Source organism: Bifidobacterium thermophilum (assembly GCF_037482445.1).
GTDB classification, from domain to species: Bacteria; Actinomycetota; Actinomycetes; order Actinomycetales; family Bifidobacteriaceae; genus Bifidobacterium; species Bifidobacterium thermophilum_B.
On sequence record NZ_JBBHLY010000008.1, the window covers coordinates 1 to 115,343 of the forward strand.

Sequence of the window (115,343 nt, forward strand, 5' to 3'; positions counted from 1 at the left end):
ACCACCCAAACCAACCAACCAAAACACCCGCGCGTCGCCACCACGGCACACGCAATACCTTCTACGGCACCTCGTTCCCTGTCATGACCAATCGTCATAGCAGAGGACCTCGGCCCACAGCACTTCACTGCGGACCGAGGCCCTCTCTCTCCCCTCAATGACTGGAAGCGATTCGTCATCGTTTCCGCTGGGAAACAGAACGCCACGAATCAGTCTTCGAACGTGACATCAGGCTTACCGTTGGCGATGTTCACCGTACCGGACAGCGAGAACGAGAAATCCTCGGTTTCCGGTGTCCAGGTATTCTGGTCGAACCAGTCCTGTTGCTCGTACGTCAAGGTCGCCTTGCCGTCACCGTAATCGGTTCTGAAACTGATTCCGCTCGAAGTGATGCTGATGTCTTTCCGCGTGATCGCCGGGAACTTGGTGATGGTCCACGACAAGTTGCGCTTGCTGTCGGTGCTGTAGATCCGCTCGTTGAGCGGGCATGCATCCGATTTGGCATCAGATACCTTGCCGCATTTGCCCAGCTTCGCTTTCATGGCATCGTTGATGGCTGAGACCAGTTTGTCGGTCGCCTTCACCTTGATGCTTGCCTCCGCCATCGAGCTCGATGAGCCACCGGTAACATACTTGGTCACCGAGGAAGCGGTGAGGTAATCGTTCTTCGGCAACGAGACCGTGTACGTACCGGGGTACACCGCGAAGACCAGATACCCGTCGCTCGAGCCCGCTCCGGCGTTCTTCTTGGAGACTTTGACATTGTTGATCAGAACTGAATCAACGGCGTCGAAGTTCTCAACAGCGATATTCGTCAGCAACGGCTTGGAGACCACCCACTTCGGGAAGAACAGCATGGTGCTGCCATCTTTGCGGAGTGTGAGCGTGCCTTTCGTTACCGTTCCATGTACCGAGTATTCAATCTGGGCGGTCGCATCGGAACCGTTGACGGTGACCGAATCGACTTTCGGGGAAGACAGCGCATTCTTGCCGTTGCCTGACGCGGCCGAGGTCAGCAGTGCCCGCCTGTTCGTATCGATACCGGGGTCGACGGTCTTCGAAGCGGCATCATAATCACCTGAGGACAACTGGCCGAGATACTCGTTCACGGTGTTCTTCGGGTTGAACACCGTCGAGGTGAGTATGCCGATAGTCGCCGCGGCGACAACGAGCACACCGACGATGATGCCGACGATGATCATCGTCTTCTTGGCATTCGGGGACATCGGCTGCACGGCTGCCGGAGTGCCGGGGACACCGGACACCGGCGGTGTTGCAGGAGCGGCCGAAGGAGCGGCCATCTGGACAGTGCGCGGATCGCCGTTATTCTGTGCGCCGCTTCCCGGCATCGCAGGAGTCACGGGCGAAGGCACGGACGGGGATACACCGCCCGACACCGTTGCCGCCGGAGCAGTTGCCCCGGATGAACGCCGGTTCATGGCGTTGCTGTAGTCCAAGACCTCCTTGGGGGTCGGGCGAACCGTGCCGCCGACGATGAGCTTCCACAGCCCGGGGACAGACACGATAATCGAAGGCCCGAACGTCAACGCGACGATTTCCACGAGGAAGGACCAGAACGCAGCAATCAGGAAGGACCACATTGCCGGCATCATGAACGCGGTGTGGCCTCCCGCAGAGCCGCCGACAGAAAGCGTGGCATAAGAGAACACGAGCCAGAACACCGCTGCCGCAAGCGGCGCTTTCCAGGAATGCTGCCATCCAGCGTAAGCGGGGTCATACATGTTGCGGGCCGCTTCACGCAAACCGAGGTACAGCGTAGCGATGACGACCAGCAATACATACAGCCAGAACCATCCAAGTCCGCTCACCGACGATGCTCCGACGGAAGAGGTGAGAAGACCGAGGTTCATCCCGGCATTCCCACCGTATGCAGCCATCGCCCCGAGCGATCCCACGCTGAACAGGAATCCGGAGATCATCGGAAGCAATGCGGGGAAGAGCAGGATCAGCGCGGCTTCCCCTCCCCGGATCGACGCGAATACATACAGGATGAGCGCAACGGCGAGCGCGAGAACCGCGAATACGAACAGCGTTTCCGCGAAGGTGCGGATGAAGCCGCGCGCACGGTGGAACCACAGATGCATGGCCGAGAATACATTCGACGCGTCAGGAGTGGTCTGGGCGAGCGCATAGCCGGCAAGCGCGCCGCCACCTGCGAACAGGAAAGCCATCAGGAAGGTGCGTACGCTTGTTCCGCTGACGGTGACCGAGGAAACCTGGATACGGCCGACCAGGGCGAGCAGTTCATAGACGATGCCTGCCGCCACGCCGATCACTGCGGATGTCGCGACACCCATCCAACGGAAGCGGATGGTGTTTTTCCTACCGAACATATACACGCCGAAAGCGACACCCAGTGCGAGAGCGTATCCCGATAGTCCTGCTCCCATCCAGGCCGAGCCTGAGGCCGAAACCGACGAGAAGAGCCCGTCGCCTTGATAGTTGATGGAGAATCCGCCTGCGATGCCCTGGATCATGAAGAAGATGATGGACTGCAGGATGTTCATGCCCTGGACATCACGGGCATTGCCCAGCAAGTCTGTGGAAGTGGGAGCTCCGAGGGAGCCGGCAGAGTCAAAGACCTGGTCGAGTACCGAGGAGGAGACTGCGAGCGCGAGGATTGCGGTGATGAGCGAGGTGACGAAAGCCGCGCCGACACCGATGCCGAGTCCGATGCCGCCGCTGCGCGCAAGGTTTTCCATATCGATGGGTTCTGCGGTTCTTTGAACCTGCTGCTGCGGCGCTTGGGCGCTGGGCGGTTGGGGAGCCTGAACGAATCGGGGCTGGGGTTGGGGCATCGTCGGGGCCGAAGAGCCGGGTGCGGGGGATTGCTGTGTCGCTGTCGGTATGGAGGATGCCGCCATGGCAGGCCCTGTGGCATGGGCTTGCGCCACCGGTGCCGTCGCCGGCTGCTGCGGGAGGGGCGGCATGTCCATAATGGGCTGGGGCACTACCGGTGTGGGTGCTGGCGCGTTCCGGCTCGGCATGGGTGTAGGCATGGGTACCTGTTGCGTGGGCACGTGCGGCACGGATGGCATGGGAACCGACTGCTGCGATGTAGTCTGGTGTTGCGCAGCCTGCGGAGCGCCATCCGTGGTCTGTATCAGTTGTCTTCCGCAATTATTGCAGAATCTGGCGCCATCAGCGACAGCGTTGCCGCATTGAGGGCAATACATGGGGATATCCTTTCTTCTCCGGCTCCTCGAACCATACCGGCGAAGAGCCTTGTGCCTTCAACCTCAGGATAATCCCAGTACCAGAACATACGGCAAATCCGGATCACCCCGAATGCATTATCGCAATGCCGTCCATGCGCTGGCTGAGATATCACGGATGTCCGCCTGTGCGGTGGCAGACGAACCGACGCCTTCGCTCATGACAGCGATGACATAGTCGCCCTGACCGGGTTGAGATCCCGCGATAGTGCGGCCATCATCCGCCGCAAATACCATGGCTGAGTCATTTTCGACTCCAGGGCTCTCCCCCGTCTTATTCGCGACGCTGATTTGCGTCGGCAGCCCCGCAGGAATCTTGCTGCGGCGTTGCTGCCCGAGCATCAGGTCAATCATCCGCTGGCTGTATTCGGCTGACACCAACTGGCCCCGGCATGCTGCCGCGAGGAAACGCCCTTGGTCGTTTACGGAGGTCTGTTTGCCGGTAGTGCCGGTCAGATCACCCATCCGCTGGTTCAGGTGCGATTGTGTGAATCCGTATTGTCTGGCGATGGTGTTGACGGCATCGTAGCCCGCCTGTGTATCGCCTCCGCCAAGCTGGTCGACCAGGGTATTCGTCGCTTCGTTCGAGCTGATGGTGATCATCTCGGTGAGCAGATTATCTGTGACGGCGGTATCGGAAAACATCCCGTCATGCATACGCTGGAAGACGGCAAGCATGACCATGAGCTTGATCACGCTTGCCGAATACTGCTGATGGCTGTTGATGCTGATAGCCGCGCCAGTCGGCAGATCCTCGATATACACCTGCCAAGTACCGTCATACCCTGAGATCTTCTGCTGCAACTGGGCTGAAAGCGAGTCAAGGGTCTGTTGCCTGTTGCGTCTAGCCGTTTCACGGGAATCGGGGGTATCCGATGGAGATGGATTGGATTGCGGCTGGCCGGTTGCAGTGCGAGATGAAGCGGAGGAACGGGCAGCCCGGCGTGAGGATGCCGATGACGCGGATACCGTCTGCCGCGACGCAGCAGCATGCATGAGCGTTGCGGATATTGCCGCTGCCGTGCAGACCAGTGCGATGGTCACGACGACAGTGACACCGACCACAACCGCGCGACGCCGATGACCGCCCCGGGTAATCTTCGAATGCCGGGCCATGGGGACTCACTTCTCGGAAACGAACATGTTCTGCCAGACCTGCTTGAGCACATTCGATGTCAAGGATGCCGCCTGCTCTTTGGTCTGCCCCTGGGGCAAAACCACCACAGCCACCTTCTTCGAACCATTGGAGACCACCATGTAATAGTCGTAGGCGTCACCGACCCCCATGCCGCGATGGGCATGCACCGTCGCACCGTCCGGCACGGCGACACCGTCCGACGCGATGTTATAGCCCAGCAGACCATCCTCGCCTTTGGTCATCAGCTGTGTCAGCATTTTCGCGGCATCATCCGAGGACGTCGTATTGTCATACCCATCCTCGGAAGCGTTCACGTCGCCGTAGAGATGTTCGAAACTCGTGTCATCGTAATCGTGGGCTTTAAGCCAGCTGTTGAGCATATCCATGCCGCCGTCACGATCGATGAGCTCGTTCGCCTTGCCGTTGTCCATGGAAGACAGCACCGATTGGTATCCACCGGCCGGGCTTCCGCCTACCAGATCGTAATACGCGAGCCACGGCGGCAAATACAGCCCCGCGGCGCTCATCGAATACGAGGCTTTGCTCGACGAATAGCTTTTCAAATTGTCGCTAGTCATCACCGATACGGCTGCATTACCCGACCCGCTGTTATACGTGTCAACGATGGCGTCCATCACCTGCTTGTCCAGCACACGCGAAGCGGTATCGGGCGACGCTGATGGGGACTTCTTAGCGGCGGCGGATTTCTTGGGTTTCTGGGTGGCGGATTCCTTCTTGCCGCTCTTCGTGGCAGCGCTCGGAGCCGAAGCCCCTGCCTGGGTCTGAGAACCATTGGATTTGCGGGACTGCCAGACCAACACACCGGACACGACAAGCGCAATAACGACAATAATCGCGATGATTATCAATGCAAGACGTCGACCTTTCCCGCCTGTCACGGTGGCAGTGCGGTCGGGATTCGGGCCTGCAGGTGATGCCGGTACCGCGGTTGGGGGCATGGGGAATCCTGCGGGCTGCATCGATGGTCCATCCGCAGCAGACGGGGACGGCGCAGAAGGCAGCGGCACGGCAGACATCGGCACGGTCGGAGAAGACGCGATCGGCTGTTCGCCGACAGGTGCCGGCAGCGGCACGGCCTTGCCTTGAGTGGCGGCGGCATCGGCGCTGATATCAAGCGGCTTGCCGCATGTCGTGCAAAACCGCGACGACGACTCATTGGCTGCGCCGCACGCGGGACACGTACGAGTGTTGGCCTCGATAGACGGCTGGGGAGCCGGCGCATCGTCCTGTGCAAGCTTGTTCCCGCAATTGGTGCAAAACGCATAATTATCTTCGTTCCATCGACCGCAAGTCGTGCACTGTCTCATTGCCATTCCCTCATTCTCGGTCCCCTTTGTTTTACAGCGCAATGCCGCAAAACTGGCTGATTTCTACAAGCTTATACCGGCTCATCTACACAGTTGAATTGTCTGCGAACACGACACGCCGGGAATGCCATTAGTGAATGTTTAACACAATATGATTGTTGACCTTTCGGGCGTTCTTGTGGCTTGGGATTGCTGCTCGCGCCTGTAGTCATGCGGGTTTTCGAGTGGTTGGTTTCCGGTTGGAAAGCGGGATGCGGATGCCGGAGCATACCAGGTAGATCACGTCCATCATGTTCCCGATGTTCCGGAAACCGTATGCCTTGCGGATGATCAGTCTGATCTTGTTGTTGGCCGCCTCGCCGCTCGCGTTGCCCGTGCCCAGGCGGATAGTTGTCCGGGATGTGCTCCTTGTGCGTTTGATCTTGGTGTACGGTTCCCTGAACTCCGGAATTCCTTCAGCCGGATCGCCCGGCACAGTTTCGGTTTTCCTGCGTTTCAACCGCACGCCCTCAGCAATCCTCACAGCTTGTTTGCGGGCGCGCGCCAGCGTTTCATGCGCACGTCGGGCACGTCCATTGCCCATTCGACGACTGTTGTGCTCATTAAGAAGTGGACGGTTTCGTCACTGTTCTAGACAGTCGGGCGTTCGTTTTGAACGGTGCGGGCGGTTGCGGAATAGGACACCGTTGCCGTCCCGATTCCCTGAAAGATTCCCGAGGAACTGACGAAACTCCTGCAGCTGGGCTTGAACCAGCGACCTTTGGTCTGATCTTCTATCCGACAGTTCCCGGATACGCCCGGCAGACAACAAGACCTTGGCTGCGTTTCATGCACTCCAGTACAACAGTCTCGGTCAAAGAGGAATATATGCCGCCACAACTGCAAGTATCACAGCAGGAAGCATATTGGCAACCCTGACTTTCTTTCCCCAGACCAGGTTCAATCCAACACAAAAAATCAATATCGACCCGATCAAGGAAAGATAGTTCATTGCCAGGTCTGTCATGATTGGTTTGAGGAAAGCAGCAAAGACCGTTATCAGACCTTCAAACACCAGAACCGGAATTGCAGAAAAGCCACACCCCTTTCCAAGTGAGCATGTCATGACCATGATGATAACGAAATCCAGGACGGTCTTCGTCGCAAGAATCGACCAGTCCCCGCGGATTCCGTCCTGAATGGCGCCAACGATAGCCATTGCACCAATACATACCGTCAGAGATGCTGAGACGAACGCATTAACAAAATCTTTGTCCTTTGCGTTCCCTGTTTTGATCTTCAGCCATTCTCCAAAGCGCTCGAACAGACCTTCAATATTGATGATTTCACCGACGAGCGTTCCCAACGCAAGGCAGATGGTCACGAGCATTGCCTGGCCGCTGGCAATAACACCGTTGTTGACCGTTAGCATTCACTGCATCGCGCCTGCAATGCCAATGAACAATACACTGATGCCGCAGGCCGTAGTCAAGGATGATTGGTGACGCTCCTTAAGCAGTCTGCCGAAAAAATGTCCGGAAACACCGCCAAGAACAATCCCCGCTGTGTTGATTATTGTGCCTAATCCAATCATTATGAAATAATCACCCTCGGTTCTCCCGGAAATGAACAGATATCGCCTTTCCGCCCTTACCATAGAATGCGGCCATCGTCTCGTTATCTTGATTCGCCAAACCAGATGATGGCGGATTGGCTTCCAACACGGCAACCCTTGCCTAGCAGCGCAGGTCCTCATACAAGAGGCACTCTATATGAATTCACTTGTCTTCGAGCATAGCACTGATTTCAACTCTCCCACTCTTTGAAAACTGTTGATACACCTTGATGATGGTCTCATGCAACTTTCCCTCATGGTCGCAGAGCGAGCCGAATGGACGGACAAGTAGCCGGGATGCGCCGACAAGGCCATCTCGACACGCCGGAATAACACACACATGTTGGGTTATAGGCCAACATGTGTGTCGGTGATAGGTCAGTCAGGGGTGCCGTGGCATTTGGAGCATCGTGAAGTGCTCATTCCACCAATTCGGCACATTCAAACCGCCCACATGCCTTGCGCCGCAACCGGTCCGCACTGATTCCGGACACGCATGCGGCCGGGCTCGAAAGTGGGGCTGAGGATTCGAAACCACGACATGCCCGGCAGGACAACCCCTCACATCCGATTCCGGACACACATTTGGCCAATAACACGCTGATGGGTATGAGTGCTCCTTCTACATGAAGGATTAGAAGTGCTTCTTGAAAATTGAAATAAGCTGCTCGGTGCGCATTGCATTAGGTCTAGGAGCTGCGCCATGAATAATTTTCTCAATCCTAGGGGTGTCCCCATACACGCGAGATAGCGCACTAGCAAAGGGGGCTCTGCCATTCCCCTCACCTGACAACCAGTAATAGGCAGCATTTCCAAAAGCAATAAGCAATGGTGGGACTCCGTTGTTCCCCCGGGTACATATTTCTAGCTCAGTTTGGAGCAGATCCGCGCATCGTTGGACAAGATTATGGTCTTCTTTGGCTTTTTTCTTCAGGTCTTTCGCATCTCGTGTTGGCGCAAGTTTGAAAACATCCGTCATATATGGAGCTGGAGCAGCCACACCTTGTTCATGAGGGATTTCATCAAGAGCAGCAGGCAAAGATTTCTTCAGCCGCGTGTCTCCACCATGGCGCTCGGCATGGAAGTTTTGCCAGTCCTTGATGTCCTTTCCCACTTCAGTTCCACCCCAATTAAGTCCAAGAAAAACAACTGATGTCGTCATAGGAGCAAGTGATTGAAATTCATCTTCGTTGTCGGCTGTGATGGGTGCGAGATCATACGTGGTATTTCCCCACCGAGCCCATGATGCGGCCTGTCCAAGGCGAAACTTTCGCTGTGCAATCGCGACATCTGAAATCGAAGTATCGGAAATATCGAGAGTTCGGAGCTCTTCATGAATCTCCCAACTTACTGTAGTTGCAAGCATGACTCACCTCGCGTTGATTAGGTCTATACGTATCTGATTCTCTAAGAATACTCTCAGAGGTTAAATGACAGGATAGTGTTTTTATTCTACCGCTTATCCCTACTGCCACAAGGCGTGTCGCGTTGTGTTTTATGTCCGGGCATTATCGGCGTACCCACTTGACTTTTCTGGAAAATCTGATCTGGCAGTGTCAGATGACAGGTGAGAGGACATCATACCAGAGACCCTCCAAATAGCAGTCAGCAGAAGGGAATGACGCCATCATCCACACGAATCGGGGCTTGGTGCGGGCAACGACCGAGCAGGATGGGCATATAGGAAGCAAAGTTATTGCTTATAATCCCCGCAAGGGTTGTGGCAGTAAGCGTGTCCGGGTATTGAAACTTGCATCCCGCGCCTTCGCCGGCCGCAGGGGATGCAATCGGGCTTGCCGCGCGGCCCGGGGAGCTGTCAATCGCGCGTATGCCCGGACATACACCGCGCACCGGAAGCAGCCGCCCGACAGACCTGATACGCCGGTAGCATGGCGCCGCGTATGCCCGGACATACGCGAGCCGGCGGATGCCAGGCGATCTTGTCGTTCCTCTGAGCCTTCCATCCGGTTGTGTATGTCACCGCATACGCCACGAAATGGAACGTCTCAAGCAATAACTTCGGTTCCTATATGCCGGAATAAAACATACATTCTGTGTCATGTAACCCGGGCTATTGACAATTGATACAGAAAAAGCCCCCGGTGACCCGGGGGCTGATGGAGCTCCTGCGGCTGGGCTTGAACCAGCGACCGTCCGATTAACAGTCGGATGCTCTGCCAACTGAGCTACGCAGGAATATCTGCTTTCGCTTTGTCCGTGGGGTTAACTCCCGCGCACAATTGATATATATTACACGCGGCGAGCAGATACGCAAATCGGAAACACTATCGGCGTGTCGCCCCATAATTCCAAGGGGAAATCAGGGGCGAAGCGCTGATTATGGAGAGGCGTCACTGCGAAATCCACGGCGTGTGTTTGCGAGAATCCGCTCGCACAGCAGACGGTTCGATCATCGAAACAGGGCGATCGGCCAAGGCTGATGCCTGCTATGCGAGGTTTCACTCACAAAGCGAGCAGCAGAACAGCATTAATCCGCCATTCGGCCCCGTGTGGGGTGTTCTGCGTGAGGATTCACTCACACAGAACACCCCACACACGCTTGAATCAGCCTTCCCACCACGCCGCATGTCCGTGTGCGAGGATTCACTCGCCAGTCAATCTCGCGAAGCCCCGAATCCCCAAATCGCACTCCAAAGGCCGCCGGAATGCGAGAATCTCTTCACACCGCGCCCGTCTCCGGCGATGCCATGCCTGCATGCACCGCCGTTCCCAATACCGCAGCGCCCGCAGCACCAACACGCACACCCCACGTTGCACTACTCGCAGCGGCGCAGCCCCAGCTCACACGCTGATCGTCGTCAGCGGCATGGCCGAGTCGATCGGGAAATCAGGGTCCGAAGATTTGACACCAGCCTCCACAAGATTCACTCCCAGCATCGCGACCATCGCCCCGTTGTCCGTGCACAGTTTGATCTGCGGGATACGCACCTGCACCCCGCAACGCTCCCCTTCCTCAAGCAACTTGGCCCGCAGCTGGGAGTTCGCCGAAAAACCACCGCCGACGATCAGCGTCTTCGACCCGTATTGTTCGCAGCCATGCATCGCCTTGCGGGCCAATACGCTCGCTACGGAATCCGCCAACGACGCGCACACATCATCCACCGGGATGGCACGTCCTTCGGCCTGCTGCTCCTCAATCCACCGGGCGACAGCGGTTTTCACGCCAGAGAAGCTGAAATCGTACGGATGTTCCCGACCTGCCTTGCCTTGCGTCAACCCCTGGGGCACGCGGATGGCGTGCGGGTCGCCCTGTTGCGCGTGCCGGTCGATATGCGGGCCGCCGGGGTATGGGAATCCCAGCAATCGCGCGACCTTGTCGAAGCACTCCCCCGCCGCATCATCGAGCGTGGTGCCGACGACATCGATATGCCGCGCGACATCCTCGACATGCAGCAGTGACGTATGCCCGCCGGAAACAATCAGCGCGAGCGTGTCCGGCGGGAACGCGCCGAATTGCAGCTGCGTGACCGCGATATGCCCGATTACGTGGTTGATGCCGTAAATCGGCTTGTGCGCCGCCCATGCGAGCGCTTTCGCCCCCGAAACCCCGACCGCAAGGCATCCGGCAAGTCCGGGGCCCGCTGAGACCGCTATCGCATCGACATCGGAAAGTTCAAGCCCGGCGTCGGCGAGCGCCTGCTGGACGCACGGGACGAAGGCTTCGGCGTGGGCACGCGATGCGATTTCGGGGATGACGCCGCCGTAGCGCGCATGCTCGTTCATGGATGAGGAGACGACGTTGGATAGCAGGGTGTGACCCCGGACGATGGCCGCGGCGGTTTCGTCGCAGGTGGATTCGATGCCGAGGATGGTTGGCTGGTTCATGATTGGTTCCTTTGGATGCTGATCATATGCGTTGCGCTGCGTTCCGTTCACGCTTGTCGTGTTTCGTGCTGTTCGTATGTGTCTCAAGGCGTTTCACGGGTCATGTCGTATGCCGTCGTCGCGCCGCCATCGGGAAGCGCGAACCCTGCGATGTGCGGGGTCAGGTCGAGCGCCATGGTGTAGGCGTCGACGTTGTCCGGCTGATAATAGCGCTTGCGCCTGCCAAGTGTGGTGAATCCTTGATGCCGGTAGAGTGCCAGTGCCGCGGTGTTGTCGACGCGCACTTCGAGCAGGATGCGCCGGGCGCCTTGCGTTCGCGCGCGGTCGACGAGTTGGCCCAGCAACCGTGTGGCGATGCCTTGGCCTTGGTGTGCGCGGGCGACGCCGATGGTCATGATTTCGGCGTCGTCGCCGTCATACCAGTAGCCTGCGTATCCGCGGATGGGCAGGGTTCCGGGTTGTGCGGTCCGCTCTGGATCGGTGTCGAGGTCGATGAGGTAGGTACGTGCGGGGGCTGCGAGTTCCTGGCGGATCATGGTTGGTGTCCATGCCCCGCGGCCGAACAGGTCGTGTTCAAGTGCAGCGAGCGTGGCGATGAGCGGTTCGCGTTCGAGTGTGGTGTAGTCGACGATCATGGGTTTGGGTTTCGTATGCCGGTTGCGTTGGACTGTCAGCGTGCGTCGGCTGCGGTCGCCGCTCCGTGGTTGAGCACGTGTTTGAGCGGGTTGGGGATGGATACGTCAGGACGACGCAGGTAGAGCGGTTCTGCGGGTGCCGGCGTCGCCGCATTGTTGAGTTGGGTCATGGCGAGTTCGGCGAAGGCCTGCAAGCCGGCCTTTCCTTGTTCCGGCAGGGAGGCGTCGAGGACGGTGCCCTGGTGTTCGAGCCGGTTCCAGGCTTCACTATAGCGGTGGGCTCCGTGCCCGATGACGTCGATGCGGCATTCACGCCCGGATGCGTCCTGGAGCTGCCGTGCGGCGGCGTTCACCCGTTGCACGATGGTGTCCGGATAGTCGATATCCATGCCGATGAGCGTGGCGAGCCGGCTGCGCTGTTCGGTGGTTTGTGAGGCCTTCAGGGTGTTGCGGTAGGCTTGCGCGTCGGTGAGCTGGAAGTACAGTTGGCGGCGCCTGGCATCGTTGACGGCGAGGATGAGTCGGCGCGGTGAGGCCGGTTCCGGCGTATCCGGATCCGGTTCGGCATCCTGTTCCGTCTGCTCGCCGGTCACGGGTGAAAGGCTGCCGTCCCCGTTGCGTAGGATGCCGAACAACGCCTGCGCGTCGAGGATGTCCTGCCCGATCAGTTGGGCTCCGGTCGCGAAGTCGAGCGCCTTGGCGGTGACGATACCCGCCCGCAGCCCGGTGAATGGCCCTGGCCCGGTGCCGACGATGATGCGGGTGATGTCTTGCGATTGGATTCCTGCTTGGTCGCAGGCGCGCGCGATGTTGACCTGGAGGCGTTCGACGTGGGTTCGCGAGTCGGTTTCGATGATGGGCTCGTATCCTGCGAGCCCTACCGTCGAGCCGTATGATGTGTCGATGACCAGCGTGTGCGCCATGGTGCCTCCTGCGTGTTTCCGGATCCTCAGTTACTTTACTCTTGTCACGCGCTTGGCGCTCAGGGCTTGGAGGGCGGGAGTGTCCGCGGGTGCCGGCGGGCACGGCTGGCCGGGAATAAATCGCCGCGATCGCAGCGCTGTTACTGTGTGGTTAGTGTGCGCCGGCGATGCTGCCGATACGCTCCCGCCAGGTGCCGCCGACGGGAATGAGGGTGACGGTCCGGGTGCCGTCGCTGGTCAGTTCCCGCGCATCGGCGTCCGCATCGGTTTCCGTAGTGGCGTCCGCACCGTCGTCTGTTCCACTCTCTGCGTCGGCAACGGCGGGCAGTGGCCGGCCGATGTGGATGTCGAGCCGTTCGTCGGCGAGCGCGGCGGCCATCTGTTCGCCCCATTCCATGAGGATGACGGTGTTGTCACCGGGGTTTTCGAGCTCTTCGTCAAGGCCGATGGATTCGAGTTCGTCAAGGAGCCTGTCGACGCTGTCTTGCCCCGGCGCGTACGCATTGCCGCCGAGCCGATACGCGTCGACGTGGATGAGGGTTGCCGGCGTGCCATCAGCGAATCGGCCGTGTAGTTCGCGGGCGATGGTGAAGGTGGGTGAGACGACTGGTTCGTCGGCGTGCAGTCCGGCGCCGATGCCTTGGGCGAGGGTGGTTTTGCCGGCGCCCAGTGGCCCGGACAGGAGCAGGACGTCGCCGCCATGGAGCAGCCCGGCGATGCGGGTGCCGAGCGTGCGCATGGCATCGGCAGTGGGGGCTTCGACGGTCAGCGGCGTGGTGGATGTGGTCGGTTGGGGCATGATTGTGCTTTCTTTGGGTTGTGGTGTGCTCAGGGTTGCAGTTACGCGGCGGGTTTACCTTTGCGGGCGATGAGCTGGATGGCTTGTTCGAGCGCGTAGACCGGGTCGCCGCCGTTGGTTTTGCTTTGCTCGTCCGCCCGGGCGAGCTGTTGGATGCACGCGGACAGTCCTGCGGAGGTCCATCCGGGCAGTTGGCGCATGGTGTTGCGCATGACCCATGGGTTGACCTTGGCTTCCGCCTGGCTGATGGTGCCGGAACGTACGGCGGCGGCTTTGGCGATGGTGCGCAGTTTCATGGCGAGCGCGCCGATGAGTGCGATCGGGTCGGTGCCTTGCTGGACGGCCGACCGCATGGCGATGATCGCGCCGGTGGCGTTGCCGGCCATGGCGGTGTCGGCGACGGTGAAGCCGGTGACCTGCGGGTTGGCGGTCAGGTATTGGTTGACGCGCTCGAGGCTCATGGGGTCGTCATCGAAGTCGAAGCACAGCTGTTCGCACATGGCGGCGAGTTCGCCGGTGCGCTCGCCCAGGACGGCGACGAGCTGCTGGCATGCGGAGGGTTCGATGCGCCGGCGGCGTTGCTCGAATTGCTGGGTGACGAATTGGAGTTTGGCGTCGGTGCGTTTGAGGTCGGCCGGCTTGTTGTTGTATGCCCCGGCACGCACGAGCTGGTCGACGAGGCGCTTGCCTTTGACGCCGCCCTCATGTTGGGCGATGACGATGCTGGATTGCGCGGGATCGGCGAGCGCCTGCCTGCAATAGGCGACCATGGTTTCGCCGAGCGGCTCGTCTGCGTTCTGCAGGTTGCGCACGATGACGATGGATACCGGGGAGAGCAGGGACGGGCTGACGGCTTCGTCGAAGGCGTACCGGTCCGCGACGGTGGCGTCGAGTTCCACGGGTTCGGCATCCGGCCGGGCGTGCTGGGCTTGTCGCCGCAGGTCGCGTACGGCCTGGTCGTTAAGGTAGGGGTCGCCGCCGGTGACGATGCAGAACGGCGAGTGGGATGCGTTCGTGGATGCCATGGTTCCAATGTCGCGGTATCGGTGGACATCCGTCATGCCGGTGGACGGCTTGCCGACCGGTCGTTGCCGGGGCGGCGAGCGGTCTGCCATTGGCTGTCGAGCATGGCCCGGGTTTCGGCGAACCATGCCGCAGCACACTGCCATATCGGACGATGGTATCGCGTGCCGCTGCCGTGGTCTCGCCTGCGATGCACGGCCGTCAGCATGGCGATGATGGTGATTTCACCGGCGAACGCCAGGAGGCTGCCGTATATGCCTGACGGCCATGCCAGGCTCGCCCATGCCGGCGCCCCGCACGCGTGCGCGACCCATGCCATGACCGCGGTGCCGCAGCTGGACAGCCATGCGGCGGCGAAGGCGATGGAAGGGGCGAAAGGCGCGAGCACCAGGGCGAGCAGCCCGGTGATGGTGGACCAGCTGACGAACGGGGCGACCAGGAGGTTCGCGAGGGTGGACATGAGCGGGATGCTCGGCTCCATGAGAATCTGGATCGGCAGGGTCAAAGCTTGCGCGGCGATGGTGACGCTGACGGTTTGGGCGAGCGCACGGGGCATGCGACGGGCGAGCAGCCGTTCAATGAGATCATTGAGCAGGGTGATGCCGAGCACCGCTGCCGCCGATAGGGCGAATCCGTAGCTTGTGGCTTTGCCCGGGTCGGCCAGGAGAATCATGATGACACTCCAGGACAGGGCGCTGGTTGCCTGGGGGCGGCGCCCGGCGAGCATGGCGAGGCAGCTGAACCACCCCATCGCGAGGGCGCGGAGCACGGAATGCGAAGGGTAGACGAGCATGGCGAGCCCATGATAGGCGGACAGTACGGCGAGCGCGGCGACGGGCCGTGGCAGGCGGCAGGCGGCGCACGCCCAGAGCACCAGTTGGGCGATGAGGATGAAGTGGCCGCCGGAAACCGCCATAAGGTGCATGATGCCGGCATCTCGGAATTCCTGTTCGACACGATTCGCATATGTGGCGTCCAGCCCGCCCGTGTCGGCAGGCCCGGCGTAGGACTGGCCGAGCATACCGCAGGTGACGCCTGGCACGAGAATCTTGCCTTGGTCGGATAATCCCGCGGTGAGGGCGGTGAAACGGTGGCGCATCCGGTTGGCAAGCGCACGCGGCGCTGCCGGCTGGCGGATGATGGCGGGGACGGTCCGGGTGGTGGCCCAGACAGGCCGGCTGCCATAGCGGGCGGGGCCAAGGCCCGCTTCGGCGCGGATGAGCATGCCGTGGTCGAGTCTGGCGCATGCGGCGCCGGCGGCGAACAGCCGCGCCGGGGCGTGTGACGGCTCGGTGCCGAGACGAGTGACGGTGATGTCGGCCTGGCAGTCGTATCCGCGCACGCTGGACGCGGCAAGTGGCGTGTCGATGCGCGCTTCCACACTGACTGGCGTCGCGGTTCCCGCTTGCGCGTACCGGATGGCGGCATCCCGTGCTTCAAGGCTCCGGTGGACACCCGTGGTGAACGCCCCGGCAAGCAGTGCCGTGACGATGAGCATGACCACAATGCCCGCCTGCCGGCAGCGTTTCGTTGTGGCTGCCATACCGTGCCGGTGACGCCGGCGGTACCGTAACGCCATGACGCCGGTAATGCCGGCAAGGCCGGCAAGCGCGGCGAGCCCCAAGATGACGACGACCAAGGGCACGCCGGAGGCGAGGCTGGCGGCGGCACCCGACGTGTCGAGGATGCGGTTGGCGGCAAGCTGTCCCGCCCAGAGGGCAAGCGCGACGGGCAGGGCTCGCAGGTCACGTCTGCCGTCGGCGTGGCGTGTGCCGCTCATCGGGCGACCGCCTGTGTGCGTATTTTTTCGAGGGTTTTCGCGCCGATGCCCTTGACGTTGAGCAGGTCGTCGACGCTGGCGTATGGACCGTGCTCGTTGCGGTAGTCGATGATGCGCTGGGCGGTGACCGGGCCGACACCGTTCATGGTCTGCAGTTGCGCGGCGTCGGCGGTGTTGATGTCGATCCGCCCGTCTTCCGGCTCGGCTGGCATGGAGGCGGGCGGCGTGGCGCTTGCCGTGCCGCCGGGGTCGCTACGTTCACGTGTCTGCGGCGATGCCGCTTCCCGCTGCTGCCGGTCGGGGGCCGATGACGGTGACGACGACGGCGGCGGTACTGGCGTCTCGGAGGATACGCCCGCACCTTCGAGACGGGCGAGGTTCGCGGATTGGCGGATCAGGAGCGTCAGGCTCGCGCACAGCGCGGCGATCAGGATGAGGATGATGATCGCAGCCTGCCCGGGCGTGCAGGCGATCCGCGGGCGGGGGCGGGCGGCCGACGGCGCGGCCGTATGGGGCCCCGCATCGGTGGCGCGCACGCCGCCAAGCTTCAGTATGGCGTCCCCGGTGAGACCTGCGCGTACGCGGGCGTCATCGTGCGGTATGCCCTTGCGTGCGAGTGCAGGCGGGGGCGGCGGGTCCAGCATCGGCTCCCCCGCCCCTGTCCCGCCGGAATCGTGCGAATAATGAAAACCACCCATGTCTCCAGCATGCCGGGGTCATGGGTGGTTTGCACGCCGTCAAGGCGAATGTGGTCAGAGGACGGTTCCGCGGGATGGAACGCCTCGGGACGGTGATATCACCGTCATCTCGAGGTCACTGCGCCGGTACGATCGACACGATCTTCGGGGCCTTGACGATCACCTTGCGCGGTTCCTTGCCACCGAGACGGTCGGCGACCGCTTCGAGCGCGCGCTTTTCGAGTTCTTCGGGCGCGATATCGGGGCTGACTTCCAACTTGGCGCGGATCTTGCCCTTGATCTGCACGACCGCGGTGACCGTATCCTGGCCGACGTAGCGTTCATCGGCCTTCGGCCACGGCTCGTGGGCGAGCGACTCGGCATGCCCCAGCCGGTTCCACAGTTCCTCGCAGATATGCGGGGCGATCGGCGAGAGCATGAGGATCAGCGGCTCCACGGCGGCGCGCGGCACCGACTTCAAGCCAGTCAGATGGTTGTTAAGCACGATGAGCTTGGCGATTGCCGTATTCGGGCGCATGTTCTCCATTTCCACGGTCACGTCGGCGATCGTGTTGTTCAGGAGCTTCAAGGTCTTCTCGTCCATCTGCTCGTCGGAAACCTTGATTTCGCCGGTGTTCTCGTCGACCACGTTGCGCCACAGTCGCTGCAGGAAGCGCATGCCGCCTATCACGTTGCGCGTGTTCCACGGGCGGGACTCGTCCAGCGGACCCATGCTCATCTCGTACAGGCGGAAGGTGTCCGCACCATAGTTCTCGTACATGTAGTCCGGGGTGACGATGTTCTTCAGGCTCTTGCCCATCTTGCCGAACTCGCGGTTCGCGTGCTGGCCGTGCCAGGTGAACGTCGGCTCGCCGTCCGGGCCGGCCGGGCCTTCCTCGACCTCGTCGGCCGGCACGTACTGGCCACGGTCATCCGTGTAGGCGTAGGCCTGGATCATGCCCTGGTTGAACAGCTTGTGGAACGGCTCGGTGGAGCTCACATAGCCCAGGTCGTACAGGACCTTGTGCCAGAAGCGCGAATACAGCAGGTGCAGCACCGCATGCTCCACGCCGCCGATGTACAGGTCGACGCCGCCGGATTCACCCGCGGTCTTGTTGTGGTGCGGGCCCATCCAGTAGTTGAACTCGTCGGTCTCGACCATGTGCTCGGCGTCCTTGGGGTCGATGTAGCGCATGTAGTACCAGCACGAGCCCGCCCAGTTCGGCATGGTGTTCGTGTCGCGATGGTATTGCTTGGGTCCGTCGCCCAAGTCGAGCGTGATGTTCACCCAGTCGTCGTTGCGGCTCAGCGGCGCCTCCGGGTTGGATTCCGCGTCCTCGGGGTCGAAGGTCTTGGGGCTGTAGTCGGGCACGTCGGGCAGGTTGATCGGCAGCATGCTGTCGGGCAGCAGGTGCGGTACCTCATCCTCGTCGTAGACGATCGGGAACGGCTCGCCCCAGTAGCGCTGGCGGCTGAACAGCCAGTCGCGCAGACGGTAGCTGACCGTGCCGTTGCCGACGCCGGCGGCTTCCAGCCATCCGATGACCTTGTCGATCGCCTCGTCCACGCGCAGGCCGTCGAGCGACAGGCTATCGCCCTTCGCATAGGTGGAGTCGGTGGAGGAGTTGATGACGATGCCGTCATGGGAGACGAACGGCGCCTTGCCCTCATAGTCGGCGAGATCGTCATTCGAGCCGGGCAGCGGCCTGACGGTGTAGATGACCGGCAAGCCGAACTTGGCGGCGAAATCGTAATCGCGCTGGTCGCCGCCCGGCACCGCCATGATCGCGCCGGTGCCGTAATCCATAAGCACGTAGTCGGCGGTGAAGATCGGCAGCCGCTTGCCGGTGATCGGGTTGGTCGCGTACAGGCCGGTGAACAGGCCGGTCTTCTCGCCACCCTCGTCGACACGGTCCTTGGCGGTTTTCGCCTCGGCGGCGAGGCGGTAGGCGTGTACGGCCTCCTTTGGGGTCGCATACCCGCCCTTCCAGGCATCCGGAACGCCTTCAGGCCATGCGGCGGGAACGTGCCCGAGCAGGTCATGCTCCGGGGAGACCACGGCGAATGTGGTGCCGAACAGAGTATCCGGACGGGTGGTGTACACCTCCATGTCCTGCTCGCCGTCCTCGGCGGCGACCGGGAAATGCACGGCGGCGCCGTGGGATTCGCCGATCCAGTTGCGCTGCATGAGCTTGACCTTCTCAGGCCAGTCGATGGTGTCGAGATCCTCGATCAGACGGTGGCCGTACGCGGTGATGCGCATCGACCACTGGCGCAGCTCACGCTGGAAGACCGGATAGTTGCCGCGTTCGGAACGGCCTTCGGCGGTGACCTCCTCGTTCGCCAGGACCGTACCGAGGCCCGGGCACCAGTTGACCGGGGACTTCGAGATGTAGGCGAGACGGAAATCGTTGAGCACGTCGGCCTGCTGGCGGGCGTCAAGCTCGTCCCACGCCTTGCCCTCAAAGCCGGGAACCGGCTTGGCGCCGGACTTGAACTTACCGACCAGTTCGCTGATCGGGCGGGCCGACCCCTTGCCGCCGTCGCGGCGGACGAAATCAGGGTCATACCAGGCATCGTAGATGCGGGAGAAAATCCACTGCGTCCAACGCATGTAATCGGGATCGATGGTCGCGAAGCTGCGGCGGTTGTCGAAGCTCAGGCCCATGCGATGCAGCTGGCGGCTCATATTCGCGATGTTCTGCTCGGTGGTGACACGCGGATGCTGGCCGGTCTGCACGGCGTACTGCTCGGCGGGCAGGCCGAAGGCGTCATAACCCATGGCGTGCAGCACGTTCTCGCCCTTCATACGGTGGTAGCGGCTGACCACGTCGGTGGCCAGATAACCGAGCGGGTGGCCGACATGCAGGCCCTTGCCGGACGGGTAGGGGAACATGTCCATGGCGAAATAGGGGGTACGGCCGTCGGCGTTCCTGCCGCTGCCGTCCGTCAGGTCGCCCTTGACGTTGGCCGCCCAGAACGTGCCCTGCTCATCCCAGGTCTTCTGCCATTTTTCCTCGATGGATTGCGCGAGACTGGCGTTGTAACGGTACGCCGGCTCGCCCTCATGCGCTTGCGTATTGTCGGTCATAGACAAGGATTATTGCCGCACAACGGGACACGATGCACCGACCTATCCATTATCCGAACGAATCGCCGGCGGGTTGAGCTTCGCTGACGGCGTATAGCCCAGCTGGCCGCTCATCTCGCTGGCGAAGGACCGCCAAGAGCCGGAGGTGACCATGTGCTTGAGGATCGTGTCGATCTTCGAGGCGAGCGCACGCTCCCCCGCCTTGACGCTGACCGCATGCAACGACGTGCCGAAAGTGTCATCGACGACATGCAGGTACTGCGAGCCCTCGTTGGCGGCGAGGCCGGCGAGCGCCGCGTCGTCGCCGCTGACCGCGTCCGCCTCGCCGACCAGGAGTGCGGTGACGCATTGCAGGTAGGTGGCCCGTTCCTCAATGTCCGCTTTGGGTTGGCGGCTGCGGATGCCGTCGGCGGCCCCCGATCCGGTGACCGTGCATACGGTGTGCCCGGCGAGGGCATCGGTGTCGGTGATGGTGTCGGCGTCATCGGCACGTACCAGCAGGCCTTGCGTGGCGCTCAGATACGGGCCTGCGAACGTGGTGGTGTCGTCGCTGGCGGTGATGCCGATGGGCAGTGGGGCCGCCACGATATCGACCACACGGTCGTTGAGCCGTTTGGCGTAATCGGATACGGTGACCGATTTGAAGATGATCTGCTTCTTCGCGTAGCCGAGCTCGTTGGCCACATAGGTGGCGACGTTGACGTCGAACCCGGAGTAGGAGCCGTCGTGCAGGCGGCTGAGCCCGGGCATGTCGGCGGCGACGCCGATGGTGATGGTCGGGCCTTCAGGCAGGTTGGCGGCCGCGGTTGACGCGTTTTCGCAGCCCGCCAGGGACGCCGCCATGAACGCGCAGCAGAGCGCGGTGGCGAGTATCCGTCGTGGTGTGCGCATCTGATCACCTCCGTAGTGTGTGCCGCCATGGTCCTCGTCGCCGCCGGCGATGGCGGATGCCGGCTGTGTTCGCTCTGCGGCCCCGCCCGGGCACCTGTGTGCCGGCGGCGGCACGGAACGGGGTCACTTGAACAGGCGGGAGCGGGCGAGGAACCATGCGGTCAGGCCGCCCGCGGCGACGGCGAGCACGATGACGATGAGGAATCCCCATTTGCTGGCCGTCAGCGGCATGCCGAGCATGCCGGTCTGGAAGTTCATGCCATACATGGAGAACACGAGGGTGGGGATGGACAACGCGATGGAGATGATCGTGAAGATGCGCATCACGTTGTTCAGGTTGTTCGACACGATCGAGGCGAACGCGTCGGTCATGTTCGCAAGGACCCCGCTGTAGATGTTCGCCATCTCGATGGCCTGCTTGTTTTCGGTGATGACGTCGTCGAGCAGGTCCTCGTCCTCCGGGTATTGCTTGATGCGCGAGAGGGTGGTGAGTTTTTCCATCACGATCTCGTTGGATTTCAGGCTCGTGGTGAAGTAGACCAAGGTCTTGCTCAGTTCGAGCAGCATGAGGATCTCGCGGTTCTGCATCGAGTGGCGCAGCCTGAGCTCGAGCTTGTCGGTCTCCCGGTCGATGATACGCAGGTAGCGCAGGTACATGGTGGCGTTGCGGTACAGGATCTGCAGGATGAACCGTGATTTCATGTACGTGTTGAACCCGCGGATCGTGCCTTCCATGAACGGGTGGAGAACCGGCGTGTCCTGCATGCATACGGTGATGATGAGGTTCTGGGTGACGATGATCGACAACGGGATGGTCTCGTACCAGTCCCTGCCGCTGCGTTCCTCGACGGTCGGGATGTCGACGATGATCATGGTGTAATCGTCTTCGACGTCCACGCGGGAGCGTTCCTCGTCATCGAGCGGCGCGCGCAGGTCGGCCAGATCGATGCCGGTCTCCTGGGAGACCGTGGCGAGCTCCACGTCGGTCGGTTCCGAAAGACATAACCATGCGCCGTTTTCCGGTTTCTCGATCTGCTCCACTTGACCGTTGATGGTGCTGAACATTCTCAGCATGCGCTCACCTGCCTTTCATTTATGCTCTCGCCGTACGCGAATCGTGCGCCTGAGCCACCGTCCTTCTGTGGATGTCCTCACGGCCTGACTCCAAACGAGTCGCGGCGACCGCCGAAGAATCCCAAACCAGCATAATCCCTCACGGCTGGGACGAAACCGCCTTCACGTGGTTTCGTCCGATGACGTAACCCGATATTCTGCGGATGTTTGCCTAACGGACACTCGGGCCTTGACGCGCAGGACCAGGTTGCACTGCGCGCGACACGTTGTCGGCTTGTGGACTGCGGCGATGCCCGCCATGTGACCGCCGGACGGAATCTCAATATCTCGCCGATGCGACCGATTCCATCGAGAAATCGAGAAGAAAGTCTGAATATCTCACCGCGAAGACGACGTCCCACGAGTCTTTGAGAACCCGCCGCCCGCATTCCAAACAGTCGACAGCCTGGAATCCTTGACATTCCAATCTTTTCAACAACCCGAACCCGCGCCCGCGCGCCGAGAAATCTCAATATCTCCCCAAAACGATCTCCGGACACGGGTTGTTCGGACATTCTTCTCACAATCCCGCCAGAACGGGGCGAAAACAAGAGATATTGCGATTGCACGCATGTCGGGCCGGTGATGTCGATGATACAGCGGAATGCCCGGCACATCCTGTCAGGCATTCTGTCAATCCAGAATTTCCCGGACCCTATGGGGTCTTCACTACCTCGCCAACCCTTGACAGCAGCATGAGACACTGAGACCCCGGCAACGATGTGCCGAGGCATTCACCGTTGATGTCAATAGAATGCCGTTGTCCGCTAATGCCATATCGATGACGCCACCATCTCAGCGGAAAAGACAGGTAGGGTTCTCCAGTTCGTCCAGCGGCGTGATATCCGCTGGACGGTTGTCGGCAAGATAGAGCTCGTCAAGATCGATCCGAATATCCCGAGAAAATAGCCGGGCTCGACTCGCTGCGAGACAGCCGAAAGCCGTTCACCGGATGCGACGGCGGACCGGCAATCCCGGCAACCGCGATCGGCGGGAAACAGAACACCCCCGGATTGCTCCGGGGGTGTGAACGTGCGCCAGACAGGATTCGAACCTGCAACCTGCTGATCCGTAGTCAGCTGCTCTAATCCATTGGGCTACTGGCGCAGTCGCTGCCCGCGAGGGATTCATGCATCTCCCCTGCGGCAACTCAGACATCATACCCACGTTTCGCGATAATCGCAACAGGCGTGTCTACATGGGCCAACACGGAAGCCCGGACATGCAACCCCGCGGAACACCGGCTGCGGCTGCGGGCTCGATCCGCCCGGTTGTGCAAGCCGTGGCATGCGCAACCGGGCAAGACCCATAAGGGACGACGGTGCCGATCGCGTCCGCCGAGCTATGCATGCCTTGGTATGCGCAACACGACAGTCATCACGCGGCGTCGACGTTCTTCCACACGTTCCGCAGGGTTGTGCATGCCCGGGCATACACAACCCGTCGGTTGTCGCAAGCCGCTGACGACATCCCCGAAAGTCTGCGGTGTTACGTATGACGCCGCACACGCAACGAGAGGGACGCCTCAGGCGATAACCATTGATTCCTATACGCGCGACATGTGCGAAAAGGGGCATATAGGGAATCGTGGTCATGATGTGGCCGAGCCCTTGCGGAAGTATGCGTGTCATGGGGTGATTCATCGTTCGCGTATTCACCCCCACCTATTGGGGACGTCGCGCCATCAACGCCGATGGATCCGTCAGTGCCGGCAGAAGGTTGCCGACCTGCGTCTACCGACACTCATGGCACACTCAGCGTCGGTGGAAGGTTATAGGTCTGCCTCTGCCGACACTGAGACGTTCCTAAACGTCGGCAGAAGGTGTGATACACGGCTTGCGAGCTACGGGAGCCACGGCACCGGAATGTATGTTGGCCTATACGCCCCCGAAGAACGAAGCCTCAAGCACCACGATTTTCCTATACGCTCGATAAGACGGTATGGCGGCATCCGGGGACCCGGGAATGTCGGGAGAAATGAAAAACCCGCATCGCGATTGCGATGCGGGTTGTCCGTGGAGCTAGGGGGATTCGAACCCCCGACCCCCTCCATGCCATGGAGATGCGCTACCAGCTGCGCCATAGCCCCGGTCGGTCTTCAGTTGTGATGTCCGTTGTTCGCGGACCTCGTATACAATACATCAGCTGCGCGTGATGTCAAAATCAGCCACGCTCTCGGCGTGTCGTTTTTTCGTCCACGTTCGCCGCCTCCGCGCAGAACACCGCCTATTCCCGCCAATCACAGAGGGTTCCCGCACGGCTGAGATGGTCACCGCGTGCTGAAATGGTAGGGAGAGATTACACGGGCATGCACTCCCCCGATGCAACGAGATGGGAAGAGACGACCATGATCACATCCATCGCCCAAGCCGTGGCCCTGTTCGCCGCAACCAACATCGACGACATCGTCGTATTGTCCCTGTTCTTCGCGCGCGGCGCGAAACGCCCCCACATAACGCGCACCATCCTGCTCGGCCAATACCTGGGGTTCTTCGGCATCCTCACCGTCGCCGCAATCACCTCGTACGGCGCCGTGACCCTGCTGCCGGCCGGGGCGATCCCCTATTTCGGTCTTATCCCCCTGGCGCTCGGCATCAAGGCCGGCTGGGACACGATCCGCGGCATCGACGAGGACGAGGACGGTGCCGGCAGGAGCCTTGCCCTACCCACGGTCGCCGCGGTGACCTTTGCCAACGGCGGGGACAATATCGGCGTGTATGTGCCCGTCTTCGTCTCGAACAGCCCGCAGGTCGTCGCCGTGTATTGCGGGGTGTTCCTGGTGCTGGTCTCCGCCATGGTGTTCCTTGCGAGGTTCATCGCCACCCGGCCGGGAATCGGCGAATGGCTGGAACGCTCCGAACGCTACGTGTTCCCGCTGGTACTCATCGTGCTCGGTATCGTGATTCTCGCCGAAGGCCACGCATTCGGGCTGTAGGCGCCCGGAACGCAAGAAGGCGCCGCGCACACCACAACGGGCATGCGCGGCGCCTTGTCTGATCTCAGTTCGTGCCCGTAGCGGATCCGCTGCCGGACCCGGACGTTGAGGAATCGCCCTGCGTCCCGGTCGAACCGGAGGAAGAGGACCCCGTGTTGGACGAATCGTCCTTGCCGGAATCCGTACCGGCGCCGGTACCGCTGTCCGAGGAGCCGGAACCGTTTGCCGTGGTGCCGCTATCGGTCGAGCCGGAGGTGCCGGTCGAGCTGCCGGACGAGCTTGTCGAGCTGGATGACGACCCGCCGGTCTGCGATCCGGTGCCCGATGTCTGGCTTGCACTGCTTGACGCGCTGGACGATGGGGTGGGGCTCGCCGACGAGGATGGCGAGGCGCTTGCGCTCGAGGATGGCTCATCATCGGGGCGTTTGTGCGACTTGTCGTCGCTTCCGGTTGACGCCCCGGTATCACTTGGGGTCGGCGTAGGGGTCACCTTGGTGGTGCCGACCATGTCACGTACCACGCTGTCGGTACCCTGGCCGCGGGTGACCAGCATGATGATGCCTGCGGTGATACCCACGGCGACGAGCGCACTGACTACGGAGACGATGATGGCGACGCGCTTGTTTCTGCGCGCACGCTCCTGGGACGCGGCCAGCGGATGACCGGTGACGCCCGGGCGGCCCGGGCCCTCCCCGGAGACGATGACACGCCCCTGGCGTCCGTTTGCCGCCACATCCGCCGCCGTAGCCCCCGGCTTGACGGAGCCGATCACGCGCGTGGCGTCGCCGTCCGCACCGATCACCGTCGTCGCATCCGAGGCTACGGCATCCATGGCGCGTGTCGTATCGCCGGTCTGGATCGTGCCGCCGGCAGACAAGACGGCGGTCTCATCACCGCCGGGCTGGCGCCCGCTCGCCGCCCGCCGCCCGCGCGTCTGCGGCTTGCCGTTTGCCGCCCCGGCGTTCCCGGAGGCTTCGTCGCCGTCTGCCTGTGCGGCGTCGCCATCCGACCCGTCATTGTTCGCGCCGGCGACATCCTGGAGCTTTTCGGAGGACGCCTTGAGGATGTTCTGGTACAGCTGGGAGGAGACCGCGGAGACAATCGAACCGGCGGCCACACCGATCACCGAGCCGGCGATACCGATCTTGGCGGACAGCAGGAACGACGTGACCGCGGCGAGCGCACCCGCCACGATCTGGGGTATGGAGATTCCCTTGAAAAAGTTCTTCACGCGTCCGACTGTAATGGATGAGTCGGGGGCATGCCGAGGACGGGCTGAAAAATCGCGGCACGATTACATTCCGACTGCGTGTCGCATCAGGATGGTGTACCGATTAAGGTTCTGTGGTGCATGGTGGCACGCGGCACGCGGGGGCAATGGCGTGTCTGCCTGCCGCGCGATCATCGGGGGTGTGCATGTTCGCCTGTGTGGGCATAATGGCCGGGTGACTCTTTACGATACCAACACAGAGATGCAATCGACCGCCATGCTCGACCTGCCGGCCAGGCTTCCTGCCGCCGTGTTCTGGGATATGGATGGCACGCTGATCGATTCCGAGATCTATTGGGCCGCCGCCGAACAGTATGTGATCGAGCGGCATGACGGCACGTTCAGCGATGAGGTCCCGCTGCGTGCGCGCGGCCAGTCGACGCCGCGCCTGCTTGAGATCGTGCAGGAGTATATCCCGAGGCATGTGGATACCGAGACGCTGCGCAGTGAGATCATCGGGTATGTGATTGACCGTGAGCGTGAGAAGCCGTGCTGGGCGACCGGCGCGGTCGAACTGCTTGACGTGCTGTCGCAGGCGGGCATCCCCAACGTCATCGTGTCCGCTTCCCCGCGGGCGATGGTGGACAATATGGCCCGGCAGGCCCCGTCCGGCGCGTTCGTGGGGTATGTGTGCGGCGAGGACGGTCTGGCCGCCAAGCCTGATCCCGCGCCGTATCTGCGTGCCGCCGAGATCGTCGGCGCCGACCCGGCGGACTGCCTGGTCTTCGAGGATTCCCCCGTCGGGTTGGCTTCCGGCGGCGCTTCGGGCGCGACAGTCGTGGCAATCACCGGGTTCACGCCCGAGGGCGTGGTCTTCGACGGCCCGCAGGTGACGAGCATCAAGGATTATGTGGGACTGGGCCTGGATGATCTGGCGAACTTCATGGAGCTCGGCTCGTTGGAGAAGTGATCCGCCAAGGGTGTTTCCCGATGGCCCGGCGCGGTATGGGCGCATGCCGCACCGGGCCGTTTGCCATGCGAGGTATTTGCCGCCTGCATATTTGCCAGCTTGTGTATCATTCGCGCCATGCATATCACGCCGCCGTAGCGTGAAGGCCGGATTATTGGCGTTTGGTGACCACGGACATGATGACGGCCGCGAAGATCAGGGAGAACCCCACGATGGAGGTCCAGCCGATCGTCTCGCCCCAGAACAAGGCGGAGAAGGCGACGGCGAACAGGCTTTCCGTGCACATGATGATCGCCGCGCTTGACGGCGGCACGTGGGCCAGGCCGATGTTCTGCATGATCTGCGCCATGGTGGTCGCGCCGACCAACAGGTACAGGAAGCTCAGGATGACGTTGGGGGCGAGCCAGGAGGCGTTGGGCAGCGGTTCGGTGAGCAGCGCGCCGACCAGGAAGAACACGTCCGCGACGGCGAACTGCATGAAGGTGACGGCGATCGGGTGGAAACGCTGCGTGTACCGCCCGAGGAAAGTGAGGTTGAACGAGAAGATCACCGCGTTCGCGATGGTCATCCAATCACCTTGGCTCAGCACGAGCGACCCTGATCCGGGTTTGAGGGCGACGAAACCCACGCCGGTCAGGCAGATGACCGCGGCCACCAGGTTGATGAGCCTGGGACGCTGCTTGGCGACGATCCACGCCGCGAACGGGGTGAGTACGCAGTATGACGCGGTCAGGAAGGCACTGCGGCCCGGGTCGATGGTCGTCAGCCCCTCGGTCTGCATGATCATGGTGCCGTAGTAGGTGATGCCGACCACGAGGGCGGGGATGATGATCTCACGGGTAAGCGCGGGGATGATCACCCGATGGAACAGGGCGAACATAATCATGCACGAACCGGTCATGCGCATGGCCATCAGCCATTGGGGCGTGATGACGCTCATCGCCACCTTCGCGACCAGGTAGCTGCCACCCCACAGGGCCGCACAGCACAGCAGCATGACGCGCGCGAGGTTCGGGGGGAAGGTGCGCGACATACGGCTGCGGAATTCCTGGAAGCGGCTGTATGCGCGCATGGGTCTTTCCTCCTTCGCCTTCTGGGCATCATGCTTGGCCCGGTACCGGTGCGGCGTCATGGCCGCCGGCGGTCTCGCCGTACTCACGATAGGCGCCGCGCGGAAAGAACACGCCCGCCCTGCAACGGATTTTTCGCAAGGTTCACTTCGCCGAAACGCAGGATGCGATGGCACGGGATGCAGGCTCAGGATCGGGAACGCCCGGCGATGCAGCCGTGAGATTCCTCACAATGCGCGGTGTCGCACTGCCGTATCGGGACGATATGAAGTACGCTGAAACCACCGGACGGTCAGTCCCGATCCGGCGGCAGCCGCAATGCGGCGGCGAAACGGGATACGGCGGCTGACCACATGTCAGTCCACAGCGAAAGGAAACGACCATGGCGACCATTACCCCGGAAATGAAGGATTTCATCGCGAACCATCTGCCTTGGGTGGCGACGATCAGCAAGGACGGCCAGCTCAATATCGGCCCGAAGATGTCGACCTTCGTGCTTGACGACCATCACATCGCCTACCATGAGCGCACCGCCCGGCAGCACTACCAGAACCTGCTCGACGGCAGCGAGCTGGTCATCGGCGTGGCGGACCTGGAGACCAAGACCGGGTACCGGTTCCGCGGCAAGGTGACCTTGCACAGCGATGACGCGATCTACGAGGAGCAGGTCAAGGTCGCCGAACGCAACGGCACCAAGAAGCCGGCCGTCGTGCCGGTGCTCGAGGTCACCGAGATCGACGACCTGACCGCGGGCGCGAAGGCCGGTACCATCATCGAAAAGGACTGACCCTCGCAAGCGGCGCCCTTGCCATGACGGCGGCACACAGGGGCACGGCAAACACGCCATATGCAGCCCCTGTCCTGTTTGCCGGCAGCGCGTCACCGCAGGTAGCGGTGGATGTCGACCGGCAGGTGTATCCCGCCAAAAGTGCCGGGCTGCCTGTCCCACACGCCCGGTATGACAGCCCCGCAATCCGGGCATGTCCCGTCCGCGGTCAGCCGGTAGCCGGTGATGTCGTACCAGTCGCGTCCGATCAGCCGCGCCCCGCACGACGGGCAGAACGTGGTGCCGCCGTCATGGTCGGACACGTTGCCGGTATACACGTAGCGAAGCCCCTCCTGCAGGGCGATCCGACGGGCGTGCAACAGCCGTTCCTTGGGGGTGGGCGGCACGTCGCGCATCCGGTAGTCCGGGTGGAACGCGCTGAAATGCAGGGGCACGTCACGCCCGCAATGTTCGCGGATCCACGCACATTCGGCGTGCAGTGTCCGATCGTCATCGTTATGCCCGGGGATCAGCAGGGTCGTCAATTCGACCCATGTGCCCGTCTCGTTGACCGCGTAGTCGATGGTCGCGAGCACGTCAGCCAGATGCGTGCCCGTGTCGTGCCAGTAGAAATCCTCGGTGAAGCCTTTCAGGTCGATGTTCGCCGCATCCATGTACCGGTAGAACTCGGGCCGGGCGCATGCGGACATGTATCCTGCGGTGACCGCGACCGTGCCGATGCCATGGTCATGGCAGGCGCGCGCCGTGTCGATGGCGTACTCGGCGAACACGATCGAATCGTTGTAGGTGAACGCCACGGCCGGGGCCGAACAGCCTTCGGCCGCGCGCACGATGTCGTCGGGCTGCGCGTCGACCGCGTAGGTGTCCCATACGCGCGACCTGGTGATATCCCAGTTCTGGCAGAACCTGCACGCGCTGTTGCATCCGGCAGTGCCGAAACTCAGGATCGGGGTGCCGGGATGCCAGTGGTTCAGCGGCTTCTTTTCCACCGGGTCCAGCGCGAACCCGGCGCTGCGCCCATACGTGTCCAGCATGATGACGCCGCTGTGGTTGGAACGCACGAAGCACAAGCCACGCTGGCCGTCACGCAGCTTGCACCCGCGCGGGCACAGGTCGCATTGCACACGCCCGTCCGAGAGGCGATGCTGCCAGCGTCCCACCGCCGGGTTTGTCGTACGCCGCGACCCGGGAATATCCCGGCCGTCCCGGCGCGACGGGGATGGCCCATAGGTGTGCGCGAACGGGCTGGTCGGCTGGAAGCCGCCCCGCACCGTGGCCGCGACCTCGTCCGGGTGCGGCTGGTCGAGTGGCTGCCCTGCGTCGGTGGCGCCGTGCGACGGCGTCGTGGCATGCTCATGCATCGTGGCTCCTTTCCCCGTCGGGACCGGTATACAGCATATCCGTCTCATCGTAGGCGCTGACGGTGTACGTCCATGCCGCGAACCGCGCATCATGCCACGTGGTGTCCGCGCGCAGGCCCGCTTTGGCCAGCAGGTGGCCGACGAAATCATGCGGATGCGGTAATTGATCCCATACTTGCGGTAGGAAGGTGGCCCGGTGTCCGCGCCCGTCATCGATGACCAATCCGTCGCGCCGGGGAACCAGCGAGGCTTCCAGCTGTGCGCGCGAAGTCACAGGCAACGCCCGTTTCGGGGACAGCACAGACACTTCGATGCTGATGGCTGGGTATTCCCACGGCTCCACAGGACGGAAACGCGGGTCGCGGCTGGCGGCGTCCACGGTATGGCAGGCGACATCCTCGCCCAACGGGCGGGCCGGCTCGAGCGATCCGATGCACCCGCGCAGATCGCCTTGCTCGCGCAAGGTGACGAAACAGGCGCCGTCATGCTTCAGCCACGGGTGGGTTTCGCTTGTTTCCGCTGCGGTCGGCTCGTCGGTGTCGATGCCGCAATACCTGGCGAGCGCCGCCCGGGCGAGGCGAGGCAGCACTTCCGCGGCTTCCTGCGGCAGGGATTCTTGCGGCTTGTGCGGGTCGGTGCTGGTATTGACGGTATTGCGGGCATTGCGGACGGCATGACCGCTGTGCTCGCAATCGTCATCGTTCTCGCGGTCATCCCCGTCACCGTCATGGTCGCTCTCCCATACGACGAAGGAAGCGTAGCCGACAACCGCCTGATCCGGGTCGGCCATGTCCGGCCGGCGCATCGGCAGACCCGAATCCGCGAGCGCCAGCACTCCCCCGTCGCCCGATGTCGAACAGCCGAGCGGCCTGATGGTAAGGCCTCGACGCCGGCACACGTCGATCAGCCCGTTGATCGGGTAGGCTCCGCAGGCGTAATCAGGTACAATCGGCAGGGTTCCGGCGGCGATGCGCGCGATGGTGTCGTCGTCAAGCTGGCGTGCCACGTGTTCTGGATGGTAGTGGGACAGGTCCGAGCTGATGATGATGGCAGTTGCGGAGTCCGCCCAGAACCGGTCGATCAGTATGCCGAGTTCGCCGGGCGTGGTGTCCCCCGCGTTAAGCGGGATGATGCTGGTCTGCGTGCCGAGGACGCGTTGGATCCATGGGACGTGCACTTCGACGGCGTGTTCGCGCTCGTGGGTGTCGTCATTGACGATGAAGCCGGGTGTATCGGTATTGAGCGCGGCACATTCGGCTTCGGTGTCGATATTCACTATGCCGAGCGGGGTACGCCATGCGCCGGCGGTACAACAGGCGGTGCCGCGGACCGCGACACGATGTGTGGGGCCGATGACGACGGCCCGGCGGATTTTTCCGCGGCCGAGCGCGAGCAGGCTGTATGCGAGCGCCGCGGTGGTACCGGAGTACATGTACCCGGCGTGGGGCGCGATGATGGCTTTCGGGGCGCCTTGGGGCAAGCTGCCGAGCAGATGGCGATGATGGTCGAGCATGGTGCGCGCGTAGTCGAGTTGCCGGTCGATCATGCTGCGCAGCGTGTCCGGGTCAGACGGATAGAACGTGCCGGCGACGGCGGGTCGGCGGACTGCCCCCTGCCAGATCGGTTCCGCGCAATGCGGTATGCGGGGTGCCTCTCGTCTTGTTCCTGTCGCGACGTCGCTGCCGGGCGTATGCTCGTGTGGCGTGGTCATGGCGATCACCTCTTGTTCCGATGATAATCGCATGGTGCTACGCGTACGTCACGGCCTGGAACATGTTGGCGCCTGCCACCATGGTCGGGTGTGCAGGCGCCAATGATATCGGCTGTCGACGATGCTGCGGCGGCAATTCAGCGCACCGGCGGCGTTTCCCACTGGTCGGTGTCCGCGATGGCGGGGCCGTGATTGTATGTCGTCATCCGCCAGCGGACGGTGCCGTCAGGCTGGTCTGCACCGGTCAGGCGCGCCCAGTGGGCGTTGAACATGGAGGTCATCGCCCCGAAATCGTGGTTGCCTTGTGCCATGCCGAGCAGGGTCTGCAGGGTCTGCGATATCCATGCGCCGTGCGAGAAGACGAACAGCGTAGTGTCCGGGCCGGCACGATGCGACCAGTCGTCGATCGCCGCGACGCCGCGCTCCCCTACCGCGCCTTTCGGTTCGGCGCCATGCTTGAGCTCTCCACCCGCGAAATGACGCCACGACTGGTAGTCCGCGGCATACTGTTCGGCGAGGTCTTCGAGCCGCAGGCCCTCCCACTGCCCGAAGCTGCGTTCACGGACCCGCGCATCCGGGTGGACATCAAGCCCGAGCGGATCGGCGAACGCGTGGGCGGTCTGGACCGCACGCCCCAGATCAGAACAGACGACCAGCTGGTTGGGGATATCCGGCCTGCCGTCCACGTACAGTTCGCGCAGCGCCTTGGCGGTCTGCTCCACCTGCCAGGCGCCGACCCCATCAAGCGGGATATCGACCTGGCCTTGCAGGCGATGCTGCTCGTTGTAGGCGGTGCGCCCGTGACGCACGATGATGATCGATCTGACGTGCGGGCCGGTCGGTTCGATCCGCTCATGTTCGGGCCCGTGGTATTCGCCGCCCATGCGCACGGTCATGGCCCTGCCGCTCACTGGTCGGTATCCGCCGTAGCGTCCGCTGCGGTGTCGGTGGTTCCGGGCGCTTCAGGCAAATGCAGGTCGATGGCCGGGCAGTCCTTCCACAGGCTTTCCAGCCGGTAGAAGCGCCGCTCCTCCTCGTGCATCACGTGAATCACGAAATCGCCGAAGTCGAGCAGCACCCAGCGGCCTTCCTGCAGGCCTTCGCGCGAGCGCGGCTGAAGATGGCCGCCCTTGGTGTACAGGTCCTTCTCGATTTCCTCGGCGACGGCAAGCACCTGACGTTCGTTGGACGCGGTGACGATCATCATCACGTCGGTGATGGCGATCGGCCCGGTCACGTCGAAGGCGACGATATCCGTGCCCTTCATGCGGTCGGCCGCGGCTGCGGCGATGCGGACGGCGTCGATGGAACTTTGCAATGCGGTCATATCAGCGCTCCCAAGCGGGCTTCCAGCCCTCGATATTGTGTTGTGTGTTCTCGGAGTATACCATCGTGTCGTCGGGCACGTCGTGGCGGACGACCGACCCGGCGCCGGTGGTGACGTTGTCGCCGACCTCGACCGGGGCGACGAACATGTTGCCGGCCCCCACGTGGACGTTGGAGCCGATCTTCGTGCGGTTCTTGTGCACGCCGTCATAGTTGGCGGTGATGGTGCCGCCGCCGATGTTCGTGTGCTCGCCCAGCTGGGCGTCGCCGATATAGCTCAGATGCGGCACCTTGGTGCCGTTGCCGATATGGGCTTTCTTCATCTCGACGAACGCGCCGGCCTTGGTTTCCTCGCCCAGCTCGTTGCCCGGACGCATATAGGTCCACGGGCCGATGTTCGCCGCCCGCCCGACATGCGATTCCTGGACGCGGGAGCGTTCCACGTGCGCTTCGGCGTCGATTCTTGCGTCGATGAGCGTGGTGTACGGGCCGACGACCGCGCCCTCGCCGATGGTGGTGGAGCCTTGCAGGAAGCTGCCCGGCAGAATCTGCGCGTCGCGTTCGATGCGCACGTCGTCCTCGATCCATGTGGTGGACGGGTCGAGGATGGTCACGCCCTGGCGCATCCAGTATTCGCACACGCGGCGGTTATGCGCGGCGGCGAGCGCGGCGAGCTGCACGCGGTCGTTGACCCCTTCGACGCTCAGGGGGTCGGGGGCGGCCCACGCCCCAACCCGTCCTGTGTGGCGGGCGGTTTCGAGGGCGTCGGTCAAGTAGAATTCGCCTTGCGCGTTCTTGGAGTCAAGTCCGGCGATCGCGGCAGCGAGAACCTTCGCGTCGAACACGTACACGGAGGTGTTGACCTCGCGCACGGCCAGTTCGCTGCTGTTGGCGTCTTTCTGTTCGACGATGCGCAGCACGCTGCCGTCGCTGTCGCGGATGATGCGGCCGTAGCCGGTCGGGTCGTCGAGCATGGTGGTCAGGACGGTCGCGTCGTTGCCGCTGGTGCGATGGTAGTCCAGCAGTCCGGCGAGCGTGTCGGTGTCGAGCAACGGCATGTCGGAAGCGGCGATGAGCACGGTGCCTTCCGCCTTGCCTTCGGCGGCGAGCTGCTTCATGGCGCATTGGACTGCACGGCCGGTTCCGGGAAGGTCGTCCTGGTTGACGATTTCGACGGATTCGTTGTAGGAGCGTGCCGCCTCGGCGACGCGCCCGGCCTGGTAGTGGACGACAACGGCGAGGGTTTCCGGATCAAGACCTGCGATGGATGTCATGACCCGCTGGAGGAAGGTCTTGCCCGCGAGCGTATGCAGCACCTTCGGCGTGGCGGAGCGCATCCGTGTGCCTTCCCCTGCGGCAAGAATGATTGCGGCTGACAATGTCATACGATGAAATCTCCAATTCTTCGTAACGGCGCTGCGCCGGACGGCCATGCGTGAGGCGTCTGACGGCGGCACGCCATGCTTCGAGGATTGTAACCGTCGGGGGCGGACATGGAATCCGACTGCGCCCGTCGGACGGCGGGCCCGCGTATCCGGCTGTCCGCATTGACTAAAATGCAATGAGGTGGATACCTGCCCGCATATGGGCCGGTATCCACCTCGGATGATATGCGAGTCCAGGCTGTCACCTGTTGCGGCGCAGCATCAGCACACCGCCGCCGATGAGCAGGATGCCGAGCACACTGGCCAGGATGATGCCCTGCGCGCCGGTGGACGGCAGCAGGCCCTTGTAGTTCTTGATGACCAGCACGTTGTTGGATACCTGGGAGTATCCGCCCTGCGCGTCAAGCGTGTAGACCGGGGTCTGTTTGGCTCCGTCGGTCCGGGTCTTGTCTGTCTGCGTGTCGAACTTGTCAAGCTTCAGGGTCGCATCGATGATGGCGCTGGTGCTCCGGTACCCGGACGGCGCCTTGACCTCCTTGAGGTAATAGTGCGTACCGTCTGTGCTTGCGGTGATGCCTTCCACATTGATCTTGCCGTCGGCCCCTGTGGTGAGTGTCTGCTCGCTGCCATTGGGGGCGTACTCGTAGGTGGTGCCGTTCTTCGTGAAGTTGACGATGTGGGTGCATTCCTTGTCCGAGTACATCTTGAATTCGGCACCGGAGAGGAACTTGCTGCCGTCAGCACCGTCGATCTTGGTCACTGCGAGGTTGTAGGTGTACACATACGGATGCTCGGTCGGGGTCTTCTCCCCGCCCTGCGTGGTGTACGGGCTGTGCTGGTAGGTCACGTCGTAGGCGTTGCCGACCGCCGTGTTGATTGGTGCGTCCTGGGACAGGTGCGCGGTGTAGTACAGCTTGACCCACTTGCCGGCGAGGGACTTGTTCAAGAGGTTCTTGCTGAGGTCTTTGCCCGTAGTGTCGCCGAAGGTCCAGGTGAGCGTGGCCACGCCACCCGTGGTGCTCTGGGTCGGGCTAAGGTCGAAGTCGTACTGGCCGTCCTTCCGGGAGAAGTCCTGGTCGCCGTCCGTCTTCACGAAGTCGCTGCCGACCATGACAGAGTCGGCATGGTCGAATACCAGGCCCTTGTCAAGCGTATCGTTCATGGTGAACCAGAAGCCCTTGTCCTTGTACTGGCTGCTCCACTGGATGGGCACGTAGAAGGTCAGCTGGTAGTGGATGTCCGTGTTCTCGTTGACCACATCGGCCTTGCGCTGGTTGGAGAGGTCGGCGTCGACGATGTTCTTGTGCGATTCCGGGGTCTTGGACTTGACATGGATGGTGACCTGGCCAGAAACGGGGGTGGTCATAACTAGGGAGACCGGAGAATTGTCGGGCGTGGTGGAAGGCTTGGACGGGTCGTCGCCGGTGGTTTCCTCGATGAGGTACCAGCCGTAGTCGAGGCCGGTCAGCTGTCGTCCCCCATCGGTCAAGGTCGCGAAATCGTTGTTGGATTTCTCGGCTTTCACCTTGTTCCTGACGAGCACGGTGCGCAGCTCATTGGCGAAGGCGTTCGCCTCGGTATCGTCCTGCTTGCTCTTCTGGCGCTGGGCGAGGTGGGAGATCGCCTCGACGACGTCGTCTTCCGAGGAGTTCTCGGTGACGATCTTGTCTTTGGTGTCCTTGTCGACCTGCAGCCGGCAATTGGCGGCAGCGGTCCTCACGTAAGGCAAGTATCCGTCGGTGATGTCGACGGTGATGTCGCCAATCTGGTCAGCAGCAGTGATGCGAATCGGCTCCCAAGCCTGGAAGCTGCGGTATTGCAGATCAGTATTGTCACCGTCAGCGGGTTTGAGGGTGATGGTGCCGTTTGTCGCCGCACTGTCCGCCGCGTAGGCGTGTGGGGTGGCGAACAGGCCCATGGCCAGTATGCCCAGCACCGCGAGCAGCGTTGCCGCCAGGCTCGCGACGCGGGATCGGTTGAGGGTACTCATGATGGGTTCCTTTCTCTTTCTCTGTAGTTCCCTACTTGTTTGTGGTTGTCACGTTGTCGGATGTGGTATTCAGCCGGCTCATGCCGGCGCATGCAGGTCAGGTCAGCGCATAGACGCACCTTTCCTGAAGCGTCGTGACGTTGCATGCCGCGACTGACACGGGTCGGCGAGCATGAGTACGCTTCCCGCACCCAACACCAGGCCGCCTGCGCCCATGATGAGCCACATGCCGCCTAGGTGTCCGGTGCCGGGAAGGAAGAATCGTTTGCGTTGGTTGCCGATGGTCACGGTCGCGGGCTTGCCATCGCCGCTCGCGGAAAGGGGTTTTCCGTCATAGGTGACCCCCAGGTCGGTACCGACCACGATGATGTGGCTTGTCGACGGGGTCTCGTACCCGTTGGGCGCCTGGCTTTCCTTGAGCGTGTAGGTACCGGCTTTGAGCCCTGTGAACCGGGCCATGCCTCCGGCCGTGGATGTTGAGACCTGGGTGATGTCCTCGCCGGTGGAGCGTCTTCCGGAAAGCGTGAATTGTGCTCCTTGCAGATCGGCCGAGGTGTTGGCGTCTATTTTGTGGATGGTGAACGCCGTATCGGTTTTCCTCGGGGCGTTGGACCAAGGGATGGTGTACGAATCGGGGTATTCGTCTGCGCCGGTCGGATTGTCCTTCACCGTGAAGTAAATCTTGTCGTCACGCTTGGTGAATCCTTGCGGGGCTTGCGTTTCGACCAGGTAGTACTTGACGCCTTCGAACAGGGACCATCCGTCCGTGTCTTCGCGTCCGGTGATGGTGGCGATGCCGTCGACACCGGTCGTGAATTCACGGTCGGTGACCGGGGCGTTGTCCTTGGCACGGTACAGTTTGAACTTCGCTCCCGAAAGGGGTTTGTCCAGGTTCCCCGAATCGTTCTTGAGGATCTTGATGACGGGGACGGACGCGCTGCTGGACGAATCGTTGGACAGCTGTGTGGTCTGTGAGACATCACTGGTCTGCCCATACAGCTGGGCCTTGTTCGAGTAGGAGATCTGGCCGGTGCCCTTGAGGTATGCGCTGTAGGTGACGCTGACCGGCTTCTGGTCGGGGAAAGTGATGCTCAGGACATTCGTGTCCGGGTCGAGATGGAACGACACGCCTTCGGACGGGTCCGCATGGGTTAAGGTGACGTCGAGGACCATGTTCTTGGACATGGTGTCCTCGAGGGTGAGTATCCCCCTTCGGGTTGATGTCAGTGCCTTTGGGGTTCAAGTTGAGGCGGAATTTCGCGATATGCGTTGTGGGGTCGACCGATGTCTGTTCCTTGGTCACGGTCTTATAGGTGTAGGTGGAGACGATGCTGCCTGTGCTGTTGCCGTTCCACGTTGCCGTATTGGTGAACATGGTCGTGCCGTCATGGTCCGTTGCGCGCTGGTCCAAGGTGCTCAGCGCGCGTGCGTCCTTGACGATGAGATAGTAGACGATTGTGTACCTCTGGTAGTAGGCACCGTTGTCCTTGGCGATGGCCCCCTGGGGTATGTGGATGGTGACGCCCTTGTCGGTGTCGGTCCAGGTGATCTGCTGGTTGCCTTTAGCCCATTGGCTGTACTGGTTGCCGCCTGATACCCAGTTCTGGTTCCCCCAGTCACCGATTTGCTGGATGGTGGCGAAGGAGAACAACGAGGTGTCGAAATCGTCTTCGATGTCGAAGGTATCGCTGTTGACGCCGTCAAGCGTGAGCGTGAACTTGTAGACAGGCAAGTCCGTGCCGTTGATATTGCGGGTGCCGGCATACGAGGATTTCTTGGCAATGGACTGCTTGAGCGGAGTCACGTCTGCTTGAGCGTTTTTGGATTGTCCGTTGGCGGTCACGGTCGCATTGTTCGTATGGGTTGCCTGCCAGCTGTTGATTTTGCCCAGCGCCAGCCATGTCGGGTCATTCTTGGTTTTCAAGGTCGCGCTGACAGTCCGATCCGAGGACGATTTGTTGAGACCTGGCTTCGTGCGGGCGGTATCACGGTAGAAGGTGATGACGACCTTCGACGGGTCGGAGGTATCGACTGCATAGGATTCGCCCGGCTTCAGGCCGGTAATCGACAACGAGTCCTTAATATAAGAGTCGATCAGGGGCTTGTTCACCCAATTGCCTGAGACATCTTGGTATCCCGACAATGAGGGAAGTGCATCGGTGATTACGAAGCTGGAATATCCCGCGGCCGGCACAGTCGCATCGATTTTCCATGCCGTGTGCTCATACGTGGACTCGTTTGCCACGACGCTTTTCGTGGCATTGAAGTCGAATTCCTTGCCTCCGACCGATACCCCCGAACTGGTGGATTGGTCTCCTGTCGCCTCGGAGTACATGCCTGCGTTGTTGCTGACCCATACGTCGGAGAACGACCCGGCGGTGTCCGTGATCGTGTCATAGGTGACGCGGTACGAGTAGATACCGTCCGTAGAGGGAACCTGGTATGTCCATGCCTTGTCGGAAGCAGGGTTGATTCCGAGCTGTGCCCACGTGACGTGACGGGTTTCCACTGGCTTGCCGTTCTGGTCGACGACCTCGATGTTCACGCCGTCACTGGAATACTGGGTCTTATCGCGCGCGGGCTGTTCCAGGCTGTCGCTGATGGTGCCGCCGGCGAGCGAGACACGGCGCTTGTCATTGGCTGTTACCACCCAGTGGACCGTATGCTTGGATGTCCCTTTCGCATCGACCGCCGTACCGTTCTTGCTGATGCCGGACCATTGGCTCGGTTGGAGCTGCCAGTCGTACTGCTCATTGGTGTTCGAGGTGTTGTTCTTCGGATTGGAATCGTTGTTGCATGTGGCGCTGACACTGTTGGTGCTGTTGTCCGCCGTGACTTTGCCATGGAAGGCGGCATAATCGACCTTGCCGTCATAGGTGAGGACGATGGTCTCCCCGTTGCCCATGGTAGGGGTCTTGAAGGTGAACCCGTTTCCGTTGGCCTGCACATTGTATGACGCGGAGTTGCCCGATACCTTCAGCGTTGACGGGTCGTAGATGATGGCCGATCCGCTGATCGCATCGTGGACCTGGACATCGGTGCTGGTGCCGGTCGACTTGATGGTGACGGTGTAATGCATCCTGCCGCTCTGGTCGTCATACTGTGAACTTTTCTGCACGGCCAGGTCGTTGCTGGTGTCAAGTTGGAAGGTGCGTTCGACCCCGTTGCCCAGCTGTATTTTGCCGGAGACGTTTCTGAGCTTGAAATTCACTCCGAGCACGACTTTTGCGTTCGCGGAGTCAGTCAGATATGCGAAGTTCGGGTCGGAGGTGTTCCACGCGATGACCAGCTGACCGTTCTGGATGTTCCATGAGTTGTTGTGAACGGTATATACCGTGCCGTTGTAGGTTACCGGCACATCGAAACTACCGGATGTCTGCACGGCTTCGAACCCTTGCGGCAGCTGGTAATGCAGCCGTGTTTCAGAGAACTGCGAATCTTCGTTTTCCGCGAAGGTGAAGCGCATGCCGATCTCGTCGCCATCGCGATATCGATATACGCCGTTCGAGTCAGGCTGGACGCCGGAGATTTGGACGTCGATGAGAAACCCATTCAGGTCTTCACTGGTCGAAGCGGCCCAGGAAGGATGCGCGGCGCCGATGACCGATACCACTACGAACACCACTGATATGACCAGCGAGTTCAGGGCGAGCACAGGGTTCTTGCCTGCCGCCCGCCGCTTATGCTTTGCAGTTCCCATCTGGTACGCTTCTCTCCCCCACGGTCATGAAACGTGTCTTCCCACCACGCTTCAGCCAATTCGAATGCTGAGTGTAAAACAGCTTTATTGCATAGAAATTGTGCAATAACTTCAATCGGCAATCCGTGTTACAGTCTTGTAACATGCTGTACGTTAACGAATTAAACGTTTAACTTCCACATAGCATTTCTGTCCTCCCACAAACAGATATTGACCTCAACTATGTATTGCGCTCATATTTACCCCCCCCCCAGACACGAACCACTCCCCCGGCGTGTCTCTATGTCACTTCACGGCATGGCGCGATAGGCATGGCCGCATTGAACTGCTCGACAGCCGCAGCGCGGCACATCCGAACACGCCGACAATGCCAGAAACCACAAGCCCATACATGACAGACGGGTAAAAGCCGTGATCAGCCTGGGATGCAGGGGGCGCAGCGGTCCGTACGCCACGCACGAGCAATCGTTGCGTGTTCACCCCGTACGGCGTGCACGTCAGCAGCGTCACATAGTCGGCATCACCATCGATGCCGAAATGCGAGGTATCCGTCGGGTCGACCACCCAGATCGCATCCACCCGATACCAGTGGCGTTCACCGAGCACGTCAATGTAGAAGGTATCCCCCCTACCCAGCTCGTTGAGCCGCGTGAAAATCAACGCCCCCGGCAACCCGCGATGCCCCGCGATGACACTATTGGTGCCTTTCCCGCCAATCGGCAGGCTCGTACCATACAGATGCCCAGCCCCGACGTTCAGCGTCGTCTCGTCGGTACCATGACGAATCGGCAGTTGCACGGAAATACGCGGGATCGTGACCGTCGCCATGACGCCGTCAACGGAAATCTGCCCCAGATAATCCCGGTCCGAGCGGAATGACTCGTCGGACATGTTCGCCTGCGGGGTAAGCCCGCGACGCACACGGTCGTTGTATACCCGCGCACGGGAGAGCATTCTTGCACGTTGCAAGGATGCAAGACTCGAAGCGCGGTTTACATACTCGTTGGAAACCTCCCGTTCGGTGATCGCGGAACGCCATTGCGCGACAATCGGGTACAACAGGCACGCCGCCCCCAACACCATAACCGCCAGCGCAACCGCGGTACGCGCTATGGAGCGACGGGCGCCATGCGCCCGGGAGGATTGCGATGATGCCATGATGCCCCGGTTTCGTTCACATGAGAACCGATTCGCGGTGCCCGGCCGTCGCGGATGGCAAGACCCGTGAAAATCATGAAGCAGTCTATGGATGCAGGCGGACATGTGACGAGCACCGGGCGGCGGCCCACCGCAATGTCGATTGGGCCACACCGAACGGCCGCACACCCGGCCATGCGCGGAAAAACCGCTTGGATTCCTGCGATACATTGTCGCCGCCCGCAGATAAGCGGCGTATCCTAGAGGCTACATGCCACGGCTCACTCACCGGTGTCCGGCATGATGTTGGTTCCTTCAGCAAGGAGGCGAAGGATATGGGAAGGGTATTCCATCGTTCATTGGGCGGCATGATATGCGTGTGCCTGCTGCTGGTTTCCACCGCGGCTTGCGGCACAGGCGGCGGCGCGACCCATACCGGCGCACCCCACGCCAGCGCGTCCCATACGGGTACGTCTGCGACGCCCTCCCCCATGGCCTCGACGCCGTCGGACACGGCATCGCAGGAGGCGGAAAGCACGCAGGTCTACCGCAAGTTCACCGTCGACGCGCTGCGCCCGTACGCCGAAAACCACACGATGAGCGAGTACCGGCCGCACACGGAGCTCGGGGCCGCCACCCTGCACGGCAGCGGGGACGTCACGTTCTCGCAGCCGGTGGCCGACGACGACATGTATTTCGCCGTCTTCATGTGCAAAGAGAGCAAGCCCAGGCCGTACACCATCGGCGTGCGGGACGCGGACGGCCACAGCTACACCATCCTCAGGCAGGACGCGTGCGTGGACGAAGCCGTCCAGGGAGCCGGGCTGCCCGCCACGCGGTTGAAGCACGGCACCGCCATGACGGTCGAGGCCGCCGACACCACCGACATCGTGATCATCACCTACAAGTTCAAGGCCAGCCTCGCAGACGGCCAATGATTTCGGATAATCTAAGGAGCAAATGATGAGAAGTTCAAAGAAGAACCATGGCGTACAGGCAGTCGCAACGGTATTGGCATTTGCCTTGTCCATACTCGGTGCGGGTATCGCCACGGCGCCGGCTTATGCGAGATCCTGTGCGGAGCTCGGGCATCACCAGGGTATATCCAACAAGACGGCGGTTTTCATAGCGGGACCGCTCAAGAGGGTCTGGCTCTCGCCAGGCGGCAAATATACGGTGGAGGCAAACAAGACGCTCACTGTCACGGGATCGGTATCCGGCGGGGTAGACACGGAATTCACCAAATTCACCAAAGCGCATGTCTCGGCCAGCCTATCGGTCTCGAATTCCGTGGGCTTCAAGCAGGGATGGAGTTGGACCAACAACACGGGAACGACAAAATGGGTTCAGCTCGGCGCACGCGGATACGAATTCGATTATTCGCGATACGACGTGGTCGCACCATGCCGAATCGTGAACAGCACATACAAACACGCCAAGATGCCCACAGACGAGTCTTGGCTGTACCATAACTGATTCCATCAACACAATCCGTCTGCGAGGATTCAATATCAAAGGTCAGGCCTCGGATATTTTCCCCGGCCGGACTTTTGCCGTTCCCTCTTCTCAGCACAGCATGCACACCCAGCATGCGTTTTGTCATGATTCTCGGTCTTGCATACTATGGGCGGCCGAGAATTGACATCGTCTTTCCGTTGTGCGGGCGAATGCCGCAGCCGGCGGGGAGGGAAGGAAGAAGCCATGCCGAACCCGTCTCTCACCCGACGGATCAACGCGTTGCCGGTTACGCTCAGCCGGCTCATGTCCGGCCCCGCGGTATCGGAATCCCTTGCCCGTGCGGACGAGTCGAAACGCAGGCTTGCCCGACTGCTTCCGCTTGACGGTGTGGAACAGTCGGCCATCGACGAGTACCGCAGGGACTGGCTGGCACGATACGTCTATAACTCGAACGCGATCGAGGGATCCACGCTGTCGCTGAAGGACACCGAACTGGTGTTGGAGGGCGGGTTCCTTCCTGCTCGCGCCCCCTGCGCGGTATATCTTCGCGGCGCGCGGTGTCGCCGACGGCATGGCCTATGTGAAACGGTTCGTCGACCGGAGGCATCCGCTGGATATCGATGTCATCCGCAAGCTCCACGAGATCACCGCGCTGGACATGCAGCCCGCCTTGCGCGGCGAGTTCCGCCCGTACGGCTACATCGCCCATATCCGCGGGGCCGCGGTGAAGACGGCCGACCCGCTTGAGATCCGGGATGATCTGGAGGCGCTGGTCGCCGCAGTGAACGGCGGCGGCGAACACCCGATCCTGCGGGCCGCCGGGTTCCACGCGATGTTCGAGAACATCCACCCGTCCGCCGACGGCAACGGTAGGACCGGACGCCAGATCCTCAACATGATGCTCATGCAGGCGGGGTACGAGCCCATCGCCATCAAGCATGATGCCGGCAGGACCTACGCCGGACAGCTCGAGCAATGGCAGGCGTACGGTGATCCGCCCCCTCTGGCGTGCATGGTCGCGGGCTATGTCGTCCGGGAACAGGGCCGGATCGGGGAGATCGTGTCCGACATCCGCCACGGGCACCCCATGGCCGGACACACCATAGGTGTACGTGAATAGTGTGTTTATGCACTGTTCGCGTATACTTGTGCGGTATGAGGCAGGGTGATGCGATCAAGGTGCTGGACCGGTGGGACCTTACCGGCAGGTACGTGTATCTCAAGCGCGACCTGCGCAAGCTGTTCCACGGCGAGCCCAGGGACACGTTCGACGATTCGCTGGACAGGCTGGTCAGGTCCGGCATCCTCGTGCGCGCCGCCCGCGGCGTGTACGTGTACCGGCTGACCCGTCATTTCTCGGACGCGACACCCGACCTGATCGCCCGGAACCTGCGACGCGGGCATCTGGTCTACGAGTCCCTGGAGAGCGCGCTGAGCATGTACGGGGCGATTAGCCAGATCCCCGTGGACCGGCGCACCTACATGACCACGGGCCGGCGGGGCGAGTACCGCACCCCGTACGGGGTGATCGAGTTCACGCACACCGCCCGCACGATCGACCGCATCGCGCCCGGCCTGCTGCATCCCGAGGGACGCGGCGTCCCGGTCGCCTCAAAACAGCTCGCCCTGCGCGACCTGAAAGCCACGGGACGCAACCTGGACCTGGTGGACGAACAGCTGATGGAGGACGAATGATGAATGGCATCGACGCACTGCACTCATATGCGATACGCCTCGCGCAGGAGCAAGCCAGCCCCGGCATGGTCATGACCATCGAGAAGGAGCTGCTGCACTACAGCATCCTCGATGCGATGGACGAAGCGGGACTGCTGGACCATCTCGTGTTCCAGGGCGGCACCAGCCTGCGACTTTGCTACGGGGCCGAACGCTACAGCGAGGACCTGGATTTCTCCGGCGGCCGAGGATTCGACCGCACCGGACTGGACCGGTTGAAGGATTGCGTCGAACATGCAGTCGGTGGCCGGTACGACGTAACCGTCGACGTGAAGGAACCGCGCACGGCAGCAGGTCTGGTCAGCGCCTGGACCGTGATCGTGGACACCACGCCCCGGCGCAAGGACATCCCCCGGCAGCGGATCAAGATCGAGGTCGCCTCGATCGACGCGCACGACCCGGTCGCCCGCCCGCTCATGGTGAACTATGCGGAGCTGGGCGGGTTCTCCGATGTGATGCTCATGGTGGAAAGCCGCGAGGAGATCCTCGCCGACAAGATCGAGTCGTTCGTATGTTCCTCACATGTCAGGTACCGTGATTTGTGGGATCTGGCGTGGCTGTCGCGCCAGCCGGGCATCCGGCAGGACAAGGTCGGCGAGCTCAGACGGATGAAGGCATTGGATTATGGCGAGCTGGACAGGTACGCGCAACGCTATCCCCTCGTCCAGGATCGTCTCGCCGACGCGTTCGAATCCGACGGGTTCGCCCGCGAGATGGAACGGTTCCTTCCCGCTTCCAGGATCGCGCGGACGATCGAGCGCCCGCTGTGGATGCACGGCACGCGCGAACTGCTCGCCGGCCTGTTCGCCAGCCACACGCCGGAGCTGCCGACAACGGGATCACATCGCGGATTGCCCGCTACAGACGACGCTCCCCTGCTTCCTCTGCCGGATCCCACGCACCCGTCCTTAGATCCGAATGCACCGGCCCCCGGGATGGGTATGGCCTGATTGTCCGCCTGTCCCGTCCGGCTATGCCATGCAGATGTGTGGCTTGCGAGGCCCCGCCGCCGCGCAGCCCCGTCTCGTCCATGGTGCGCGGGAAACGGACGTCAGGGTGTATCGCCGTGTCCGGTCCGGTGTTCCATGGTCATGCCTTGGTGTCGTGTTGCCTGTCCTGCTTGTAGTCGAGCCATCGGCCGAGGTATTCGTGTCCCATGAACCGGTCGATTTGCGGCCAGTCCCGGCGGGTGTGGAGTTTCCATACCTGGTCCATGATCTCCCGGTCGTAGGCGGGGTTGGCGATGAAGTCGTCGCGCATGCCTTGCGCGCTGCCGTACAGGCCTTGTTCGATCAGGTCGAGGCAGGCGCGGTGTGGCTGGCGACGGGCATGACGCCGTGCCCGGGCACGTCCTGGGGTGTGATCCCGTAGTCGCCGAACGGGGAACGCCCGGATTCGAGAATCATGGGATGCTGCCAGTCCATGGCGCTGAAATGCCAGTCGCCCGGCGTGCTTGTCCGGTCCCCCAGGTTCAGGGCGTGCATGCCCGTGACGTATCGCACGGCTCCTCCTTGCTTGGTTCCGGTGTGTGTTCCATTCTATGCCGCGCCTGTCACAGGATGCCGGGCATGCCCGGGACGTGGAGCATGTGCCGCAGGAGGGTGTCGATGCCGGTGATGGGCAGGTAGCGGCTGGCGATGGTCCAGATGACGGCCGCCTGTATGAGCGCGAGGACGGCGGCGGCGAGGCCCCAGATGATCTGCTGGTGGAGTCGTGGCGCCGCCGCGGCCCGTCCCGCTATCCCGGCGAGCACGCCGAGGATGATTGTGGCGGCGATGAGGCTGGTGGCGGCCCAGTCGGGTTCCGTGGGCCGGGCTTTCCTGGCGAGTTCGGGGTCCTGCCGGGTTTCGTGGCGTGCGGTAGCGCGCAGGGTGGCCCACCCGTCGATCAGGTCGGGGCTGATGTCGTCGCGGCATTGCATCCATGTGTCGAGCATCGCCTTGAGGGCCGGCGTATCGCGTGTCTCGACGCTGATGCCTGTCCGCCCGTCCGGGGTCGTGCTGGCGGTGTGGCCGATGCCGGTGTCGTCGAGCATGCCGGTGAGCATGCCGACGGTGTCCTCTCCGGCGTCCAGGGTGATGGTGATCCGCGTGTCTTCCCGGCCGTCCGGAGTCCTGCCGGCGAGCAGGGTTCGGGCGGCCTGGCAGGCGAGGCTGCGGGTCCGGTCGATGCCGGTGGTGTGCCGTCGCGCGTCGGGCGGGCGGGAGATGATGGCGAGGGCGCGTTTCGGGTCTGCCGTCCAGGCGCGTGACCATGTGCCGCGCAGCCATTCGAAGCTGGGCGAGCGTTTGATTTTCTCGACGGCCGCCTGGTCGTGGGTCTTGGCGAGCATGGCGAGCAGGTGGGGTCCGGCGATGAGGCCTGCGGCGTAGTCGTGTTCGTGGATGAGGCGTTTGAGGTCGTACCGGTTGCGGGTTTCCGTGTCCCGGGTCTCGGTCGCGGTCAGGGTTTCCGGGTGGGTGAGCAGGGCATGTTCCATCCGGTCGAGGGCGATCCGGCGGGGGTCGGTCTCGGCGCCGGTGAGCATGTGGTCGGTCCGGCGTTGTTCCTCGGGTTCGCACCCGTACAGGAAGTGGTTCTCCTCGCGGCCGCGCGTGCCGGCGACGTATTGGAGGTTGCAGGACAGGCTGGCCTGTGCGGGGAACAGGGCGGCGCACCGGTCGACGGTCATGCCCTGGCTGCCGTGGATCGTGGCCGCGTACCCGGCCTTGCAGCCGGTTTCGAGGAATCCGCGCGGGATGTCCCATATGCTTCCGTCGTCCAGGCTCCTTACGCGGGCGGTCGTGCCGTCGCTGGTGTCCAGGATGCGGAACGCCATGCCGTTCTCGATGCTCCTGCCGTCGTGCGAGCGGATGTCGTGGTCGTTGACGCGGCAGACGATCTGGTCGCCCGCGCCGACGCTCAGCCCGTCCATGAGTTCCATGAGCCGGTCCGGGTCGGCTTCGCTTTTCCCGGCGGCGCGCCGTTCGAGGATGAACCGGCGGTTGATGTCGCGCACCTGCTCGTTGGTGCCGGCGATCAGGAGCGTGGTCTTGCCGATCCCCTGCCATCCGATGCACATGCGGTAGGCGGTCTCCTCGATGTCCGGGTCCTCTCCCCAGTGGATCCGGTCGTGGGCCGCGTATTGGGCGACCAGGGCGCGGCATGCCTTGACGCTGGCCTCGTCGAGCGGATCGCCGCCGTCGCGCAGGCGCAGCGTGGCCCGGGATTCGCCGTCCCACCGGCGTGCCGAGGCGGCGCCTTGCGGGTCGAGCGCCCATTTGTCGGGCGCGGCGGTGAACCGCCAGATGCTGGACAGGTGCCGGCATGCGTCGTGCCGGTCGGCCCAGCCGAGCATGCCGCCCGCGCCGGAGACGCTGTCGAGCTGTTTGGGGTCGCCGGTCATGATGATCCTGGCGCCGGCCTGCGCGGCGAGCCCGGTGATGCGGACGAGCACGCGCGTGTCGACCATGCCGGCCTCGTCGATGATGACGAGCTGGCCTGGTTTGATGACGCCCGACCGCCGCTATCGTTTCCTCTCCCCCGCCGATATCGATGGCTAGAGACGGGGTCGCCGATATCGGCCGGTGCCTCCAGGGCACTGATATCGGTCTTCGGGCCGGCGGGCAGGTCGCCTGGCGTGATATCGGGGCGGCGGCGCCGACCGTCGATATCGGCCGGCGCCGCGGAGCGTCCGCCCGTCTTTCGCGATTACCGGTAGAGGTATTTTCCCTGGTCGATTTTCCTGGAGATTTCGCGTAGTTCCTTCGCCGACCTACGGTCTTCATCGTTGCCGTGTTGCATCCGCGCGGCCTTGACGTCCAGATGATGCTGGGTCGCCGAGTATGAGAGAATCCCGAGTATCAGTACCAGGGCGATGACGAGAAGCCATTTCATCGGCTGCCCCCGTTGCCCCGCACCGAACTATTCCGGATCATGATTGACCTCCCCTGTTGTTTCGTCCGCGGGCCTGTGCCATGGAACGATATCAGGAATCCATGCTACTTCCCGGGGCGGCCCATGCGTGAACACCATGGACGGCGGTATCGGAGTGGATGGCGGTGCCGGGCCGGTATCGGCGCCGCGGTACGGCCCGCGATATCGGTGTTCCCGGTCTTGCGGGTGTGTGTCGTGATATCGGGTATGGGAAAGGCCCGCCCCGCATGCCGCGGCGTGTCGGGGACGGGCCTTTCCGATATCGGGCGTCCTGGTGTGGGGTGCCTGTGGCCGGTCAGAATTCGGGTTGTTCGGGTTGCCGGGTGAACATGTCGTCGTTCTTCCACGGGTCGCCGGCCGTGTCGTTCGTGGCGGCGGGTTGGAGGCGGGTCGGGGCGCGGTCGATGTGGACGGTCGCGTATTTGATGCTGGCGCCGATATCGTCGACGGTGAGCTCGTAGGTGCTGCGGCGTTCGCCCTGGTCGGTCTGCCAGTCGCGTTGGGCGTATCGTCCGGTGACGACCAGGCGGGTGCCTTTGCCGATACGGGACGCGGCGATGTGGTCGGCGATCGGCCCATAGGCGACGCAGCGGATGAACGTGGTCTGTCCGTCCTCCCATACCCCGTTGCGTTCGACGGCGGCGGTCTGGGCGATGCGGAACCTGGCGGCGCTGCGCCCGGTGGTGGTGTGTTTGATTTCGGGGTCGGCGACGAGGTTGCCGGCCACGGTCATCGTAATCTCGTTGATGGTTGCCATGGGTCTCCTCCTTGGGGGTTGGTTGTCTGTGGCGGGTCGTGCCCGTGTCTGTCCACGCGGCGCGCGCGTGATATGCGCCCCGGGCGCGGGGGTTATTCGGCTTGGGTGTCGAGGTCGTCGCCCTCGTACCGGTAGACGAGGGTGGCGTTGGGCGCGTGGATGGTGAACGTGTACCGGTCGTATGCGGGCCTGCCGTGGTGGAACGCGTCGCCTGGGGTGATGTCCCGTTCCTCGGCTGCCCGGGTGGGGCTCCCGGCGTAGAAGCCGCGGCAGGTGATCTGGATGCCGCCGAGGTCGATGCCGCCGAGGTGGCGGAATCGTCCGCTCCATACGGTCCATAGGTCGCGAGGGCGGGTCGGGTCTCGTACCGGTCGTGGTCGATGTCCAGGCGCATGCCGGGGTGGGCGTGAATGATGGCGGTGATGTCCGCGAGGCGGGTCGTGGCGGCGAACCGGCGTTGCGTGTCGAGGCGTGCCTGGCCGCGGCGGTGTGGCATGGACGGGATGGTGGCGTTGGTGGTCATGATGGTGTTCCTTTCCTGTTGTGTTGCGGAGTTCAGTAGGTGGCGAGGTTGATGGTGATGACGGGCAGGTCGATGTCGGGGTTGCCTTGGTCGGGCCAGTCGATGCCGGCGGTCTGGAGGATCTGGGTGAGGCAGCTGCTGTGCCGGGCGGCGATCTGCCATTGCCAGCATTCGCGGTTGCTCATCCCATAGGCTCGGTCCCACATGGGGGTGCCGGTCGGGTTCCTGGCGGGTTCGGGCTGGTTGAGCAGGTCGCGTAGGGCGATCGCCTGGGCGCGGTCCTTGCCGTCGATGATGGTGGATTTGGTGAAGGTGATCGCGGTGCCCCATCCGCCGCCGTCGACCTGTTGGCTGTTCGCGCTGATCTGCACGGTGAGCCTGTAGTTGCACATCGTGGGTCTCCTTTCCTTTGGTCCGCGTGCCCCCGGCCTGGTATCGGGCCCTGTGTTTTTTCTTGTCGGCCGGATGGTCAAGCGGTAGCGTTAGCGGTGGTAGCGGCGCATGTCATAAGACGACGCGCCGCCCCCGCAGGGGGCGCTGGCGCGGCGGCGTTGACATGCGGCGCGTGCCGCTATGATCCTTACGGCGAAGCCGTCCGGGCGATAGAAAACAACGATCGGCGGCGGCGAAGCCGCTCCACACGGTATGGGACATCCGCCCGTGCAGCGGGCGTCCATATCCCGGAGCACGCCGGGTATCGTCATGGGACGGGCGCGGGGGCGTGTGACGCGGGCGGAGGTGGTGTATGGCGCGATACGGCGGACCGGATGGCGGGATGACCGGCACGGCGGTGCCCGGATGTGTGCCCGGATCATGTCTTGCCCGGGGGTACGTGTGGCTTCTGCGCCACCGTCCAACGGCGTTGGAGACCGTCATGGCGTGGGATGCCGCCGCCGGGCGTTGCCGGGCGCCGCGGTGCTGTTGGATCGTTGCGTCCTCGTCTATGATGCGTGGGTCGGGGCGGTCTCGTCATTGCACCCCTGTCTCGGTGTCGGCGGGTATGCCCTGACCGCCCGGGAATGTGCCGATCCGATGCTGCTTGAACGTCTGCTCCTGCCTGTCGTCTTCGACGGGCAGGGCCATGGGTATGTCCGTTCCGTGGTGCGCATGGTCAACGGCTACCGTCTGCGCCGCGCGGCCGGGTGTCGTGGGGTCACCGGCGGCGGCCGTGGATGAGGATGCGGGCTATGGCGAAGAGGCTGTAGCCCGCGGCCAGGGCGAGGATGATGATGAGCAGGATCCAGAGCCATCCCAGGGCTGGCAGGAGCATGCATTCGACCGCGACCAGGACGAACGTGGGCAGGATCGCCGCGAGGATGACGAGCGCCCTGGTGAACCGTTCCTTGTCGTCTATCACCGTGTCTCCTTGCTGCTGGTGTAGCGTGCCCGCCATCTGGCGGCGCACCGTTCGATCCTTTTGCGCCCGATGACCTCCGGACCCAGACCGGCCTCGCGGAACACTGCCGTCAGGCTCTCCCCCGCCGCGACCCGTTCGGCGACCCGCCTGTCGAACCCTGTGCTCCACGTGATCCATGTCTCGTCGCACCGTTCGACCGCGGGCAGGGACGCGATCCGCGCCCGTTCCCCGCGCGTGAACGCGCCCGTGCGGCGGGCGTGCGATACCCGGCTCATGCGTCCTCTTGGTCGAGGGCCTGTTCGGCGTCGATGCAGAATCCGATGGCCGCATCCCAGGCGCGCCGCCAGGCGATGATGTACGCCTGGGCTGGTGTCTGCCCGGTGAGGTGTTCCGCCAGCAGCGACCGGATCGCGAGCCGTTCGACCAGGTCGCGCGCACCGTCACGCCCGTCGCCGGCGAGACCGCTGTCCCGTCGGCGACGGAGAACAACGGCGCACACGTCCTCCGGCCGCCGGCCGGCGTCAACGGCATATCCTGATGCGAAATCGTCATGCCCCTCCACACGCCCCCGCACCGATACCGTCCACTGGCGCGCGCGGCGGACGGCGGGCATGGTGACTCCCGTACGAAACAATGGAGGCAGTGGCCTGTCCGATATGGTAACCGGTCAGGCCACTGCCTCCATGGGTCTTGCGGCGTTACTACTGCCTGTAGTACAGGATCTGGTATCCGAACATGCTTTCGCAATGCTCGGACGGCGTGATGGTCACGGTCCTTTCGCTTGCCGTGCCATCAGTGTCGATAATCAGGTTGGACTGGTTCACCTCATCGGGCGAGGCATCCGAGGGGGTTCCGGCCATCCGCCGTCGGGGATGCCGGGTTGCGGCCGTTCGACCAGGGATCCGGCGCGTGACGCCACGCCCAGCAGCAGGACGTTCACCGCATACATGATGGCGGCGATACCGAGGACACGCATGGTGACGCCGCCCTGGCCGGTACTCGCCGTGACGGGGTGCGCCGGGAAGATACCGCAGTACAGCATCATCGTCAGCATGACGAGACTCACGACACCGCACCCCGTATACGCGAGCACCGCGGCAAAGCCCACATGCCGTCTGCCGCCCGAACACCGCCATCCCCCGCCGGCGTATCCGCCCCGGCACAGCGCACGCGCGGCAAGGGACGGCAGGGCGCCCGACGGCCCTTGACGCGTGGCGCCCCCGTCGCCCAGCAGGTAGCAGGATGCCATGAGCTCGTAAAAGCTCCAGCCGACCAGCGGCATGAACATCTCATACCTGAGCCTCAGCGTGTTGATCCCGCCGGCGTCGAAGCTCTCGCAACTGGCCTGGATGCACCATCCGGCAAGCGCGCACGCCACCACGATAATCACGATCCGGGCGATGGCCAGGGCGCGCAGCGTCTTGGCGGTCCGCTGCGACGCGACCACCCTGCGGCATTCGATCACCGCATGGTCAGCGGCATCACCGTCATAGCCGGCCGCCTCCCACGGGAATGACGCACCCGCCCACACCGGAGGATGGTCGTCAAAACAGCATGACGGGCAGGCAGGCTCGCACGCCTGATACCACATGCGGCACCACGGGCACCGGACGTACGGGCCGAAACCTATGCCGTCCGTCCGGCGCGACCAGTGTATCAACGCGACCGCCGCCACCAGCCATATGGCATTCGCCGCAAGTGTCATGACCATCATCTCCTACGGCAATCGTATCGGAGATCCCCGGATGCCGCGGGCATGACAAGCGAAAACCAGGAACGCAAGATGTGTCGCCTGCCGGAACCAGGCATGGCACCACGGGCGTGAGGGATGCCGCCGGAACGTTCCGCCGCGTTGTGCATGTCCCGGCATCTACAACGCGGCGGAACATACCTATGCCGTGCACATGGGACGACATCTGACGGCTTGCGTATGCCCCGGCATGCGCGACAGAATGAACCGCTCCATCCCTCAACCGTCCCCGGACGGCATCCGACGAATCGCGCATGCCGAGACATACCCGGCGAAACGTTTCGCCGCGCGGAAACGACAGACTGTTACCCCTCTGGGCTGTGCCGCGGGAAACCTGCTCCCTGCGTGATGCGCCCGGCATGGCAGCGGGCGTGGGACGCCGCTGCCCGTCATTGTGTGACACCCGGCTCACACAACAGCCGTTCAGGCAAGAACCATCAGCCGACCAAGTCTGCATGGTGCCCGGCGGTGAGAGCATCGGCTCACACGGTACGCCTTCCGATGGCAAGAACCGGCAGTCTCAACAAGCCTAACGCCCGCCGCGTGAGGATTGGCTCACACACCAACCATGCAGACAAGGGAATCACCCGAACAAGCATGCCTTGCCCCAGGTATGTGAGGATTGGCTCACACGATAGACGGTTCCCGACCGACACGGACGAAGCTGTATTGCAAAAGACACACGGCAGTCACATCCGTGCGGCGACATGCCAGATGGCAGGAGACAAAGCAAAACGCACGGGGCGGTGGGGCCTCGTGCGTTCGTGATGCCGTTGCCGGACCCGGATTTCGCGGGCCCGGCCGGCGCGGGTTCCGTGTTTCGCACGCGGAACCGTTTCGGGTTCCCCCACCTGGACTCGAACCAAGACAAAGGGTTCCAAAGACCCGTGTGCTGCCATTACACCATGGGGGATCGGCGGCTTCACCGCCAAGTTGCTATTATGCCATACTCTCGTGTTTCGTCAATCCGACCGCGCGTCACTTCGCGCTGCCGGATTGACGAAACCGCGGAATTTCAGGCGAATAGGAAGCCCTGACCGTGATGTACCGGGTAGGTGTCGAAAAGCTCGGCGACCGAGCCGTCCTCGAACACCGCCTTGATGGCGCTGGCGAGCAGCGGCGCGATGGACAGGACCGTCAAACCGTCCCAGCGCTTCTCCTCGGGAATCGGCACGGTGTCGGTGAGCACGACCTCACGCGCACCGCAGTTCTTGAGCCGTTCGACGGCAGGACCGGACAGCACGCCGTGAGTGGCGACAACGGTCACGGACTTGGCGCCCGCGTCACGCAGCACATGGCATGCGCCGGCGATGGTACCTGCGGTGTCGATCAGATCGTCGACGAGCACGCAATCCTTGCCTTGGACTTCACCGACCACGCGGTTGGAGACCACCTGGTTGGGCCGGGTGATGTCGCGGGTCTTGTGGATGAAGGCGAGCGGGCCGCCGCCGAGGCGCTGCGCCCACTGTTCGGCGACGCGGATACGCCCGGCATCCGGGGAGACGACGGCGACATTGTCCAGCTGGTTGGCGAACCGGTCACGGATGTAATCGACCAGCACCGGCATGGCGATCAGATGATCCACCGGCCCGTCGAAGAAACCTTGGGACTGCGCCGCATGCAGGTCGACGCTCATGATGCGGTCGGCGCCGGCGGTCTTGAGCAGGTCGAACATGAGACGGCAGGAGATGGGTTCGCGGCCGCGATGCTTCTTGTCCTGACGCGAATAGCCCAGCAGCGGGCACACCGCGGTGATGGAGCGGGCCGACGCGCGCTTGAGCGCGTCAATCATGATGAGCTGCTCCATGATGGACTTGTTCACGGGGTTGCAGTGGCTTTGCAGCACGAACACGTCGGCGCCACGGACCGATTCGGTGTAGCGCACATACATCTCGCCGTTCGCGAAATCGTATGCCGTGGTTTCCAGTACGTCGATGCCGAGCTGCTTGGCAACATCCTGCGCCAGCCTGGGATGTGCCCGGCCGGTAACGAGAATGAGGTTTTTATCAGGCTTTCCTTCGAGGATTGCGCTCACCGTGTCTCCAAACGTTGTTCGCTGAAGTGGACGTATTTCATAGTAGCCATCCGCATTGACCGTATCAGGCGCGGGGCCGCGGCTCCTCGCCCCGCTCAGCCGCATCGGGATAGTACAGGCCGTGCTTGCCGATGTACTGTACCACGCCGTCCGGTACGAGATACCAGACGGGTTCGCCATGCATCGCCCTTCTGCGCACGTCGGTCGACGATATGGCCAGCGCCGGAATCTCGAGCATGTCCACATGCCCAGCGCCGAGCAGCTGGGACGACGGGCTGGTGTAGCCGGGGCGGGTGACGGCGACGAACCGGGCGAGATCCCACATCTTGTCGGCATCCTTCCAGCGCATGATCTCCGCGACGGCGTCGGCGCCGGTGATGAAGAACAGTTCGGCGTCGGGATGCTGGGCGTGGATGTCGCGCAGCGTGTCGATGGTGTAGGTGATGCCCGGACGGTCGATATCGACGCGTGAGACCGTGAATTTGGGGTTCGATGCGGTGGCGATCACCGTCATGAGATACCGGTCCTCGGCGTTGGTGACATGCCGGTCCAACTTGAATACCGGGCGTCCGGTCGGCACGAAGATCACTTCGTCAAGGTCATACACCCACGCGACTTCGGATGCGGCGACCAGATGCCCGTTGTGGATCGGGTCGAACGTACCGCCCATGATGCCGATGCGCGGCCTGCTATGCCAGTTGCCGCGCGCTGAGCGACGTGAACGCATGCCGGAGGCATCAATCTGGGGGCGCCGCAACAGGTCGGACATGCGTCTGCCCGCATCGGACTGCCCCGGTGCAGGCATCGACTGCTCTGCGGTCGCCTCGCTCACTGCGCGCCCCCGTGATGCGCCTCATGCGGCTGGGCTTCAGGGCCGTGGCCATGGCCGCCCTGGTCCGTAGATGCGCGCTGCTGCTTGTCCGCGGCCTCGGTCTGCTCTTCGATCTGTTCGGCGGTCGGATCGGGCTCCTTGGGGTCGATCTTACCCATATCCTCATCCCACTCCTGCTGGACGACCCTGCGGATCTCCGCAAACGTGGGCAGCAGGAAGTCCGGCTGGTACAGGCGGCGGATCTCCGCCACCCGTTCGGTGATGCGGATCAGCGTGTCGGTCATGCCGTCGATATCGCCGTCGCGCTCCATGGCGGCATATTTGCGGATATGCTCCTCCATGACGTGCATATGCTCGGCCACCTGCGCCTGCTGCTGCCCGTCAAGGTCGACCACGTCCGGCGCGTTGTTCTCGGGCCATCCGATGAGCACGGCGTCCGCGTACTCCAAGGATGCGCGCTGCGAGGCGGTGGCGATGCCGTCCTCGATTTGCACGAGGAAGACGTATCTGACGGTACTGAGCCGTTCCGCCGCGATCCGCAGGGCGAGCTTGGGGTCGTCCAGGTCGATGCCGCGGTCCCGCGCCAATGCTTCATTCACTGCCACTTGTGTCACCTTCGTTCCCTTCACGGTCCGTCCGGACCGTCCCTTGAGGCCACATTCCCGGCCGTCGGGGTCTTCCGTCACGAGTTACCGACGCACCTGTCCGGTGCCATAGCCGATCCACTTGGTGGTGGTCATCTCCTGCAAGCCCATCGGGCCGCGCGCGTGCATCTTCTGCGTGGAGATGCCGAGTTCGGCGCCGAAGCCGAAGACACCGCCGTCGGTGAACCTTGTGGAGGCGTTGACCATGACCACGGCGGAATCCACGAGCCTGGTGAACCGTTCAATCGCGGAATAGTCCTCGGCGATGATCGATTCGGTATGCCCGGTAGAGTGCATGTTGATGTGCTCGATCGCCTCGTCAAGCGAATCGACGACCTTGACACCCATTTTCAGTGCAAGGTATTCGGTATCCCAATCCTGTTCGTCCGCCTGTTCGAGGTCGATGCCCTCGATGCCCGCGGCGTCGATGATGCCGTAGGCGTACTCGTCGGCGCGCAGCACCACATTCGCCTCGGCGAGCGCCTGCGCGGCCATCGGCAGGAACCGCTCGGCGACGTCACGGTGGACGAGCAGCTTTTCCGCCGCGTTGCACACGCCGACGCGCTGGGTTTTCGCGTTCACGATGATGGGGATGGCCTTGGTGAGGTCGCCGGAACGGTCGACATAGATATGGACGTTGCCGGCGCCGGTCTCGATGACCGGGACCTTGGAGTTGCGTACCACGGCCTGGATGAGCCCTGCCCCGCCGCGCGGGATGAGCACGTCGATATGGCCGCGCGCCTCCATCATGGCGGTTGCGCCTTGACGTCCGTAGGCGTCGACGGTCGCGACGAGCGCCGGGTCGAACCCGTGCCCGGCGATGGTGTCGCGGATGATGCGCAATGTGGCCGCGTTGGTGCGTTCCGCCGCGTGTCCGCCGCGCAGGATCGCCGCGTTGCCGGATTTGAGGCACAGCGAGGCGACATCGACCGTCACGTTGGGGCGGGCCTCATAGATCATGCCGATGACGCCGATGGGCACACGCACCTGGTTGAGGCGCAGCCCGTTGGGCAGGTTGTACCCGCGTACGACTTGCCCGACCGGGTCGGGCAGCGTGGCGACGTGCCGGACGCCTTGCGCGCTGGCGGCGACACGGTCCACGTCGAACCGCAGCCGGTCGAGTTTGCCTTGGTCCATGCCGGATTCGAAGGCTTCCTGCATGTCCTGCGCGTTGGCGGCGGCGATGTCGTCGGCATGCGCGTCGAGGGCGTCGGCGATGGCGAGCAGCAGCTCGTTCTTCGCTTCCGTGTCGGCTTGTTCGAGCGTGCGCTGGGCCCGGGCGGCGGCGTCGGCCATCATGCATACGGCGCTGAAGACCTGCGCGTCCACGCGTGCTTCCCGCTCGTTGTCTTCTTGGTTCGTCATAGCCAAAACAGTAGCGCACACCGGGGGCATCGTGCCGATTTCGCCCACAGGACGGCCGCATATGTCGAGAACCGCACGGCGACGGTGTCCATATCGGGGAACGGCGACGCCGCATGCCCATGGTTCTCGGTAGAATACCGCCCATAAGATCCACTTAACTTTGCAAGGATGATTCGTGATCACGTTCCATAGCACCCGCAGCACCACCGATTCACTCACTTCCAAGCAGGCCATCCGCAAGGGCATCGCCGACGACGGCGGCCTGTTCGTCACCGACGCGCTCGGCGACACGCAGATCGATGTCGCATCCCTTGCCGGCAAGTCCTACCAGCAGATCGCCCGGGAGGTGCTGGGCGCGCTACTGCCGGATTTCACCGATGACGAGCTGGCGCAATGCGTGCGCGACGCCTATGGCGAGCAGTGGTCGGATCCGGCGATCACGCCGCTCAAGCCCTTGGGCGACGATTACATCCTCGAGCTGTTCAACGGCCCGACGTCCGCGTTCAAGGACGTCGCCTTGCAGATCCTCCCCCGTTTCATGGCGCATACCGCCCCGACCGGCGACCCGAACGAGAAGATCATGATTCTCACCGCCACCTCAGGTGACACCGGCAAGGCCGCGCTGGCCGGGTTCGCCGACGTTCCGGGCACGGGCATCACCGTGTTCTATCCGGAAGGCAAGGTCAGCCAGGTCCAGCAGCTGCAGATGACCACGCAGGCGGGCGCGAACGTGAACGTGTGCGCGGTGCGCGGCAATTTCGACGACGCACAGAGCGCAGTCAAGCGTATTTTCGGCGACCATGAGCTCGCCAAGCGCATCGACGACCAGGCGAATGTAGTGCTTTCCTCGGCCAACTCCATCAACGTGGGCCGTCTGGTGCCGCAAGTCGTCTACTACTTCTCCGCGTACGCGCAGCTGCTCGAACGTCAGGTCATCAACGCGGGCGACGAAGTCGAGTTCTGCGTGCCGACCGGCAACTTCGGCGACATCCTCGCCGGCTATTACGCGAAGATGCTCGGTCTGCCGGTCAAGCATCTGGTCGTCGCCAGCGACAAGAACAACGTGCTCTTCGACTTCCTGACCTCCGGCACCTACAACCGCAAGCGCCCGTTCTTCCAGACGATCAGTCCCTCGATGGATATCCTGATTTCCTCGAACCTCGAACGCATGCTGTATTACATGTCCGACAAGGACACGCGCCTCATCCAGATGCTCATGAACGACTTGAACCAGTGGGGTGCCTACGAGGTGCCGGCCGAGCTGCTGGCGAAGATCCGGCAGCTGTTCGGCTGCGGCTGGGCCGACGAGGACCAGGTGCGCGAGATGATCGCCGACTGCTGGCAGAAGAACCATTACGTGATCGACCCGCATACGGCCTGCGGCTATTACGTGATGCAGCAGATGCCGCGCGACCCGTTCACCCCGCGCGTGCTGCTGAGCACGGCGAGCCCGTACAAGTTCCCGCGCGTGGTCAACGAGGCGCTTGGATGGGATGCGTCCGGCTCCGATTTCGATTGCATGGACGTGCTCGCCGAGCACAGCGGGACCACCGCCCCGAAGGCACTGCGCGGCCTTGAGCACGCGGATGTCCGATTCACGGACGTCGTCGACATCGACGGCATGCCCGCCTACGTGGAGCAGGCGGCGGACCGGCTGTAACGCAGTCTCGACACCGACGGCCCGGGCGTTTTCGTCCCGGGCCGTCGTATTTTCGCCGCACGAATATTCCACCAATACCGCGATGGGTTGTATATTGCCATAGTTATACGTCGTCGTTTCGGCCAGTGGTGGCCGCAGCATTGCAGTTGCGATTACCACTGGCTGACAAAGGTATGTAGTACAGAGTTGCCGCTGGCACGCACGGTCTATGCCCTTCCCCTACGCTCTTCGAGCATGTGCACGAACATATCGACGGTCGCGGGGTCGTGGTGGTCGAAGAAGAGGCTGGTCTTGGTGTCGAGCGCGGCGATGGCGTTCATCTCCTGTTCGCCCAGCCGGAAGTCGAAGATGTCGAGGTTCTGCTCCATGCGCTCCTTGTGCACGGATTTGGCGATGGCGACGATGTCACGCTGGGTCAGCCAGCGAAGGATCACCTGGGCGACGGATTTGCCATGGTTGTCGGCGATCGCCTTGAGCGTGGGGTCGTCGAACAGTCCGCTCCGGCCTTCCCCGAACGGCGCCCACGCCTCGTGGATGACGCCGCGCTTGGCCATTTCCTCGTGGGGCGTAATCTGCTGGTTGCGCGGATTGGTCTCGATCTGGTCGGCCATGGGGGCGATGCGATTGAACGCGCCGAGGTCGGCGAGACGGTCGGGCGAGAAGTTGCTTACGCCGATGGAACGGATCTTGCCCTGCTCGTAAAGGTCCTCGAGGGCGCGCCATGCCCCGTACACGTCGGCGAATGGCTGGTGCAGCAGCACGAGGTCGATGTAGTCCATGCGCAGCTTGGTGAGCGAACGTTCGATGGATGCCTTGGTCTGCTCGTACCCGTAGTGCTCGATCCACACCTTGGTGGTCACGAACAGCTCGGAACGGTCTACGCCGCCGTCGGCGATCGCGGTGCCGAGTTGCTCCTCGTTGAAGTAGGACTGCGCGGTGTCGAAATGACGATATCCGGCTTCGAGTGCGTCGTGGACCGCCTGTTCGGTCTGGTCCTGCGGGATCTGGAAAACGCCGAATCCGAGCTTGGGGATCTTGACTCCGTTCGCCATGGTAAGGTATTCCATTACGTTGCTCCTTGCATTATTGCGTTGCTTTGGTTGTGCGTTTCGGTCGCCATGCAAGGCGGGTGTGCGGCCCGCCCGGTTATCGGCTGACGGTGACCACGCTACAAACCGGTAGCCGCTACCGGTCAAAGTCAGAAGCCACGTGTTTCGCTTTGAGCGTAATCCTCGGGTTGCGCTGACGATATGACGATATGCCCGTGGCATGCGATAGGAGACGCAGATGTATCACACGATGAAGGAGACCTGCCAGATCACGGGTCTGAGCTATGAGACGCTCAAGTTCTACTGCAAGTCAGGGCTGGTGCCCAATGTGCGGCGCGACTCAGCCAATCGCAGGGTGTTCGACGATCGTTGCATCGCATGGATCGAAGGACTCAACTGCCTGCGCGACTGTGGCATGGGCATCGACGAGATGAGGGAGTACATGCAGCTGTGCCTTGAAGGGCAGTCGTCCATCCCGCGGCGCAAGGACATCCTCGCCGGCAAACGGGACATTCTGGTCAAACGGCTCAACGCCATCCAGGACAGCATCGCGTACATCGACGCGAAGCAGCGGTTCTATGACGGGGTGTTGTCGGGAGCCGTGCGGTATCGCAGCAACCTGATCGACGTGGACGACAATGGCGATCCGATCGCCGACGCGACGCCGGGGCACGCCGGGGCATGCGAGCCGATCCGCCCGGCTTCCCCGGTCTTCCCTACGGACGAGGCAGCGGACGAACCTGAGGACCAGCGGGACTAGCCGAGGCGCTGCTGCTCGATGTCGGCGTAGATTTCGGCGAGCATCTGTTCGAGTTCCTGCATGGAGATATCCGCGCGCTGGGCGGCGGCGCATGTCTCCTCCAGGTTCTCGCGAATCTTGGTCAGCAGACGGCGTTGCAGCACTTCCCCGCTGCGGTCGGCGACGAACGAGCCCTTGCCCTGCTCGTTACGTATGATGCCCTCGTCGGCGAGCTCATCATAGGCGCGGGAGACGGTAAGTACGGACACCCCCAGTTCGGCGGCGAGCCGGCGCAGCGACGGCAGGGCCTGCCCTTCGGTGAGTTCACCCGAATACACCGCAGACCTGATCTGGGTCTTCAACTGCTCGTACTTCGGCTTGTTCGACTCATCGGATACCGAGAATCTCATCATGCCTCCCTTGCCAGAGGCGGTAGCTCGCCCCTATGAATGCCGGCCTGCGAACCATCCGCAACTGTATTACTGTTCTTTATATCAGCATATCAGCCGTCGATGTCGTACGCGGGCCCGCGACGAGACCGCAGGCCATCACGCCACAACGTCTAGGACCGGCGCCTTTGCCCGTACATAGTAGCGGAGCTAGAGCCGCACCGGGGCATCATTGAAATCGAACATGATCCCGTCCGCCTCGTCGCAGATGGTCGGCCAATCCGAATCAGAGGAGTCGTCATGCATCGCCCACGCGTGCATGCCGATGGACTTCGCCGAGCGGATACCGACCAGGATATCCTCGAACACCGTGCAGTTCGCCGGCTCGACATTGAGCAGCTGCGCCGCCTTGAGATACACGTCGGGTTCCTCCTTGCCGGCATCCCCCACTTCGTCCACGCTGCACACGACATCGAAGTACTCGTCGAGACCGGTATGCCGCATCGCGGCAACCCTCATGCTCGGCAACAGCGTCGTCGCGACCGCAAGCCTGGCGCCGCTTTGCCGCAGATACGCAAGATACTGCAGTGCATGCGGCTTGGCCTCGACGATGGTTGCATAGGCGTGCGTGGCCATCTCGGTCCACTCGTTCATCAATCCCTCGGGCGTGTCATCGAGGTCGAACCGTTTGATCGTGTATTCGGCGATTTGCCGGAACTGCATCGAGGACACGGTCGTCATATAGTCGTCCGGCACCTCGATGCCACGTTTGCCGAGGAAATCGATATCCACCTGATCCCACACGCCCATGGAATCAAGCAGTGTCCCGTCGAGGTCGAAAATCGCCGCCTTGCCGCTGTTGGCACCCATGTGAGGCTCCTTTCGTCATTCCTGCTGCAACGTTACGGCAGGACATACCGTTGATTGCTACTGTACACTCGTCGCCAGCAATTCACATGCATGGTCGAGCGACGTACCCGATTCGCTGCCGGAGAGCATGCGGGCGATCTCCCGGACACGGCCCTCGCCGTCCACTCGGGTGACCGTCGTGACCACGCCGGCCTCCCCCGGTTCATCGGGAGTATCCGGGTGCGCCGGCTGCTTGCTGACCACATACTGCTCCTGCGCCCACGAGGCGACCTGTGCCAGGTGCGTGACCACGATGACCTGCGAGGATCGGGCGAGCCTGGCGAGGCGCCGCCCGAGTTCCGCCGCCGCCTTGCCACCGACACCGGCATCGACCTCGTCGAAGATGAAGGTCATGTCGGCCGCACTGCCACGCCGTTCCGCGACGGCAAGCTCAAGCGCGAGCATGAGGCGACTCAGCTCGCCGCCCGAGGCGCTCGAGCCCATCGGCAGCGCGTCAGAACCGGGGAACGGGGTGAAGGCGAACATGATATCGTCCATGCCGTGCGCGTCGAGCGGGGCCGCCGCATCCGCCACATCGCTTCCCCCGGCACGCGGTTCCACACGCACCTCGAGGCTGGAGCCCGCCATCGCCAGCTGTGACAGTTCCGCGGTGACACGTTCGCCCAGCTCGCGCGCAGCCTTGGCGCGCACGCCGCTGAGCTCACGCGCGGCGTCCAATGCCTTGCCGGCGAGCCGGTCACGTTCCGCGCGAAGCTGTTCGAGCTTCTCCGGGCTCGCATCAAGGTCCTCGACCTCGAATGTCGCCTTGTCGCGCCAGGCGATCACATCGGCAAGACCCGGGCCCCAACGCCGGGTCAACTCCCCCAGCTCGTGGATACGTGTATTGATGGCATCAAGATCGCCCTCGTCATCATCGTCATCGGTCTGGCGTGACAGGGTGAACACGACATCCGACAAATCAGCTTCGATCGAATCAAGCCGATCGGCAAGCTCGCTGTACGTCTCATCGCCGTCGACGCGGATGGAACGCAGGCTCTGCGCGGCACGCCTGACCAGATCGGCAGCACCGGCGGATCCTGTGTCCGTATCCAGCTGCGAGGCGTCCAGCGCGGCGATCGCCCCGTTGACCCCCTGCTGGATGGATGCGGCGTTCTCGATGCGGGAGCGTTTGGCTTTCAGCTCCTCATCCTCCCCCGGCTGGGGATCGGCCTCATTGATGCGTTCGATGGATTCACGCAGATAGTCGGCACGCTGCCGGGCATCCGACTGCTGGTGTTCAAGCGTGTCGAGCCGTTCGTCGACGGCTTTCAGCGCCTGCCAGGCGTCACGGTACGCGTCCAGCTGCCTGCCATCTTCGGCATAGGCGTCGAGCAGGTCACGCTGCCGGGACGCGGAGGCGATGCGCAACTGGTCGGCCTGCCCGTGGATGGTCACCAGATGCTCGGCGACATCCTGCAGTACCGACCGGGGGACGGTATGCCCGGACAATACCGCACGGGACCTCCCGGATACGGGTATGGTCCTTGACAGGAACAGCTCGCCGTCGTCCGCATCGGTGTCGATTCCGGCCTGTGCTGCCTGGACGGCAGCAGGATTGTCGGATTCGACCGTGAACACCCCTTGCGCCCATGCCTGGCTGGCGCCCGGGCGCACGCGCCTGGATTGCGCCGCATCCCCGGAGATCAGCCGGATGGCGCTCAAGAGCATGGATTTGCCGGCACCGGTTTCGCCGGTAATCGCGGTCATCCCCTTCGCCGGTGCTATCCGCGCCTCATGGATCGGCCCCAGGTCGCGGATTTCGAGTTCTTCCAGCATCAGCGGGCATCCTCCCCGGCGACATTGGTGCCAGTGGCACGGGTATCGGTGGCATTGGCACCGGCGGCATGGGTATCGCCCGCATCGTACGTTTGCCGGGTGCGATTGTGTTCACGCCAGCCGACGACAGGCAGATCGAATTTGGTGACCAAGCGTTGGGTGAACGGTACTCCGGACAGGCGGGCGAGCCGCAGCCGGCTCTTCGACTCACGCACCTCGACGCGCGCGCCCTTGGGCAGGGCGCGCTGACGCCGTCCATCGCAGCAGATCCAGCCGTCCGACGTCGAATCCTCAAGAATGGTCATGGCAAACGACGAGCCGGCACCGATGATCAGCGGCCGGGCGAACAGGGCGTGCGCGGCAAGCGGGACCAGTTGCAGCGCCTCGACATTCGGCCAGATAATCGGGCCTCCCGCCGAGAACGCGTAGGCGGTCGAGCCGGTCGGAGTGGAGACGATGACCCCGTCGCAGCCGAAGGAGCTCGTCTCGACATCATCGACACTGATGGACAGCTCCACCATCTTGCCGCGGTCGGAGCGTTCAAGGGTGATGTCGTTGAGCGCCCAGTCGCTCAACGGCTGCCGTGCGCCCGGCAGCCACACGTCGACATGCGCGATCATGCGCTCGTCGATGGAGTAATCATGGTCCGCGATCCGCCTGATCGCGTCACCCATCTGGAAGCTTTCGAATTCAGCCAGGAACCCCACATGCCCGAGGTTGACACCGAGGATCGGGACTTTGGTGCAATGGACGAGTTCAGCTGCACGCAAAATCGTACCGTCGCCGCCGAGGACGACCACGATTTCAGTGTCCTCGTCGATCTGCGTGACAGGCTCGGCGAATGCCGGCGCCTCCACGTTGTCGATAATCGAGACGTCGAATCCCGCGCCACGCAGTTGGCCGACCGCCTCGGTAACCACGGTGCCGCTTTCGCGCAGCCTCGTATGCGTCACTACAACGGCACGCCGTCCAGACGTCATATGCCGCCCCTTTCCGGATCAAGGCAGAGACCCGCGCCATGGGCGCGGCCAGAACCATGTCCCATCCTAGCCGAATATCATCTAGAATAGCCGCAGAGCCCAAGTACCGGCACGCTGTAAGGAGCGCAGAACATGAACCTCGTCCTTGACGAGTCTTCCACGAACCGTGAGGCCTCGCGCGGTTACAGCTGGTGGTTCTCAGGAGACGCGTTCGAGCGTCAGGCGGCACAGGACCGCAAGCCGCCGCGCCGGAACCTGTCCGCGAGATTGTGGTCACACCCCGGACGCCTGACCATCCTGTACTTCTTCGTGCTCATCGCCGTGGCGACACTGCTGCTCGCCCTGCCTGTCAGCTCGCACAGCCGCACCCCGACCGACCTGGTGGTTTCCTTCTTCACAGCGGTATCCGCCGCCTCGACATGCGGCATCCAAGTGGTCAACACCACGACGCACTGGTCGATGTTCGGCCAGGCGGTCATCCTGCTCGCCGTACAGTTCGGCGGGTTCGGCGTCATGACTTTCGCATCCCTGATCGCCCTCGCGGTCAACCGTCATATCAAGGCCTCGCAACGGATGCTGACCGCCACCGAGATCGGCGCGACCAAGCTCAGCGAGACGAAGGGCGTGCTCAATGCCGTGCTCGTGACCACCCTGCTCATCGAGGTCATCACATTCCTCGCCCTGTTCCCCGGCCTGCTGCACGTCAATCACGGCAATGTCAGGCATGCGCTCTGGGAGGCGCTGTTCTTCGCGGTCATCTCCTACAACAACGCCGGATTCACCCCTGACGGCGCAGGCCTGCACGTCAACAGCTGGGCGGTCGGCCTGCCGGTGCTGCTCAGCGCGTTCTGCGGTACGCTCGGCTTCCCCGTGCTGCTCAACCTCATGCGGGCCGCACGCAACCATACGCCGCCCAAACGGTGGCCCCTGCACACCAAGATCACGCTCGCGGCCACCTTCTGCATGGTCGCGATCTCCCTCATATGGTTCCGCTGCGTCGAATGGAACAACCACACGCTCTTCACGCACGCCGATCTGCAGACCAGGCTGCGTTACGCCCTGACCGCCGCGGTCATGCCGCGGACCTCCGGATTCGACCCGTCATGGGTCCCGCAGGTCAGCGACCCGACGAAGGTGTTCATGAGCGCGGTCATGTTCATCGGCGGCGGCAGCACGTCCACCGCCGGCGGTATCCGCGTGACGACATTCGTCGTGGTGCTGCTCGTATGCCGGGCGGCGTTCCGCGGCAAGCATGACGTGACCGTACTGCACAAGCGCATCAGCGAGCGCACGACGATGACCGCCGTCAGCATCATGACCACCTGCCTGACACTGGTGTTCGTGGTGTCGATATCGTTGATGGTGGTGTCCGGCTGTTCGCTCAGCGATGCCCTGTTCGATACCTGTTCGGCGTTCGGGCTGGGCGGCTATACGGTCGGCGTCGCCGACCAGAATGATCCGCGCGCATTGCTGCTGCTGGCGATGACGATGATCATCGGCCGCATCGGGCCGATGACGATCGCATACGCGATCAACCGGCCGTCCCAGGCACAGGCCGTACACTATCCGGAAGAACCGATTATCGTAGGGTGATGGATCTGTCGCATGCCGTTGCGCATGCGTGCGAGGCGCTCCGCGGCCTGCTGGCCGGTGCCTCGCGGAGAGGAAGGAATGGTATGGCGGACAACAATCGCAGTGTCCTGGTGGTGGGGCTTGGCCGCTTCGGCAGTTCGGTGGCGGCGACGCTGGACGCCTTGGGGCAGGATGTGCTCGCGGTGGACAAGGACCCGGACCTGGTCAACCGCTGGTCGTCGACGATTCCGACGGTCCAGGCGGATATGACCGACGTGTTGGCTGTCGAGCAGATCGATGCCGGCACGTTCGGGACCGCGGTCGTGGCGATCGGGGACAGCATCGAGGCTTCGGTGATCACCACGGGCAACCTGCTGGATGCGGGGATCACGGACTTGTGGGCGAAGTCGGTGTCGAAGGAGCATGCGCGGATTTTGCAGCGTATCGGCGCGCGGCATGTCATCAACGCGGAGATGGATGCCGGCAAGCGTATCGGCCACCTGGTGTCCGGGGATTATCTCGATTACATCGAGATCGAGGGGCCGCATACCGTGGTGAAGATCCATACGCCTGCGCAGGTCGTCGATCGCACGGTCGGTGAAGCCCGTATCCATGACCGGTATGGGGTGACGGTGGTTGCGGTGAAGTCCCCTGGCCGGGAGTTGCAGTACGGGTCGAAGGATATCGTCATGCATCGCAATGACGAGCTGATCATCATGGGCAAGCAGGATCAGATCGACCGTTTCATGCGCGGCTAGCCTTGGCGTGTATTAGGCATGGCCGTCCCCGATTTGGCATCCCGACGGTGTTTCGGTATGCTTATGGGTCATATCGGCGCGAAACCCGGGAGGGGTGCGTCGTAACTCACCGGTATCCGGGCGGCGCGGTAAGGGCCGGGTCGTGCGGATGCTCTGGCGGAAGGGCGAAGATGACCACAGAATGTCGGGGAGGGCCGCGTCTGGATTCAGGCTGGGACCATGACGCACCCACAGCGGACGCGACGGATGCGTCAGGCACGGCGGCCGTGCAGGCGCGGCAGGACGCGTTGACGACCACGATCGTGCAGGCGAAAACCCATGGGACACCGATGCGCGCGGGGCGGATCATGGTGTTGTATGAGCTGCGGGCCCCGGGGATCAGCGGTACCGGGCTGATGTGCGAGAATGCCACGGTGATATGCGACGGCGATGTCGAGGCATCCCGGATCAGCGGCTCCGGCAGGCTTCTGGTCCGCGGCAATATCCGTTGTGACACGTTGGATTTCACCGGCGAGATTCGCTGCACCGGCAGGATCGTCTGCACGGATGGCCTGACCGCGACCGGCCTGCTGCATACCCAGTCGGGTATCGACGCGGCTTGGATCGATATGACCGGAGTCGTGGACGCCCCGCATATCTTCGCCGACCATGAGGTCTCGGTCCGGGGCATCGGCAATGGGCTCGGCGTGCAGCGCGCGTTCCCCCATTCGACGCGTCTGAGCGAGGTCGGCCTGATCGATGCCGGAACGGTCACGGTCGGGCGGATGGTGTGTGACCGTATCGAGGCCGAACGAATCACCCTCACCGACGCCTGTCGGGTGCGCGTGGTCCCGCACGCCGCCGTATTGTCGCATGATATCCGTTCCCGGGTGGCGTTCAGCGCGATGAGCGACGGCAGCCTTGCCGTCAACAAGCACGTGCCGCACGAAACGGCCGCAGCGTCCCGACGTACGGTGGTTTATCGACCGGCTCGCGCGTAAAGCAGGTACTCCACGTTGCCGAAAGTCCCCTCGATCGGCGAAGGCGCGGTACCGATGACCGTCAGACCGTGTTCCCGGGCGCATGCGACCACCCGTTGCACCGCATGCTCGCGCAGCTGCTGGTCGCCGACGATGCCGTTCTTGCCGAGGTTGCCGCGGCCGACCTCGAACTGGGGTTTGACCAGGAGCACGATGTGTGCTCCGGGGGCGGCGAGACGTGCGATGACGGGAATGACGTACGTCAATGAAATGAAAGAGACGTCGGAGACGATCATCGCCGGGCTGAAGGCGAGATCGGCGCCGGTGACGTCACGGATATTGGTGCCGCTCATGTCGATCACCCTGGGGTCGTCGGCGATACGCCGGTCCAACTGCCCGTGGCCGACGTCAAGCGCGATGACATGGGCCGCACCGCGTCTGAGCAACACCTGGGTGAATCCTCCGGTCGAGGCGCCGATGTCGAGGCAATCCATGTCGGCCGGTTCGACGAGACCCTGCTCGCGGAACGCCGCGAAGGCGCCGACGAGCTTGTACGCGCCACGGGAGACGTAATCCTCGCCAAGGTCCGCTTCGATACGGTCGTCAGGGCTGACGGCGAATGACGGTTTGGTCTGGGTCGCCCCGTTGACGCGGACGCTGCCGGCACGAATCAGTCGGCTCGCCTTGGTTCTGGTCTGTGCCATGCCACGGTCGACCAGTGCGAGATCCAGCCGGGTCGAACCGTTCATCGTCGTCCTGTCCCTTCGTCCAAGGTGCGTTGCATACGGGTGAGGATACCGCCGAGGACGGCGATTCTTTGCGCGTCATCCATCGCGGCATACCCGTCAAGCTGCGGGTAGCGCTGCTGAAGCATATCGAGGTCGTGCAGCCCGTCCTCGCCGGCCTGTACCGGATGCATCCGCCCTTGAGGGGCGGGCTGGGGATTGACGGTGCTCATGCGAGGTGGAATCCGACATCGGTGGTGTCGGTCTCGTCACCGGCGTCCGTACGCTCCCATACGGCGCACAGGGCGGCGCGTAATGCGTTGATGTCTTCGGAGTCGCTCACGGCGAGCTGGCCGTCATTCACGCGGGCGGAAGCGTCCGCGCACCGCCATGAGCCGTCGGGCCGGCGTTCCGGCCGCGGCATCGGGGCGAGCAGACCTCGCAAATCCATGGACACGTAGGTTGGGCGCAGATGCTCCGGGGCGTGCAGCAACTGCTGTGGATCGGTGACGCCGGTCAGAACGGCGAGCGAATCGTAGCCGCCCCTGTTGCCCGCCTCGATATCCGTATCGAGCCGGTCTCCGATGGCCAGGCACTGTTCGCGTTCGACCGGCGTGGCGCCGTCATGCGCCGCGAGAATCCTGGCTTCGTCGTACATCGCGGACTCGGGTTTGCCGGCCGAGCCGATTGGTTCCACGCCTGTCGCGTTGATCACCGCCTGGATCATCGACCCGCATCCCGGGGCGATACCGAGTTCACGCGGAATGGTCAGATCGCGGTTGGTGACGAAGTATTGCGCCCCATGCTCGACCGCGTACGCGACCTGGGCCATCTCCTCCCAGCTCATCTGCGGGTACCAGCCTTGGATGACGGCTGCCGGACGATCCTGGACGTGCCGCACGACGCGCATCCCCTGCCTGGAGACCTCCTCGGCCAGATGCTCGGCCCCCAGCACGAGGACGGACGAGCCGCGCGGGATATGCCTAGCGACCATTCGCGCGGCAACGACCGACGAGGTGATGACCTGCCAGGGTTCGACATCCAGGCCGAATCCTTGGAGCTGCCCGGCGACGACGCGTTGGAAGCGCGACGAGTTATTCGTCGTGTACTCGATGGTCATGCCGTCGGCCTGCGCTTGGCGGATGCTGTCCGAAGCATGGTCGACCGGCAGCTTGCCCCGGTACACGACCCCGTCAAGGTCAAGGAGCGCGAGCCTGTAGGCTTGGTCAAGCGGCCGCCCGCTGCCGCCAAGCAGCTTGCTCATGCCTGGTCGCCGTCTGGTTCCGAGGCTTCCGCCTCGGTCGTGGAGTCGGGATCGGTGCCGGCGTCGGCCTCAGCGTCTTGCCCACCCGCCACGTGCGCGTCGTCGGCAGGTTCCGTGGAGGCTTCTGCATCGTTGTGCTCGTCGTCGGCGGGCTCGTCGGATGCATCGGATTCACCAGTCTCGTCAGACTCGTCTGGCTCATCCGTATCGGAATCCCGGCCGTCCTCCGGTTCAGGCTGTTCGCCGGCCGCCGCATCCGCCTCGTCCTGCGCATGCTGCGGCTCCTGGTCGGCTTGGGCGCCTTCCTCACTCTCCTCGGCGGGGAGCTCGGTCTCATCGTCCGCGTCCTGCGGGTCCTCGGGGGCGTACTGCGCGTCGTCCTCGCTGATGCCCAGCTCCTCCATCAGGTCCTCGGGCAGGTGCTCGAGATCATAGTCGATGACGATATCGTCACTGGACTGCTCGTCCTCGTCCTCCTCGGCGTACTGCGCCTCGAGACGGTCGAGCAGGTCGTCCAGCTTCGCCGCCTCGTCATCACGCCCTGCCTGTTCGAGGAAGTACTGCTCCGCCTGGACGGCACGCATCCGGTAGGCGCCCGGAAGCCCGTTCGAACGACCCAGCTTGTGGGCGGTTTCGATGGCCTTGTCCCACAACTCAAGGTCGCCGAGCGCGCCGGCATAGACGAGGAACATCTCGGCCTTCGCTTCGCCGTTGAGCCTGTGCGCGTCATCGGACAACGCGATTTCGATGGCCTTCTTCGGGTGGCCGACTCCACGCTCGCAGTCGGCGATCAACGGCAGATAATCCGGATACCCGTTCATGCGGTACGCGGTGCGGAACTCACGCAGCGCCAGCTTGTACTTACCCTGCCGATACGCCACGAAGGCGAGCGCCTCGCGGGCGAAGTCCACGCGGGACGCCTGGCGGGCGGCCCATTGGGCATGCTCCAAAGCGGCTTGCGGATCATCCTGCTCAAGCGTGTACGCGGCGAGGATGTGCAGGCCGACGTTCTCGGCGTGCTCCTTGGACAGGCCGCGCAGGCGTTCACGCTCATCCGAGGACAGCATGGACCAGGTCAGGCCCTTCGGCATCTTCGGTTCGCCCGGACGACGGTCCGTATACGGGTTCTGGGACGGGTAGGACACCGTGCCGTCGGAGTTGCGCCGCGGCTTGGACATGTACTCCTCGCGCTTACGCTCACGCCACTGCTGACGTTCCTCACGGTTGAACTCGCGGCGTTCCTCGCCCTGCTGCCCCTGCCCGTCGCGACGGGCGTCCCCGCGCCCATCCTTCTGCCATGGCTTGCGTTCACCGTTGCCGCCGCGACGGTCGTTGAAGGGGCGACGATGATCGTCATGACGGTACCGCGGATTGCCGCCTTCACGGCGATCGTCGCCATCGCGGCGAGGACGGTCATACCCGCCCCTGCGATCACCGCGGTGGAAGTCCTTCTTGCCGTAGCCGCCGCGCTTGCCATAATCCTTGCGGTCCCCGCGGTAGCCACGATCGTCGCGACGCTGCCCGTCGCGATCACGATAGTCACGCTGCTCCCGGTCCTCGCCGTCACGGCGGTCATCACGACGATCATCATGATGGAAGTCCTTGCGGAACCCATCCTTGTGATAGCCGCCCTTGTGGAAGTCCTTGCGGAAGCCGCCACGACGCTCGCCACCGCGGTGTTCGCCGTCACGATGGAAATCCTTACGGTAGCCATCACGGGAGTACCCGCCGCGACGTTCGCCGTCCTGACGGCGCTCTGCGTCACGGGGGGCGCCGTCCCTACGGAAGCCGCGATGGTCATCGTCGCGGTGGAAATCCTTACGGTAGCCGTCGCGGCGAGGACCCTTATGGAATCCTTCGCCGTCACGCTCGCCACGGCCATGCCCGAACGAGCGCCCCTTGCCGTTGCCGCGGGGCTTGAATCCCTTGCCTGCACGTGAGCCGGGGCGGCGCGAACCAAATTTCCCGCCGCCGCGATGAGCGTTATCGCGATGTTCTTCTGCCATATGTCTACTTTCCGTGTTTCGTGTGCGGCAGTGTCTGCACGCCGCCGCATTGGTCTGTCGTGTCGAATCCGTCGACTTGAATCTGTCGACTTGCCTGCTGCCCGCCGGATGGCCGATACCGTCCGCCATACCGGCAGGTCGCAGCCGGACTGTCTGCTACTGCGCGCGCCGGACCGCGCCCAAAGCCTTCTTTCCACGCCTGATCAGGGCATACCCGCCGTCAAGGAAATCGTTCTCGGTGAGCAGCTGGTCCTGGTCCTCGACGCGCTGGTTGTTGATGTATACGCCACCGGACTTGATGGTCTTGCGCGCCTCGGACACGGACTTGAACAGCCCCGCCTTGACACCGGCCTCGGCCACGCGGTCGCCCGCGGCAACCTGGGCGAACGTGCGGCCACCCTCACCATCGTCGACCTTGAGGCCTTCGATAGCGGCTTCGAGCGTATCCTTGCCGATGGCGTTGAGGTCGCCGCCACGGCCGAACAGCGCGGCTGCAGCGTCGATGGCCTGCCGGGTGGCGTCCTCGCCGTGCACGAAGCTAGTGACCTCCCAGGCGAGCGTCTTCTGGGCCTCGCGGGCGCCGGGATTCGCTTCTACCTCGCCGGCAAGCCGTTCGATTTCCGCCTTGGGCAGGAAGGTGAACACCTTGAGCAGCTTGACGACCTGGTCATCAGGCTGGTTGAACCAGAACTGGTAGAACTTGTAAGGGCTGAGCATCGTAGGATCGAGCCACATGGCGTTGCCTTCGGACTTGCCGAATTTCTTGCCCTGGGAATCCGTGATGATCGGGCTGGTCATCACGTTCACGGACGCTCCCCTCACCTTGCGGATGAGGTCGAGGCCGGACGTGAGGTTGCCCCACTGGTCGGCGCCGCCGGTCTCAAGCACCACACCGTATTCGTCGTACAGATGCAGGAAGTCGTTGCCTTGCAGCACCTGGTAGCTGAACTCGGTGAACGAGATGCCTTCTTCGGAGTTGAGACGACGCGCCACGGTCTCCTTGCTGAGCATGGTGCCGAGCCGGAAGTTCTTGCCGACGTCGCGCAGGAAATCGATGACGGACATGTTGGCGGTCCAGTCATAGTTGTTGACGAACCGCACGGCGTTGTCGCCCTCGGTGTCGAGGAAGCGCGAGATCTGCGCGCGCAGACGCTCGACCCACCCTGCGACGATCTCCCGGGAGTTGAGCGTGCGCTCGCCGCTCTGGCGCGGGTCGCCGATCAGACCGGTGGCGCCGCCCACCAGTGCGTAGGGCTGATGCCCGTCAGCCTGGAGATGACGCATGACGATGAGCTGCACGAGGTTGCCGATATGGAGCGATGGCGCCGTCGGGTCGAAGCCGCAATAGTAAGCGATGGGATTCCCGTTGAGGGCAGCCGCGAGCTGCTCCTTGTCAGTGGACTGGTTGATCAGTCCACGCCACTCAAGCTCCTCCAAAGGCGTGGAGAAGCCGGCATCCCTGTAATTCCTTACCTGGGCCATGATGCTCCCTCTGTTGTTGTCATGCCGTGCCATGCCAGCCAATACGCGATACTGCCGTGCAGGCACACTCAATCTCATTCATTGTGCCAGCTCATGCCGACAGCCGGGCATGGCCCGAGCCCGGCCAACACGCCTACTGAAGGTCGGGATATCACGGCTGTTGGGAGCTGCTGCGATTGGACGTTCCGATTGGCCCAGCCGGCCAGATGCCCAATTGTTTACCCCGTCATGGCTGCGTCACGCCGCGCGGCACATTCCTAGCGGCGATTGCCGGCACAAACCTACCGGCTGCGCCTGATAAGGTTGCGCACGGCCGCGATCAGCGAATCGTAGGTGCTTGAGGTGGTGGAGGTCAGGCGAGGGAAGGCGTCGATCATACGGCGCTGCTGCGCGCTGAGCATACTCGTCGCCGCGTTGCACAGCCGCGCGAACGCCTCCTGGGAGGACTCGGACCATGCCCGGATCCGACGCGCCATGGCAGGTTCCTCCCAGACCGGCAGGCCCTCCCCCGTCTTCACGGCGTACTCCTGAATCACGGACCGGAGCTTGTCAAGATTCTCCTCGAACCCGGCCATACCGCGGACGGTCACGATGATATCCACCACCAGGGCGACGGCGCAGACAGCGCATACCGCATGCAGCACGGCCGTCGGAATCGCCGACGTCCACAACGATACGACGGGTTGGATCACCTTGACGATGAGCACGCCGGCGGCGCCGAAGACCACGGCACCCAACAGGCACACGCGCCCCTGGATATTGAAGCGACGGCTGCTGTAATCCCACCATCGCGCGTGAAACAGGCGTTCAAGCCCCCATGACGTCACGTATTCGAGGATGCTTGCCCCTGCTGCGGCGGCCAGGAACACGAGCAACGGATTGTCGATGCCGCTGAGCAGCATGACGCCGAGCACCGCGCCTACACCGTAGATCGGGCAGAGCGGGCCGTTGAGGAATCCACGGTTGACCCACCGGTGGCTGGTCGCGGACACGAGAGCGGATTCATACGCCCAGCCCGCGACGCTATAGCCGACGAACCACAGGAAGAGCTGTTCAAGGGTCGCTATCATGCGTGTTGCATCCGCGGACGCCGTGACGCCCTGCGACGCCTGGTGAACCGTGCCGGTGACAGGGTCTCACGCGTGGCGCTGACCTTGTCGGCCAAGGACACGATATACCCCTCAAGGTATTTCGGCGGGATGGGCGTGAGCGGGAACATGTGCCGTGCGATACTGTCACGTTCGATGCCGCCGAGCTGGAAGTCGCGGGAGGCGTTGAGCAGCGCGGTCTGCCCGTGGGTGAACCCGTGCAGGCGGTGCGTGCCGTTATCCCACTCGTGCCAGTCATACAGGAAGTAATCGTGAAGCAGGGCGGATCGCACCAGGGCCCGCTGGTCGACCCGGTCCCATAGGTGCATGCGGTCCGCCAGCCAGACGCTCAGGCAGGCCACCCTGATGGAGTGCGCGAACGTCGTAACCGCTCCATGCTGGTAGCTGTCCTGCTCGATCCGCATATGCTCATGCAGCAGGATCTCCCTGCCGTGGCGGTCTACGATGCGCCGGATCTGGATGCGGTCGAGCATGTCAGGCCAGCGATCCGGGGGTCTTGTACGCGCTGCCGTCGCTGCGGGATTCGGCAAAGCGACGCAAATCCACGGCAAGGTTCTTCGCGGCAAGGATCTGCTCGCGCACCCGCGCGGGCGAGGTGCCGCCACGGCCGTTGCGGGCCGCCACCGACCCCTTGGTGGACAGGACCTCGCGCACTTCAGGAGCTTTGCTGGCCGGCAGGAAGTCTTTGAACACGCTGATGAAATCGTCATCGGCCAGATCCCACAGCTCCTGGCCGCGACCCTCGGCGAGCTTGACGCACGCGCCGGACAGTTCATGGGCGTGGCGGAACGGCACGCCGTTGCGCACCAGCCATTCGGCGATGTCCGTGGCGAGCGCGAAACCACGCGGGGCTTCCTGCTCCAAACGCTCTTTGTCGAAGACCATGGTGCGCAGCATGCCGGCGAAGGCGGGAAGCACGACCTCGAGGGTGTCCACCTGGTCGAACACTGCTTCCTTGTCTTCCTGCAGATCGCGCGCATACGCGGTCGGCAACCCCTTCAAGGTGGCGAGCAGGCCGGTCAGGTCGCCGATCAGCCTGCCGGACTTGCCGCGCGTAAGCTCGGCGATATCCGGGTTCTTCTTCTGCGGCATGATGGACGAGCCGGTCGAGTAGGCATCGTCAAGCTTGACGAAGGCGAATTCCTGGGTGTTCCAGATGATGATCTCCTCGCTCAGGCGTGACAAATCGATGCCGGCCATGGCGGCGACGAAGGCAAATTCCGCGACCACGTCACGGCTTGCTGTGCCGTCGATCGAATTCTCGGTGACGCGGCTGAATCCGAGTTCGCGTGCGACGGCATCGGGGTCAAGGCCGAGCGTATTGCCCGCAAGCGCGCCAGAACCATACGGGCTGGCGTCCGCCCGACGATCCCAGTCAACCAGACGTTGCACGTCGCGCAGCAGTGGCCATGCGTGCGCCATGAGCTGGTGGGCAAGCAGAACGGGCTGGGCGTGCTGCATGTGGGTGCGGCCGGGCATGACGGTGTCCCCTGCCTGTTCGGCCTGGCCGATCAGCGCCTGGACGACGTCAAGGAGCTGTCCGGCGATGAAGCGCGCGTGCCGGCGCAGCCACATGCGGATGAGCGCGGCGATCTGGTCGTTGCGGGAACGTCCGGCGCGCAGTTTGCCGCCGAGCTCGTCGCCGGCGATGTCAAGCAGACCGCGTTCGAGGGCGGTGGCTTCGTCCTCGTCCTCCTCGATGGGGGCGAAGGAGCCGTCGTCGACTGCACGCTGCAACTGGTCGAGCGCGGCTTCCATGCGGTCGAGTTCGTCTTTGGTGAGCAGGCCTGCGCGACCGAGTGCGCGCGCGTGGGCGCGTGAGCCGGCGATGTCGTCGTCGGCGAGCCGCCAGTCGAACTGGGTGGATTTGCTCAGGCGTGCCAGTTCGGGTGACGGGCCGGAGGTGAAACGGCCTCCCCACAGTGCGATTGAATGTTCCTGTTCGTTATGGTGTTCCATGGACATTGGCGTCTTTCTATGTGGTCTGGGCTGTCTTTCCGGCATTCCGCAGGCTTATGTGTCCTACACTACACCGGCGATTCGTCAAATCGGCCTGAAATATCGGGAAGGCCATGGACCGGCATGCCGGCATGGCCTTCCCGTTGTCGTCATATGCGGCGCCAGGCCGTTGCGGCTATGCGCTGCGCTCGATCGCCTGGCTTACTCTACGGTGTTCTCCGGCACTTCGATGCCGTTGCCGAACTTCACGTCGCGGGCGGCGGCGACCTTGCTCGGCAGGCCGTAGATCTCGATGAAGCCGTTGGAGGCGTGCTGGTCGAAGCTGTCGCCGGAATCGTAGGTGGCGAGGTTGTAGTCGTACAGCGAGCTGTCAGAGCGACGCCCGGTGACGACCGCGCGGCCGCCGTGCAGGGTCATGCGGATCTCGCCGGACACATACTTCTGCGTGTCCTCGATGAAGGCGTTGAGCGAGTGGACCGCCGGCGAGAACCACTGGGCGTCGTAGACGAGTTCGGCCCAGCGCTTGTCGATATCGCGCTTGATGCGGTGCTGCTCGCGTTCGAGGCAGCAGTTCTCGAGCTCCTGGTGCGCGGTGATGAGCGCGACGGCACCCGGGGCTTCGTACAGTTCACGGGACTTGATGCCGACGAGACGGTCCTCGATCAGGTCGATGCGGCCGATGCCCTGTGCACCGGCGCGGCGGTTCATTTCCTCGATGGCCTGCAGCGGGGTGACGTCCTTGCCGTCGATCTTGACGGGCACGCCCTGCTTGAACTCGATGACGACCTCGTCCTCGACCGGCGGGAACGCCGGGTCGTCGGTGTAGGAGTAGCAGTCCTTGGTCGGGGCGTTCCATGGGTCCTCGAGGAAGCCGGTCTCGATGGCGCGGCCCCACACGTTCTGGTCGATGGAGTACGGGCTCTTTTCGGTCTGGGTAATCGGCAGCTTATGGTCCTTGGCGAACTTGATCTCGACATCGCGGGTCAGGGACAGGTCGCGGATCGGGCTGATGGCCTTGAGCGTCGGGTCGATCGACTGGATGGAGACCTCGAAACGGACCTGGTCGTTGCCCTTGCCGGTGCAGCCGTGCGAAATGGTGTCCGCGCCGAACTGGTGGGCCGCGCGCACCAGATGCTTGGTGATCAGCGGACGGGAGATGGCGGAGACCAGCGGGTACACGCCCTCGTACATGGCGTTGGCCTTGAGCGCGAGCATGCAGTATTCGTCGGCGAACTCCTCGCGGGCGTCCACGACATACGCTTCGACCGCGCCGCAAGCGAGCGCGCGCTGCTTGATGGTCTCGAGGCTTTCGCCGCCCTGGCCGACATCAAGGGAGACGGCGACGACATCCTTGCCGGTGCGCTCCTTGAGGTACGGAATCGCCACCGAGGTGTCAAGACCACCGGAATATGCCAAGACGATGCGCTTGTTGTCGCTCATGACTGCCCTTTCTGATTGGAGTTCCTGCGAGCTGATATTGCAATTATATACAGACCTATGCATAAATATACAATCATGGGTTTCCGCGTGTCGTTTTCCATGCCGCAGCCGGGCGCAGACCCTTCTGCGGGACAGCGGGACAACAGAACAGCGGGGCACAATGGGCGCGCACGCCGTCATCGTTCCACGACAGACAAACCGCGCAGAACGAGTCGCGCCCGGCGGACCGTCGTCGTGGTGACGGTCCGCCGGGCGCACAAACCCGAGTGACGTCCGATTAGTCAGCGTCCTGCTGGCTGTTTGACGCGATGCCGAGCAGCCAGTCGGCGCGCGCGGCTGCCGATGGGTCGTCCTTGCAGATGATCAGCACGGTGTCATCGCCGGCGATCGTACCAAGCACATCGTCAAGCGACTGCCGGTCCATGACGCTGGCAACGTACTGGGCAGCCCCTGACGGCGTATGGACGACCACCAGGTTGCGCGCCGAGGCCACGGAAGTGACCAGACCGGACAGGATTCGCGACATCTGCTGCTGCGCGGATTTCGGTGTCGCCGACTGTCCATACCCCAGCACGTAGGCGACGGTTCCGTTCTCGAGGCGCGTCTTGGTCGCGTTGATCTCCTCAAGATCGCGGCTGAGCGTCGCCTGGGTGACTTCAATCCCCTCATCCGACAGCATGTCGGACAGCTGGGATTGGGAGGTGACGATGTGATGCAGCAGCATCTCCTCGATCGCGCTCAGGCGAGCGGCTCGTGTCGTCGGTCGTTGCAACGGTGTCTTGTTGTCTTCCATAGCGTCCACACAGCTCAGGCGAGCAGGCTTTCATCACCGCGCAGCTGGCCGGTGAGCCACGTCAGCAGTGCCTTCTGGGCGTGCAGACGGTTCTCCGCCTCATCCCACACAACCGACTGTGGGCCGTCGATCACCGATGCGGTGACCTCCTTGCCGCGGTATGCGGGCAAGCAGTGCTGGAACAGAGCGTCAGGCTTGGCGAGCTTCATCAGTTCGTCGTTGACCTGGTAATCCCAGAACGGCTTGGAGCGCTTCTCATATTCGTCTTCCTCGCCCATGGACACCCACGTGTCCGTGAACACGCAGTCAGCACCTTCGACCGCTTCGCGAGGATCGGTGGTCACCAGAATCGACCCGCCGTTCTCCGCCGCGATGCGCTTGGCGTCATCGACGATGCTTTGCTCGGGCAGATAGCCGTACGGGCCGGCGATACGGACGTTCATACCGGCGGTCGCCCCGGCGAGCAGGTAGGAGTTGGCCATATTGTTGGCCGCATCACCCAGGTAGGCGATGGTCTGCCCGGCGAGTGCGTTGACACCGCCGCGGAACTGGGCGATGGTCATGAAGTCGGCGAGCACCTGGCAGGGGTGGAACTGGTCGGTCAAGGCGTTGACCACCGGAACGGTCGCGTATTTGGCCATTTCCTCGACACGTTCCTGGCCGAATGTGCGCCAGACAATGCCATAGGCCATGCGGGTGAGCACGCGGGCGGTGTCGGCGACAGGCTCGCCGCGGCCCAGCTGGGAGCCGGACTTGTCGATGACCAGCGGGTAGCCGCCGAGTTCCGCCACACCGATCGAGAAGCTCGAACGTGTGCGGGTGCTGGGCTTGTCGAAGAGCACGGCGACGCCCTGCGGACCTTCGAACGGCCGCCTGTAGAAGCGGTTCTCACGGAATTTCAGACCAAGCGCGATAATCTGCTTCTGCTCGTCGTGGTTCACATCATCATCGCGCAGCATGTGGCGCAACTGTCCATCCATACGGTGTTTCTCCATTCTCTTTGGTTCTATGCGGTCAGGCCGGTCTGAGGACGGCCTCGTATTCCGGTACCGGGCGGGCAGCCGCCGTTCAGTCGTCGGCAAGATCCGACGGTACGCCGGCCATGATGGCGACGGCTTGGTCGACATCCTGCTCGGATACGATGAGCGGAGGCGCCAGCCGCAACGCGTCCGGGGCCACGGCATTGACGATCAGGCCATGCTCGAGCATCCAGTTCATGGCGGCGTGCGCGCACGGATGGGCCAGTTCGACCGCGTCAAGCAGACCGGCGCCACGCGTGGATGTGAACAGCGGGTTGCCGGTTGCCATGATGCCGTCGCGCAGCTGCTTGCCGCGCGTCCGGGCGTTGGCGAGCAGATCATCATGCTCGATGACGTCCAGGGTGGCGAGTGCCGCGGCGGCACCGAGCGGATTGCCGGCGAAGGTCGATCCGTGCGAACCGGGGGTGAACAGGTCGGACAACCGCTGCCCGAAGGCGATCATACCGCCCATCGGGAAGCCTCCGGCCACACCCTTGGCGAAGGTGATGATGTCAGGGGTCACGCCGCCGGAAAGCTCCTCTTGCTGGAATGCGAACCAGCTGCCGGTGCGCCCCACACCGGTCTGGACCTCGTCGATGATGAGCAGTGCGTGACACTCGTCGCACAACTGGCGCGCCTGACGCACGTACTGTGCACCGAGCGGCATGACGCCGGCTTCGCCCTGGATGAGTTCCATGATGACCGCGGCGACCGGGCCCTTGCCGGTCCCCGTGTTTCCGGTTGCCTCGAACGCGGCCTTCAACGCGTCGATATCCCCGGGTTCGACGAATTCGACCGCGGGCACAAGCGGTTCGAACGGCTCGCGGATAACAGGCTTCCAGGTGGCACTCAGCGCACCCAGGGTGCGGCCGTGGAAGCCGTGGACCATGGAGATGATGCGCGCCGGCTTGCCGCCCTGTTCAGGCAGTGCGCCCGGCAGGGTGCGACCGTAGAGTTTGGCGAGCTTGATGGCGGCCTCGTTGCCTTCGGTACCGGAGTTGCCGAAGTATACGTGCGATCCGGCTGGCGCGCCGGCAAGCTCGACGAGTTTCGCCGCAAGCTCGATCTGCGGTTCGGTGGCGAAATAGTTGCTGGTGTGCGCCACCTTGGCCGCCTGCTCGCTGACGGCCTTCACCCATGCGGGATGCGCGTAGCCTAGCGAGTTGACGGCGATGCCGGCGAGGAAGTCAAGGTATTCATTGCCGTCGATATCCCAGATGCGCGTGCCCTGGCCGTGGTCCATGACACGTAGCGGGGTGCCGAACACATTCATGTGCACTTTCGCATACTTGCCGAGCCACGCCCGGTCTTTGGCCCCGAGATCTTCCAGTTGTCCGTTAGTCGTCATATGTGCTCCTCATTTCCACACCGTCCTCGGGCACGACCATGGTGCCGACGCCTGCGGTGGTGAATATCTCGTTCAAAATCGAATGTGGTTTGCGTCCGTCGATGATATGCGCTTGGGGCACTCCCCCGTCGATGGCGCGCACGCAGGCTTCCATCTTGGGCCGCATGCCGGTTTCCAGATCGGGCAGCATGTCGCGCAGATTTTCGACACCGATGCGGCCGATCAAGGAGTTGCGGTCCGGCCAATCCGCGTACAAGCCGTCCACATCGGTGAGAATCACCAGTTTGCGAGCGCCGAGCGCAGAAGCCAAGGCCGCGGCCGCGGAGTCCGCATTCACATTGAGCACCTGGGTGGCGTCTTCTTCGTCGGGGGCGACGGAGGAGACCACGGGGATGCGACCTGCGGCGATAAGGTCCTCGACCGCCGAGGCGTCGACGCTGACCACGTCGCCGACCAGACCGATATCGGTGGGCTGGCCGTCAATGACCGGTTTGCGTTTCATGGCGGAGAACAGGCCGCCGTCCTCGCCTGACAGGCCTACGGCCATCGGACCGTGGGAGTTGATGTAGCCGACCAGTTCGCGGGAAACCTTGCCGGTGAGCACCATACGCACGACGTCCATCGCCTCAGGTGAGGTGACGCGTAGACCGCCCTTGAACTCGGATTTGATGCCGAGTGCCTTGAGCATCTTGGAAATCTGCGGACCGCCGCCGTGGACGACGACGGGATGCATGCCCACTTGACGCAGGAACACCATGTCTTCGGCGAAGCACTGCTTGAGATGTTCGTCGACCATGGCGTTGCCGCCGTATTTGATGACGATCCGTTGCCCGGCGAACTCCTCGAGCCAGGGAAGCGCCTCGATGAGCACTTCGGCTTTCTGGTCGGCCCTTAGGTCGGTATGCACGTCCAGGTGGTAGCCCGGGCCTTTCAATTCACTCATGCCGTTCTTTCTGTCTGTTCACTGTATGCCATGACCGGCATACCCTCGGTGGGCGCTTTCCGGTCAGCTCTCGTAGTCGGCGTTGATATGCACGTACTCGTGGGTCAGGTCGTCGGTCCATACGGTCGCTTCGGCGTCACCCGCGTTGAGGTAGACGTCGACACCTACTTCTCGCGGGGTCATGTCGACCTCGGAGCGGTCGCGCCCGGTGCCGCCTCCTTGGCAGATGCGCACGCCGTTGACGTCGACATCCACGTGTGTCGGGTCGAAGGGCGCCACGTGTGGCGGTACTGTGCCCAGCGAGCTGAGGATGCGCCCCCAGTTCGGGTCGTTGCCGCTGACCGCACATTTGAACAGGTTGGATGCGGCGATGGCACGCCCGCAGGCGAGTGCCGCGTCTTCGCTGGTGGCCCCGTGGATGCTGATGCGGATGTCGTGGCTCGCGCCTTCACCGTCCCCCACAATCTGGCGGGCGAGGGAGGCACACGCCTGACGGACGAGATCGTTGAATTCGTCCGGGTCCGGTTCGACCCCGGACGCGCCGGATGCGAGCAACAGGACGGTGTCGTTGGTGGACATGCAGCCGTCAGTGTCGATACGGTTGAAAGTCACCGAGGTACCTGCGGACAGCGCCGCCTGTATGGCTCCCGGGGTGACGACGGCGTCAGTGGTGATGACGCACAGCATGGTCGCCAGCTGCGGGGCGATCATGCCGGAGCCCTTGACCATGCCGCCGATACGGTATCCGTTGCCTTCCAACGCCACGGTTTTCGGCTTGGTGTCGGTGGTCATGATCGCATGCGCGGCGTCGCTCCCGCCCTGTTCGCCGGCATCAAGCCCGGCATAGGCGGCGTGGACACCGGACAGCACGTGGTCGAGCGGCAGCAGCTCGCCGATCAGACCGGTCGAACATACCGCGACCTTACCGTCTTCAACGCCGAGCAGTCCTGCCGCCTCATGCGCAGTGGCTTGGGATTGTTCGAACCCTGGTTGGCCGGTGCAGGCGTTCGCCCCGCCGGAATTGAGCACCACGGCCTTGAGATGACCGTCGGCCACCGCTTTGCGCGACCACTGTACCGGGGCGGCGCAGAACCGGTTGGAGGTGAATACGCCGGCCGCCGCGTCAAGCGGGCCGTTGTTGACCACGAAGGCGAGATCAAGCTTGCCCGGCTTCGCGGAAATGCCTGCGACGACTCCGGCGGCGGAGAATCCCTGTGCGAACGTTACACTCATGGTGCCACTCCAATCTTGGTCAGGCCTTGGTCCTCGGGAAGCCCCAAGGCGATGTTCAGCGATTCGACCGCCTGTCCGGCGGTTCCCCTGTTGAGGTTGTCGATGGCCGCGAAGGCGATGACCCTGCCGGCGCGACGGTCGGCCACGACCTGCACATGCGCGGCGTTCGAGCCGACCACGTTGCCGGTGGCCGGAAGCGTGCCTTGCGGCAGCACGGTGATGAAGTCCTGCCCGGCGTACGCCTGCTCCCACACTGCATGCAGCTGGTCGTCGTCCAGGTCTCGGGCGGCTTCGGTCATCGGTGCGCTCACCGTGGCGAGGATACCGCGCGCCATCGGCACCAGCACCGGGGTGAAGGACAGCGTGAACTGCGATGCCTGCGCCGCGTCCAGACCTGCGGCATGGGCGAAGTTCTGCAGGATCTCCGGGATATGCCGGTGCGTTCCGCCGACACCGTACGGCAACGCCGACCCGAACGCTTCGGCTGCAAGCAGGTTGGTGCGCTTGAGGTTCTTGCCAGCGCCCGAATACCCGACGGCCAGATCGGCGACGATGCCGGCATGCTCGACCAGCCCCTGCGCGATACCGGGCTGAAGCGCGAGCGTGGTCGCGGTGACATTGCACCCCGGGCCTGCGATGTGCTTGGCGCCCGGCAATGCGGCGCGCTGACGGGTATACGTGCCGTCCGCCGCCTTGCCGGTGATGAGCTCGGGCATGCCATACGTCCAGTGCTCGTAGAAGTCACCGCCGTAGAAGTCATCCCATGCGTCGCGTTCCTCAAGCCGATGGTCCGCACCCAGATCGACCACGATGGACTGCGGGTCGAGCTTGGCCGCCAAGGCGCCTGACGCCCCGTGCGGCAAGGCGAGCACGATTACGTCATGCCCGTTGAGCACCTCCGGCGTGGTGTCTTCCACCGTCAGATCCGCGAGTTGCGGGATATGCGGCATATGCCTGCCCAGACGATCCCCCACCGATGAGTGCCCCGCAACGCACGTCACCTTGAAATCGGGGTGCGTAGCCAGGATGCGCAACGCCTCCCCGCCCGCATATCCGGTGGCTCCCGCCACCGCGACGGTGTATTGTGCCATGTCACATCACTTCCCATGCATAATGGCTGTCGTAATCAATATGATCAGTATAGCATATCTATACAAGACAGTGCATAATTATGCATAGGCGTGTCGTGCGGAACGTTCAGGCGCTCACCGAATCCGATCCGCTGCCGCCAGCACCGTACAGCTCATTGCCCAACATCTGATAGACATCGGCGGACGTCACACCGTTGATGAGCATCCACGCCCACACCACGGTGATGATGACGTCGATAACGACCGCGGCGATGGCGAAGCCGCGGCCTTTCATATGGAACTTCCGCGACCGCCAGATGGAGACCGCCCCGAGGATGGCCGGAAGGATCGGCAGGCCGAACAGCGCGAAGACGAACGACACAATCGCCGAGGTATCCCAACGCCCGTATAACGGATTGGACCTCGGGTCGTTCAGGTCGATGCCATGGTAATAGTTCGGCACGTACCCGGGCTGCCCGGGAAGCGGGTTCCCATCAGGCGACTGCGGATAATATCCCTGCGGATTGTATCCCGGATACTGGCCGCCGCGCCCCGGTGCCGCACTATACGGCTGCTGCGGGGTCTGTGGAGCCTGCGGGGTCTGCCCTGTGGGCTGCGGTGCTCCCTGCTGTGCGCCCGGGGTACCGCCCTGCCCGAAGCCGAACATCGCGAACGGGTTCTGCTCCTGGCGGCCGCTCTCGGCGCTCTGTTGCGCAGGCTTGGCCGGTTCATCGGCGTGCCCGAACTGATAAGGGTCATAGTTTGCGGGGAACTGGCTGCGCATCGCACCGTATTCAGGCCCGCCGGCCGGCGGCGTATCGGTGGCACCTGTAGTCGTCCGCGCCCCGGATCCGGCCGGCTTCTGGCCGGCGGCAGGTATGGACGATGGACGATCTGGTTCGGTCATGGTTCCTCCTCGGTTACCAAGTGTGTCGCAGCGTGGCGCGTCCGCGGCGGCGAACGCCCGTATGCCCGTCGGGTACAAGTCTGCCGGCGCCGGTTTCCCGGAGCCGGCAGACTGATTCGGTCAAATCGGGCTATGTTCCAGGTACGCCGCGTGCGCACCACGATAGCACTGTCGTGCAGGTACGGCCTGATTCAGGCACGCAATTGCGCGCCTAGCTCAGCGGCTGCGTCGGTAATGGCCTTGCGGACCGCGACGCTGTCCTGCGAATCGAAGGTCTTGTCCCCGGAACGGAAGACCACCGAGAACGCAAGCGACTTCTTGCCTTCACCCAGCTGGTCGCCGGCGAACACGTCGAACAGCTGAACGGATTCAAGCTGGTCGCCGGCAGCCTGGCGAATCACGGCCTCAAGCCGGGCGGCACTCACCGCATCGGGAACCGTGAACGCGAGATCCTGCTTGACCGGCGGGAAGGTCGAAATCGGCTTGGCCTGCACGGGCTTGCCGTCAAGCGTGGCGAACAGCGCGGTCAGGTCGAGCTCGAAGGCGGCCGTGTGAGCCGGGAATTCGAGCGCCTCGTTGACGTGCGGATGCAGCTCGCCGACCATACCCACGACGGTCTTGCCGGCCAGCACCTGAGCGGCACGACCCGGATGCCATTGCGCGGGGACGTCCTCGGCTGCCGGCTGCGACAGCACCAGATGCGCACCCAGGCGGTCGCTGATTCGCTGCACGGCCTCGACCGCATCCGTCCAGTCGACATCACGATGCACGCCGAGCCAACCGGTCTCTTCGGCCTTGCCGGCGAGAATGCCCGCGACATGCAGCGGCTGGTCGGGAAGCCCGGCATCCAGCGCCTTGAGCTGCGCCTCAGTCGGCTTGATACCGCCCGGCAGAGCCGGGATGGCAGGGGCGTTCGGATTCCACAGGTACACGTGACCGATCTCATACAGGCTGACGTTCTCGATGCCGCGACGCAGATTGCGCTGCACGGTGTGAGCCAAGGTCGGCAGGACTTCGCGGCGCAGGAACGGACGGTCCCCGGCGAGCGGGTTCGCGATTTCCACGCTGACAGGCTTGACCGCGTCGGCGTCATAGGAGAACGCCTTGTAGTCGGCGTCGCCGACGAACGGGTAGCTCAGCGTCTCGACCATACCGTATTCGGCGAGCTCGTTGGCCACCTCACGGCGATGACGCTGGTCAGGGGTCAGGCCGACGGCACCGGACACGGGGGCCGGCGGCACGGTGGTCGGGATCTGGTCGTAGCCGACCAGACGGGCGACTTCCTCGACCAGATCGCACGGCTCGTTCAAATCAGGACGCCACGTCGGCGGGGTGACGGAGAATTCGCCATTGCCGCCGCCGGCGACCATGCAGCCGATATCGGTGAGGATATCGCTAATCTTGTTGACCGGCGTATCGAGGCCTGCGACGCGACGCACCTCGTCGGCCTTGAAGTGGATAGGACGACGGCGTGCAGGCGTGTTGTTCACGTCGGTAGGATGCTCAGACGGCTCACCGTTGCCGTACTTGGTCATCAGTTCGGCTGCCATCTGCGCGGCTGCCGGCTGCAATGCGAAGTCCACGCCGCGTTCGAAACGCTTCGACGCCTCGGAAGGAATCTTGTGGCGACGGGCCGAACGCGCGATGGTGACCTGGTCGAAATGCGCGGATTCCAGCAGCACGTTCTTCGTTTCAGCGGTCACTTCGCCATACAGGCCGCCCATCACGCCGGCGATGCCGAGGATGCGTGAACCGTGCTGGCCGTTCGGCGAATCCGTGATCAGCAGGTCTTCCGGGCTCAGGTCATGGTCCTTGCCGTCGAGCGTGGTGAGCTTCTCGCCCGCCTTGGCGCGGCGCACAACAATCGGGCCTTCGATCTTGTCCAGATCGTAGGCGTGCATCGGCTGGCCCAAGTCAAGCATCACGTAGTTAGTGACGTCCACAGCGAGCGAGATAGCCCGCATACCCGAACGAATCAGACGGCGACGCATCCAGTTCGGCGTGTGCGAGGACGGGTCGAAATTGCGTACCGCACGAGCATAATAGCGATCGCAACCGGGGACACCGTGAATCGGGTTGTCGTCTTCGATGGACACTTCGATGTCGGACGGGGTGCCGGCCGCCACAGCGGTCAGATCCGGCGCCTTCTCGTTGAGCTCAATCACCGGATCGGTGAACTTCGCACCGGTGGAATGATGGTATTCGCGCGCCACACCACGGTAGGAAAGCGTGTACCCACGGTCCGGGGTGATGTTGATCTCGAGGATCGGCTGGTCCAGATGCAGCAGGTGCATCGCGTCGTCGCCGGGTTTGAGCGCCTCATACTCGTCAGGTGTGAAGCCGTAGTTGCGCAGCAGGATGATGCCGTCGTGGTTGTCGCCGAGTCCGAGTTCGCGTTCGGAAGCGCACATGCCGTCGGACATATGCCCGTAGGTCTTGCGCGGTTCGATACGGAAATCACCGGGCAGCACGGCTCCCGGCAGCGTGACGACGACTTTCTCGCCGGCGGCCATATTCGGCGCTCCGCACACGATGCCGCGCGGCACCTTGTTGCCGTTCTCGTCGACGGCATTGTATTTGTCGCCGACATCCACATGGCACCAGTTGATGGTCTTGCCGTTCTTCTGCGGTTCCGGCGTGGCATCCACCACATAACCGACCACGATCGGACCGGTCACCTGGGAGGCATGGATCTGCTCCTCTTCGAGACCGACCTTAACAAGATCCTTGGCAAGCTGTTCGTAGGTCAAGCCCTGGGGAACCTCGACGTGTTCCTTGAGCCAGTCAATATCAACCATAGGCATGGGTCAATCACTCCCCCATCACAAACTGTTCGCTGAAGCGCACGTCACCTTCGACGAGGTCGTGCATGTCGTTGATGTCGTGGCGCAGCAGAAGCGTACGCTCCATGCCGACGCCGAACGCGAAGCCGGTGTAGACCTCCGGGTCAAGCCCCGCGGACTTGAGCACGTTCGGGTTGACCATGCCGCAGCCGCCCCATTCGAGCCAGCCGGCGCCGCCCTTCTTGTCAGGGAACCACAGGTCAAGCTCGGCGCTCGGCTCAGTGAACGGGAAGTAGCTCGGACGCAGACGGGTCTTGGCCTCAGGACCGAACATTGCGACGGCGAGCTTGTCCAGCACGCCCTTGAGATCGGCCATGGTCAGATGCTTGTCCACCGCGAGCGCCTCGCACTGGTGGAACACCGGGGTGTGGGTGGCGTCGAGCTCGTCCGTGCGGAACACACGACCCGGGGACGCGATATACAGCGGAACCCCGCGGGTAAGCAGCGCACGCACCTGATCGGAGGAGGTCTGCGTACGCAACACCATGTTGGAGCCGACGAAGCCCGCAGCGTCCTTGGCCTGGTTGCCCTTGACGTAGAAGGTGTCCTGCATCTGGCGGGCGGGATGGTCAGGGCCGAAGTTCAAGGCGTCGAAGTCATACCACTCGGTTTCCACTTCCGGACCCGCCGAAATCTGCCAGCCCATCGAGATGAAGAAGTCCTCGACGTCCTCCATAAGCCTTGGCAGCGGATGGCGTGCGCCCAAGGGCTTACGGCGGATCGGCAGCGTCATGTCAACCGTCTCGGCGGCGAGGGCACGCTGCTCCTCCTCAGCCTTGATCTGCTGCTGCTTGGCGCCAAACGCGCGCCCGAAATCGGCGCGCAGCTTGCCCATAAGCTTGCCGGCTTCCTTCTTCTGGTCGGCGGGGAGTGAGCCAATAGCCTTGCTCGCTTGCGTCATTGCCGATTCCGCACCCGCATACTGGGTTTTGATGGCTTTCAATTCCTCCGAGCTGGAGGCTTTTTCGATCTTCCCGATGCCTTCGTTGACCGCTGCGGTCACCGCCTGTGCATCGAATACCGCGCTCTGTGCCACGAGTACCCTTTCTTATTTCAGTGAAACGTCGCTCTCGCTCAAGCCGTTGTACCGTCTTCACATTTTCCCAATATGACTCGACATAGCCAGGCTCATGAGCATGACTGCCGCGCTGGTCGCCAGGTTCAGCGATTCGGCCTTGCCGTAAATCGGGATGGCGACAACACGGTCGGCTTGCTCAACCAAGTGGGCTGGCAGACCGCGTGCCTCGTTGCCGAACAGCACGGTAAGCGGGCAGCTGGAGTCCTGCAGTTCGTGTTCCAGCATGTGGCCACGTTCACCGAGCAGACCCGGCAACTGTTCGGGGGCCCGATCCGGCGTGCCATGCACGTCGGCGGCGACCAAAGTGCTGTGCTCGCCAGCGCACCAACCGAGGAAATCCTGGGTGGTCATGGTCAGGACCGGCACGTGGAACAGGGATCCAGCGGTGGCGCGAACGACCTTGGGATTGAAACGGTCGACGCTGTCATCCACGAAAATCACGGCGTCACAGCCGGCGGCATCTGCGGCGCGAATCACAGTGCCCGCGTTGCCGGGGTCGCGCACCTGCCAGAACGCGGCGACCATGGGATGATCTGACCAGTCGAGATCATCGGGGTCGTCTTGCATGCGCTCGGTGAGGCCGACGGCGGCGATGCCTTGACAGTCCCCGCTGATCTGCCGCATGACTTGGGCGGTGGCGCCGTGGATGTACAGGCCGCCCTGCTGGCCCGCCCGCGGGTTGTCAAGCGCCTCGCGGTAGATTTCGGCGATGGTCTGGTTCGCGGGCTGTGGGTCATCCCCGCTCATCTGCACGTACAGGTCGGTCACGGCGTCGGGACGCCAACGGATCGCTTCACGCACGGATTGCGGGCCTTCGATAAGGAAGCGCCCGGAGCGTTCGCGCTGCGACTTGGACTCCAAGCCGGCGATCTTGCGCACTCGATCGGCGTGCGGATTGCTCAGTATCTCATTGTTCAACGGCATACCGCCCACTGTACGCGGCGGCGGCTACCTGGCGTGGCGTGCGAGGATTCGCTCACACGGCGGGCATCTACCACAACCCTGCCCACCCGCACAGCATCCAACCGGGTCATCGTGTGAGGATTCACTCACACAATGACCAACGAACACTCCCCAAAACCACCCGCACAGCATTTAACCGGGCCAACGTGTGAGGATCCGCTCACACAATGACCAACTAACACTCCCCCAGACCACCCGCACGCGCTTAACCAGGTCACTGTGTGAGGATCCGCTCACACTACTGCCATCTAGCACACCCCAGACCACAAGCGCAAGGGCCCGCCTGGCCAACGTGTGAGGATTCACTCACACGATGGACACTGTCACCACGGGCCGGGCGATGGCGCATTGTCGAACGCGCCCTCCATACAAACTGGTTACGCTGGGCGAGGTCTAGGCGTAACCAGTTTGTAAAGGGGGAAGGCCCATGTTCGGCCCGAGCAAGGGACAGGGCCCGAGCACAACCAGTTCGCAGGGACAATGGGCTACTGGGCGGCAGCGCGCTGCCTTGCCGACCGCACGCCCGAACCCGCAGATACTCCACGCACGGCTGACGGGCGTTTGCGAGCCGTCCGCCGCAGTGGCGCGAGTTCGAACACCTCGTCGGAGGCCTGCGCTACCTGCGGGCTGTGGGTGACGATGATCACGCACCTGCCATCATCATGAGCCAGCGAGCAGAAGATATCCATGATGTCCTCCTGCGTGCCCATATCGAGGTTGCCGGTCGGCTCATCCGCCACGATAATCTGCGGATCATAGCTCAGCGCCCGCGCGATTGCGACTCGCTGCTGTTCGCCGCCGCTCAAGTGCAGAATCCGCTCGTTGGCGTAATCCTCCGGCAAATGCACTTCTGTGAGCATCCGCCGGGCAATCTGCCGTTTCGGCTCGTCGAAATGCTTGCCGGACGCGCCAAGCGACAGCATGATGTTCTCGGCAACGGTCAGTTGCGGCAGCAGGTTGAAGCTTTGGAAGATCACGCCGATATCATGGCTGCGATACCGGTACCGGTCCTCCTTGGACAAGTCCTTGCCCTGGTACAACACCTGCCCCTCGGTGGGCACGGTCAGCGTGGAAATCAGCGACAACAGCGTGGTCTTGCCGGCGCCGGACGGCCCGGTGATCGCGTAGACGCGTCCCGGCAGGAAGCTGCGGGAGATGTGCTGCAGCACCCGTTTGCCGCCTTTCGTGTACGCGTAGCTGACATCGCGAAGTTCGAGAATCGGCGTATGGGCTTGGCCTGTCACGGTCTGCACACCTGTTGATTCCTGTGTCGCCGTCATGCGGGCGGCGTCATCGGCTACTGCGGCCTGTGGTTCATTGTTCATGGTTGCTCCATTCGGTGCTCTTCCGTCCCGGCATCGGAACGTCGGAATGCAAGGGCACGGTTCATTCGATTACGGTTCGATTGGCGCCGTTCTGTTGGTTTACGGTTGGACAGACCTACGGTTCGATTGGCTGCCGTTCGATTGGCTTGCGATCCGTTCGCGTTCGGTCAGGACCGGTCGGCGAGGATCTGTAGAGGCTCGTACCGCATGACGACGATCACCGCGGCAAGCGAGGCAAGTATCGTCAACGCGAGGCCGATCAGTATCAGCTGCCCGACGATTTTGAGGTTCACGGAGGCGTTGACGGTGGACACGTAGTTCACCGCGCGGGTCATCATCTTGTTGCCGCCCGGCTGCGACGGCGCCTGTTGGGTGGTTGACTTGCTGGAATTATCCGAGGACGACGATGACGACGAGCCGGACGAATCAGAGGAACCCGAAGCGTCAGATGAACTCGATGAACCCGACGACCCGGAACCCGCTCCCGGAGCCTGCATACCACGCCCGAACTGTTGCTGCTGGCTGGCCTGCTGGCTTTGCTGCGAGGCGACCTGGCTGGCGAGCAGCTGGTTGGACACCGGCACCGAGGCGACCGCGCCGCCCGCAACACCAAGCGCCAGGCCGATCATCGTGACGACGAACACCTCAGCCACAAACTGGGCAGCAACCTTCACCTTGTTCACGCCAATCGCGGTAAGCACGCCGATCTCATATTTTCGTTCACGAATATTGAACAGATTGAGTGCAATCAGCACAATCGCACCTACCGCGAGCACGATGATGAGCAAGGTCAGCGCGAACTTCGACAGGTTGTCCAACGGCACGAGGCTCTGCTCATATTCCTCGACATCGGCGGACTGGACCGTGTAATCGCTTGAAAGCCCGGCTTTCTTCACGTCGGAGACGAAAGTCTCGTAAGCATCCTTGTTCGCGAACACGTAGGTGAAGTTCAGCTGGGCGGCGTCATCAGAGTCCGATGACGAATCCAGACCCAGCTTCTTAAGCGTCGAGACCGACGTGTAGATCGCGTTCGCCGGATCGGAAGCGGTCGAACCTCCCGGTCCGCCCATGGACTGAGAGGAATCTGACGTGTTCTTGTAGATGCCGACCACGGTCAGCTTGTAGGTCGTGGACGAATCCGAGGCGTTCGCGACGCTGATGGTGTCACCGACCTTGAGATTGTTGAAGGTGGCGAGCGACTGGGAGATGATCACGTCACCATCCGAGGCCGAAGTGTAGCCGAATACCTCGCCGGATGCCATGGTGAAACTGCCGTTCGCCGCGTTCGCGACCGCGGTGTCCGACGAGAAGCCAACGAGCGAGAAATCACCTGACTGCTGCATCATGCCGCCCTTGCCTCCCTGTCCGCTTTGATCGGGGGCGTTGCCGGACGGTGCGTTCGCGGTATCAGACGAGGACGAGCTTGAATCCGAGCCAGACGACGATGATGAGGACGAGCTGGAGCTTGAATCTGAACTTTCGACCGGCTGGAAGGAATCGGTCTCCGACAACGATGTCGTTTCCGTGTAATACGTGGTCTTCACCGCGCTGGACGCCTTCGCATACTTCTGATAGTCGCTCAAGCTCAGCTGCTTGTCGCTCAGCGCGCTGCGCATCGACTCAAAATCGGGCTTGCCGTCCGACGAACTCGACGAAGAGGACGTAGACGACGAGCTTGCGGAAGCCTGCGACGCGCTCATGAGCTTGGCCCGGTCCACGCTGATCTGCGCGGTGACCGTCGTGTTGCTCAAGCCGGCGTCACGGGCGGTCTGGGCGGCCTGCCGAATCGCCAGCCCGATGGTCGCGGCGGCTGCGATGATCGCCACGACGATGATGATCAGAATATTGCGCCCCTTGTTGCGCACAACATTGTTCCATGCGTTGTTCAGTACGAACATGCGTTCTTCCTTTACGACGTTTGCATCCGCCTTATGGCGGAGGTACTTTCAGTCAAAGCCGCGATGGTGGGAAGACACTCTTGCATGGCTTGGGTAGGCATGACATAACGCTGTGACGGTTCTACTGAATATCCTGAAAAAAGCTGGGAATCCGCGTGGCCGGGCATGCACGGTTTGACCACAGGTGAACCGCAGGGGCGGTGTGCAACGCCGCGCTAGTACAATCGGCGGTATGCAGACACAGGATTTCGAACAGATCAGGCAGCAGACCGCGCAGGCGGTGCGTGAGGTCCTCGAGGCGGCGCACCTGTCGGCCGGGGATATCTTCGTCATCGGATGCTCGTCAAGCGAGGTGCTCGGCGAGCAGATCGGCACCCACACGTCCATGGATGTGGCGCCGTACCTGTTCGAGGGCGCCCAATCGGTGCTGAAACCGGCGGGGATTTTCCTCGCCGCGCAATGCTGCGAGCATTTGAACCGTGCGCTGGTCATCGAGCAGGACTGCTTGGAACATTACGGCTTCGATCAGGTCAACGCAATCCCCCAGCCCAATCATGCGGGCGGTGCGTTCGGCACCATCGCCTACCGGTCATTCGACCATCCGGTACTGGTCGAGGATATCCAAGCCAAAGCGAAAGCCGGCATCGATATCGGCGGCACGCTCATCGGCATGCATATCCACCCGGTGGTCGTTCCGCTGCGCATTTCCATTGACATGATTGGCAAGGCGCACATTATCTGCGCGCGATACCGCCCGAAGTACATCGGCGGCAGCCGCGCGATTTACGACGAAAAGCTGATGTAAAGCTCTGAGCCTTTGATGCACGACGGCGACGCAAAACCCCGATGCACAGCCGCGAGGGTCGCCGCAGCGCAGTTATTTCTGTTTCCGTCTCTGTTTCTGCCGACACTGAGATGCATGTCAGCGTCGGCAGAAACAGGGATTGGCCGCGATGAGCCCCTTGCGCACCCCGTTGACCGTCTCCACGTTCTTGTTCTTCAACAGCGCGCCGAGCTCGGTACGCATCGACACCTTCACCGACCCATCGTCGTTCACCGGGTCACCCATGAAGAAGGTCTCCACATCCGGCCCCCGTAGGGAACTCACATACCGCTCGGAGAAGTAATCATTAAGACCGGGCACGTCACCGTCCCCGCCCCTGCCGAGGACACCCGTGTCCGAATCGAACAGGCGGCACGCACGCGACCAGCCACTACGACGTTTGCGCGTACCAGGATCCGTCTCGCTCGGGTCGCCGCCCAGCCTGTCCCTGATCAGCGAAGGGAACCGGTCAGCCAACGACTGCTGGAACCCCTCGTCATTCATCAACCGGCCCGCCTCGGTCGACGAGATATACCCATGACCCTCATACGAACCCATCACCTTCCACATGAACCCGGCACGCCCGCCCACGGACATGCCACCCGCATACAAACACCCCTCCAGCCCCGGATCCAACTCGGACGAGAACTCACCAACGATGAATGACTCCATCCGCGCCAGACCATCCAACGAATCACCAACACCCAACGCGTCGAAAATCTCTTTCCACGCGCCGCGCATCTCACCAAGCCATTTCGAATATTCCGTTTCATTCTTCATGTCCGGAGGCTCCTTGCGCACGGTCTGCAGGTCCTCCTCAAGCTGTGCCCTTCCAGCCTTGTCGAGCCCGAGTTGCTCCTCCCACCACGCCAAATCATGAAACTCCATTTACACCACTCCAATCAAAGTCAAAACCAAACCAATATAACCCGTATCACCAATGAGAATCTGGACCGCCACCGTACCGACGGCATCGCAACCGCGCCTTACACGGGACTGCCCCCGGGAAAATTCTCGGGCAAGTCAACAGACGCCCCCGGTACGTCAACCTCAACGGCGACGTGCACGCGTAACCCGCATCCCAATACGCCCGCAGGAACGCCGCATCCGGCTGATACCACTCCCTACCACGCTTGAAGAACACACGCCTGGCGTTCACGTACCGCTCGCCGACCGGACGGCCGAAATCCTCACGAACCTGTGACCATCCATACTTCACACCGTCGTAAATGAACCCGCCCATGGTCCCGCTGCCGCCGCCATGCGGATTATGCGCCACCGGCACACTCCACAGCACGGACCGGCCCGCATCATCAATCGTCACCTTCTCATCCGGTTTCACCTGCCGGGCGAACCCCTCGGGCGACAAACCAGCCGCATACGCATACTCCCCTTCGGACGGCACGCGCGCACGATACCGGGTCAACGGCACATCCCACGGGCCCACCAAGCCGCCCCCGCGAACCTTCAAGCCATGCCGGTCCGCCTCATACCAGGTCACACCATCCGGCCACACGCCACCATACGCAATCCAACGGCGATAATACACCCGAAGCATCGCCGCCAGCATCCGCAGCATCCCTTCATCCGGCTCCACCACCTCGCCCAACAGGCCCACATCACCGGAACGCGCCCAATACCAGTCAGCAGTCAAACCATCCGGCCGCGACAACGCATACACGTCATACTCATCCGAACCATCATCGCCCCGACGCCAGCTGATATTTGCCAGCAATAATACGCCACGCCATATAAACAAATGAACGAAATAGAAATCTCTCCCCCATCTACCATTCAACCGCTCGCCGCCTGATGTCGTCGCGAGCAGCGCCTCGCCGCCACCACCGACAACCCAGCGTCTGCAATGCTCCAGATCCACGCCCAACGCGCGCAGACCACCCATCTCCCGCGGAGACAAAAATGTGAACGGACCCTCGACCCTCACCACGGCACACTCCTCCCAACCCGACGAAACCGCAGCCACCCAAACGGTTCATCTGCTCCCCGTCAGCACGACCATACGCCCATCACGCACGCAAAATCCGTAACGACACACAGGAAACCATCAGAAACCATTCGTCAAACGTTTGCGTTTTTCTACGTCTCAACATGTGAACAATATCAACAGTGAAAACAGGACGCTTCCACCGCGACTACGCTCACTTGCCGCCAAAGAAGCTGAACGCACCAAACCACACCGACACCGCGAGCGCAATCATCGGCACCGCGAAGCAGCACACAAGGAACACCCGATCGCGAGTCCCGCTCGTGCTGACGCGCGCATGACTGCGAGGCCCGTCGCCGCCGAATCCACGTGCCTCCATCGCGGTCGCCAACGTGGTCGAACGCCTGATGGACAGCACCAGCAGCGCGAACGCCTGCGGGAAGAACGCCTTGAACGCGTTGTCGTCGCCGAGTCCACGCGAACGGCGTGAGGCGGTGAGTGCCGCCCAGTCGTCGCGCAGCACGGAAAACAGGCGCATGCCAGCGAGCCCGCCATAGACGAAACGGTCCGGCAAATGCAGAATCTGGCTGAACGCGTCCGCCAGATCGGTCGCATCAATGCCCAACACCAGAATAATCGCGGGAATACCCACCGCCAGAATGCGCAGGCCGGTAGCCAAGGCAAGCCACGCCGACCGTTCACTGACGGTAATCATGCCCCAATGCCACCAGACGGCTCCCCCTTGTTTGCCGTACAGCAGTACGGCGAGCGCCGAACCTGGCGCCCCGATGAATACCGGCCACGTGGATTTGACGACCCGCAGCGGTTTGAGTCCGAGGCAGGCGAGCGCCAGGAATTCGATGATGAGCGCGGTGCATGCGGACACCCAGTCGAGGCTGAAAATAAGCGGCAACGAGGCAAGCAGTGCACCGAACAGCCGGTAGGCAGGGTTGATGGATGCGATGATGCTTGACCTGCTGGATGCGCGTGGCTGTTCGTGGCGTTCGTTGACCGGGCTGACGCGGATGGTCTGCTCGTCGTCCCATTGGCCGTGCCCGCCTTGCGGGATGAGTTCGATGACTCGTGCGCCGAGCGCGGTGACGAGCTCATGGTCGTGGGTGACAACGATGATACTGACGCCGTCGCCGCGCAGCCCGTGGATGAGGTGGACGATCTGCATCCAGGTGCGGCGGTCCTGCCCGAAAGTCGGCTCGTCAAGAATCAGCACGCGTGGGGCGGCGGCGAGCGCTGCGGCCACGGTGAGCCGGCGTTTTTCGCCTCCGGACAGCGTGTACGGGTTGACGTTCTCGTACCGGCTGAGGTTGAAGCGTTCGAGCAGGTCGTGCGCGCGGCGGCGGGCTTCGTCGGGCGCGATGCCGGTGCGCAGCGGCCCGAGCATGACTTCGTCGATGACGCTGCCGCGGGCGAACTGGTGTTCGGGGTTTTGGAAAACGTAGGAGATGCGGGAGGCGAGTTCGGTTGATTTCCAGTTGATTGGCTGGGTGCCGTGTGCGTTCCCGGCGAGTTCGCGGCTGGCTTCCACGGAGCCTTCGAGCGGTTTGAGCAGTCCGGCGAGGGTCAGGGAAAGTGTTGATTTTCCGGCACCGTTCGCTCCGACGAGCGCGGTGATCTGCCCGGGCTTGAATGCAAGGTTGATGTCGCTTGCGATGGCGTCTTCACTGTGCCCTATACCCAGACCGCTGGTGGTCAGAATCGGCTCGCCTGTGCCGGTTGCCGGATCGTATTCGGGCTCGCTGTCGGTGTGGATGCGTGTAATGACGTCTTCGGGGCGTTGGTAGCGTTTGGGCAGCCAGATGCCGAGGCCGGCGAAATCAATGGTGCGGTCGGAGAAAATCTCGTCCGGGGTGCCGTCAGCGATAATCACCGTACGTTGGTCGCCATGGCGGCCCACTTCCGCTTCATCGCCCTGCTGCGTGATGACAGTGCCGTTGCTTGGTTCACCCTGTTCGCCGGATTCTGCCGTTTCCCCGGATGCTCCGATCTTGCCCGCGGACTGGCTGTCTTGCAATCCAAGGACGACGACCCTGTCGATCATGTCGATCCAAGGTTCCGCACGGTGTTCGACGAGCATCATGGTCGCGTGCGTACTGTCGAGCACGTTTCGCACCGCGCCAACGATCTGGTCCACACCGTCCGGGTCAAGGTTGGCGGTGGGTTCGTCCAGCAGCAGGACTCCGGGCTGCATGGCGAGCGCTCCGGCGAGGGCAAGGCGCTGCATTTGCCCGCCGCTCAAGTGCATGGTGGAACGGTCAAGCTGGATGCCGTGCATGCCGACCGCGTCGAGGCTGTCGCGGACGCGCTGCCAGATTGCTTCGCGCGGCACGTTGAGGTTTTCCGGACCGAACGCGACATTGTCACCGAGCCGTTCGAAAATCGCTTGCGCATCCGGGTCCTGCAAGACAAGGCCGACACGTCCCCTTGCCTGGCTGACGGGCGTGCCGTCGACGGTGACACTCCCCTCGGTCAGTCCGCCATCCGCGTCAATGGTGCTGGTGGTGCCGTTGGCGGCGGTGTTCACGCTTTCGATATCGCCGCCGAGCAACCCTGCCGCGCCTTCGAGAATGGTGGATTTGCCGATGCCCGAGGCTCCAAGCAGCAGTACGCGTTGGCCGGGTTCGATGCTCAGGTTGAGGCCGCGGACGGCGAAATGGCGGCGTGAGGCATGCCGGTAGCCCCAATTATGGAATTCGAGGCGTGCCGGTTGTGTCGACACTGCTGTCATCGTGCTGCTGTTGTCGTGTTCGCTTGACTTCATCGCGTCCTGTGTCCTGCCGTCTTCGAATGCGCTGGCGCGGAACCGTTGCCCGACCGCCGTCCGCCACTGTATCGTGAACCGCCGTCCGCCGGTCTTGGTTCCGCCGCCGCGCCTGTTGCGCTGTCACGTTGTCGCACGTTGTTGACGTGCTTCGCTGTCACGTTGTCGCACTGCTGTACTTCTGCACTGCTGTACTGTATTGCCGTACACCCAAACAGTTGCCTGTTCATGTGCTGTAACCGGAAAGAGCCGTAGTGCTCCACCGTGGTTCAGGCCGTAGCCCTGACTTCACGCCCTGATGCGAATTTGTCCAGCGCACCGGTCCGTGCAATCGCCCGATACAGGTACCACACCACGATGCCGGCGAACACGATGCCGGAAATCACGGACGTGACCAGATAGATGGTGATGTACTGCCCGGTGAACGCCTGGCCGCGCATGAAAATGTCATGCAGCCACACGGCGACCCCGGCGAACGCGCCGGACAGCATGGTGATCGGCACGTTCCACACGCGGTACAGCACAATGAGGAACGCGAGTTCGGCGAACGCGCCCTGCATCAGCGATGTGCTGAACGTGTCCATGCCCGTCCACTGGTTGCCCATCAGGCTTTCGATGACCCCGCCGAGCAGTTCCGCGTATGTGGCGGCACCAGGCTTGCGCACGATGACCGCCGCCAGGGGGCCGGCGAACAGCCACAAACCGTTATAGATGCCTTGGAATCCGGGCATGACCAGGCCAATCAGGTCGCCGACGCCCAGCGAATAAATCAGGGACACCAGCCAGAAAATCAGCGCGCTGGCCACGCCAATCACCGAGGCGACGGCGATATCGACGACGCGCCACTTGAGGCTGGGGCGTACAGCTGCGACCGGGGTCGCTTCGGCTTGAAGGGTGGCCGAATTGCCAGTAGATGTCGCTGTGGCGGCGGATGCGTTGGATACGTTCGAAGAGTTGTTACTCATATTCATGTCTTCCTATGCGATGCCGGATTTCGATGATGCCCGGCAAGGGTTGGTATATCGCTGCAATGATCCCGAAACCGCCCATCCACACTGGTGGCGGGTCTTATGCCGCTGAATTGCGAAGCCGTATCGGCGCTCCGCCGCAAGCCCCGGGATCCAGACGCTGACGCTTTCAGATGGCGCTGTCAGGCGGTGTTTCAGGCGGTGATTCAGACGGTGTTATCTCTCAGGCGCTGATGCCGCGCACTTCACGCCCGGAGGCGAACTTGTCCAGCGCACCGGTCCGCGCAATCGCCCTGTACAGGTACCACATGAGGATGCCGGCGAGCAGCAGGCCGGACACCACCGTGGTGATCAGGTAGACGATGCCGTACGACCCGGCAAGATTGATGCCCTGAAGGTTTTCGATGAAGCTGTACGCCCAGCATCCGACCCCGGACAGCGCGCCGGACAAGGCGGAAACCGGCAGGGTCCACTTGCGGTAGCGCACAATCGCGAACGCAAGCTCCGCGCACACGCCTTGCACCAAAGCAATCAGGAATGTGGCGAGACCGCCCCACATGTTGCCCATCAACGCTTCAAGAATGCCGGCGACGACTTCCGCATACACTGCGGCGCCCGGCTTGCGCACGATGATGGCTGCCAAGGGGCCGGCGAACAGCCACAGTCCGTTGAATAGGCCGGGCAGACCGGGGACGACCGCGTCCAGTGCGGTCCAAGGTGCGGCGGTCAGCAGGGCGACCAGCCAATAGATCAGCGCGCTGGCAACGCCGATCACCGATGCGACGGCGATGTCGACAACGCGCCACTTGAGATTCACTGTGGATGATGCTGCGGTATTCGCGGCTTGTGCCATAATAATGTGCCTTTCTTGAACGGTTGTTCTCAGGCACGGGAAGAGCGACGTCCGTGCGCCGGCATTGCCCGGTTCACGTTCATTCGGTCGGAGGAAACCCCCATCTCAGCCTGGCGTTCAGCCAAGCCCCCGTGTCGGTTGTTCAGTTTAGGGGCACCCCATGATTTTGTCTATCCGATCGATTGCACGCGCATTACCGGCTCTTGAAGAACCGCAGCAGCTGGGACTCCCGCACGCTGAGCCCGGCGAGGAGTGTCGCGGCCATCGCCCCTGCGAACCCGGTTGCGGGGATTCGGCAGGCGGCGATGAAGATGTTCATCCAGCCGTCGGTGGACATACGCCAGCAGTACGCGCACAGCAACGCCAGGCACGCTATGGTCGCCAGCCCCGCCCAAATCAGCGTTTCCAAGATCATTTCGAGCAGTTGGGCGCCTTTGGTTTGCCCTACGTGCAAGGCACCCGCGTATTCCAGTCGTCTGCGCCGCACGGAAATCACTCCGGCAATCACTCCGACCGCCAGCGAGACGTACGGCAGCCATACCGTCATGCGGTTCTTATAGCTGGAGTACGCATTGTACCGGGAGTCGAAGGATTTGTTGACCTGCGCGACCGTCGTGTTTCCGCCTGTTCCTGAAACAATCGCCGTGGAATACAGCAGGTCGTTGGTCTGCTCGCTGACCGGCCACTGCTTCGCCCAGCATTCGGTGAATTCGCCGGAGGACGCCGAAACCGGAATCATCGCTGCATAGGCGAATCTGGTGTCACGGCCGTCGTTGGGCCAGGAGAATACGCCGGCGATGGTCATATCGCCACGGTTGGTTTGCATGACACTGCCTTTGACCAGCCCGAAATCATGCGAAACGTCGGTTGAAATCCATATTCCCGAGGTGTCGGCGGTCTCGTTCACTTCCTGTTGTGTTGATGCAGCCCCCTGTTGCGCAGACGAGGACGCAGAAGACGAAGACGACGAAGACGACGAAGACGACGAAGACGACGAAGACGCGTTCGCTGTTTTCTGCCCGGATGCAAGCAGTTTGATGAACCCCGGGGTCACTTCGTACGCGGGCAGTTCCATGCCGGGCGTCGAAGACGCGGTGATGCTTTCGGCAGCGCGGGCCGCTCCTGCAAGACTTGGCCCGTTGTGGACCATTTCAAGCCCGTCGCACGCTTGGCCATCGACGCTTGCACCGATGAGGGCTTTCGTATCGGCGTTCGAACTGATACGCGTGATCGCTTCCTGTTCGAGCTGCACGATGGACATGGCTTCGTACCCGCCGAGAAGCACACCGGTGATGAGCATGACGAGGAAAAACCATGCCGCCCGCGTAGTTCCCGCGCTGATGTTGCGCACGGCTTCGGAGCAGATTGACCGGAGATTCATGACCTAACCCCCTCGCTTCCATCGGCGCTTCCAGCAACGCTTCCGGCAACGCTTCCAGCAGCGTTCTCATCGATATTTCCGCTCGCGCTCTCCGCAACGCTTCCGTCCACACGTGCAGCAGCGCTCTGGCCCGCGTCCCCATCCGCGTTTTCAGCACCGACCGGCGCGTAATCAGCCAAATCGATGACCCGGTCGCACGCGTCCCTGGCACGCGGGTCATGCGTTGCCACGACCACGATCATGCCTTGCCCCGCGAGATTGCCCAACACTTCGCTCACGGATGCCGCCGTTCGCGTGTCCAGCTGCGCAGTCGGCTCGTCGACGAGCAGCACGTCAGGATGCGAGCATACGGCTCGGGCAAGCATCAGCCGTTGCGCTTCGCCGCCGGAGAGTTCGGAAAACCTCCGGTCCGCCGCATATTCCAAATCGAACAGCCCCATGGCTTGCAACGCTTCAGGGATCGCCTCACGTCTGCTCAAGCCGTGGCAAAGCAGCGGGAAGACCACGTGGTCGAGCGCGGTTCGCTCCGGAACACCGTAAGGGTTTTGGAATACCCACCCGATGCGGTGGATGTCGTCGCGTTCGACTTGCCCCGCCCATGGTTTCACCCATCCCGCGAGAATCGACAGCAAGGTGGATTTACCGCATCCGGAAGGCCCGCACAGCGCGACGGTCTGCCCCGGGCTGATTTCGAAATCAAGATGCTCGAACAAAATATCCGTTCCCGGGAAACGGTGTGCCAGGTCTATTGCTTTCAGGAGCATGTTGCGCCCGCGATCTTCGACCCGATTTCCACCGAGGTGATGGATGACGTGTTGCCGCCGTCATTGAGCTGCACGAGACTGACGCCAAGCGAAGAGCCGACAACGGTGACGGCATGTTTCGTCCCGTCCGTGGTCATGATGCACCCTTTGCTCCCGTTCAGGCCGAATACGGCGCCCGCGGGCACGCGAAGCGCTTCAATGGATTGCGCCAGGGAGAGCGTGCCGCTGATGCCCGCCGCAAGCGTGTCCTTGGTCTGGGTTTTGTATTCTTCCGTCGCCGAAACCTGTTTGAGGTAGTCGGCGTTGTCGATGGCGGTCTGGCCTGCGGGCAGTGTGGTCGATTGGCCGAATACGGTGATCACCCGATCCTGGTCCGAGGGGTTCGTGTTCTTGATGCTGAGTTTGACCAAAGCCCCCGGAATATCGCCGATCTGCGACCCTTGGGTGACGCTTGCGCCTGTAGTTCCCTGCCAGTTGCTGACGGTGACGCTCTGCTCGGGGATCCATAGGATGTCGCTGAGCAGGAGCGTACCGTCGCTGTCCGAACCGTTGTCCGCCATGAGGCGTTTCCACCCTTGCTGGGTATTCCATGAGTACCGGTCGCTGTCGGCGTCGGATTGGTAGCCAAGCCGGGACAGTTCATTGTTCAGCGCACGCACGTCCTGCCCCCGGTCTTCCACGTGCAGGTCGCGGTACAACGGCAGGGCGGTGTTCAGGGCGATGACGGCACGGTCGTTGACGCGCATGCAGGCATGGCCGGAAGATAGTCCGTTGCCTGAATAATCCGCTGTCACGGTGCCGGTGCTGTTGCCCAGAATGGTCCTGTCGCTGGCGATGCTGGGGATCAGTGTGACTGTTTGTGCGCCGTTGTACTGCTGCGTCGATACTTTGGCTTGCGTCACTTCTCCGGATGTGCCCAGTAGTGCGGGCGGACGGTCGGGCATGAACATCGCGCACGCCCCCGCGGTGATTGCGGCGGCCACCACGATGGCCATGATGACCCACGCCGCGATATTGACATGCCGGCGGCGTTTGTTGTCGACTTTGCCTTTGACACCACGCTCATGACGAAACATCGATGTTCCCCTTCTCTTGTTGCTGACGGACTATCGCATACCGGCAATCGGTGCGGATGGTGCGCGACCTATCCCAACGGTTTCCAGTACGACGCCTGATCTGACGCTTCGGCGTACCCGTACTGATACAGTGCAAAGCATTCCTGCGCTTCTGCACTATGGAAGAATTCCGGGGCCGAGTCGCTCGACGTATCCTTCGAGAACTGGTCTTTCGAATACGATGTCGGGACAACGTTTTTCTTAATCAGACAATCGACGATAAGCTGATGATAATCCGTAGACAGTTCGGCATTGCCCTCCTGTGTACGATACAGTAAATCAACATTCATCATTTCATGGCCGATGCAATACGATAAATCTTTGTCAAGTTTCTTGCTTTGCGAATCCGTCAACCCAGCATAATTCATAGCGGGCATGGAATAGAACCCACCGTATGAAAGGGGTTTTGGATCGGTCCAGCCACGATTCACGATGCAGGAGCGAAAGTTCATCCAAGACTGTTCGTAGTCCGAACGCGATATTTTACCATTGTTCTTTGTCGCACGTACGATGATGTCCCGCTGCTGGGCGCTCATAACATCATCGCTGTCCTTTTTCTCTTTTTTCAAGGTATTGTCATCATTCAGCATTCGTTTTGCCAACGCTTGCAGTGAAGAAGCAAGATGGCCACTATCTTCCCCAAAATCCGTATCAGCACTGGATTGAGAAGAAGGGGATTCCCCTGAAGTATTAGCCTTGTCCGCCTGCGTCTTCCCGGACCACGGCGCGGAACATGCACTGGCGCAGGCCCCGACGCAAACAATAATCGCAAGAGCGCTGATGATACTCCGCCACTTGATTTTCATGTTCGTCACCGTCCCCTATTTCCTTTACCGAATACCGTTTGGCACCGTCGTGCCCATCAGCCTATCGGCTTCCATAGGCTGTCTTTTTCCTTGGAGGCGTCGACGGCGTGGTATCCATATTTAATCAGACAGGATTGCACCTTGCTATCTGAGAAATCCAGACTGCTGCTATCTTTTTGGAATTCTTCTGTCGTATAGTCACTGCTTACGACGCCGCTTGCCACAAGACACTTCACTATCAACTGAACATTCGCCGTTGACAGCGTCGGATTGGCAACCTGGGTCCGGTACAGCTGATCGACGTCCACCACGTATGTCGTTGCGCAATAATCAGTATCCTGCGATAATTTTGTCGTCTGCGCCTCCGTCATGTTTTCCGCATTAATCGGAGGCTCTGCGTATAGCCCGTCCGCTTCCCTCAAATTGGGGCTGGTCCACCCTCGGTTTACGATGCACTGTTTATAGTTCGCCCATGCCTGTTCATAATCAGCACGAGAGACGGTGCCGTCCCCTTTCGCAGCCTTCTCGACTACGTTCCTTTGCTCGTCACCCATCTTCTGCGATTGTTTATCAGCATCAAGAATCGACTGCGCGTATGCTTTCAACGACGAGGCAAGACGTGCTCCCGTCTGTGACGCCGACGCTGAAGGAGACTCAGATGAAACAGTGGTATCAGGGGAACCGGAACGAGAACAAGATGACAACAGCATGACGCAACACGTCACAACTGCAAACAGTTTAGACACAGCGAATACATCACGTTTCATATCGTCCTTCTCTCGAACCGATTCCCCATATTATATTGAAAATGTTAATTCATATTATTCCATATTAAACTGCACATAATCATAATGCGCAGAATTTGTTCCGATTGCAATCACATCGCAAGAAGTATTAATGCCTGTGTGCGCTTCCTGTATGATATAGCGGTCTTGGACAGCTTTGCAATATTGATGGTTAGAAAATGAATTCGTATGCACTGCGGAACGAGTAATTGTCGATGTCCAATTCCCCCAATAGTTGCCCCGATTAAAACTCGTACCGCTTGTTGGATAATGAGTTTCCGCGCTCGCAGGACCTGCCACCGTCAAGCACAACCCTGCAGCAAGCACAGCCGCTGCGAGCCCGACCACTTTTTTCTTCCCCTGTTGTTTCATAGCTCCTCCTTCATTGGAGTTATCGATTTACATTTTCAGTTGCATTCTCAACTTCAAGAATACAACTGTGATAATTATACAACAATCGGCTTACGTTTGCAATATTCTCAGCCATCACTTCATTACGCATCACGAAACACGCATTATTGCAGCCGAATAGTAACGGTACGTGTACGAGCAGACTCACGCTATAACAGCGACAACACCGATTATTCTCTGCCCTACACATCTCATAACCCCATCACCTTCTTTGGACTATTGCAGATTTCATCATCGAATACTGATATCAACTATTCCGGCTTGTTCAAGATATCGGTTTCCATACCGGTTCCGACGTTCCCGCATCGTCGTTGAAATAGAAGCCTTGGGCGAAGAAGCAGGATTGGACGCGCTCATCACTTACGGAAAATGATGTCGGTCCCGTGTATTTCTCCCCGGGGGACAGGTCTTCTCCCATCTCCTTCTTGTATTGTTTCTTAGTGAACGACGCGGGAACTACACCATTCTTGATGAGACAGTCAACAATCAGCTGATCCGTATCGGAAGACAAACCAGGATTGCCAACTTGCGTACGGTACAATGAATCCACATTGGTCTTGTACTTGAAGGCACAATCCTGAATGTCCTCGAACAATCTGTCTGACTGCTCCTTACTCATCCCTTTCGTGTTGACCTGTGGCTCACCATACAAGTCCCCATGCTGTATCACGGGCGGGGACGTCCATCCCCGTGAAGTGATGCATGTGCGATACGTGCTCCACGCCTGCTCATAGTCAGCGCGTGTAAGTTTACCGTTGTTCTTGACGGCACGCTCGATGGTTTCTTTCTGTTCGTCGGCCATCGACGGGTGTTTTGCATCCGCATCCAGCAAGAATTGAGCAAATTCTTGCAAGGACGACGCTATCTTCCCGCCCGTCTGTGACGCCGACGCTGAAGGAGACGAGGTTGTTTCCTGCTTCTGTGCAGAAGTGCGCATCGAACATGCCGACAGCATCATCGCCATCGCAAGACCAACCGCGACAACATGCATCATCTTGGGCTTCATGGCCTTCTCCCCTTCCCATGCACTCCACCATCGGAGTCGTTATGCCAAGCCCCCCCCACTGACCAACCAGCGAAGGAACATATTTCTCTCAGTATAGCCTATCCCAGCGGTTTCCAGTATGCGCTTTCATCGCGCGCGTCGTTCGCGGAGTATCCATATTTCACCAGGCAGGTCTGGACGGCGGAATCCGACAAATCCAGTTTGTCACCGAGATCGTCCTGGAGCTTGTCCGACGTGTAATCCTTGCCGACAACGCCATTCTTCTTCAGACAATCCACAATCAGCTGATAGTTCGCGCTTGACAACCCCGGATTGGCAACCTGGGTGCGATACAGCTGGTCAAGATCGGTCACATACGTGATGGAGCAGTATTGCAGGTCTTCGTCCAGCTTGTGCTGCTGCGCGTCGCTCAAGCCTTCCACATCGATGGGCGGGGCCGCGTACAACCCGTCAAGATGCTTGAGTGTCGGATCGGTCCAGCCCCGATCCACAATGCATTTGCGATAGTTCGCCCACGCCTGTTCATAATCCGCGCGCGACACTGTGCCGTCGCCCTTGGCGGCACGCTCGATGATCGCCTTCTGCTCCTCGCCCATCTGGGACGATTGCCTGTCGCCATCAAGCATGGACTGGGCATACGCTTTCAGCGACGACGCCAGTTTTGAACCCGTCTTCGGCGCCGACGCCGTGTTCGACGCCGAAGAAGCGGGATCCTGAGAACCGGGCCGGGAGCACGATGACAGCGACATTATCCCGCTTACCACTGCAAAAATCAGCAGACAACTGAATATTGTTCTTGTCCATTGCATGGTTTACATCCCCCAATCCAGCTCTATTGAGTCAACTCTGATATAATTTATTTCAGATAAAATTCGACATAATCATAATGCGCAGAGTTACCACCAATGGCAGACACGTCACACGGCGTGTTAATCCCCGTGGTCATCTCATTGACTTTATATCTATCCTGCACCGCCTTACAGTACTGGTGATTCGAGAATGAGTTTGTATGCACTTGCGATTTCGTTATCGTTGCACTCCAGTTCCCCCAGTAATTTCCGCGATTGAAACTACCACTGCCGACAGGATAATGTATTTCTGCACTCGCCGGGCCTGCCATTGCAAGACATACTCCTGCAGCGATTGCCGCAGCAGAAATCCCAACCACTTTACTCTTCTTTTTCATCATGTCCTCCATCTTTGGATTCTCGATGCACAGGTACTTACCCGCCATAAGGTAAATCCTCTTGCTATGATACTGCAATCTACAAACTAAAGCAACCCTCACTATCTTGGCAAAATGTACATCTCAACCTCAATTATCAATTGATCATGTTACAGCGATGCTACTATCCGCAGCAGCGGATCCCTACGATTACGACGTTTTCGTGGAGGTTTACTGCAGATCTGCATTTGACGCCAAACTAACGCACGAAGAGTATGCCCATATGCTATACTTTGTAACGACAGTGTTGTTAGGAGATAGAAAGGGGTAATGATGTAAGTAGTATTATATATTCACAGCCATTTCAATTTCAAATTTCGTCATTTTTCATTGGAGTGATAATTCGTGTATAGATAAGGAAAAACATGAAACGCCATTCGTTAGTTCATAATATCAAACATGCCGCATGTGTCAGTATTACAGTCTGCATGGTCGTATATCTCTCGACTATTTCAGCAGCAGCCTCAACGACAAGCGGCTCAAAGTGGGGTAGCCCGACTCAGCAGATCTCCGCTTCTGCGATATCGGGGACATTCGAGACCGCAATGGGAAATGCAGTCTTCGAAATCAATCAGCAGACAGACGTCCATTTTTCATGGACTGACAGCACATCACCATCTTGGAAAGCCTATGCCGCTGACTATGGGGCAACAGGTTGGGAAGGTCAGTCACAATGGAACGTCGTTCTCGGAAGCACTCGAAGTGCAAGTTCAAAATTAAACACGCGATACCTATCCACAGGAATGCCTTTCGACCGACTCAAAGTCGTCTGGCTACATGAACTATGCCATGTCTGGGGACTTGGCCATGTCAGTGGAATCAATCATGTCATGTATCAATCCGCCTCGGACGCGTATTTGAGAGGAGGTGTGAGGACCCTTACAAGCGATGAAAAAAATGGCATCAACAATCTATATTGATAACCAACAAGACTATGGAAAGCGTGCTGATATGAAGAAGCATACACGGCTCGTAAAGCCGATTCTGGCAATGGTGGCCGCTCTCTCGATTGCTTTTGGAGTCGGCGCCTGCGGTTCATCAGGAACAACTGCTCAGACGAGCGGAAATGCAACGACGAGCAAAGGCGAAATTTCGAGAGTTAAAATGTACGACTCCGTCAAAGCGATTACGGATGATTCCGATCTGGTGATCGTCGGCACCGTCGCCGACCAGAAAGTCGTCCAGGACATCGACGATGACACTGACTTCACTCTCTCCACGGTCAAAGTCATCACGACGAAGAAAGGCGATGCCGGCGATAAGGCCGTCGTTGTCCGCCAGACCGGTTCAACCAAGAACCAGACCGCGGGGGCGATCATGAAAACCGGATCGACCTACCTGCTGTTCCTCGTGCACAGCGGACTGTCCGGCGACCTCGCCTCGCAATACTACGTGACAGGAGCGGACGCCGGAATCTACCTCGCCCCCACCACCGCGAAAGCGAAGGCACAAACGGGCACGGCAAACGAACAGGATATCAGCGGGGAGACCTTCAACCGGGTGAACAACGACTCCGGCGACAACCTGCCCGCAACGCTGACCGTCGACGAAGTACCCGCAAGCTGACAGGCTGCGGATAGCGGGCTGGCGGGTGTCGTTGCGGTGGGTGCCGGTGCGGGGTGCCGTTGCGGTGGGTGCCGTTGCGGTGGGTGCCACAGTGTGAGGATTGGCTCGCACTGTGACACCCACCAGCCTTTCAACCTGCCCGTGCCCGCCGCCAGCCGGTGATTGTGTGAGTGAATCCTCACACGATGACCGGTACCCAACGAAAAATCAGCATCAGGAGCCCAGACCACCGTCAACGTGTGAGCCCCGGCTCACACAATCACCGATTCCAACACTTCATCCGCATCCCGCGACCTGCCAGCACCCCACTGTGTGAGCCAATCCTCACACGATGACCGGCACCCAACCAAAATCAGCAACACGAGACCAACTCACCGCCAAGGTGTGAGCCAATCCTCACAAACTGGAGCAGCCCGAGCAGAATGCACAGTCTGAAGCCGCCCGGACAGGTCATCGTGCGAGCCAATCCTCACACAATTACTGGTTTCCAAACCGGGATCTGCAACATGGGCTCTGCCGGCGGTGATTGTGTGAGCCGGCACTCACATAATCACAGATTCCAAAGTCTCTTATGCCTCCCACACCCTGCCCGCACCCCACCGTGTGAGTGAATCCTCACACGATGACCGGTACCCAACCAAAAATCAGCACCAGGAGCCCAGACCACCGCCAACGTGTGAGCCCCGACTCACACAATCACCGATTCCAACACTTCATCCGCATCCCGCGACCTGCCAGCACCCCACCGTGTGAGCCAATCCTCACAAACTGGCGTCCGCCAGCCTTCCATAATCCATATCCGGCAACCAACCACCCACTGTGTGAGCGAATCCTCACACGCCCAGCGATCACAGCACCATGCCATCCCGTAGCCATCAGCCGCGTTACCAATCGTGTATGCCTGTACATACGCAATCCTGCGCATCTGTAGCAGTCAGCATCATATTGCTGACCGGGCTTGTTCTAGCGCATGCCACGACATACGCAACGTGACATATCTGCCTACGTCAGCACGAAATGATGGGACATCCTACAGGTTGCGCACGCCCGGACATACGCAACACAACAGATACCCCGCAGACAGTCGCCGCCGACAGGCATCCATTGCAACTTGCGTATGCCGGGGCATACGCAACATTGCAAACCCACCTACGCCGGCAACAAACGTCAGCCTGTCCCACCGATCACGCATGCACAGACATACGCAACGCAACGTATCGCACATGACCATTGAGGCGCGCCATCCGAACCCGCTTATCACGCATGCCCTCGCATACACAATCCAACACCATGACTTCTGCCGTGATTCTTTCCTCATCCAAGGAATCCGTTACGTATGTCACGGCATACGTAACGCTGCATATCGGCACACGGCACGTATCATGCGCACCCAGACCAACAACTCGCGCATGCCGGGACATACACAAGACAACAGATGACCCACAGACAATGGCCGAGACCAACCGATTCGCACCATAACGCATGCACAGACATACGCAACACGACAGATACTCCACAACCAACGGTCACCGACAGATATCATTGCAACTTACGCATGCCGAGACATACGTAACGCGACATATCTACCTACGTCAACATCAAATGATGGGACGTCCTACAGATTGTGTGTGTCCTGACATACGCAACACAACAGATACCCCACAGACAGTCGCCGCCGACAGGCATCCAGTGCAACTCGCGTATGCCGAGACATACGCAGCATTTCCAACACACCTCAACCAGTCCCCCGCGCTGACTAATCAGCATCGTCACGCATGCACAGACATACGCAACGCAACAGATACCCCGCAAGCAACGACCCCCACCGGTCGACCTGTATCATCACGCATGCCGAGACATACACTGCGCGACAGATGTCCCACAGTCAGCAGCCAACGACAGACATCGTTGCAACTTGCGCATGCGCAGACATACGCAACCACACACAACCGCCGCAACCGCACAAAAGGCGGCGGCACCGACACCAGCACCCGCGCCAGCACCGGCACCACCGTCTCACCAGGCAAACAACACGCGATCGATCACCTCGACCGCGACATCCGCCGCCGCGTCACTCCCCGAGTTTGGCGAGCAGCAGCGCCTCGGCGACCACGTTCTTCTTCAACCCGGGCAGGCTGACCGACTCGTTGGGGCTGTGCGCGTTGGATTGCGGGTCTTCGGGCCCGGTCACCAACACTTGCGCCTTCGGGAAGATGCGCTGCAATTCGGGGATGAACGGGATGGAACCGCCCTCACCCTTGTTGATCGGTTCAACGCCGAACGCCTCACGCATGGCAGCGAGCGCATCCTCGGTCGCTTCGGCGCTCGGATCCATGGCCCAACCCATACCGTTGTCCAGCGGGGTCACGGTCACGCTCGCACCGAATGGCGCGTGCGCGGTGAGGAAATCGGCAACCGCCTGCTGAGCCACTTCAGGCCGCTGGCCGGGGGCAGTGCGCACAGACAGGCGGAATCGCGTCTCGTTGGCGATCACGTTGAACGACCCGTCGACCGGGTGCGCGTCGAATCCGATGACCGTGGCGCTCGGCTTGGTCCACAGGCGTGAGGCGAGCGAACCGATGCCGGCGAAACGGTAACCGGGCACGAGCGACGTGTCGGAACGCACCTTGTCGGGGTCGAGATCCTGTTGCAGACCGCCGATCGGCTCCTGGGAGAGCAGGCCGGGGATGTTAAGCTCGCCGTCGGCGTTGTACATGGAGGCGATGAGCATGGCGGCGAGCGTATTAGCGTCGAGAATCGGCCCGCCGTACTGCCCGGAATGGACGGGATGGTCGAGGACTTTCACGCTCACGTCGAGCGTGGTGTTGCCGCGCAGGCTGGTGGTCAGGCTGGGGATGTCCGGGGTCCAGTTGCCGGAGTCCGCGACGATGATGACGTCGGAGTCGAATTCGTCGCGATGCGCTTCGATGAACGGTATGAAGCTGCGCGAGCCCATTTCCTCTTCACCTTCGAAGAACACTTTGATATTGACATGCAGGTCATCGCCGAGCGCCTTGAGCGCACCCGAGTGGATGGCGATGCCGCCGCCGTCGTCGCAGGTGCCGCGCCCGTAAAGGCGGTCGCCCACCTGGGTGGCGGTGAAGGGGTCGTCGATGTCCCAGTCCGCAGGATTCGGGGCGGGCTGCACATCGTGGTGCGCGTACAGGAGCACGGTGGGCGCTTCCGGGTCGACGATATGCGAGCCGATGACCTCCCACGCGCCCGGGGTGCCGTCCGGGTTCGTGGACTGTTCGACATGCGCATCGATACCGACCTTGCGCATTTCGCCGGCGACGAATTCAGCCGAACGCTTCATATGCTCGCCGGTGATGCCTTGCGCGGACACGGCTTTGAGTGCGATCTTCTCTTTAAGCAGGTCGACGATCCTGGTCCAGTCGGCTTCTACGCGCGCGCGGACGGTCTGTTCATTCAACGCGGTCATGAGTTCTCCTTATATATCTGGTCATCGTGTGTGCGATGTGTGTGATATCTGCGATATCTGTGATGTGTCGCCGCCGCGCTCCATCCGCATACCGTAATACCGTGATACCGTGGCGTTCGGCCGTGCCCATCGGGCCGGTTTTCGGCGGTTCCGGGCGGATTGCCGGGCTGCGAGCGTCTAGTGGTCACCGTAACCTGCAAGCATGACATGGAACCCGTTCAAGAAGACCACCGACGAGCAGCCGGCCGAGCAGGACGAACCGGCCGCGTCGAAGGAATCAGGCGCGAAAATCACTGAAGGCAAGGGCCGTCCGACCCCCAAACGCAAGGAGGCGCAGGCGCGCAATCTTCGCCCGCTCGTCCCCAAGGACCGCAAGGCGAGCGCGAAGGCCGCCAAGCAGCGGATTCGTGCGAAAGAGGACGCGGAATACGAGGCGATGCAGAACGGCGACGTCCGTCATATGCCGAAGTCGGAGCAGCTGCCGTGGCGCGTGTATATCCGCGATTATGTGGATGCCCGCTACAATCTGGGCGAGTTCTTCATTCCGGTGATTGTCGTGATGATGGTCGTCATGATGGTGTTCAGCTCCCGCAGCCCGCAAGCAGTGATTGTGCTGACGATTCTCATGTACGCGTACCTGTTCGCGGTGATCATCGACATTGTGGTGATGTGGCATAAGCTCAAGAAGAAGCTGGTCGCCAAGTTCGGCGACCGCGCGGTGGCCCGCGGTTCGCGCTCGTGCATGTACGCGTGGAGCCGGTCGATCCAGATCCGCCGGTGGCGTCTGCCCAAGCCCACCTCGCCGAAGCGCGGCAACTGGCCTGACTGAGTTTCGTTCGGTCGCTTTTCCGGTTTTGTCTGACACCCCGTTGCGGCATACCACCGCAGCGGGGTTGTTGTATGTGGCGGCATACGCTGATGTGCTTGGCTGAATGGCACCGATGGTCTCAAGGCAGGCGCGACGCATCGGCAGTGCCAGTTGAGATGTTGTGGCGCGCGTATCCGGACATACATGAGGAAACATATCATCACTCGTGACAGCCGGACATGACGCATCTGACGGATTACGCATGTCAAGGCATGCACAACACGGTGTGGCACTATCAGCAATCCCAAACTCGCATGGGATCTGCGCTGTTGTGTATGCCGAAACATACTCGATTGGATGCGCCGCACTGACAAGCGGCAGTATCTGGCGACATCCGACAAGCTTCGTATGTTGCGGCATACACAACGAGACAACGCGACACGAACG

General features: G+C 62.1%; 102 protein-coding genes, 4 tRNA genes, 3 pseudogenes and 1 riboswitch. Of the genes and pseudogenes, 19 read left to right on the forward strand and 90 right to left on the reverse strand.

The window, feature by feature from the left end; genetic code table 11:
- Positions 1 to 209: 209 nt before the first annotated feature.
- The 21 genes and pseudogenes from WD012_RS05620 to WD012_RS05710 all read right to left on the reverse strand — a co-directional run bounded on the left by WD012_RS05620 (position 210) and on the right by WD012_RS05710 (position 24,163).
- Positions 210 to 2,723: a zinc ribbon domain-containing protein gene (locus tag WD012_RS05620; RefSeq protein WP_339562793.1), complete on the reverse strand. Its 2,514-nt coding sequence runs from the start codon at positions 2,721 to 2,723 to the stop codon at positions 210 to 212.
- A 408-nt stretch (positions 2,724 to 3,131) separates the two neighbouring features.
- Positions 3,132 to 3,197, reverse strand: a pseudogene (locus WD012_RS08480) (zinc-ribbon domain-containing protein); the annotation flags it as partial.
- 117 nt (positions 3,198 to 3,314) lie between these two features.
- Positions 3,315 to 4,040, reverse strand: coding sequence for a serine hydrolase (locus WD012_RS05625; RefSeq protein WP_339562794.1), 726 nt, complete (start codon positions 4,038 to 4,040; stop codon positions 3,315 to 3,317).
- A 318-nt stretch (positions 4,041 to 4,358) separates the two neighbouring features.
- A complete protein-coding gene (locus tag WD012_RS05630; RefSeq protein WP_339562795.1) occupies positions 4,359 to 5,333 on the reverse strand; it encodes a serine hydrolase in 975 nt (324 codons plus the stop codon).
- A gap of 195 nt (positions 5,334 to 5,528) precedes the next feature.
- Positions 5,529 to 5,708 (reverse strand): annotated as a pseudogene (locus WD012_RS08485) (zinc-ribbon domain-containing protein); the annotation flags it as partial.
- A gap of 202 nt (positions 5,709 to 5,910) precedes the next feature.
- On the reverse strand, positions 5,911 to 6,285 hold the full coding sequence (locus WD012_RS05635; RefSeq protein WP_339562796.1) for a transposase: 375 nt from the start codon (positions 6,283 to 6,285) through the stop codon (positions 5,911 to 5,913).
- A 270-nt stretch (positions 6,286 to 6,555) separates the two neighbouring features.
- A pseudogene (locus WD012_RS08490) lies at positions 6,556 to 7,437 on the reverse strand (DUF554 domain-containing protein).
- A 493-nt stretch (positions 7,438 to 7,930) separates the two neighbouring features.
- On the reverse strand, positions 7,931 to 8,662 hold the full coding sequence (locus tag WD012_RS05645) for a hypothetical protein (protein WP_339562798.1): 732 nt from the start codon (positions 8,660 to 8,662) through the stop codon (positions 7,931 to 7,933).
- A 757-nt stretch (positions 8,663 to 9,419) separates the two neighbouring features.
- Positions 9,420 to 9,492 (reverse strand) — tRNA-Asn (locus WD012_RS05650).
- Between the two features lie 606 nt (positions 9,493 to 10,098).
- On the reverse strand, positions 10,099 to 11,142 hold the full coding sequence (tsaD, locus tag WD012_RS05655; protein WP_339562799.1) for a tRNA (adenosine(37)-N6)-threonylcarbamoyltransferase complex transferase subunit TsaD: 1,044 nt from the start codon (positions 11,140 to 11,142) through the stop codon (positions 10,099 to 10,101).
- A gap of 83 nt (positions 11,143 to 11,225) precedes the next feature.
- Positions 11,226 to 11,777 (reverse strand): ribosomal protein S18-alanine N-acetyltransferase, encoded by a 552-nt coding sequence (gene rimI, locus WD012_RS05660; protein WP_339562800.1) that lies wholly within the window; start codon positions 11,775 to 11,777, stop codon positions 11,226 to 11,228.
- Positions 11,778 to 11,812: 35 nt separating this feature from the next.
- Entirely contained in the window at positions 11,813 to 12,700 is an 888-nt protein-coding gene (gene tsaB / locus WD012_RS05665; RefSeq protein ID WP_339562801.1) for a tRNA (adenosine(37)-N6)-threonylcarbamoyltransferase complex dimerization subunit type 1 TsaB, read from the reverse strand.
- A gap of 151 nt (positions 12,701 to 12,851) precedes the next feature.
- Complete coding sequence (gene tsaE, locus WD012_RS05670; protein WP_339562802.1) at positions 12,852 to 13,499, reverse strand: tRNA (adenosine(37)-N6)-threonylcarbamoyltransferase complex ATPase subunit type 1 TsaE; 648 nt, start codon at positions 13,497 to 13,499, stop codon at positions 12,852 to 12,854.
- A gap of 41 nt (positions 13,500 to 13,540) precedes the next feature.
- Positions 13,541 to 14,524, reverse strand: coding sequence for a DNA polymerase III subunit delta (gene holA / locus WD012_RS05675; RefSeq protein WP_339562803.1), 984 nt, complete (start codon positions 14,522 to 14,524; stop codon positions 13,541 to 13,543).
- Between the two features lie 32 nt (positions 14,525 to 14,556).
- On the reverse strand, positions 14,557 to 16,302 hold the full coding sequence (locus tag WD012_RS05680) for a ComEC/Rec2 family competence protein (RefSeq protein WP_339562804.1): 1,746 nt from the start codon (positions 16,300 to 16,302) through the stop codon (positions 14,557 to 14,559).
- A complete protein-coding gene (locus WD012_RS08495) occupies positions 16,299 to 16,514 on the reverse strand; it encodes a ComEA family DNA-binding protein (protein ID WP_422614372.1) in 216 nt (71 codons plus the stop codon). The genes WD012_RS05680 and WD012_RS08495 overlap by 4 nt, the downstream gene beginning before the upstream one ends.
- Before the next feature lie 601 nt (positions 16,515 to 17,115).
- Entirely contained in the window at positions 17,116 to 20,070 is a 2,955-nt protein-coding gene (gene leuS / locus WD012_RS05690; protein WP_339562806.1) for a leucine--tRNA ligase, read from the reverse strand.
- Between the two features lie 42 nt (positions 20,071 to 20,112).
- On the reverse strand, positions 20,113 to 20,961 hold the full coding sequence (locus tag WD012_RS05695; protein WP_339562807.1) for a transporter substrate-binding domain-containing protein: 849 nt from the start codon (positions 20,959 to 20,961) through the stop codon (positions 20,113 to 20,115).
- A gap of 123 nt (positions 20,962 to 21,084) precedes the next feature.
- A complete protein-coding gene (locus WD012_RS05700; RefSeq protein WP_339562808.1) occupies positions 21,085 to 22,035 on the reverse strand; it encodes a magnesium transporter CorA family protein in 951 nt (316 codons plus the stop codon).
- A 1,072-nt stretch (positions 22,036 to 23,107) separates the two neighbouring features.
- A tRNA-Arg gene (locus WD012_RS05705) sits at positions 23,108 to 23,181 on the reverse strand.
- A gap of 909 nt (positions 23,182 to 24,090) precedes the next feature.
- Positions 24,091 to 24,163: transfer RNA gene (locus tag WD012_RS05710), tRNA-Ala, on the reverse strand.
- 258 nt (positions 24,164 to 24,421) lie between these two features.
- Here WD012_RS05710 and WD012_RS05715 point away from each other — a divergent pair.
- Entirely contained in the window at positions 24,422 to 25,009 is a 588-nt protein-coding gene (locus WD012_RS05715) for a cadmium resistance transporter (RefSeq protein WP_339562809.1), read from the forward strand.
- A gap of 64 nt (positions 25,010 to 25,073) precedes the next feature.
- On the opposite strand, the gene WD012_RS05720 is transcribed toward WD012_RS05715, so the two are convergent.
- Entirely contained in the window at positions 25,074 to 26,240 is a 1,167-nt protein-coding gene (locus tag WD012_RS05720) for a hypothetical protein (protein ID WP_339562810.1), read from the reverse strand.
- Positions 26,241 to 26,454: 214 nt separating this feature from the next.
- Between WD012_RS05720 and WD012_RS05725 the strand changes: the two genes are divergently transcribed.
- Positions 26,455 to 27,189 carry an HAD family hydrolase gene (locus tag WD012_RS05725; RefSeq protein WP_339562811.1) on the forward strand — a complete coding sequence of 245 codons (735 nt, stop codon included), beginning with the start codon at positions 26,455 to 26,457 and terminating at the stop codon, positions 27,187 to 27,189.
- Positions 27,190 to 27,340: 151 nt separating this feature from the next.
- Here the strand turns inward: WD012_RS05725 and WD012_RS05730 are convergent, their stop codons facing one another.
- Entirely contained in the window at positions 27,341 to 28,261 is a 921-nt protein-coding gene (locus tag WD012_RS05730) for a DMT family transporter (RefSeq protein ID WP_339562812.1), read from the reverse strand.
- 380 nt (positions 28,262 to 28,641) lie between these two features.
- On the opposite strand from WD012_RS05730, the gene WD012_RS05735 reads away from it, so the two are divergent.
- Positions 28,642 to 29,046, forward strand: coding sequence for a pyridoxamine 5'-phosphate oxidase family protein (locus tag WD012_RS05735; RefSeq protein ID WP_339562813.1), 405 nt, complete (start codon positions 28,642 to 28,644; stop codon positions 29,044 to 29,046).
- 92 nt (positions 29,047 to 29,138) lie between these two features.
- On the opposite strand, the gene amrS is transcribed toward WD012_RS05735, so the two are convergent.
- The 9 genes from amrS to WD012_RS05780 all read right to left on the reverse strand — a co-directional run bounded on the left by amrS (position 29,139) and on the right by WD012_RS05780 (position 41,677).
- Positions 29,139 to 30,407, reverse strand: coding sequence for an AmmeMemoRadiSam system radical SAM enzyme (gene amrS, locus WD012_RS05740; RefSeq protein ID WP_339562814.1), 1,269 nt, complete (start codon positions 30,405 to 30,407; stop codon positions 29,139 to 29,141).
- Entirely contained in the window at positions 30,400 to 32,118 is a 1,719-nt protein-coding gene (gene amrB / locus WD012_RS05745) for an AmmeMemoRadiSam system protein B (RefSeq protein WP_339562815.1), read from the reverse strand. Before amrB ends, amrS begins: the two co-directional genes overlap by 8 nt.
- Before the next feature lie 137 nt (positions 32,119 to 32,255).
- Positions 32,256 to 33,002: a histidine phosphatase family protein gene (locus tag WD012_RS05750; RefSeq protein WP_339562896.1), complete on the reverse strand. Its 747-nt coding sequence runs from the start codon at positions 33,000 to 33,002 to the stop codon at positions 32,256 to 32,258.
- Positions 33,003 to 33,025: 23 nt separating this feature from the next.
- Positions 33,026 to 33,445 carry a ribosome silencing factor gene (gene rsfS, locus WD012_RS05755; protein WP_339562816.1) on the reverse strand — a complete coding sequence of 140 codons (420 nt, stop codon included), beginning with the start codon at positions 33,443 to 33,445 and terminating at the stop codon, positions 33,026 to 33,028.
- 1 nt (position 33,446) lies between these two features.
- Positions 33,447 to 34,829, reverse strand: coding sequence for a bifunctional UDP-N-acetylglucosamine diphosphorylase/glucosamine-1-phosphate N-acetyltransferase GlmU (gene glmU / locus WD012_RS05760; RefSeq protein ID WP_339562817.1), 1,383 nt, complete (start codon positions 34,827 to 34,829; stop codon positions 33,447 to 33,449).
- 241 nt (positions 34,830 to 35,070) lie between these two features.
- On the reverse strand, positions 35,071 to 36,819 hold the full coding sequence (locus WD012_RS05765) for a SpaH/EbpB family LPXTG-anchored major pilin (RefSeq protein WP_339562818.1): 1,749 nt from the start codon (positions 36,817 to 36,819) through the stop codon (positions 35,071 to 35,073).
- Between the two features lie 102 nt (positions 36,820 to 36,921).
- Positions 36,922 to 37,914: an MSCRAMM family protein gene (locus tag WD012_RS05770; RefSeq protein ID WP_339562897.1), complete on the reverse strand. Its 993-nt coding sequence runs from the start codon at positions 37,912 to 37,914 to the stop codon at positions 36,922 to 36,924.
- The gene (locus WD012_RS05775) at positions 37,799 to 40,519 is read right to left on the reverse strand and encodes a hypothetical protein (protein ID WP_339562819.1); all 2,721 of its coding nucleotides are present in this window, start codon (positions 40,517 to 40,519) and stop codon (positions 37,799 to 37,801) included. Before WD012_RS05775 ends, WD012_RS05770 begins: the two co-directional genes overlap by 116 nt.
- Before the next feature lie 285 nt (positions 40,520 to 40,804).
- Complete coding sequence (locus WD012_RS05780) at positions 40,805 to 41,677, reverse strand: class C sortase (protein WP_339562820.1); 873 nt, start codon at positions 41,675 to 41,677, stop codon at positions 40,805 to 40,807.
- A 314-nt stretch (positions 41,678 to 41,991) separates the two neighbouring features.
- On the opposite strand from WD012_RS05780, the gene WD012_RS05785 reads away from it, so the two are divergent.
- The 5 genes from WD012_RS05785 (at position 41,992) to WD012_RS05805 (ending at position 45,798) form a co-directional block, all read left to right on the forward strand.
- A complete protein-coding gene (locus WD012_RS05785; protein ID WP_339562821.1) occupies positions 41,992 to 42,594 on the forward strand; it encodes a hypothetical protein in 603 nt (200 codons plus the stop codon).
- Positions 42,595 to 42,616: 22 nt separating this feature from the next.
- Entirely contained in the window at positions 42,617 to 43,132 is a 516-nt protein-coding gene (locus tag WD012_RS05790; RefSeq protein WP_339562822.1) for a hypothetical protein, read from the forward strand.
- A gap of 553 nt (positions 43,133 to 43,685) precedes the next feature.
- A complete protein-coding gene (locus WD012_RS08500) occupies positions 43,686 to 44,234 on the forward strand; it encodes a Fic family protein (protein ID WP_422614373.1) in 549 nt (182 codons plus the stop codon).
- A gap of 35 nt (positions 44,235 to 44,269) precedes the next feature.
- Entirely contained in the window at positions 44,270 to 44,809 is a 540-nt protein-coding gene (abiEi, locus tag WD012_RS05800) for a type IV toxin-antitoxin system AbiEi family antitoxin (RefSeq protein ID WP_339562823.1), read from the forward strand.
- A complete protein-coding gene (locus WD012_RS05805; RefSeq protein ID WP_339562824.1) occupies positions 44,806 to 45,798 on the forward strand; it encodes a nucleotidyl transferase AbiEii/AbiGii toxin family protein in 993 nt (330 codons plus the stop codon). Before abiEi ends, WD012_RS05805 begins: the two co-directional genes overlap by 4 nt.
- A gap of 139 nt (positions 45,799 to 45,937) precedes the next feature.
- On the opposite strand, the gene WD012_RS05810 is transcribed toward WD012_RS05805, so the two are convergent.
- From WD012_RS05810 to ssb, 5 genes are all read right to left on the reverse strand, one after another.
- Positions 45,938 to 46,108, reverse strand: a complete 171-nt coding sequence (locus tag WD012_RS05810; RefSeq protein WP_339562825.1) for a hypothetical protein — start codon at positions 46,106 to 46,108, stop codon at positions 45,938 to 45,940.
- Positions 46,109 to 46,140: 32 nt separating this feature from the next.
- The gene (locus tag WD012_RS05815; protein WP_339562826.1) at positions 46,141 to 46,350 is read right to left on the reverse strand and encodes a hypothetical protein; all 210 of its coding nucleotides are present in this window, start codon (positions 46,348 to 46,350) and stop codon (positions 46,141 to 46,143) included.
- Positions 46,351 to 46,400: 50 nt separating this feature from the next.
- The gene (locus tag WD012_RS05820; protein WP_339562898.1) at positions 46,401 to 48,338 is read right to left on the reverse strand and encodes an AAA family ATPase; all 1,938 of its coding nucleotides are present in this window, start codon (positions 48,336 to 48,338) and stop codon (positions 46,401 to 46,403) included.
- A 200-nt stretch (positions 48,339 to 48,538) separates the two neighbouring features.
- Positions 48,539 to 48,724: a hypothetical protein gene (locus WD012_RS05825; protein ID WP_339562827.1), complete on the reverse strand. Its 186-nt coding sequence runs from the start codon at positions 48,722 to 48,724 to the stop codon at positions 48,539 to 48,541.
- A 334-nt stretch (positions 48,725 to 49,058) separates the two neighbouring features.
- Positions 49,059 to 49,520, reverse strand: coding sequence for a single-stranded DNA-binding protein (gene ssb / locus WD012_RS05830; RefSeq protein WP_339562828.1), 462 nt, complete (start codon positions 49,518 to 49,520; stop codon positions 49,059 to 49,061).
- A 155-nt stretch (positions 49,521 to 49,675) separates the two neighbouring features.
- Here ssb and WD012_RS05835 point away from each other — a divergent pair, with 155 nt between their 5' ends.
- A complete protein-coding gene (locus tag WD012_RS05835) occupies positions 49,676 to 49,861 on the forward strand; it encodes a hypothetical protein (RefSeq protein WP_339562829.1) in 186 nt (61 codons plus the stop codon).
- A gap of 214 nt (positions 49,862 to 50,075) precedes the next feature.
- Here the strand turns inward: WD012_RS05835 and WD012_RS05840 are convergent, their stop codons facing one another.
- A complete protein-coding gene (locus WD012_RS05840) occupies positions 50,076 to 50,435 on the reverse strand; it encodes a hypothetical protein (protein WP_339562830.1) in 360 nt (119 codons plus the stop codon).
- Between the two features lie 442 nt (positions 50,436 to 50,877).
- On the opposite strand from WD012_RS05840, the gene WD012_RS05845 reads away from it, so the two are divergent.
- The gene (locus tag WD012_RS05845; RefSeq protein ID WP_339562831.1) at positions 50,878 to 51,219 is read left to right on the forward strand and encodes a hypothetical protein; all 342 of its coding nucleotides are present in this window, start codon (positions 50,878 to 50,880) and stop codon (positions 51,217 to 51,219) included.
- Here the strand turns inward: WD012_RS05845 and WD012_RS05850 are convergent.
- The 10 genes from WD012_RS05850 to WD012_RS05895 all read right to left on the reverse strand — a co-directional run bounded on the left by WD012_RS05850 (position 51,197) and on the right by WD012_RS05895 (position 58,026).
- The gene (locus WD012_RS05850) at positions 51,197 to 51,400 is read right to left on the reverse strand and encodes a hypothetical protein (protein WP_339562832.1); all 204 of its coding nucleotides are present in this window, start codon (positions 51,398 to 51,400) and stop codon (positions 51,197 to 51,199) included. The two genes, WD012_RS05845 and WD012_RS05850, sit on opposite strands and share 23 nt — an antisense overlap.
- On the reverse strand, positions 51,397 to 51,675 hold the full coding sequence (locus WD012_RS05855) for a hypothetical protein (RefSeq protein ID WP_339562833.1): 279 nt from the start codon (positions 51,673 to 51,675) through the stop codon (positions 51,397 to 51,399). Before WD012_RS05855 ends, WD012_RS05850 begins: the two co-directional genes overlap by 4 nt.
- A complete protein-coding gene (locus tag WD012_RS05860) occupies positions 51,672 to 52,013 on the reverse strand; it encodes a hypothetical protein (protein ID WP_339562834.1) in 342 nt (113 codons plus the stop codon). The genes WD012_RS05855 and WD012_RS05860 overlap by 4 nt, the downstream gene beginning before the upstream one ends.
- 88 nt (positions 52,014 to 52,101) lie before the next feature.
- Positions 52,102 to 52,224, reverse strand: coding sequence for a hypothetical protein (locus WD012_RS05865; protein WP_339562835.1), 123 nt, complete (start codon positions 52,222 to 52,224; stop codon positions 52,102 to 52,104).
- On the reverse strand, positions 52,221 to 53,105 hold the full coding sequence (locus WD012_RS05870) for a hypothetical protein (RefSeq protein ID WP_339562836.1): 885 nt from the start codon (positions 53,103 to 53,105) through the stop codon (positions 52,221 to 52,223). Before WD012_RS05870 ends, WD012_RS05865 begins: the two co-directional genes overlap by 4 nt.
- A gap of 887 nt (positions 53,106 to 53,992) precedes the next feature.
- Positions 53,993 to 54,063 (reverse strand) — tRNA-Gln (locus tag WD012_RS05875).
- A gap of 102 nt (positions 54,064 to 54,165) precedes the next feature.
- The gene (locus WD012_RS05880) at positions 54,166 to 55,185 is read right to left on the reverse strand and encodes a ribose-phosphate diphosphokinase (protein WP_339562837.1); all 1,020 of its coding nucleotides are present in this window, start codon (positions 55,183 to 55,185) and stop codon (positions 54,166 to 54,168) included.
- 64 nt (positions 55,186 to 55,249) lie between these two features.
- Positions 55,250 to 55,990: a nicotinate-nucleotide adenylyltransferase gene (gene nadD / locus WD012_RS05885; protein ID WP_422614375.1), complete on the reverse strand. Its 741-nt coding sequence runs from the start codon at positions 55,988 to 55,990 to the stop codon at positions 55,250 to 55,252.
- Between the two features lie 23 nt (positions 55,991 to 56,013).
- Positions 56,014 to 56,631, reverse strand: a complete 618-nt coding sequence (locus tag WD012_RS05890; protein WP_339562838.1) for a phosphoribosylglycinamide synthetase — start codon at positions 56,629 to 56,631, stop codon at positions 56,014 to 56,016.
- A 75-nt stretch (positions 56,632 to 56,706) separates the two neighbouring features.
- Entirely contained in the window at positions 56,707 to 58,026 is a 1,320-nt protein-coding gene (locus tag WD012_RS05895) for a glutamate-5-semialdehyde dehydrogenase (RefSeq protein ID WP_339562839.1), read from the reverse strand.
- A gap of 175 nt (positions 58,027 to 58,201) precedes the next feature.
- On the opposite strand from WD012_RS05895, the gene thrC reads away from it, so the two are divergent.
- Positions 58,202 to 59,686 (forward strand): threonine synthase, encoded by a 1,485-nt coding sequence (gene thrC, locus WD012_RS05900; RefSeq protein ID WP_339562840.1) that lies wholly within the window; start codon positions 58,202 to 58,204, stop codon positions 59,684 to 59,686.
- A 206-nt stretch (positions 59,687 to 59,892) separates the two neighbouring features.
- Here thrC and WD012_RS05905 read toward each other — a convergent pair whose 3' ends face one another.
- Positions 59,893 to 60,753 carry an aldo/keto reductase gene (locus WD012_RS05905; RefSeq protein WP_339562841.1) on the reverse strand — a complete coding sequence of 287 codons (861 nt, stop codon included), beginning with the start codon at positions 60,751 to 60,753 and terminating at the stop codon, positions 59,893 to 59,895.
- 220 nt (positions 60,754 to 60,973) lie between these two features.
- Between WD012_RS05905 and WD012_RS05910 the strand changes: the two genes are divergently transcribed.
- Entirely contained in the window at positions 60,974 to 61,495 is a 522-nt protein-coding gene (locus WD012_RS05910) for a MerR family transcriptional regulator (RefSeq protein WP_339562842.1), read from the forward strand.
- On the opposite strand, the gene WD012_RS05915 is transcribed toward WD012_RS05910, so the two are convergent.
- The 4 genes from WD012_RS05915 to WD012_RS05930 form a co-directional block, all read right to left on the reverse strand.
- Positions 61,492 to 61,884, reverse strand: a complete 393-nt coding sequence (locus tag WD012_RS05915; protein ID WP_339562900.1) for a GntR family transcriptional regulator — start codon at positions 61,882 to 61,884, stop codon at positions 61,492 to 61,494. The two genes, WD012_RS05910 and WD012_RS05915, sit on opposite strands and share 4 nt — an antisense overlap.
- 189 nt (positions 61,885 to 62,073) lie before the next feature.
- A complete protein-coding gene (locus WD012_RS05920; protein ID WP_339562843.1) occupies positions 62,074 to 62,733 on the reverse strand; it encodes an HAD family hydrolase in 660 nt (219 codons plus the stop codon).
- Between the two features lie 57 nt (positions 62,734 to 62,790).
- The gene (gene recN, locus WD012_RS05925) at positions 62,791 to 64,548 is read right to left on the reverse strand and encodes a DNA repair protein RecN (RefSeq protein ID WP_339562844.1); all 1,758 of its coding nucleotides are present in this window, start codon (positions 64,546 to 64,548) and stop codon (positions 62,791 to 62,793) included.
- Entirely contained in the window at positions 64,548 to 65,528 is a 981-nt protein-coding gene (locus WD012_RS05930; RefSeq protein ID WP_339562845.1) for an NAD kinase, read from the reverse strand. The genes recN and WD012_RS05930 overlap by 1 nt, the downstream gene beginning before the upstream one ends.
- A gap of 132 nt (positions 65,529 to 65,660) precedes the next feature.
- Here WD012_RS05930 and WD012_RS05935 point away from each other — a divergent pair, with 132 nt between their 5' ends.
- The 3 genes from WD012_RS05935 (at position 65,661) to WD012_RS05945 (ending at position 68,838) form a co-directional block, all read left to right on the forward strand.
- A complete protein-coding gene (locus WD012_RS05935; RefSeq protein ID WP_339562846.1) occupies positions 65,661 to 67,121 on the forward strand; it encodes a potassium transporter TrkG in 1,461 nt (486 codons plus the stop codon).
- 83 nt (positions 67,122 to 67,204) lie between these two features.
- Positions 67,205 to 67,858: a potassium channel family protein gene (locus WD012_RS05940; RefSeq protein WP_339562847.1), complete on the forward strand. Its 654-nt coding sequence runs from the start codon at positions 67,205 to 67,207 to the stop codon at positions 67,856 to 67,858.
- A gap of 170 nt (positions 67,859 to 68,028) precedes the next feature.
- Entirely contained in the window at positions 68,029 to 68,838 is an 810-nt protein-coding gene (locus WD012_RS05945) for a hypothetical protein (protein ID WP_339562848.1), read from the forward strand.
- Here WD012_RS05945 and WD012_RS05950 read toward each other — a convergent pair.
- The 21 genes from WD012_RS05950 to WD012_RS06050 all read right to left on the reverse strand — a co-directional run bounded on the left by WD012_RS05950 (position 68,817) and on the right by WD012_RS06050 (position 94,222).
- Entirely contained in the window at positions 68,817 to 69,566 is a 750-nt protein-coding gene (locus WD012_RS05950) for a TlyA family RNA methyltransferase (RefSeq protein WP_339562849.1), read from the reverse strand. The two genes, WD012_RS05945 and WD012_RS05950, sit on opposite strands and share 22 nt — an antisense overlap.
- Positions 69,563 to 69,775, reverse strand: a complete 213-nt coding sequence (locus WD012_RS05955; RefSeq protein WP_339562850.1) for a hypothetical protein — start codon at positions 69,773 to 69,775, stop codon at positions 69,563 to 69,565. The genes WD012_RS05950 and WD012_RS05955 overlap by 4 nt, the downstream gene beginning before the upstream one ends.
- A complete protein-coding gene (locus tag WD012_RS05960) occupies positions 69,772 to 70,806 on the reverse strand; it encodes an HAD-IIA family hydrolase (RefSeq protein ID WP_339562851.1) in 1,035 nt (344 codons plus the stop codon). Before WD012_RS05960 ends, WD012_RS05955 begins: the two co-directional genes overlap by 4 nt.
- The gene (locus WD012_RS05965; protein WP_339562852.1) at positions 70,803 to 72,812 is read right to left on the reverse strand and encodes a tetratricopeptide repeat protein; all 2,010 of its coding nucleotides are present in this window, start codon (positions 72,810 to 72,812) and stop codon (positions 70,803 to 70,805) included. Before WD012_RS05965 ends, WD012_RS05960 begins: the two co-directional genes overlap by 4 nt.
- Positions 72,813 to 72,968: 156 nt before the next feature.
- Positions 72,969 to 74,294, reverse strand: a complete 1,326-nt coding sequence (gene tyrS, locus WD012_RS05970; RefSeq protein ID WP_339562853.1) for a tyrosine--tRNA ligase — start codon at positions 74,292 to 74,294, stop codon at positions 72,969 to 72,971.
- 281 nt (positions 74,295 to 74,575) lie between these two features.
- Positions 74,576 to 75,364, reverse strand: coding sequence for a putative ABC transporter permease (locus tag WD012_RS05975; protein WP_339562854.1), 789 nt, complete (start codon positions 75,362 to 75,364; stop codon positions 74,576 to 74,578).
- Positions 75,361 to 75,876 (reverse strand): HD domain-containing protein, encoded by a 516-nt coding sequence (locus WD012_RS05980; RefSeq protein WP_339562855.1) that lies wholly within the window; start codon positions 75,874 to 75,876, stop codon positions 75,361 to 75,363. The genes WD012_RS05975 and WD012_RS05980 overlap by 4 nt, the downstream gene beginning before the upstream one ends.
- 1 nt (position 75,877) lies before the next feature.
- Positions 75,878 to 77,362 (reverse strand): argininosuccinate lyase, encoded by a 1,485-nt coding sequence (argH, locus tag WD012_RS05985; RefSeq protein ID WP_339562901.1) that lies wholly within the window; start codon positions 77,360 to 77,362, stop codon positions 75,878 to 75,880.
- A 201-nt stretch (positions 77,363 to 77,563) separates the two neighbouring features.
- The gene (locus WD012_RS05990; RefSeq protein ID WP_339562856.1) at positions 77,564 to 78,802 is read right to left on the reverse strand and encodes an argininosuccinate synthase; all 1,239 of its coding nucleotides are present in this window, start codon (positions 78,800 to 78,802) and stop codon (positions 77,564 to 77,566) included.
- A gap of 277 nt (positions 78,803 to 79,079) precedes the next feature.
- Positions 79,080 to 79,595 carry an arginine repressor gene (gene argR, locus WD012_RS05995; protein WP_339562857.1) on the reverse strand — a complete coding sequence of 172 codons (516 nt, stop codon included), beginning with the start codon at positions 79,593 to 79,595 and terminating at the stop codon, positions 79,080 to 79,082.
- A gap of 14 nt (positions 79,596 to 79,609) precedes the next feature.
- Positions 79,610 to 80,575, reverse strand: a complete 966-nt coding sequence (argF, locus tag WD012_RS06000) for an ornithine carbamoyltransferase (RefSeq protein WP_339562858.1) — start codon at positions 80,573 to 80,575, stop codon at positions 79,610 to 79,612.
- Positions 80,576 to 80,663: 88 nt separating this feature from the next.
- Positions 80,664 to 81,962 (reverse strand): acetylornithine transaminase, encoded by a 1,299-nt coding sequence (locus tag WD012_RS06005; protein ID WP_339562859.1) that lies wholly within the window; start codon positions 81,960 to 81,962, stop codon positions 80,664 to 80,666.
- Positions 81,952 to 82,905: an acetylglutamate kinase gene (argB, locus tag WD012_RS06010; RefSeq protein ID WP_339562860.1), complete on the reverse strand. Its 954-nt coding sequence runs from the start codon at positions 82,903 to 82,905 to the stop codon at positions 81,952 to 81,954. Before argB ends, WD012_RS06005 begins: the two co-directional genes overlap by 11 nt.
- Before the next feature lie 63 nt (positions 82,906 to 82,968).
- Positions 82,969 to 84,138 carry a bifunctional glutamate N-acetyltransferase/amino-acid acetyltransferase ArgJ gene (argJ, locus tag WD012_RS06015; protein WP_339562861.1) on the reverse strand — a complete coding sequence of 390 codons (1,170 nt, stop codon included), beginning with the start codon at positions 84,136 to 84,138 and terminating at the stop codon, positions 82,969 to 82,971.
- Positions 84,135 to 85,229, reverse strand: coding sequence for an N-acetyl-gamma-glutamyl-phosphate reductase (argC, locus tag WD012_RS06020; RefSeq protein WP_339562862.1), 1,095 nt, complete (start codon positions 85,227 to 85,229; stop codon positions 84,135 to 84,137). The genes argJ and argC overlap by 4 nt, the downstream gene beginning before the upstream one ends.
- A 106-nt stretch (positions 85,230 to 85,335) precedes the next feature.
- Positions 85,336 to 86,115 (reverse strand): hypothetical protein, encoded by a 780-nt coding sequence (locus WD012_RS06025; RefSeq protein WP_339562863.1) that lies wholly within the window; start codon positions 86,113 to 86,115, stop codon positions 85,336 to 85,338.
- 191 nt (positions 86,116 to 86,306) lie between these two features.
- Positions 86,307 to 88,919 carry a phenylalanine--tRNA ligase subunit beta gene (gene pheT / locus WD012_RS06030; protein ID WP_339562864.1) on the reverse strand — a complete coding sequence of 871 codons (2,613 nt, stop codon included), beginning with the start codon at positions 88,917 to 88,919 and terminating at the stop codon, positions 86,307 to 86,309.
- Positions 88,920 to 88,926: 7 nt separating this feature from the next.
- On the reverse strand, positions 88,927 to 89,994 hold the full coding sequence (gene pheS, locus WD012_RS06035) for a phenylalanine--tRNA ligase subunit alpha (protein ID WP_033493423.1): 1,068 nt from the start codon (positions 89,992 to 89,994) through the stop codon (positions 88,927 to 88,929).
- A 57-nt stretch (positions 89,995 to 90,051) separates the two neighbouring features.
- The gene (locus tag WD012_RS06040) at positions 90,052 to 90,960 is read right to left on the reverse strand and encodes a TrmH family RNA methyltransferase (RefSeq protein ID WP_339562865.1); all 909 of its coding nucleotides are present in this window, start codon (positions 90,958 to 90,960) and stop codon (positions 90,052 to 90,054) included.
- Positions 90,961 to 91,484: 524 nt separating this feature from the next.
- A complete protein-coding gene (locus WD012_RS06045; RefSeq protein WP_339562902.1) occupies positions 91,485 to 92,279 on the reverse strand; it encodes an ABC transporter ATP-binding protein in 795 nt (264 codons plus the stop codon).
- A 212-nt stretch (positions 92,280 to 92,491) separates the two neighbouring features.
- Positions 92,492 to 94,222 (reverse strand): ABC transporter permease, encoded by a 1,731-nt coding sequence (locus WD012_RS06050; protein WP_339562866.1) that lies wholly within the window; start codon positions 94,220 to 94,222, stop codon positions 92,492 to 92,494.
- 232 nt (positions 94,223 to 94,454) lie between these two features.
- On the opposite strand from WD012_RS06050, the gene WD012_RS06055 reads away from it, so the two are divergent.
- On the forward strand, positions 94,455 to 95,027 hold the full coding sequence (locus WD012_RS06055; RefSeq protein WP_339562867.1) for a TIGR01440 family protein: 573 nt from the start codon (positions 94,455 to 94,457) through the stop codon (positions 95,025 to 95,027).
- A gap of 117 nt (positions 95,028 to 95,144) precedes the next feature.
- Here the strand turns inward: WD012_RS06055 and WD012_RS06060 are convergent, their stop codons facing one another.
- The 15 genes from WD012_RS06060 to WD012_RS06130 form a co-directional block, all read right to left on the reverse strand.
- Positions 95,145 to 95,933 carry a hypothetical protein gene (locus tag WD012_RS06060; RefSeq protein WP_339562868.1) on the reverse strand — a complete coding sequence of 263 codons (789 nt, stop codon included), beginning with the start codon at positions 95,931 to 95,933 and terminating at the stop codon, positions 95,145 to 95,147.
- Between the two features lie 46 nt (positions 95,934 to 95,979).
- Positions 95,980 to 96,780, reverse strand: coding sequence for a hypothetical protein (locus WD012_RS06065; protein WP_339562869.1), 801 nt, complete (start codon positions 96,778 to 96,780; stop codon positions 95,980 to 95,982).
- Positions 96,781 to 97,204: 424 nt separating this feature from the next.
- Positions 97,205 to 99,733, reverse strand: coding sequence for an ATP-binding cassette domain-containing protein (locus tag WD012_RS06070; RefSeq protein WP_339562903.1), 2,529 nt, complete (start codon positions 99,731 to 99,733; stop codon positions 97,205 to 97,207).
- Positions 99,734 to 100,035: 302 nt separating this feature from the next.
- Positions 100,036 to 100,731, reverse strand: coding sequence for an ECF transporter S component (locus tag WD012_RS06075; RefSeq protein WP_339562870.1), 696 nt, complete (start codon positions 100,729 to 100,731; stop codon positions 100,036 to 100,038).
- Between the two features lie 226 nt (positions 100,732 to 100,957).
- Positions 100,958 to 101,587, reverse strand: coding sequence for an ECF transporter S component (locus WD012_RS06080; RefSeq protein ID WP_339562871.1), 630 nt, complete (start codon positions 101,585 to 101,587; stop codon positions 100,958 to 100,960).
- 32 nt (positions 101,588 to 101,619) lie between these two features.
- A riboswitch (TPP riboswitch) is annotated at positions 101,620 to 101,730 on the reverse strand.
- A 50-nt stretch (positions 101,731 to 101,780) separates the two neighbouring features.
- Positions 101,781 to 102,968, reverse strand: a complete 1,188-nt coding sequence (locus WD012_RS06085; protein ID WP_339562872.1) for a hypothetical protein — start codon at positions 102,966 to 102,968, stop codon at positions 101,781 to 101,783.
- On the reverse strand, positions 102,965 to 103,732 hold the full coding sequence (locus WD012_RS06090; protein ID WP_339562873.1) for an ABC transporter ATP-binding protein: 768 nt from the start codon (positions 103,730 to 103,732) through the stop codon (positions 102,965 to 102,967). The genes WD012_RS06085 and WD012_RS06090 overlap by 4 nt, the downstream gene beginning before the upstream one ends.
- The gene (locus tag WD012_RS06095; RefSeq protein ID WP_339562874.1) at positions 103,723 to 104,808 is read right to left on the reverse strand and encodes a hypothetical protein; all 1,086 of its coding nucleotides are present in this window, start codon (positions 104,806 to 104,808) and stop codon (positions 103,723 to 103,725) included. Before WD012_RS06095 ends, WD012_RS06090 begins: the two co-directional genes overlap by 10 nt.
- Positions 104,809 to 104,876: 68 nt before the next feature.
- Positions 104,877 to 105,662: a hypothetical protein gene (locus tag WD012_RS06100; RefSeq protein WP_339562875.1), complete on the reverse strand. Its 786-nt coding sequence runs from the start codon at positions 105,660 to 105,662 to the stop codon at positions 104,877 to 104,879.
- Positions 105,663 to 105,709: 47 nt separating this feature from the next.
- A complete protein-coding gene (locus WD012_RS06105; protein ID WP_339562876.1) occupies positions 105,710 to 106,420 on the reverse strand; it encodes a hypothetical protein in 711 nt (236 codons plus the stop codon).
- 54 nt (positions 106,421 to 106,474) lie between these two features.
- Entirely contained in the window at positions 106,475 to 106,810 is a 336-nt protein-coding gene (locus WD012_RS06110) for a hypothetical protein (protein WP_339562877.1), read from the reverse strand.
- 304 nt (positions 106,811 to 107,114) lie between these two features.
- Entirely contained in the window at positions 107,115 to 107,855 is a 741-nt protein-coding gene (locus WD012_RS06115; protein WP_339562878.1) for a hypothetical protein, read from the reverse strand.
- 98 nt (positions 107,856 to 107,953) lie between these two features.
- On the reverse strand, positions 107,954 to 108,481 hold the full coding sequence (locus WD012_RS06120) for a hypothetical protein (protein WP_339562879.1): 528 nt from the start codon (positions 108,479 to 108,481) through the stop codon (positions 107,954 to 107,956).
- Positions 108,474 to 108,659 carry a hypothetical protein gene (locus tag WD012_RS06125; protein ID WP_339562880.1) on the reverse strand — a complete coding sequence of 62 codons (186 nt, stop codon included), beginning with the start codon at positions 108,657 to 108,659 and terminating at the stop codon, positions 108,474 to 108,476. The genes WD012_RS06120 and WD012_RS06125 overlap by 8 nt, the downstream gene beginning before the upstream one ends.
- A gap of 52 nt (positions 108,660 to 108,711) precedes the next feature.
- Entirely contained in the window at positions 108,712 to 109,044 is a 333-nt protein-coding gene (locus WD012_RS06130; protein WP_339562881.1) for a hypothetical protein, read from the reverse strand.
- 779 nt (positions 109,045 to 109,823) lie between these two features.
- Here WD012_RS06130 and WD012_RS08505 point away from each other — a divergent pair.
- Both WD012_RS08505 and WD012_RS06135 read left to right on the forward strand, forming a co-directional pair.
- A complete protein-coding gene (locus WD012_RS08505) occupies positions 109,824 to 110,000 on the forward strand; it encodes a matrixin family metalloprotease (protein ID WP_422614376.1) in 177 nt (58 codons plus the stop codon).
- Positions 110,001 to 110,184: 184 nt separating this feature from the next.
- Positions 110,185 to 110,646 carry a hypothetical protein gene (locus WD012_RS06135; RefSeq protein WP_339562882.1) on the forward strand — a complete coding sequence of 154 codons (462 nt, stop codon included), beginning with the start codon at positions 110,185 to 110,187 and terminating at the stop codon, positions 110,644 to 110,646.
- A gap of 2,071 nt (positions 110,647 to 112,717) precedes the next feature.
- Here the strand turns inward: WD012_RS06135 and WD012_RS06140 are convergent.
- On the reverse strand, positions 112,718 to 114,088 hold the full coding sequence (locus WD012_RS06140) for a dipeptidase (RefSeq protein ID WP_339562883.1): 1,371 nt from the start codon (positions 114,086 to 114,088) through the stop codon (positions 112,718 to 112,720).
- Positions 114,089 to 114,290: 202 nt separating this feature from the next.
- Between WD012_RS06140 and WD012_RS06145 the strand changes: the two genes are divergently transcribed.
- On the forward strand, positions 114,291 to 114,917 hold the full coding sequence (locus WD012_RS06145; protein WP_152356107.1) for a DUF3043 domain-containing protein: 627 nt from the start codon (positions 114,291 to 114,293) through the stop codon (positions 114,915 to 114,917).
- Positions 114,918 to 115,343 lie beyond the last annotated feature (426 nt).

Coding starts and splice junctions, on each gene's coding strand:
- WD012_RS05620 (WP_339562793.1), bottom strand. CDS start 2,723: ATGGAAAACCTTGCGCGCAGCGGCGGCATCGGACTCGGCATCGGTGTC.
- WD012_RS05630 (WP_339562795.1), bottom strand. CDS start 5,333: ATGCCCCCAACCGCGGTACCGGCATCACCTGCAGGCCCGAATCCCGAC.
- WD012_RS05635 (WP_339562796.1), bottom strand. CDS start 6,285: ATGGGCAATGGACGTGCCCGACGTGCGCATGAAACGCTGGCGCGCGCC.
- WD012_RS05645 (WP_339562798.1), bottom strand. CDS start 8,662: ATGCTTGCAACTACAGTAAGTTGGGAGATTCATGAAGAGCTCCGAACT.
- tsaD (WP_339562799.1), bottom strand. CDS start 11,142: ATGAACCAGCCAACCATCCTCGGCATCGAATCCACCTGCGACGAAACC.
- rimI (WP_339562800.1), bottom strand. CDS start 11,777: ATGATCGTCGACTACACCACACTCGAACGCGAACCGCTCATCGCCACG.
- tsaB (WP_339562801.1), bottom strand. CDS start 12,700: ATGGCGCACACGCTGGTCATCGACACATCATACGGCTCGACGGTAGGG.
- tsaE (WP_339562802.1), bottom strand. CDS start 13,499: ATGCCCCAACCGACCACATCCACCACGCCGCTGACCGTCGAAGCCCCC.
- holA (WP_339562803.1), bottom strand. CDS start 14,524: ATGGCATCCACGAACGCATCCCACTCGCCGTTCTGCATCGTCACCGGC.
- WD012_RS05680 (WP_339562804.1), bottom strand. CDS start 16,302: ATGAGCGGCACACGCCACGCCGACGGCAGACGTGACCTGCGAGCCCTG.
- WD012_RS08495 (WP_422614372.1), bottom strand. CDS start 16,514: ATGCCAGCCGAGCCGGAAGACGGGCGGATCGACATCAACACCGCCGAC.
- leuS (WP_339562806.1), bottom strand. CDS start 20,070: ATGACCGACAATACGCAAGCGCATGAGGGCGAGCCGGCGTACCGTTAC.
- WD012_RS05695 (WP_339562807.1), bottom strand. CDS start 20,961: ATGCGCACACCACGACGGATACTCGCCACCGCGCTCTGCTGCGCGTTC.
- WD012_RS05700 (WP_339562808.1), bottom strand. CDS start 22,035: ATGCTGAGAATGTTCAGCACCATCAACGGTCAAGTGGAGCAGATCGAG.
- WD012_RS05715 (WP_339562809.1), top strand. CDS start 24,422: ATGATCACATCCATCGCCCAAGCCGTGGCCCTGTTCGCCGCAACCAAC.
- WD012_RS05730 (WP_339562812.1), bottom strand. CDS start 28,261: ATGCGCGCATACAGCCGCTTCCAGGAATTCCGCAGCCGTATGTCGCGC.
- WD012_RS05735 (WP_339562813.1), top strand. CDS start 28,642: ATGGCGACCATTACCCCGGAAATGAAGGATTTCATCGCGAACCATCTG.
- amrS (WP_339562814.1), bottom strand. CDS start 30,407: ATGCATGAGCATGCCACGACGCCGTCGCACGGCGCCACCGACGCAGGG.
- amrB (WP_339562815.1), bottom strand. CDS start 32,118: ATGACCACGCCACACGAGCATACGCCCGGCAGCGACGTCGCGACAGGA.
- WD012_RS05750 (WP_339562896.1), bottom strand. CDS start 33,002: ATGGGCGGCGAATACCACGGGCCCGAACATGAGCGGATCGAACCGACC.
- rsfS (WP_339562816.1), bottom strand. CDS start 33,445: ATGACCGCATTGCAAAGTTCCATCGACGCCGTCCGCATCGCCGCAGCC.
- glmU (WP_339562817.1), bottom strand. CDS start 34,829: ATGACATTGTCAGCCGCAATCATTCTTGCCGCAGGGGAAGGCACACGG.
- WD012_RS05765 (WP_339562818.1), bottom strand. CDS start 36,819: ATGAGTACCCTCAACCGATCCCGCGTCGCGAGCCTGGCGGCAACGCTG.
- WD012_RS05775 (WP_339562819.1), bottom strand. CDS start 40,519: ATGGGAACTGCAAAGCATAAGCGGCGGGCGGCAGGCAAGAACCCTGTG.
- WD012_RS05780 (WP_339562820.1), bottom strand. CDS start 41,677: ATGGCATCATCGCAATCCTCCCGGGCGCATGGCGCCCGTCGCTCCATA.
- WD012_RS05785 (WP_339562821.1), top strand. CDS start 41,992: ATGGGAAGGGTATTCCATCGTTCATTGGGCGGCATGATATGCGTGTGC.
- WD012_RS05790 (WP_339562822.1), top strand. CDS start 42,617: ATGATGAGAAGTTCAAAGAAGAACCATGGCGTACAGGCAGTCGCAACG.
- WD012_RS08500 (WP_422614373.1), top strand. CDS start 43,686: ATGGCCTATGTGAAACGGTTCGTCGACCGGAGGCATCCGCTGGATATC.
- abiEi (WP_339562823.1), top strand. CDS start 44,270: ATGAGGCAGGGTGATGCGATCAAGGTGCTGGACCGGTGGGACCTTACC.
- WD012_RS05805 (WP_339562824.1), top strand. CDS start 44,806: ATGATGAATGGCATCGACGCACTGCACTCATATGCGATACGCCTCGCG.
- WD012_RS05810 (WP_339562825.1), bottom strand. CDS start 46,108: ATGCGCGACGACTTCATCGCCAACCCCGCCTACGACCGGGAGATCATG.
- WD012_RS05825 (WP_339562827.1), bottom strand. CDS start 48,724: ATGAAATGGCTTCTCGTCATCGCCCTGGTACTGATACTCGGGATTCTC.
- ssb (WP_339562828.1), bottom strand. CDS start 49,520: ATGGCAACCATCAACGAGATTACGATGACCGTGGCCGGCAACCTCGTC.
- WD012_RS05840 (WP_339562830.1), bottom strand. CDS start 50,435: ATGTGCAACTACAGGCTCACCGTGCAGATCAGCGCGAACAGCCAACAG.
- WD012_RS05855 (WP_339562833.1), bottom strand. CDS start 51,675: ATGAGCCGGGTATCGCACGCCCGCCGCACGGGCGCGTTCACGCGCGGG.
- WD012_RS05860 (WP_339562834.1), bottom strand. CDS start 52,013: ATGCCCGCCGTCCGCCGCGCGCGCCAGTGGACGGTATCGGTGCGGGGG.
- WD012_RS05870 (WP_339562836.1), bottom strand. CDS start 53,105: ATGACACTTGCGGCGAATGCCATATGGCTGGTGGCGGCGGTCGCGTTG.
- nadD (WP_422614375.1), bottom strand. CDS start 55,990: ATGCCTGCACCGGGGCAGTCCGATGCGGGCAGACGCATGTCCGACCTG.
- WD012_RS05895 (WP_339562839.1), bottom strand. CDS start 58,026: ATGACGAACCAAGAAGACAACGAGCGGGAAGCACGCGTGGACGCGCAG.
- WD012_RS05905 (WP_339562841.1), bottom strand. CDS start 60,753: ATGGAATACCTTACCATGGCGAACGGAGTCAAGATCCCCAAGCTCGGA.
- WD012_RS05910 (WP_339562842.1), top strand. CDS start 60,974: ATGTATCACACGATGAAGGAGACCTGCCAGATCACGGGTCTGAGCTAT.
- WD012_RS05915 (WP_339562900.1), bottom strand. CDS start 61,884: ATGAGATTCTCGGTATCCGATGAGTCGAACAAGCCGAAGTACGAGCAG.
- WD012_RS05920 (WP_339562843.1), bottom strand. CDS start 62,733: ATGGGTGCCAACAGCGGCAAGGCGGCGATTTTCGACCTCGACGGGACA.
- recN (WP_339562844.1), bottom strand. CDS start 64,548: ATGCTGGAAGAACTCGAAATCCGCGACCTGGGGCCGATCCATGAGGCG.
- WD012_RS05930 (WP_339562845.1), bottom strand. CDS start 65,528: ATGACGTCTGGACGGCGTGCCGTTGTAGTGACGCATACGAGGCTGCGC.
- WD012_RS05935 (WP_339562846.1), top strand. CDS start 65,661: ATGAACCTCGTCCTTGACGAGTCTTCCACGAACCGTGAGGCCTCGCGC.
- WD012_RS05940 (WP_339562847.1), top strand. CDS start 67,205: ATGGCGGACAACAATCGCAGTGTCCTGGTGGTGGGGCTTGGCCGCTTC.
- WD012_RS05945 (WP_339562848.1), top strand. CDS start 68,029: ATGACCACAGAATGTCGGGGAGGGCCGCGTCTGGATTCAGGCTGGGAC.
- WD012_RS05950 (WP_339562849.1), bottom strand. CDS start 69,566: ATGAACGGTTCGACCCGGCTGGATCTCGCACTGGTCGACCGTGGCATG.
- WD012_RS05955 (WP_339562850.1), bottom strand. CDS start 69,775: ATGAGCACCGTCAATCCCCAGCCCGCCCCTCAAGGGCGGATGCATCCG.
- WD012_RS05960 (WP_339562851.1), bottom strand. CDS start 70,806: ATGAGCAAGCTGCTTGGCGGCAGCGGGCGGCCGCTTGACCAAGCCTAC.
- WD012_RS05965 (WP_339562852.1), bottom strand. CDS start 72,812: ATGGCAGAAGAACATCGCGATAACGCTCATCGCGGCGGCGGGAAATTT.
- tyrS (WP_339562853.1), bottom strand. CDS start 74,294: ATGGCCCAGGTAAGGAATTACAGGGATGCCGGCTTCTCCACGCCTTTG.
- WD012_RS05975 (WP_339562854.1), bottom strand. CDS start 75,364: ATGATAGCGACCCTTGAACAGCTCTTCCTGTGGTTCGTCGGCTATAGC.
- WD012_RS05980 (WP_339562855.1), bottom strand. CDS start 75,876: ATGCTCGACCGCATCCAGATCCGGCGCATCGTAGACCGCCACGGCAGG.
- argH (WP_339562901.1), bottom strand. CDS start 77,362: ATGGAACACCATAACGAACAGGAACATTCAATCGCACTGTGGGGAGGC.
- WD012_RS05990 (WP_339562856.1), bottom strand. CDS start 78,802: ATGAGCGACAACAAGCGCATCGTCTTGGCATATTCCGGTGGTCTTGAC.
- argR (WP_339562857.1), bottom strand. CDS start 79,595: ATGGAAGACAACAAGACACCGTTGCAACGACCGACGACACGAGCCGCT.
- argF (WP_339562858.1), bottom strand. CDS start 80,575: ATGGATGGACAGTTGCGCCACATGCTGCGCGATGATGATGTGAACCAC.
- WD012_RS06005 (WP_339562859.1), bottom strand. CDS start 81,962: ATGACGACTAACGGACAACTGGAAGATCTCGGGGCCAAAGACCGGGCG.
- argB (WP_339562860.1), bottom strand. CDS start 82,905: ATGAGTGAATTGAAAGGCCCGGGCTACCACCTGGACGTGCATACCGAC.
- argJ (WP_339562861.1), bottom strand. CDS start 84,138: ATGAGTGTAACGTTCGCACAGGGATTCTCCGCCGCCGGAGTCGTCGCA.
- argC (WP_339562862.1), bottom strand. CDS start 85,229: ATGGCACAATACACCGTCGCGGTGGCGGGAGCCACCGGATATGCGGGC.
- WD012_RS06025 (WP_339562863.1), bottom strand. CDS start 86,115: ATGACCGAACCAGATCGTCCATCGTCCATACCTGCCGCCGGCCAGAAG.
- pheT (WP_339562864.1), bottom strand. CDS start 88,919: ATGCCTATGGTTGATATTGACTGGCTCAAGGAACACGTCGAGGTTCCC.
- WD012_RS06040 (WP_339562865.1), bottom strand. CDS start 90,960: ATGCCGTTGAACAATGAGATACTGAGCAATCCGCACGCCGATCGAGTG.
- WD012_RS06045 (WP_339562902.1), bottom strand. CDS start 92,279: ATGACGGCGACACAGGAATCAACAGGTGTGCAGACCGTGACAGGCCAA.
- WD012_RS06050 (WP_339562866.1), bottom strand. CDS start 94,222: ATGTTCGTACTGAACAACGCATGGAACAATGTTGTGCGCAACAAGGGG.
- WD012_RS06055 (WP_339562867.1), top strand. CDS start 94,455: ATGCAGACACAGGATTTCGAACAGATCAGGCAGCAGACCGCGCAGGCG.
- WD012_RS06060 (WP_339562868.1), bottom strand. CDS start 95,933: ATGGAGTTTCATGATTTGGCGTGGTGGGAGGAGCAACTCGGGCTCGAC.
- WD012_RS06070 (WP_339562903.1), bottom strand. CDS start 99,733: ATGACAGCAGTGTCGACACAACCGGCACGCCTCGAATTCCATAATTGG.
- WD012_RS06075 (WP_339562870.1), bottom strand. CDS start 100,731: ATGAGTAACAACTCTTCGAACGTATCCAACGCATCCGCCGCCACAGCG.
- WD012_RS06080 (WP_339562871.1), bottom strand. CDS start 101,587: ATGGCACAAGCCGCGAATACCGCAGCATCATCCACAGTGAATCTCAAG.
- WD012_RS06085 (WP_339562872.1), bottom strand. CDS start 102,968: ATGAATCTCCGGTCAATCTGCTCCGAAGCCGTGCGCAACATCAGCGCG.
- WD012_RS06090 (WP_339562873.1), bottom strand. CDS start 103,732: ATGCTCCTGAAAGCAATAGACCTGGCACACCGTTTCCCGGGAACGGAT.
- WD012_RS06095 (WP_339562874.1), bottom strand. CDS start 104,808: ATGTTTCGTCATGAGCGTGGTGTCAAAGGCAAAGTCGACAACAAACGC.
- WD012_RS06105 (WP_339562876.1), bottom strand. CDS start 106,420: ATGAAACGTGATGTATTCGCTGTGTCTAAACTGTTTGCAGTTGTGACG.
- WD012_RS06110 (WP_339562877.1), bottom strand. CDS start 106,810: ATGAAACAACAGGGGAAGAAAAAAGTGGTCGGGCTCGCAGCGGCTGTG.
- WD012_RS06115 (WP_339562878.1), bottom strand. CDS start 107,855: ATGAAGCCCAAGATGATGCATGTTGTCGCGGTTGGTCTTGCGATGGCG.
- WD012_RS06120 (WP_339562879.1), bottom strand. CDS start 108,481: ATGCTTGATGGCGACAGGCAATCGTCCCAGATGGGCGAGGAGCAGAAG.
- WD012_RS06125 (WP_339562880.1), bottom strand. CDS start 108,659: ATGGACAAGAACAATATTCAGTTGTCTGCTGATTTTTGCAGTGGTAAG.
- WD012_RS06130 (WP_339562881.1), bottom strand. CDS start 109,044: ATGATGAAAAAGAAGAGTAAAGTGGTTGGGATTTCTGCTGCGGCAATC.
- WD012_RS08505 (WP_422614376.1), top strand. CDS start 109,824: ATGCCTTTCGACCGACTCAAAGTCGTCTGGCTACATGAACTATGCCAT.
- WD012_RS06135 (WP_339562882.1), top strand. CDS start 110,185: ATGTACGACTCCGTCAAAGCGATTACGGATGATTCCGATCTGGTGATC.
- WD012_RS06140 (WP_339562883.1), bottom strand. CDS start 114,088: ATGACCGCGTTGAATGAACAGACCGTCCGCGCGCGCGTAGAAGCCGAC.
- WD012_RS06145 (WP_152356107.1), top strand. CDS start 114,291: ATGACATGGAACCCGTTCAAGAAGACCACCGACGAGCAGCCGGCCGAG.